This is a genomic window from Mucilaginibacter sp. UYCu711, assembly GCF_050433825.1.
In the GTDB taxonomy this organism is placed as follows: Bacteria; Bacteroidota; Bacteroidia; order Sphingobacteriales; family Sphingobacteriaceae; genus Mucilaginibacter.
In genome coordinates this window covers 57,672-173,014 of record NZ_JBNPWM010000012.1, presented here as the reverse complement: position 1 = coordinate 173,014, position 115,343 = coordinate 57,672, and the positions used below count along the sequence as shown (strand labels likewise).

96 protein-coding genes (2 of these 96 cut by a window edge) are annotated in these 115,343 nt (G+C 42.1%); 71 read left to right on the top strand and 25 right to left on the bottom strand.

The genetic code is table 11. The features are described from left to right. The 9 genes from ABIB50_RS23195 to ABIB50_RS23155 all read left to right on the top strand — a co-directional run. Positions 1 to 661, top strand: partial view of a hypothetical protein gene (locus ABIB50_RS23195; protein ID WP_429383692.1) — the 3' portion only. 119 nt of this gene lie to the left of the window's left edge; only the last 661 of its 780 coding nucleotides appear in the window; its start codon lies off the left edge, out of view; its stop codon occupies positions 659 to 661. A 53-nt stretch (positions 662 to 714) separates the two neighbouring features. Next, entirely contained in the window at positions 715 to 1,401 is a 687-nt protein-coding gene (locus ABIB50_RS23190) for a class I SAM-dependent methyltransferase (protein WP_429383690.1), read from the top strand. Between the two features lie 3 nt (positions 1,402 to 1,404). Then, the gene (locus tag ABIB50_RS23185) at positions 1,405 to 2,535 is read left to right on the top strand and encodes a glycosyltransferase (protein WP_429383688.1); all 1,131 of its coding nucleotides are present in this window, start codon (positions 1,405 to 1,407) and stop codon (positions 2,533 to 2,535) included. Continuing rightward, positions 2,532 to 3,296 carry a TylF/MycF/NovP-related O-methyltransferase gene (locus ABIB50_RS23180; RefSeq protein ID WP_429383686.1) on the top strand — a complete coding sequence of 255 codons (765 nt, stop codon included), beginning with the start codon at positions 2,532 to 2,534 and terminating at the stop codon, positions 3,294 to 3,296. Before ABIB50_RS23185 ends, ABIB50_RS23180 begins: the two co-directional genes overlap by 4 nt. A gap of 6 nt (positions 3,297 to 3,302) precedes the next feature. Continuing rightward, a complete protein-coding gene (locus ABIB50_RS23175; protein WP_429383685.1) occupies positions 3,303 to 4,793 on the top strand; it encodes a lipopolysaccharide biosynthesis protein in 1,491 nt (496 codons plus the stop codon). Between the two features lie 29 nt (positions 4,794 to 4,822). Next, a complete protein-coding gene (locus ABIB50_RS23170; protein WP_429383683.1) occupies positions 4,823 to 7,657 on the top strand; it encodes a gliding motility-associated C-terminal domain-containing protein in 2,835 nt (944 codons plus the stop codon). A 58-nt stretch (positions 7,658 to 7,715) separates the two neighbouring features. Further along, a complete protein-coding gene (locus tag ABIB50_RS23165; RefSeq protein WP_429383681.1) occupies positions 7,716 to 11,033 on the top strand; it encodes a gliding motility-associated C-terminal domain-containing protein in 3,318 nt (1,105 codons plus the stop codon). A 76-nt stretch (positions 11,034 to 11,109) separates the two neighbouring features. Further along, positions 11,110 to 11,883, top strand: coding sequence for a class I SAM-dependent methyltransferase (locus ABIB50_RS23160; RefSeq protein WP_429383679.1), 774 nt, complete (start codon positions 11,110 to 11,112; stop codon positions 11,881 to 11,883). After that, complete coding sequence (locus ABIB50_RS23155; RefSeq protein WP_429383677.1) at positions 11,883 to 12,800, top strand: glycosyltransferase; 918 nt, start codon at positions 11,883 to 11,885, stop codon at positions 12,798 to 12,800. Before ABIB50_RS23160 ends, ABIB50_RS23155 begins: the two co-directional genes overlap by 1 nt. Positions 12,801 to 12,802: 2 nt before the next feature. On the opposite strand, the gene ABIB50_RS23150 is transcribed toward ABIB50_RS23155, so the two are convergent. Genes ABIB50_RS23150 through ABIB50_RS23140 form a run of 3 tightly spaced genes read right to left on the bottom strand, consistent with a single transcriptional unit; the run spans position 12,803 to position 15,944 of the window. Next, positions 12,803 to 14,620, bottom strand: a complete 1,818-nt coding sequence (locus tag ABIB50_RS23150; RefSeq protein ID WP_429383675.1) for a glycoside hydrolase family 2 protein — start codon at positions 14,618 to 14,620, stop codon at positions 12,803 to 12,805. 55 nt (positions 14,621 to 14,675) lie between these two features. Next, positions 14,676 to 15,422: a class I SAM-dependent methyltransferase gene (locus tag ABIB50_RS23145; protein ID WP_429383673.1), complete on the bottom strand. Its 747-nt coding sequence runs from the start codon at positions 15,420 to 15,422 to the stop codon at positions 14,676 to 14,678. A 15-nt stretch (positions 15,423 to 15,437) separates the two neighbouring features. Beyond that, complete coding sequence (locus tag ABIB50_RS23140; RefSeq protein WP_429383671.1) at positions 15,438 to 15,944, bottom strand: serine acetyltransferase; 507 nt, start codon at positions 15,942 to 15,944, stop codon at positions 15,438 to 15,440. A gap of 157 nt (positions 15,945 to 16,101) precedes the next feature. Between ABIB50_RS23140 and ABIB50_RS23135 the strand changes: the two genes are divergently transcribed. From ABIB50_RS23135 to ABIB50_RS23125, 3 genes are read left to right on the top strand one after another with little or no spacing between them, the layout of a single operon-like run. Further along, positions 16,102 to 17,364 carry a glycosyltransferase family 4 protein gene (locus ABIB50_RS23135; RefSeq protein ID WP_429383669.1) on the top strand — a complete coding sequence of 421 codons (1,263 nt, stop codon included), beginning with the start codon at positions 16,102 to 16,104 and terminating at the stop codon, positions 17,362 to 17,364. Continuing rightward, on the top strand, positions 17,361 to 18,119 hold the full coding sequence (locus ABIB50_RS23130; RefSeq protein WP_429383667.1) for a glycosyltransferase family 2 protein: 759 nt from the start codon (positions 17,361 to 17,363) through the stop codon (positions 18,117 to 18,119). The genes ABIB50_RS23135 and ABIB50_RS23130 overlap by 4 nt, the downstream gene beginning before the upstream one ends. Positions 18,120 to 18,136: 17 nt before the next feature. Then, positions 18,137 to 19,477: a MutS-related protein gene (locus ABIB50_RS23125; RefSeq protein ID WP_429383665.1), complete on the top strand. Its 1,341-nt coding sequence runs from the start codon at positions 18,137 to 18,139 to the stop codon at positions 19,475 to 19,477. Positions 19,478 to 19,526: 49 nt separating this feature from the next. Here ABIB50_RS23125 and ABIB50_RS23120 read toward each other — a convergent pair whose 3' ends face one another. From ABIB50_RS23120 to uvrB, 4 genes are all read right to left on the bottom strand, one after another. After that, complete coding sequence (locus tag ABIB50_RS23120; protein WP_429383663.1) at positions 19,527 to 22,016, bottom strand: YfhO family protein; 2,490 nt, start codon at positions 22,014 to 22,016, stop codon at positions 19,527 to 19,529. Between the two features lie 84 nt (positions 22,017 to 22,100). Further along, positions 22,101 to 22,382, bottom strand: coding sequence for a hypothetical protein (locus ABIB50_RS23115; RefSeq protein ID WP_429383661.1), 282 nt, complete (start codon positions 22,380 to 22,382; stop codon positions 22,101 to 22,103). A 9-nt stretch (positions 22,383 to 22,391) separates the two neighbouring features. Continuing rightward, positions 22,392 to 22,649, bottom strand: coding sequence for a DUF4834 family protein (locus tag ABIB50_RS23110; RefSeq protein WP_429383659.1), 258 nt, complete (start codon positions 22,647 to 22,649; stop codon positions 22,392 to 22,394). 438 nt (positions 22,650 to 23,087) lie between these two features. Next, complete coding sequence (gene uvrB / locus ABIB50_RS23105) at positions 23,088 to 25,115, bottom strand: excinuclease ABC subunit UvrB (protein WP_429383657.1); 2,028 nt, start codon at positions 25,113 to 25,115, stop codon at positions 23,088 to 23,090. 223 nt (positions 25,116 to 25,338) lie between these two features. Between uvrB and upp the strand changes: the two genes are divergently transcribed. The 8 genes from upp to ABIB50_RS23065 all read left to right on the top strand — a co-directional run bounded on the left by upp (position 25,339) and on the right by ABIB50_RS23065 (position 30,515). Next, entirely contained in the window at positions 25,339 to 25,983 is a 645-nt protein-coding gene (gene upp / locus ABIB50_RS23100; protein WP_429383655.1) for a uracil phosphoribosyltransferase, read from the top strand. A gap of 111 nt (positions 25,984 to 26,094) precedes the next feature. Further along, positions 26,095 to 26,445, top strand: a complete 351-nt coding sequence (locus ABIB50_RS23095) for a hypothetical protein (RefSeq protein ID WP_429383653.1) — start codon at positions 26,095 to 26,097, stop codon at positions 26,443 to 26,445. Positions 26,446 to 26,535: 90 nt separating this feature from the next. Beyond that, positions 26,536 to 26,775, top strand: coding sequence for a hypothetical protein (locus ABIB50_RS23090; protein WP_429383651.1), 240 nt, complete (start codon positions 26,536 to 26,538; stop codon positions 26,773 to 26,775). Then, on the top strand, positions 26,760 to 27,002 hold the full coding sequence (locus tag ABIB50_RS23085) for a type II toxin-antitoxin system RelE/ParE family toxin (RefSeq protein ID WP_429383649.1): 243 nt from the start codon (positions 26,760 to 26,762) through the stop codon (positions 27,000 to 27,002). Before ABIB50_RS23090 ends, ABIB50_RS23085 begins: the two co-directional genes overlap by 16 nt. A gap of 89 nt (positions 27,003 to 27,091) precedes the next feature. Continuing rightward, positions 27,092 to 27,769 (top strand): YjjG family noncanonical pyrimidine nucleotidase, encoded by a 678-nt coding sequence (locus ABIB50_RS23080; protein ID WP_429383816.1) that lies wholly within the window; start codon positions 27,092 to 27,094, stop codon positions 27,767 to 27,769. Continuing rightward, positions 27,766 to 28,287, top strand: coding sequence for a DinB family protein (locus ABIB50_RS23075; RefSeq protein WP_429383647.1), 522 nt, complete (start codon positions 27,766 to 27,768; stop codon positions 28,285 to 28,287). The genes ABIB50_RS23080 and ABIB50_RS23075 overlap by 4 nt, the downstream gene beginning before the upstream one ends. Positions 28,288 to 28,544: 257 nt before the next feature. Further along, positions 28,545 to 29,399, top strand: a complete 855-nt coding sequence (locus ABIB50_RS23070; RefSeq protein ID WP_429383646.1) for a UDP-2,3-diacylglucosamine diphosphatase — start codon at positions 28,545 to 28,547, stop codon at positions 29,397 to 29,399. Positions 29,400 to 29,525: 126 nt separating this feature from the next. Beyond that, a complete protein-coding gene (locus ABIB50_RS23065) occupies positions 29,526 to 30,515 on the top strand; it encodes a glycosyltransferase family protein (RefSeq protein ID WP_429383644.1) in 990 nt (329 codons plus the stop codon). Positions 30,516 to 30,646: 131 nt separating this feature from the next. Here ABIB50_RS23065 and ABIB50_RS23060 read toward each other — a convergent pair whose 3' ends face one another. Both ABIB50_RS23060 and ABIB50_RS23055 read right to left on the bottom strand, forming a co-directional pair. After that, the gene (locus tag ABIB50_RS23060) at positions 30,647 to 30,889 is read right to left on the bottom strand and encodes a type II toxin-antitoxin system VapC family toxin (RefSeq protein WP_429383643.1); all 243 of its coding nucleotides are present in this window, start codon (positions 30,887 to 30,889) and stop codon (positions 30,647 to 30,649) included. Then, positions 30,883 to 31,098, bottom strand: coding sequence for a hypothetical protein (locus ABIB50_RS23055; RefSeq protein ID WP_429383641.1), 216 nt, complete (start codon positions 31,096 to 31,098; stop codon positions 30,883 to 30,885). The genes ABIB50_RS23060 and ABIB50_RS23055 overlap by 7 nt, the downstream gene beginning before the upstream one ends. A gap of 90 nt (positions 31,099 to 31,188) precedes the next feature. On the opposite strand from ABIB50_RS23055, the gene ABIB50_RS23050 reads away from it, so the two are divergent. The 11 genes from ABIB50_RS23050 to ABIB50_RS23000 all read left to right on the top strand — a co-directional run bounded on the left by ABIB50_RS23050 (position 31,189) and on the right by ABIB50_RS23000 (position 42,766). Continuing rightward, a complete protein-coding gene (locus tag ABIB50_RS23050) occupies positions 31,189 to 32,175 on the top strand; it encodes a DUF6427 family protein (RefSeq protein WP_429383640.1) in 987 nt (328 codons plus the stop codon). Positions 32,176 to 32,277: 102 nt separating this feature from the next. Then, entirely contained in the window at positions 32,278 to 32,970 is a 693-nt protein-coding gene (gene purQ, locus ABIB50_RS23045; RefSeq protein WP_429383639.1) for a phosphoribosylformylglycinamidine synthase subunit PurQ, read from the top strand. Continuing rightward, positions 32,970 to 33,713, top strand: coding sequence for a type III pantothenate kinase (locus tag ABIB50_RS23040; RefSeq protein ID WP_429383637.1), 744 nt, complete (start codon positions 32,970 to 32,972; stop codon positions 33,711 to 33,713). Before purQ ends, ABIB50_RS23040 begins: the two co-directional genes overlap by 1 nt. Further along, positions 33,706 to 35,043: a hypothetical protein gene (locus ABIB50_RS23035; protein WP_429383636.1), complete on the top strand. Its 1,338-nt coding sequence runs from the start codon at positions 33,706 to 33,708 to the stop codon at positions 35,041 to 35,043. Before ABIB50_RS23040 ends, ABIB50_RS23035 begins: the two co-directional genes overlap by 8 nt. A 7-nt stretch (positions 35,044 to 35,050) precedes the next feature. Beyond that, the gene (lptC, locus tag ABIB50_RS23030; protein ID WP_429383635.1) at positions 35,051 to 35,629 is read left to right on the top strand and encodes an LPS export ABC transporter periplasmic protein LptC; all 579 of its coding nucleotides are present in this window, start codon (positions 35,051 to 35,053) and stop codon (positions 35,627 to 35,629) included. 103 nt (positions 35,630 to 35,732) lie between these two features. Continuing rightward, positions 35,733 to 37,850, top strand: a complete 2,118-nt coding sequence (locus tag ABIB50_RS23025; RefSeq protein WP_429383634.1) for a SurA N-terminal domain-containing protein — start codon at positions 35,733 to 35,735, stop codon at positions 37,848 to 37,850. Positions 37,851 to 37,924: 74 nt separating this feature from the next. Further along, entirely contained in the window at positions 37,925 to 38,440 is a 516-nt protein-coding gene (locus tag ABIB50_RS23020; RefSeq protein WP_429383632.1) for a DUF2480 family protein, read from the top strand. Between the two features lie 84 nt (positions 38,441 to 38,524). Beyond that, entirely contained in the window at positions 38,525 to 39,301 is a 777-nt protein-coding gene (locus ABIB50_RS23015; RefSeq protein ID WP_429383631.1) for a DUF3108 domain-containing protein, read from the top strand. A gap of 10 nt (positions 39,302 to 39,311) precedes the next feature. Continuing rightward, a complete protein-coding gene (locus ABIB50_RS23010) occupies positions 39,312 to 39,878 on the top strand; it encodes a DUF3109 family protein (RefSeq protein WP_429383630.1) in 567 nt (188 codons plus the stop codon). Positions 39,879 to 39,987: 109 nt separating this feature from the next. Next, positions 39,988 to 41,124: a GDP-mannose 4,6-dehydratase gene (gmd, locus tag ABIB50_RS23005; RefSeq protein WP_429383628.1), complete on the top strand. Its 1,137-nt coding sequence runs from the start codon at positions 39,988 to 39,990 to the stop codon at positions 41,122 to 41,124. A 28-nt stretch (positions 41,125 to 41,152) separates the two neighbouring features. After that, positions 41,153 to 42,766, top strand: coding sequence for a gliding motility protein RemB (locus ABIB50_RS23000; protein ID WP_429383627.1), 1,614 nt, complete (start codon positions 41,153 to 41,155; stop codon positions 42,764 to 42,766). A 122-nt stretch (positions 42,767 to 42,888) separates the two neighbouring features. On the opposite strand, the gene dxs is transcribed toward ABIB50_RS23000, so the two are convergent. Further along, positions 42,889 to 44,817, bottom strand: a complete 1,929-nt coding sequence (gene dxs, locus ABIB50_RS22995) for a 1-deoxy-D-xylulose-5-phosphate synthase (RefSeq protein WP_429383626.1) — start codon at positions 44,815 to 44,817, stop codon at positions 42,889 to 42,891. Between the two features lie 162 nt (positions 44,818 to 44,979). Between dxs and ABIB50_RS22990 the strand changes: the two genes are divergently transcribed. Next, positions 44,980 to 45,738: a segregation and condensation protein A gene (locus tag ABIB50_RS22990; protein WP_429383624.1), complete on the top strand. Its 759-nt coding sequence runs from the start codon at positions 44,980 to 44,982 to the stop codon at positions 45,736 to 45,738. A 45-nt stretch (positions 45,739 to 45,783) separates the two neighbouring features. Here ABIB50_RS22990 and ABIB50_RS22985 read toward each other — a convergent pair whose 3' ends face one another. Together ABIB50_RS22985 and ABIB50_RS22980 are read right to left on the bottom strand one after the other, a co-directional pair. Continuing rightward, on the bottom strand, positions 45,784 to 46,119 hold the full coding sequence (locus ABIB50_RS22985) for a type II toxin-antitoxin system VapC family toxin (protein WP_429383623.1): 336 nt from the start codon (positions 46,117 to 46,119) through the stop codon (positions 45,784 to 45,786). Then, on the bottom strand, positions 46,101 to 46,310 hold the full coding sequence (locus ABIB50_RS22980) for a hypothetical protein (RefSeq protein WP_429383622.1): 210 nt from the start codon (positions 46,308 to 46,310) through the stop codon (positions 46,101 to 46,103). The genes ABIB50_RS22985 and ABIB50_RS22980 overlap by 19 nt, the downstream gene beginning before the upstream one ends. 103 nt (positions 46,311 to 46,413) lie before the next feature. Here ABIB50_RS22980 and ABIB50_RS22975 point away from each other — a divergent pair, with 103 nt between their 5' ends. The 3 genes from ABIB50_RS22975 (at position 46,414) to ABIB50_RS22965 (ending at position 53,829) form a co-directional block, all read left to right on the top strand. Continuing rightward, positions 46,414 to 49,212, top strand: coding sequence for a prolyl oligopeptidase family serine peptidase (locus tag ABIB50_RS22975; RefSeq protein ID WP_429383620.1), 2,799 nt, complete (start codon positions 46,414 to 46,416; stop codon positions 49,210 to 49,212). Between the two features lie 192 nt (positions 49,213 to 49,404). Beyond that, on the top strand, positions 49,405 to 50,679 hold the full coding sequence (gene glyA / locus ABIB50_RS22970) for a serine hydroxymethyltransferase (protein ID WP_429383619.1): 1,275 nt from the start codon (positions 49,405 to 49,407) through the stop codon (positions 50,677 to 50,679). Between the two features lie 15 nt (positions 50,680 to 50,694). Beyond that, positions 50,695 to 53,829, top strand: coding sequence for a PAS domain-containing protein (locus ABIB50_RS22965; RefSeq protein ID WP_429383618.1), 3,135 nt, complete (start codon positions 50,695 to 50,697; stop codon positions 53,827 to 53,829). A gap of 71 nt (positions 53,830 to 53,900) precedes the next feature. On the opposite strand, the gene ABIB50_RS22960 is transcribed toward ABIB50_RS22965, so the two are convergent. Together ABIB50_RS22960 and ABIB50_RS22955 are read right to left on the bottom strand one after the other, a co-directional pair. Then, on the bottom strand, positions 53,901 to 54,599 hold the full coding sequence (locus tag ABIB50_RS22960) for a ComF family protein (RefSeq protein ID WP_429383616.1): 699 nt from the start codon (positions 54,597 to 54,599) through the stop codon (positions 53,901 to 53,903). 130 nt (positions 54,600 to 54,729) lie between these two features. Further along, positions 54,730 to 57,117 (bottom strand): ABC transporter permease, encoded by a 2,388-nt coding sequence (locus ABIB50_RS22955; RefSeq protein ID WP_429383615.1) that lies wholly within the window; start codon positions 57,115 to 57,117, stop codon positions 54,730 to 54,732. Positions 57,118 to 57,169: 52 nt separating this feature from the next. On the opposite strand from ABIB50_RS22955, the gene ABIB50_RS22950 reads away from it, so the two are divergent. Further along, positions 57,170 to 57,472: a peptide-methionine (R)-S-oxide reductase gene (locus tag ABIB50_RS22950; protein ID WP_429383614.1), complete on the top strand. Its 303-nt coding sequence runs from the start codon at positions 57,170 to 57,172 to the stop codon at positions 57,470 to 57,472. Between the two features lie 41 nt (positions 57,473 to 57,513). Here the strand turns inward: ABIB50_RS22950 and rlmN are convergent, their stop codons facing one another. Further along, positions 57,514 to 58,563 (bottom strand): 23S rRNA (adenine(2503)-C(2))-methyltransferase RlmN, encoded by a 1,050-nt coding sequence (gene rlmN, locus ABIB50_RS22945; protein WP_429383814.1) that lies wholly within the window; start codon positions 58,561 to 58,563, stop codon positions 57,514 to 57,516. A 127-nt stretch (positions 58,564 to 58,690) separates the two neighbouring features. Here rlmN and ABIB50_RS22940 point away from each other — a divergent pair, with 127 nt between their 5' ends. From ABIB50_RS22940 to sprA, 13 genes are all read left to right on the top strand, one after another. Then, positions 58,691 to 59,869: an amidohydrolase family protein gene (locus ABIB50_RS22940; protein ID WP_429383612.1), complete on the top strand. Its 1,179-nt coding sequence runs from the start codon at positions 58,691 to 58,693 to the stop codon at positions 59,867 to 59,869. A 99-nt stretch (positions 59,870 to 59,968) separates the two neighbouring features. Next, positions 59,969 to 60,253: an acylphosphatase gene (locus tag ABIB50_RS22935; protein WP_429383611.1), complete on the top strand. Its 285-nt coding sequence runs from the start codon at positions 59,969 to 59,971 to the stop codon at positions 60,251 to 60,253. A 29-nt stretch (positions 60,254 to 60,282) separates the two neighbouring features. Next, positions 60,283 to 61,806 carry a polysaccharide biosynthesis C-terminal domain-containing protein gene (locus ABIB50_RS22930; RefSeq protein ID WP_429383610.1) on the top strand — a complete coding sequence of 508 codons (1,524 nt, stop codon included), beginning with the start codon at positions 60,283 to 60,285 and terminating at the stop codon, positions 61,804 to 61,806. Positions 61,807 to 61,976: 170 nt separating this feature from the next. Continuing rightward, positions 61,977 to 63,608, top strand: coding sequence for a tetratricopeptide repeat protein (locus tag ABIB50_RS22925; RefSeq protein WP_429383608.1), 1,632 nt, complete (start codon positions 61,977 to 61,979; stop codon positions 63,606 to 63,608). After that, positions 63,586 to 64,431, top strand: coding sequence for a DUF4292 domain-containing protein (locus tag ABIB50_RS22920; protein WP_429383606.1), 846 nt, complete (start codon positions 63,586 to 63,588; stop codon positions 64,429 to 64,431). The genes ABIB50_RS22925 and ABIB50_RS22920 overlap by 23 nt, the downstream gene beginning before the upstream one ends. Positions 64,432 to 64,433: 2 nt before the next feature. Continuing rightward, the gene (locus tag ABIB50_RS22915) at positions 64,434 to 65,732 is read left to right on the top strand and encodes a murein hydrolase activator EnvC family protein (protein WP_429383605.1); all 1,299 of its coding nucleotides are present in this window, start codon (positions 64,434 to 64,436) and stop codon (positions 65,730 to 65,732) included. A gap of 54 nt (positions 65,733 to 65,786) precedes the next feature. Beyond that, complete coding sequence (locus tag ABIB50_RS22910; protein WP_429383604.1) at positions 65,787 to 66,290, top strand: Sec-independent protein translocase subunit TatA/TatB; 504 nt, start codon at positions 65,787 to 65,789, stop codon at positions 66,288 to 66,290. A 27-nt stretch (positions 66,291 to 66,317) separates the two neighbouring features. After that, entirely contained in the window at positions 66,318 to 66,479 is a 162-nt protein-coding gene (locus ABIB50_RS22905; RefSeq protein WP_429383602.1) for a Sec-independent protein translocase subunit TatA/TatB, read from the top strand. An 80-nt stretch (positions 66,480 to 66,559) separates the two neighbouring features. Beyond that, entirely contained in the window at positions 66,560 to 67,987 is a 1,428-nt protein-coding gene (gatA, locus tag ABIB50_RS22900) for an Asp-tRNA(Asn)/Glu-tRNA(Gln) amidotransferase subunit GatA (RefSeq protein WP_429383601.1), read from the top strand. 65 nt (positions 67,988 to 68,052) lie between these two features. Next, complete coding sequence (locus tag ABIB50_RS22895) at positions 68,053 to 69,288, top strand: transglycosylase SLT domain-containing protein (protein ID WP_429383599.1); 1,236 nt, start codon at positions 68,053 to 68,055, stop codon at positions 69,286 to 69,288. A gap of 99 nt (positions 69,289 to 69,387) precedes the next feature. Further along, positions 69,388 to 71,664, top strand: coding sequence for an NADP-dependent malic enzyme (locus tag ABIB50_RS22890; protein WP_429383598.1), 2,277 nt, complete (start codon positions 69,388 to 69,390; stop codon positions 71,662 to 71,664). A gap of 85 nt (positions 71,665 to 71,749) precedes the next feature. Continuing rightward, a complete protein-coding gene (ruvA, locus tag ABIB50_RS22885; RefSeq protein ID WP_429383597.1) occupies positions 71,750 to 72,334 on the top strand; it encodes a Holliday junction branch migration protein RuvA in 585 nt (194 codons plus the stop codon). 190 nt (positions 72,335 to 72,524) lie between these two features. After that, on the top strand, positions 72,525 to 79,427 hold the full coding sequence (gene sprA, locus ABIB50_RS22880; protein WP_429383595.1) for a cell surface protein SprA: 6,903 nt from the start codon (positions 72,525 to 72,527) through the stop codon (positions 79,425 to 79,427). 8 nt (positions 79,428 to 79,435) lie between these two features. Here the strand turns inward: sprA and ABIB50_RS22875 are convergent, their stop codons facing one another. Both ABIB50_RS22875 and ABIB50_RS22870 read right to left on the bottom strand, forming a co-directional pair. Continuing rightward, complete coding sequence (locus ABIB50_RS22875) at positions 79,436 to 81,274, bottom strand: hypothetical protein (protein WP_429383594.1); 1,839 nt, start codon at positions 81,272 to 81,274, stop codon at positions 79,436 to 79,438. 10 nt (positions 81,275 to 81,284) lie between these two features. Then, complete coding sequence (locus ABIB50_RS22870) at positions 81,285 to 83,138, bottom strand: hypothetical protein (protein ID WP_429383593.1); 1,854 nt, start codon at positions 83,136 to 83,138, stop codon at positions 81,285 to 81,287. Between the two features lie 167 nt (positions 83,139 to 83,305). Here ABIB50_RS22870 and miaB point away from each other — a divergent pair, with 167 nt between their 5' ends. The 7 genes from miaB to groL all read left to right on the top strand — a co-directional run bounded on the left by miaB (position 83,306) and on the right by groL (position 90,809). Continuing rightward, entirely contained in the window at positions 83,306 to 84,727 is a 1,422-nt protein-coding gene (gene miaB / locus ABIB50_RS22865) for a tRNA (N6-isopentenyl adenosine(37)-C2)-methylthiotransferase MiaB (RefSeq protein ID WP_429383591.1), read from the top strand. Between the two features lie 68 nt (positions 84,728 to 84,795). Further along, the gene (locus ABIB50_RS22860) at positions 84,796 to 86,025 is read left to right on the top strand and encodes a sigma-54 interaction domain-containing protein (RefSeq protein WP_429383590.1); all 1,230 of its coding nucleotides are present in this window, start codon (positions 84,796 to 84,798) and stop codon (positions 86,023 to 86,025) included. A gap of 5 nt (positions 86,026 to 86,030) precedes the next feature. Next, positions 86,031 to 86,543 carry an LptE family protein gene (locus tag ABIB50_RS22855; protein WP_429383588.1) on the top strand — a complete coding sequence of 171 codons (513 nt, stop codon included), beginning with the start codon at positions 86,031 to 86,033 and terminating at the stop codon, positions 86,541 to 86,543. 21 nt (positions 86,544 to 86,564) lie between these two features. Continuing rightward, positions 86,565 to 88,193, top strand: a complete 1,629-nt coding sequence (locus ABIB50_RS22850) for a hypothetical protein (protein ID WP_429383587.1) — start codon at positions 86,565 to 86,567, stop codon at positions 88,191 to 88,193. A gap of 9 nt (positions 88,194 to 88,202) precedes the next feature. Then, positions 88,203 to 88,553, top strand: coding sequence for a preprotein translocase subunit SecG (gene secG, locus ABIB50_RS22845; RefSeq protein WP_429383585.1), 351 nt, complete (start codon positions 88,203 to 88,205; stop codon positions 88,551 to 88,553). Positions 88,554 to 88,783: 230 nt separating this feature from the next. Next, on the top strand, positions 88,784 to 89,077 hold the full coding sequence (gene groES, locus ABIB50_RS22840; protein WP_429383584.1) for a co-chaperone GroES: 294 nt from the start codon (positions 88,784 to 88,786) through the stop codon (positions 89,075 to 89,077). 94 nt (positions 89,078 to 89,171) lie between these two features. Next, positions 89,172 to 90,809, top strand: a complete 1,638-nt coding sequence (gene groL, locus ABIB50_RS22835; RefSeq protein ID WP_429383583.1) for a chaperonin GroEL — start codon at positions 89,172 to 89,174, stop codon at positions 90,807 to 90,809. Positions 90,810 to 90,912: 103 nt separating this feature from the next. Here groL and ABIB50_RS22830 read toward each other — a convergent pair whose 3' ends face one another. Both ABIB50_RS22830 and dcd read right to left on the bottom strand, forming a co-directional pair. Beyond that, the gene (locus ABIB50_RS22830) at positions 90,913 to 91,197 is read right to left on the bottom strand and encodes an ATP-dependent Clp protease adaptor ClpS (protein WP_429383581.1); all 285 of its coding nucleotides are present in this window, start codon (positions 91,195 to 91,197) and stop codon (positions 90,913 to 90,915) included. Positions 91,198 to 91,249: 52 nt separating this feature from the next. Next, positions 91,250 to 91,786 (bottom strand): dCTP deaminase, encoded by a 537-nt coding sequence (dcd, locus tag ABIB50_RS22825; protein ID WP_429383579.1) that lies wholly within the window; start codon positions 91,784 to 91,786, stop codon positions 91,250 to 91,252. 77 nt (positions 91,787 to 91,863) lie between these two features. On the opposite strand from dcd, the gene ABIB50_RS22820 reads away from it, so the two are divergent. The 4 genes from ABIB50_RS22820 (at position 91,864) to ABIB50_RS22805 (ending at position 94,160) form a co-directional block, all read left to right on the top strand. Then, the gene (locus tag ABIB50_RS22820) at positions 91,864 to 92,502 is read left to right on the top strand and encodes a 4'-phosphopantetheinyl transferase family protein (RefSeq protein ID WP_429383578.1); all 639 of its coding nucleotides are present in this window, start codon (positions 91,864 to 91,866) and stop codon (positions 92,500 to 92,502) included. Positions 92,503 to 92,504: 2 nt separating this feature from the next. Next, positions 92,505 to 93,236 (top strand): lipoyl(octanoyl) transferase LipB, encoded by a 732-nt coding sequence (lipB, locus tag ABIB50_RS22815; protein ID WP_429383577.1) that lies wholly within the window; start codon positions 92,505 to 92,507, stop codon positions 93,234 to 93,236. A 61-nt stretch (positions 93,237 to 93,297) separates the two neighbouring features. After that, on the top strand, positions 93,298 to 93,705 hold the full coding sequence (gene parS / locus ABIB50_RS22810) for a type II RES/Xre toxin-antitoxin system antitoxin (protein WP_429383575.1): 408 nt from the start codon (positions 93,298 to 93,300) through the stop codon (positions 93,703 to 93,705). After that, a complete protein-coding gene (locus ABIB50_RS22805) occupies positions 93,702 to 94,160 on the top strand; it encodes an RES family NAD+ phosphorylase (RefSeq protein ID WP_429383574.1) in 459 nt (152 codons plus the stop codon). The genes parS and ABIB50_RS22805 overlap by 4 nt, the downstream gene beginning before the upstream one ends. A 2-nt stretch (positions 94,161 to 94,162) precedes the next feature. On the opposite strand, the gene ABIB50_RS22800 is transcribed toward ABIB50_RS22805, so the two are convergent. Both ABIB50_RS22800 and ABIB50_RS22795 read right to left on the bottom strand, forming a co-directional pair. Further along, a complete protein-coding gene (locus ABIB50_RS22800) occupies positions 94,163 to 95,590 on the bottom strand; it encodes an L-serine ammonia-lyase (RefSeq protein WP_429383573.1) in 1,428 nt (475 codons plus the stop codon). A 12-nt stretch (positions 95,591 to 95,602) separates the two neighbouring features. Beyond that, positions 95,603 to 96,403, bottom strand: a complete 801-nt coding sequence (locus tag ABIB50_RS22795) for a mechanosensitive ion channel family protein (RefSeq protein WP_429383571.1) — start codon at positions 96,401 to 96,403, stop codon at positions 95,603 to 95,605. 341 nt (positions 96,404 to 96,744) lie between these two features. On the opposite strand from ABIB50_RS22795, the gene ABIB50_RS22790 reads away from it, so the two are divergent. After that, a complete protein-coding gene (locus ABIB50_RS22790; RefSeq protein WP_429383570.1) occupies positions 96,745 to 97,647 on the top strand; it encodes a hypothetical protein in 903 nt (300 codons plus the stop codon). A gap of 76 nt (positions 97,648 to 97,723) precedes the next feature. Here the strand turns inward: ABIB50_RS22790 and ABIB50_RS22785 are convergent, their stop codons facing one another. From ABIB50_RS22785 to ABIB50_RS22775, 3 genes are all read right to left on the bottom strand, one after another. After that, on the bottom strand, positions 97,724 to 98,788 hold the full coding sequence (locus ABIB50_RS22785; RefSeq protein WP_429383569.1) for a branched-chain amino acid aminotransferase: 1,065 nt from the start codon (positions 98,786 to 98,788) through the stop codon (positions 97,724 to 97,726). A 169-nt stretch (positions 98,789 to 98,957) separates the two neighbouring features. Continuing rightward, a complete protein-coding gene (locus tag ABIB50_RS22780) occupies positions 98,958 to 99,881 on the bottom strand; it encodes a hypothetical protein (protein ID WP_429383567.1) in 924 nt (307 codons plus the stop codon). A gap of 17 nt (positions 99,882 to 99,898) precedes the next feature. Further along, positions 99,899 to 100,756: a transglutaminase-like domain-containing protein gene (locus ABIB50_RS22775; RefSeq protein WP_429383566.1), complete on the bottom strand. Its 858-nt coding sequence runs from the start codon at positions 100,754 to 100,756 to the stop codon at positions 99,899 to 99,901. A gap of 42 nt (positions 100,757 to 100,798) precedes the next feature. Between ABIB50_RS22775 and ABIB50_RS22770 the strand changes: the two genes are divergently transcribed. Beyond that, positions 100,799 to 101,584 carry an O-methyltransferase gene (locus ABIB50_RS22770; RefSeq protein ID WP_429383565.1) on the top strand — a complete coding sequence of 262 codons (786 nt, stop codon included), beginning with the start codon at positions 100,799 to 100,801 and terminating at the stop codon, positions 101,582 to 101,584. Between the two features lie 79 nt (positions 101,585 to 101,663). On the opposite strand, the gene ABIB50_RS22765 is transcribed toward ABIB50_RS22770, so the two are convergent. Further along, the gene (locus ABIB50_RS22765; RefSeq protein ID WP_429383563.1) at positions 101,664 to 102,806 is read right to left on the bottom strand and encodes a polymerase; all 1,143 of its coding nucleotides are present in this window, start codon (positions 102,804 to 102,806) and stop codon (positions 101,664 to 101,666) included. Positions 102,807 to 103,112: 306 nt separating this feature from the next. Between ABIB50_RS22765 and ABIB50_RS22760 the strand changes: the two genes are divergently transcribed. The 9 genes from ABIB50_RS22760 to ABIB50_RS22720 form a co-directional block, all read left to right on the top strand. Beyond that, entirely contained in the window at positions 103,113 to 104,093 is a 981-nt protein-coding gene (locus ABIB50_RS22760; protein ID WP_429383562.1) for a deoxyhypusine synthase family protein, read from the top strand. Between the two features lie 198 nt (positions 104,094 to 104,291). After that, positions 104,292 to 105,563 carry a cytochrome c3 family protein gene (locus tag ABIB50_RS22755; protein ID WP_429383561.1) on the top strand — a complete coding sequence of 424 codons (1,272 nt, stop codon included), beginning with the start codon at positions 104,292 to 104,294 and terminating at the stop codon, positions 105,561 to 105,563. Positions 105,564 to 105,605: 42 nt separating this feature from the next. Then, entirely contained in the window at positions 105,606 to 108,653 is a 3,048-nt protein-coding gene (locus ABIB50_RS22750; RefSeq protein ID WP_429383559.1) for a TAT-variant-translocated molybdopterin oxidoreductase, read from the top strand. A gap of 19 nt (positions 108,654 to 108,672) precedes the next feature. Beyond that, positions 108,673 to 110,145 carry an NrfD/PsrC family molybdoenzyme membrane anchor subunit gene (gene nrfD, locus ABIB50_RS22745; RefSeq protein WP_429383558.1) on the top strand — a complete coding sequence of 491 codons (1,473 nt, stop codon included), beginning with the start codon at positions 108,673 to 108,675 and terminating at the stop codon, positions 110,143 to 110,145. Between the two features lie 3 nt (positions 110,146 to 110,148). Then, entirely contained in the window at positions 110,149 to 110,685 is a 537-nt protein-coding gene (locus ABIB50_RS22740) for a DUF3341 domain-containing protein (RefSeq protein WP_429383556.1), read from the top strand. Continuing rightward, complete coding sequence (locus ABIB50_RS22735) at positions 110,669 to 111,253, top strand: c-type cytochrome (protein WP_429383555.1); 585 nt, start codon at positions 110,669 to 110,671, stop codon at positions 111,251 to 111,253. Before ABIB50_RS22740 ends, ABIB50_RS22735 begins: the two co-directional genes overlap by 17 nt. Positions 111,254 to 111,265: 12 nt before the next feature. Beyond that, positions 111,266 to 112,528 (top strand): quinol:cytochrome C oxidoreductase, encoded by a 1,263-nt coding sequence (locus ABIB50_RS22730; RefSeq protein ID WP_429383554.1) that lies wholly within the window; start codon positions 111,266 to 111,268, stop codon positions 112,526 to 112,528. Positions 112,529 to 112,576: 48 nt separating this feature from the next. Beyond that, a complete protein-coding gene (locus ABIB50_RS22725; protein WP_429383552.1) occupies positions 112,577 to 113,764 on the top strand; it encodes a cytochrome c oxidase subunit II in 1,188 nt (395 codons plus the stop codon). Positions 113,765 to 113,773: 9 nt separating this feature from the next. After that, positions 113,774 to 115,343 carry the 5' portion of a cytochrome c oxidase subunit I gene (locus ABIB50_RS22720; protein ID WP_429383551.1) on the top strand. 314 nt of this gene lie beyond the right edge of the window, so only the first 1,570 of its 1,884 coding nucleotides appear in the window; it begins with the start codon at positions 113,774 to 113,776; its stop codon lies off the right edge, out of view.

Sequence of the window (115,343 nt, the reverse complement as noted above, 5' to 3'; positions counted from 1 at the left end):
GAAGCGATGGGGAATAAGGGAGATAAGTACCAACGTATTTGACGCGGGTAATGTACCAATAAGCCATACGGTTACTTATCCAAACGGTTACTTCCAGATCAACAGCGATTTTACCTATAACCTGTTTAGCGATGATGCCCCGGTGAACGGTAAATGGAGTATCAATAAAGCTTGCGAATTTGTGCTTAATCCGGGTACAAGCAAAGAGCGCAGGTTTGCTGTGATACAACTGTCTGATGATTCGTTAACCTTACGCCAAACCGTGGGCCGTACCGTTATTACCCAGCATTATGCCGCGTTTAAGTGCCCACCCCTTGCCAGTTTGCAGTTTAGGTGGGATAACGCTTTCACCCTGCAATCGCCTTATGGTATTGATACCGTGTATAAAACAATGCGTTTAAAACAATCTGGTTATTTTAAATTAAATACTGACGCCAGTTATAACCTTATTTTAGGGGCATTTAATGGTATGCCGGCACCGCCTCCGGCAACCGGAACCTGGGGCATTACACAGCCCGGCTGTTTACTGGTTTTGGATAAAAATAAGACTAACGAAATATCATATGAAGTGCAAAAGGTAAATATGGACTCGTTAGTGATATGGCGTAAAGACACCGTGAGGAAACTTAACCAGTTAAGATATTATTCAAGGCATAAGTAGGGGTTCGGTAATCAGCATTTTAATAACCTATATAAAAGCCTTAAATTAGCCGCATGAAAGGTAATGACCGGCTAAACCCCAATATATTCCATCCAAGATATGTGCATCTAACCCAGTTACGCGATGCGACTATTAAAAAAATAGAAGAGCTAACCGCTAATAACAAAGAATTATTATTGGTAGATTTTGGCTGCGGCGATATGCCGTACAGGAGTGTTATTGAACCGCATGTAGGCACTTACCTGGGTGTTGACCTGGAAATGAACCCTATGGCCGATCATCATATTGGTTTCGACAGTAAAACCACCCTGCCTGATAACTATTGCGATATCATTTTATCAAACCAGGTACTGGAGCATGTGGATACACCATCGGGTTATTTACAGGAAGCACTGCGGATATTAAAACCGGGCGGGTCAATCATATTAACCACGCATGGCTACTGGTATTATCACCCAACCCCCAACGATTACTGGCGCTGGACGAGTGCGGGCTTACGCAAAACTGTTGAAGACGAAACTTTTATAGTAACTTCATTCTTCGGTATAATGGGCCTTGCTGCCAGCGGGTTGCAGTTATTGCAGGATGCTATTATCAATAAGCTTCCGCGCTTTTTGGTTCCGCCGTTTGCCTTTGTGATGCAGCTTAAGATCAGGCTGTTTAATAAAATGAATACCCAGCAACAGCGCGACAGGGATGCTTCTTTATATATAGTACTTGCGCAAAAACCAGTAAAGTAATTAATGGAGCAATTTAACCTCTGCATCATTAAACCTAATAAAGATTCCTTTTCAGAAACCTTTGTACGGGAACATATTGAACGTTTACCCGGCAATAAAAAAGTGTTGTACGGCGGCGTTTTCCCTGTTTATGACCATGAGGGTAAGTACCTCATCCGGTCGCCGTTTGGTTTGCTGAGCTATTTGATCCAAAAGAAAATATTTAACAAGCTGGAGATTAATGTACGCACTAATGCGCTGGCCAAATATCTAACCGAACAAAAAATTGATGTAGTATTTGCCGAGTATGGCATGGTAGGCGCCTCAGTAACCGAGGCTTGCCAAATGGCCGGGTTGCCGTTGGTTATCCACTATCATGGGGCCGATGTGCATCACCGCGAGACCGCGGCTCTATACCATAACCTTTATCAAAAAGCGTTTAAATACGCCAGCGGACTAATAGCAGTATCGGGCGATATGGCCAGGGCGCTTATTGCTATGGGCGCACCAGCCGAAAAAGTAACCACCGCTTCATGTGGGGTTGACACATCGGCCTTTCCGCTGCTGGATATTTCAAAAACCGGCAGAACGTTTTTAGCCATAGGCCGTTTTGTAAAAAAGAAATCGCCAACATCAGTAATAAAAGCGTTTAAGCTGGTGATTGATAAATTTCCGGATGCTACGTTAGCTATGGTGGGTACAGGGCCGTTAGCCGATGAGGTATCAGCATTAGTGACCGAATTAAAATTAGAAAAAAGCGTTACTTTATATGGCGGATTAAAAGCAGATCAGGTTAAAGCCCTGTTTGCAAAAGCCCGTTGTTTTGTGCAGCACTCTGTTACCGCGCCTGACGGCGATATGGAAGGCACGCCGGTAACTATACTGGAAGCCGGATCATCTGGCCTGGCCATTGTAAGTACGCAGCACGCCGGAATAAAAGAAGCGGTAATTAACGGAGAAACCGGATATTTGGTGCCCGAACATGATATTGAAGGCATGGCCGGCTACATGATTAAAATTGCTGCCGATGTAAACCTGTCCGTTGAACTGGGGAAAAAAGAGGCGGCACACATCCGCGAAAATTACGATATTAACAGTAGGATAAATACGATAACAAAGCTGCTTAAACAAGCAATAGCAAATAATAGAACATGATTAGAAAAACAGTAAGGGGCCTGGCAAATAAGTTTGGTTACGACATTGTAAAACCCGACGAGCGTTTGGTAGTTGATGGCTTACCCGCCGATTTTGATAAAGAAACCGTTGATACCTATAAAAAGGTTAAACCCTATACCATGACCACGCCCGAACGTATTGCATCACTATGCAACGCGGTAAATTACCTGGTTACCAATAAAATTGACGGCGACTTTGTTGAGTGCGGCGTATGGCGCGGCGGCAGTACCATGGCGGCTATTGATACCCTAATAAAAGCTGGCGACCAAACCCGCGAGATCTATTTATTCGACACCTACGAAGGCATGTCTGAACCTACCGAGGTTGATAAAGTATTTACCGGTACCGATGCTGTGGAGTTAATGAACAGCACCGAGCGTGAGGACCCAACATCAGTTTGGTGCTATTCAACTATTGACGAGGTGCAGAAAAATGTTGGCAGTTTAAATTATCCGACAGCTAAGGTGCATTACGTAAAAGGTAAGGTAGAAGACAGCATCCCCCAAACCCTGCCCGGCAAAATAGCATTGTTAAGGTTAGATACTGATTTTTATGAATCAACAGCACACGAGCTGAAGCACCTGTATCCGTTATTGGTACCGGGTGGCGTTATTATTATTGATGATTATGGCCATTGGGAAGGCGCTCGCAAAGCAGTTGATGAATATATAGTAGCCGAAAAATTACCGTTATTGCTTAACCGTATTGATTATACGGGCCGAATCGGCATAAAATATTAGGTATAAATGGGAATAGTAAAAAAACAGGCTTACAAAAACACTTTCGTATCATACGCGGGTATGATCATAGGGTTTGTAAACCTTATCTTACTTTACCCACGTTTCCTTACTACCGAGCAGATAGGCCTTTTTCAATTATTGATAGGTTTGTCGGTGCTTTACTCGATCATTGCATCGATGGGCGTGCCAAGTATAATTGTACGTTATTTTCCTTTCTATCGTACTGATGATAATACGCATCATAATTTTTTGCGTTTTACGGGCAAGGTCGCCCTTATAGGGTTTGCCATTTCAACGCTGGTATTTTTCGCCATTAAACCAATAATAGTGATCAGCTTTAAAAAAAAAGCGGAGCTGTTTGTTGAATATTATTATTACCTGGTGCCGCTGGCATTTTTCACTATCTTCTTTAATTTTTTAGAAGCCTTTGGTAAGGTTATTTATCAGTCCATATACTCGGCTGTTTTAAAAGAAGTGGTTTTGCGCTTAGTTACTACCATTACCATGCTCATGCTGGCTTTGGGCTGGATAGATTTTCAGCAATTCATTGTTATTTATGTGCTGATAAATGGCGTAGTATGTTTGAGTTTGTTAGTAAGTCTTGCCACCACGGGCAAATTCTCTTATCGCAGGTCGAGCGTGAAGCATCCGGATATCACCCACAAAGAAGTGCTTAATTTCGGCTTGTTCACTTTCTTATCCAGCGCTATATATGTAATGCTGCAAAATGTAGACAAATATATGTTGAGCGCTATGGCCGGATTAGCGGTGCAAGGGGTTTACAGCTTATACTCGGGTATAGCTATAGTTATCTCCGTACCTCAGGCAGCGCTTAGCCGCACAACCTACCAGATAGTATCTGATGCCTGGAAATCAAAAAACATGGCAGCTATTGAAGAAGTTTATTACAAAACATCTATTATACAGATGGTGGTGGGTTTTTTATTGTTTGTAGGCATATTGGTGAACAAAGAGAATCTGTTAACCTTGCTGCACAAAAAAGAATATGCCGACCAGTTTAATGTATTGATCATGATATGCCTGGGCTTTTTGGTGGATGTTACCGGCGGGTTAAATACTTATATCGTCACCACATCGCATAAATACAAATTGATAACTATCCTGGTGCTTATTTGGAGTATAATTTGCGTTGTTTTAACTTATTTGGCGATACCCAAATATGGTGGTATGGGTGCCGCCGGGGCTTATTTAATAACCATTGCGGGTATTAATTTCTGTACTTGGTTCTACATCAAATACCGTTTTAAAATGCAGCCATTTACTTTTAAGCATATCTTAGTAATTGGCATTGCAATAATAAGTTATTTTGCCGGTAAGTATTTTTGGCGTATGCCAAATGTTTTTTTAGATCTTGTAGTGCGCAGTGGCATTACAACCATAGTTTATGGCGTGCTGGCTTATTACCTGAAAATATCAACAGATATAAATGATAAGGTTGATGCAACCTTACAAAAAGCCTTGCATATTATTAAATAATCTTTCCTAACTTGTAGGTTATTAAACCTATGTACCTCAATAAATTAGTTGGCTTTCTTGCTTTGCTGCTCATTTTACCAATATTGAGCTTTGGGCAAACCGTGCCTGTAGCGCCAAGTATGCTATTAGATATTGGCGGCTTAAGAGCTTCCGCTATCTCAACCAGTTTGAAATTTGATGCACAAGGCAATTTTTACGTCATTGGCAATTATGTGGATGGCCCTTATAATGTTGTTGATTTTGATCCTTCGGCAGGCATAACTGGCGCGACCGAAAAAAATGCTGGTGATTTTTTAGCTAAGTATAGCGCAGCTGGTGCGCTTGTTTGGGTAAAAAGATTTGAGCAAGAGTGGTCGGGAGTTGACGCGAGTGGCCTTGACATTGACCGTAACGGCAACATTACTGTGATCGGCAGGAAAGATGCTACAGGTACGAGAAATGCTGCTGGCTATGTGTTCTATAGCGATGCTTTTATTGTGCACCTTGACAACAATGGAAACGTGTTGTGGGAAAAATTGATTGAAAGCGGGAGCAGAGCTATACCAACAGACATAGGCCCCAATAAGCCATTTTACGATGGACAAATAGGATATAAAGTGGCAAGCGATGCCGCCGGAAATTTGATAGGTCTGTTCGCTTTTTGGGGATCACCTGACGTTAGCGGTAAGATTACAGCCAAAGGAAGTCCGGACGGCTTAGTGGTGAAGTATGACCCTAACGGTAATGTAATATGGAAGTTTAACCTTGGGGCAATTGGTAATGGGTATGATAATAGAGCAGTAGACGTATTGGTTGATAAAGACAATAACATCATTGTTGCAGGCTATGGCAACGGTACAGTTGATTATAACCCGCTGGGTGCACCGGTTAGTATTTCCGGAGAGCATGCTATATTTTTAGCCAAGTATTCGCCCGCCGGTATATTGCAATGGGTTAAGAGCAATGATGGTTTAACGTTTAACTACAACGTTACGCTGGCTTTAGATAGCCAGGATAACATTTATATAAATGGTGTATTTAACGGCCCTACAAATTTTGGCAGCACGCCAACATTAAATCCCATTGGCCTTCAGGATATATTTATAGCAAAATATTCATCGGCAGGTAATTTGTTATATCGTAAAGATATAGGTGGTACAAATACTACTGTGCTTAACCGAGGGATGGCAGTGGGGACCGACAACAGTTTATACCTTACCGGTAATTTTTTGGGAAAGGTTGATTTTGATCCTTCTTCAGCAGTAGCCGAACTCACTGCAGGTGTGGATCTTACCATGTTTTTGGCTAAATATGATGATAATGGCAATTATCAGTGGGCATTCGCCATACCGGATCTTGCTCATACTTTTAATTCAGTTGACATTAACAGTGTAGGGCCTTCTATAGAAGAGGAGGGCGTCCAATTCCTAAATGTAAATAGTAATAATGAAATATTTGTAACCGGGCAGTTTGGTACGTCTAAGCCAACTATTAATTTTGATGCTACAGGATGCGGGATTGGTAACCTGACTGTGCAGGGCAAAGCTGATATGTTTATTGTGCGTTATGTGCCTACTACATTAGTACCGGTTACCAATAATACTGCGACAGCACCGGCTGTAACGACTGTTTGCCCCGGCGATGATCCCGGCCTAATTACCGGCAGCACACCCATTGGTTCTAATTACACTTACCAATGGCAGCAATCATTGGATAATAAAACCTTTACCGACATTCCCGGCGCGAGCGCGCAATCAAAAGATTTTGACCCGCCAGTAATAAGCGCGACAACCTATTACCGCCGCGGTATCCTGAAAGCGGTATGCGCGGCACCCAATGTCAGCAATGTAATTACAATAAACTATATAAAACCTGTAACTGATAATAGGATAGTTGCCCCGTCCGATAGTAATTTTTGCAATGTCGGTAATGCAGCTTTAATTCGTGGCTATGTGCCGGTAGCCGTTGGTAATATTGATTACCAGTGGCAGCAATCAACAGATAATATTACGTTTACTGACATCAACGGTGCCACCGCGAAAGATTATGATCCGTCGTCGGCCAGTATCACTACTTATTACAGGCGATTGATCACAAATTCGCCCTGCAATATCCGCCTACCCGGTAATACGGTTACTATCGCTATCAACCCTTTGCCTGTAGCAACAGTATCGCCCGAACAAAGCATTTGTCCGGGCCAGTCGGTAACGCTCAATGCTACCGGTGGTACCAGTTACTTGTGGTCGCCCGCTACCGGTCTTTCTGCAACAGATGTTGCATCGCCCATAGCCACACTTACAACTGCTACAACTTATACAGTAACGGTTTTTAATGGTGACTGCAGCAGCACATTAACGGTTACAGTAAATGTTGCAGCGCCGCCCCTGGTTAATGCAGGCCCGGATAAGACTATCTTTAAAGGCGATAGGGTGCAACTAACCGGCCAGGTAACCGCAACCGCGGGCACTACTTATCAATGGTCGCCGGCAACCTACCTGGATGATCCAAATAGCCTCACACCGATTGCTACCCCAGCTAAAAACATAACTTATAAGCTAACAGCAACAACTGCCAAAGGATATTTTGTGGTTAATGATGATGTGTCTATAAGGGTGTTAGAGAAGATCAAGATCCCTAACACCTTTACCCCTAACGGCGACAATGTTAATGACAGCTGGCTGATAGACGGATTGGATGGCTATAATGACAGCATAATAACGGTTTTTAACAGGCTTGGTCAAAAAATTTTTAACAGCATTGGCTATGCAAAACCGTGGGATGGTATGCTTAACAATAGGCATTTGCCCCTTGGTACTTATTATTACATTATCGACTTAAAAAATGGGCAGGGGCCCTTATCCGGCTATGTTATGTTATTGAAATAAAAAAGACTTTAAACTTTATTAAATAATTCTTTTTAAATTGTAAGGTTTATCCAAACCAATGCCTGCAAGCTTTAAGAATATGTTGCGTTTAATTGCCTGTTTACTGGTTTTGCCATTAACAGCAATTTGCCAGGTAGCACCTGCCTGGGTGGCAGATATGGGTGGGCCAAATGGCAATGCTATATCAACTATTATAAAAGTTGACGCACAAAATAACATGTATGTTACCGGCATTTTCAGCGGGACTGTTGATTTTGACCCATCTTCGGCCGGTACAAAAAATTTAACTGCTACAAGCACCGGCTATGATGGGTTTATAGCAAAATATAACGCAAGCGGCGGCTTGGTATGGGCGTCATCTTTCGGCGGACCGGGTACCGACCAACCTAACGGATTAGATGTAGACATTAACGGCAATATAACCTTAACAGGCCAGTTTGATTCACAACTGATGGATGCCGACCCCGGGGCCGGTGTTTTTAACCTAACCGCGGCAGGGCGCGATGCTTTTATCATCCGCCTTGACAATAACGGGGATTTTTTATGGGCAAAGTCTATTGGTGGCACAGGTATCGAAAACGGCGGTAAGGTTGTTAGCGATGCTTCAGGTAATTTAGTGGTAGCTGCCCAGTTTCAATCAACTATAAATGTTGGCGGTACAAATATTGCACCTAAAGGTACTAAAGATGGGCTGTTAGTGAAATATGACGCAGCCGGTAACGTAATATGGAAGTTTAGTTTGGGCGATGCAGGCGGCGATAACTCGATAATAGGAGCGGTAATTGATAAAAATAATAATATCACTATTGCGGGCTACATAAACGGCACGGTTGATTTTAACCCTTTAGGCTCCGTAAATAATGTCGCCGGCAATAATTCAATGTTTATTGCGCAGTATTCATCTTCGGGGACCTTTCTTTGGGTAAATGTAATACTGGGTACCGCGCAGGGCGCTGATTATAATATTAATATGGCATTAGATGCCCAAAATAATATTTATATGAATGGTGTATTTGCCGCGCCAATAAATTTCGGCAGCGCAACGCCGTTAAGCCCCAAAGGTATCCAGGATGTATTTCTTGCGAAATATAACCAGAACGGGTTTGTACAGTTTTATAAAGACATTGGCAATGCCGGCTCATTTATAAATAATTATGGCATAGTTGTTAGCCCTGATAATAATATCTACCTATCGGGATATTTTACCGGAACGATAGATTTCGACCTTTCAGCCGCGGTTGCAAATGTTAAAGATCATGGTAGGGAGGATATGTTTTTGGTAAAGTATGATGTTAACAGTAATTATAAATGGGCCTTTGGCTTAGGCAACAATAGTTGCAACAATAACATGGCGCGGAGTGTTGCTGTTGATGGTAATAATGATGTTTTGCTAACCGGGTCATTTTGTTCTACCGTTAATTTTAATGAATCGGGTTGCGCCTCGACCAGTTCAGCACAAAGCATAGTCCGCGACCTGTTCATTGCAAAATATACAGCTGCCACTGCTGTATATGATAATGCCATTTGGCAGCCGCAACCCAATGCACCTGTTTGCACAGCAACCACTTCAGATCCATCTCTTATTAAAGGTTCTGTACCCGTAGGCCCCGGGCCTTTCACTTACCAATGGCAAGCATCATTTGATAATATTACTTTTTCCGATGTTAATGAAAATGGACCCGATTATGATCCGCCATTAGTTACCAAAACAGCCTATTTCAGGCGTATAGTTGCCGGCGGCAGTTGCACTGCCGGCACAGCCAGTAATGTTATAACTATAGCTATTACGCCAGTTCCAATAAACACTATTTCTACACCTGCAGCTGTTACCAGCTTTTGCGGGCCGGGCGACCCTGCTATAATAAGCGGTTCGCCTCTTCCGGGAATTGGATATACCATTCAATGGCAGCAATCAACAGATAATATAACTTTTACTGACATAGCAGGTGTTAATACAATTAATTATGACCCGCCGCCAATAACGGTAACCACTTACTATAGGCGTATTATAACTGCCGCCGGGTGTGCCGCGCTACCCCTAAGCAATGTAGTAACTATAAATATTCATCGGGCTATAACTATCAATAATAACAGCATTGCACAGCCGGTACCCGCTACTTTTTGTTCGGCAAGCGCAGATCCTTCGGTCATCAATGGTTCTACACCAACTGGCGGTACGGGTAATTTCACCTATCAATGGCAAATGTCAACCGATAATATAACCTTTACTGATATATCAGGCGCTGCTGCCCTTTCAATTAATTATGATCCTTCGGTAATTACTACAACAACCTACTATCGCCGCGGAGTATTGAGTTTCTGTTCTGCGCCGCTATATAGTAATGTTGTAACCATAACCGTAACACCCGCTGTTGGCAATAATACACTAACAGCACCGACTGCAACCAGTTTTTGCGGGCCGGCTTTTGGAGGCGATATAACAGGCACTTCGGCTGGCGGTGCCGGCTTTAGCTACCAATGGCAGCAATCTACCGACAATGTCAACTTCACAGATATTGCAGGGGCGAACAGATTAACTTATAATACAGGTTTGGTTAGTACTACAACGTATTACCGCAGGCTGGTAACAGGCGGCTCTTGCGGTACCCCATCACCAAGTAATGTGGTTGCTATTACTATAAGTACCGGGGCGCTTGCCAAGGTATCAGCAGGGTCAACTATTTGTGCAGGCAATAGTGTTACTTTAACCGCTTCCGGCGGTACTAAGTACACGTGGACACCGGCTGCGGGACTATCGGCAACTAATGTAGCGGCACCAACAGCAACGCCATTAGTTACTACTACCTATAAAGTGATAGTGTCTACCGGCAACTGTTCTGACTCGGCCAAGGTTATAATTATTGTAATACCTAAACCAATTGTTGATGCCGGGGAGGATAAAATTATTTTAAAAGGTGATAAGATACAGCTTGCAGGTAAAGTAACGGGTAATAATGTACAGTATAGCTGGTCGCCAACTACTTATTTAGATGACCCTGCTATTCTTACCCCAACTGCTACACCAACAGAGGATATTACCTACACCCTTACCGCAACAACTGATCAGAATTGCGCTATTGAAACAGACAAGGTTACTATTAAAGTTTATGAAAAAATAGTTGTACCTAACACTTTTACCCCAAACGGCGACGGCACTAATGATACCTGGAACATTGCCGCTATGACTGCTTACACCGGCAGCGTAGTAACCGTTTATAACAGGGAGGGGCTTGCGATATTTAAAAGCACCGGGTACACTAAATCATGGGACGGAACCTTCAAAGGAAAACTGCTACCCTTTGGAACTTATTATTATGTCATTGATCTTAAAAACGGCACTAAGCCGCTATCGGGCTGGCTGACAATTGTAAAATAATATTAAATATCAGCCGCCGGGCCTATTTAATATTTATATGTTAATTTTGCCGCACTAACCACAATACACTACAAAAATGCAGGAAGTAAACAGCAGCGAAAACCTTAAAACGGCCTACGACAATTATTATGAAAATAATGATGAAACCTGGCGCATGTTGGGTGCTAAGTACAAGGTTGAGCATATCATAACTGTTTGTAAAGGCTATACTTTTAATAAAGTGCTAGAGGTTGGTGCCGGCGACGGCGTGATATTAAAATTATTGGCTGATAAAGATTTCGCGCCCGAGCTGCATGCGGTCGAGCTTTCGGCAAGCGGGGTGGAGCGGATAAAAGAAAGAAATATACCAAGCCTAAAATCTGTACAGGAGTTTGACGGGTACCATTTGCCTTTCGGGGATAACAGCATGGACCTGATCATCCTTACCCACGTATTAGAGCATGTGGAGCACGAGCGCCTTTTGCTGCGCGAGTTGAAGCGTGTTGCCAAAATGGTACTGATAGAGGTGCCGCGTGATTATAAGCACGGCGTTGATACACGTATAAAGCACTTCCTGGCTTATGGGCACATTAATGTTTATACACCTACATCGCTGCGTTATTTGTTAGCAACCGAGGGGCTGGAAGTAGTTAAAGATTTAACCGACACCATTGCGCCCGAAGTAACTAAGTTTTATACTTTCGAAACTTTAAAAAAGCCAAAGAACTTTTTAAGCAGCCTGAAAATTGACCTGGAACATAACGTTAAAAAAGTTGCTGCATCCATCTTCGGAAAAAAACTGGAAGAACAATTTGCTAACTACTATACCGTTCTATGTAAAAAAGCTGATCATCAGCCCGAAATATTTTAATGCAAAATCTTGCACCTATAGCTTTATTCGTATATAACCGGCCCGACCATACGCGCCGTACGCTTGCCTATTTACAAAAGAACGTATTGGCTGCCGAGTCTCGGTTATTCATTTTTTCTGACGGGCCAAAAACCGAAGCCGATACCGCTAAGGTGGAAGAGGTTAGGGCATTGGCATATGAAGTAACCGGCTTTAAATCTGTTAAAGTAATACCCCGTAAAGAAAACATGGGGTTGGCCAGTTCTATTATTATTGGCGTTAGCCAGCTGGTGAGCGAGTTTGGTAAGGTCGTTGTTTTTGAGGATGATCTGATATCGTCGCCGTATACCCTGCAATATTTTAACGAGGGGCTTGCTAAATACGCACAGGATGATAAAGTAATGCATATTGGCGCGTATATGTACAACCTGGATGATAAAACGTTGCCCGATGCTTTCTTTTATCGGATAGCTACCAGTTGGGGATGGGCCACATGGTCAAGGGCATGGCGAAATTTTGAGCCGGATATTGATAAGCTGATGAGCCAGTTTAACCTGGAGAAAAAACATAACTTTTCTATAGGCTACACAATGAACTTCTGGAAGCAAATGGAGGAATTTAAGGCCGGTAAAAACAACTCGTGGGCCATAAGGTGGTATGCGTCCATTTTCCTAAAAGGAGGGCTTACACTCAATCCCTCGCGCTCGCTGGTGCATAACATAGGGCATGACGGTACCGGTGTGCACTCTAATATCGAAAACATGTACGGCGTTAAGGTTGCCGACAAGCCGGTTAAATATTTCCCTACCGAGATCAAAGAGAACGAACAGGCTCACGTAACCATTAAACGCTTCCTTAAAAACCGTAAAGGCACCATATTACAAAGAGGCATACGGCTAATTAAACAATGGCGGATAAAAGCTGCTGTGAAGAAATAACCTTAATTAGTTTTAGGCATATTCAGTTTATAACTTTCTTTAATAACCGCCTGGTTTGCGGCTTTAACGCGGTTAACTTCCATTTTCTCGAAAGCGCGGTCGTAAGTTAACAAGCCATTAACTTCATGCTCCACATCGGTAGTTTGTGTGTAGATTGCAACGCTCAGGCCCCGGTACTTCATCAGTTGTTCTACTTTGTCCAATAAAAATACGTACCTGTCGGTTAACCGCGATTTGGTTGGCTCATAATCGTAGGCGTTGTTCCTTACCGGCCACATGTGGTCGCGTACAAACAAGCCAACTCCGCCAAACTCGCCCAATGATGCCGCACGATTTGCGTCTGGCCGCGAGGCGCCATCCGGGCCTACGTAAATATGTGTATCTACATAATCACCATTCATAGGGTCGCCATAGGCTTTTTGGTAGGATGGGTTATTGTTAAAGCCCGAGTTGCCGTTCACCAGTCTTGAAGGGTCGTATTGCTTGGTCCAATCGGTTATATTTTTAACATCAAATGCGCCCCAGTTTTCGTTAAAAGGCACCCAGGTAATAATGGATGGCGAGTTATAATGATCGTCGATAATGGCTTTCCATTCCTTCCTGAATTCGGTGCGCACTTTTAATGTATCTTCATTTTGATACCATATCGCCGGCATATCCTGCCAAACCAACAGGCCTAATTTATCGGCCCAATAATAAAACCGTTGCGGCTCGGTTTTCATATGCTTCCTTATCAGGTTAAAGCCCGCCCTTTTTGTGAATTCAATATCAAATTTAAGCGCCGCTTCTGTTGGCGCAGTTAAAACACCATCGGGCCAGTAACCCTGGTCAAGCATACCCAACTGCATAATAAATTTGCCGTTTATTAACGGGCGATTAACCCCGTTAACCTTGCCTAATTTAATATCCCTCATGCCGAAGTAGCTTTTAACTTCATCTGTCACCCTACCACTGGCATCTGCCAGGCTGATCTTCAGATCGTACAGAAACGGGCTATCCGGCGACCAAAGTTTAGGCGATTTTATCGGCACATAAAAAGAACTACCGCCCGTTGATGAGGCTTGCGCTACCACCTTAGCTCCATCCAAAGCAATAGCGGTTACTTTACCTTCACCGGCAGTATTCACCTGTATTTTTAAGCGGCTGTTTTCCAAATCAGGCAGCAGACGGACGTTTTGAATGAAGTTTTTATTTACCGGTTCCAGCCATACGGTTTGCCAGATGCCTGAACAGAAGGTATAATCGCCGCGCGGGCCGCTTTTGCCTGATGGTACCCGGCCATCATTCAGATCCTGAACTGCAACCACCAGTGTATTTTTGCCTTTTACCAAATAGGGCGTAATGTTAAAGCTAAAGGCATCATAACTGCCATCATGGTCGCCGGCTTTATGGCCGTTAACAAATAAGGTTGCGTGGTAAGCTACAGCATCAAAGTGCATGATGACTTGCTTATTACCCCATGTTTGAGGTAGTTCCACCGTACGGCGGTACCACATATTGATCTCTTGCTTGCGCTTGATGCCCGACAGCACAGATTCAGGACAATAAGGCACACGAATTTTTTCTACTTTACCGGCAAAGACTATTGCTTTTTCAGGATTAGACGCGTCCGCCACATCTTTGCCACCAATATAGTCCCATTTGCCATTTAAACACAACCAATCAGTCCGTTGCAATTGCGGCCTTGGATATTCCGGGAACGGAACAGGCGCATCCATAGCCGGTTTGGTCCAGGGTGTTGGCAGTTCGGCAACCTGGGCAAATAGGGTTGAATTAATTATTAAAAACAGGAATAGAAATAACAGTCGGTTTGGTTTCATGGTATATCGGGTTATTAATAATAAATGTAGAGACGCAATGCTTTGCGTCTCCGGATTATTTTGTCGCCTTTAATACAATATAAGGCGATAAAGCCTTGCTTTCAAAAGGGAAGATCTTTGTAAACACTTTCCCGGTAAACCACAGGCTTTTAACAAAAGCCTTAGCCAATGCCGACTGCGTACCCTTATTTTCCAACCACATAGAAAATTTGCCATGATAGTATGATTCCACATCCTTTAAACCCAACTCCTTGCAATAGCTTGCCAACAACGCAGGGTTCATACTTTCAATATAGTGTTTGTTATAATTCTCCAGATCGAATTTACGTTGAACCCAACCGTTTATACTTTTAAAATTAGGGAGGGTTATAAACAGCGTTCCGTTATCTTTTAAAAAAGGCAGGTGGGTTGCTATAATGGCTTTGGTATCTTTAAAGTGCTCTATCAAGCCGAAGGATAGCACCATGTCGTACTGTGTTTCGGGTTGATAGCTGAACAGGTCGGCTTCAATAATGTCAATATCGGTTTCTTTCAGACCGTTTACTTCAAGCAACTCATTTACCAATCCCTGGTGCACAAAATAATCAAACAGGGTGGTATCCATGTTCTCATATTTTTTAAGGTAGATGGTATAATATCCCGGGAACCCACCTAATTCAATAGCAGTTTGATAGCCTTTTTTGGCTTTGATCTTGCCCAGCATATCGCCAAAAATATAATCGCGCTTAATATTAAAGATCAGGCCAATTCTTGATTCCCAAAATGCTTTCCAAAAAGAACGGTCGGTTAAATTATTATCCATTAATGCTGTAGCCTGTTATGCAGTAGTTTCTTTTTTATCTAATATCCGGGCAGGGTTGCCCACGGCCACACTATTGGCCGGTATGCTTTTGGTAACTACCGCCCCTGCGCCGATAATTACATTATCACCAATTTCAATGTCGCCAATAATTACCACGTTGGCGCCAATATCTACATTATTGCCAATGCGTGGCGCTGGGCTAAAAGTGCCGTCCGCTTGTTTTTTGTTGCCAATGGTGGTGCTGTTTCTTAAAGTGCAGTTATCGCCAATAACAACGCCAAGGTTAACTACTAATGCCTGGCCGTGGTATAGTGCCAGGCCCTTGCCAATAGTAGTTTTACGCGGAATCTCGATCCCCCAAACCCATTCAACCAAATAGCGGTAAAACATTAAGTAAGGGAAGAATATCACCTTGGCTATCATAGACCGGTTAATGAGCGATACCAGCCTGAACATAAACAAAACAAGCTGCCCTTTAAAGTTTCGTCGGTTTGCTTGCCAATCCTGGAATAAATAGCTCATGCGGGTTACTGCCTGGTTTTGTTTATGAATAACCAAAAGTAAAATTTTTCGGCGTAATACATAGCGTAAAGCTAAAAGCAGAAAGACCAAAGCTTTTTTACGGTTAGCTTTAAGCTTTCTGCTTTAGTCTTTCAGCTTTATTAGTATACTTGTGACAATGAAAGTAACCCTCATCAATACGTCCGATGCCGGGGGCGGCGCACCCGCTGCCTGCCTGCGCCTGTTAAAGGCGTTGGTATCGGCAAAAGTTGATGCGCGGTTGCTGGTTCAGTATAAAAAGACAGGCGATGAACGGGTTGAGGGTATAGTTAAAAATTTTATAACCAGGCTAAAAGCCAAAGCTGATTTTTTACGGGAGCGCATCCCGTTCATTCTTTTTCATGAAAAGGATAAGTCCGTTCGGTTTGCTTTCTCAACCGCTAATGCGGGTACAAGTATTATTAAGCAGCCATTAGTTACCAGCGCCGATATTATACACCTGCATTGGACAAACTCAGGTTTTCTATCCATTGCCGATTTGAAAGAACTGGTTAATACCGGCAAGCCTATTGTTTGGACCTTGCATGATATGTGGGCATTTACCGGTGGTTGTCATTACTCGGGCACCTGTGATAATTTTATACGCGAATGCGGTAATTGCCCATTTTTGCGCGATGCAAGTGATAACGATATTTCGCATACCGGCTGGCTACGTAAAGCCGGCTTATTTGCCGGGGCCAAAAACATAACGTTTGTAACCTGTAGTAAATGGCTGGCCGGGGTAGCTAAGCAAAGCTCGCTGATAAAGAATTTTAGGATCGAGGCCATTCCTAATCCTATTGATATTAATATTTTTTCGCCGAAGGATAAAATATCCGCACGCCTAAAACGGGGCATCGACCCATCAGCCAAAATAATATTATTTGGCGCAGCTAATATAAATGACAGGCGCAAGGGGATAAGTTATTTAGTTGACGCGCTGAATATTTTGAAAAATGATCATCCGAAAAACGAACAAATTGAAATAGTAATATTTGGCAAGAACAAGCATTTTGACGTTACCCGATTGCCTTTTAAGGTGCATGAGCTTAGCTTAATTACATCGCAGGATGAACTGGCCGAGGTTTACAGCATGGCTGATGTTTTTGTTACACCATCGTTAGAAGATAACCTGCCTAATACCATCATGGAGGCCTTAAGTTGTGGTACACCTGTGGTTGCTTTTAATACCGGCGGCATTCCCGAAATGGTAGATCACCAGCGTAATGGCTATTTAGCTAAGTTAAAAGATGCCGCCGATATGGCTAAAGGTTTGTATGAAACGCTTAATGGCAATGCAGACCAACTGGCTGCAGGTGCCCGGCAAAAAGTATTGGATAATTATACCAATGAAATAGTGGCTCAACAATATATCAACCTCTATCAATCTATCACCAAATGAAAGCAGTGCAGCCCATATTAAGTGTAATTACGGTTGTTTATAATAATGCGGCTGATATTGAACGCACCATGCTTTCGGTATTAAACCAGACTTATAAAGGCATTGAATATATTGTTGTGGATGGTGCATCGACCGACGGCACATTGCAGATCATAGAGAAATATAAGGACCGCGTTGCCAAACTCATCAGCGAAAAAGATAAGGGCATTTACGATGCAATGAACAAAGGGTTAGCTATCGCGACAGGGGACTATGTGCTATTTATGAATTCGGCAGATGAGTTTTATTCGGCAGATACCGTAGCTAATGTTTTTGCGACTGCCCCCGATGCGGATATCTATTACGGCGAAACAGAAATGATAGACGCGCAAGGCAACAGCCTTGGACTGCGCCGCCATGCCGCTCCAACAACTTTCAGCTGGAAAAGCTTCAAATATGGAATGAGCGTAAGCCACCAGGCCATCTATATCAAACGATCTTTAACAGAACCATACGATTCCCAATATCAACTAAGTGCCGATATCGACTGGATAATTAAGGCAGCCAAAAAAGCCAGAATAATAGTTAATGTAAACCGTTACGTAGCCAAATATCAAGTAGGGGGGATGTCTAAGTTAAAACACAGGCAAAGTTTGGCCGAACGTTTTGATATTATGCGGCGATACTATGGTTTGGTTCCAACCGTTATTAATCACGCTCTTATAGCTTTTAATCTGGCTTGGTACTGGCTTAAAAATAAACGGACGAACGACTAATCTTATATCATCTTTTAATGGCCCAGTTTGAAATTGACCGGCAGACAATTAAAGATCTCGATCTTTTCAGCGAGGATGGCAACAGCATCTATTCTTTTTTTAACCATGTAAAAACCGTAGGCGGCGCAAAAAAGCTAAAAGAGATGATGGAAACACCGTCTTTTGATGTGCAAATACTCAATTCGCGTAAAGACACCATTAAATATTTTCATGAACACGGCGTAACCATAAATCTGGTTAAAAAAGATGTTGATTTTATTGAACATTACTTAGCCTTAAATCTTGACCCGCTAAAGTCTAATATTTTTGACTCTGTAGGCTGGAAGACCAGAACACTAATTAACCCAACCAGTGATGCTTATGTAATAACAGAAGGTATCAATAATATTTATAAGCTGCTTAAAATTCTGAAAGATTTTAATGACGCGCTTGCTATTGGCGAAGGTTCGTTTGCCATAGTCGCTATAAATAACATGTTGACTGCGTTCCTTTCAAAAAAAGAAATTGAAAAATTGCTGTTAACAGAGGGGGGCAAAAAAATGAAATACCTGGAGTTTAGTTATTACGACACAGTTTTCAGGAAAAAAGAATTAGCTGCCTTAATGGATGTGCTTAAAGCAGTATATGAATTAGATGCCTACATAGCCATTGGCAAGGCTGTTAGCGAGTATGGATTTTGCTTTGCACAATATGATGAAACAACTACAGCCTGTGTCGATATTAAGGGCTTACATCGTCCCGGAATAAAGAATGCAGTGAGCAACGATGTTGTTATTGATAAAGCTAAAAATGTATTCTTTTTAACCGGGGCTAATATGGCCGGTAAATCTTCGTTTTTAAAAGCTTTGGGTTTGGCGGTTTATTTGGCGCATGTAGGTTTTCCGGTACCGGCTGCGCAAATGCGTACAAGCTTGTTTAAAGGATTAATAACAACTATTAACCTGTCTGATAACATTAACAACGGATACAGCCATTACTTTAGCGAGGTTATGCGGGTAAAGCAAACCGCGGTAAAAATAGCCGAGAGCGATAACCTCTTCATTATTTTTGATGAGCTTTTTAGGGGCACTAATGTTAAGGATGCTTTTGACGCGTCGCTTGCGACCATTGTGGCCTTATCAAAAATCAAGGCCAGCGTATTTTTGATCTCCACCCATATTGTAGAAATAGCTGCCGAATTAAAAGTAATAGAAAACATCGCTTTTAAATATTTTAACTCGAAGATAGCTGACGATAAACCCATATTTGATTATAAGCTAACAGATGGTGTTTCGGCTGAGACACTGGGCTATTTTATTTTTAAGAATGAAGGCATAATTGATATATTGGAACAGGCTGCAGTGAAAAATCAGTCATAAAAAAAGGCGATGAGTATAACCCATCGCCTTTCTATATCAGCCTAAATAATCAGGCTTTTTTGCCTGTTGGCTTTTTCTTATTCTCGGTATATCCTGCAAACCCTAAAGCAAGGATCAATAAAACAGAACCTGCTAACGAAACATTCTCGCCCGTGTAATATGATGTGGGGTGGAATATAAATTCTATTTTATGGTTACCTACCGGTATCTGCGCTGCGCGTAAAAGGTAGTTGGCACGGAAGTAAGGTGTTTCTTTGCCGTCTATCTGCATGGTCCAGCCTTTATTGTAATAGATCTCAGAGAACACTGCAATTTGTGACGACGTCGAACTGCTTTGGTAAACCATATGGTCCGGGTTGTAATTTACCAGCTTAATGGTAGCACTCGTGTCCAGGAAGGTATCTTTTTCACTGATCATGCTTTTATATTTCAGATCGATTATAGCGGTCTCTTTAGGCGCAAAACTGCTTATTGCCTGCATTTCTTCATCAGCGTTTTTAACATAGGTTATATGCTGTACAAACCAGGAGTGGCCGCAAGCGGTTTGGTTAACCTGCATGGTAACGTTTTGTGTTTTTGGATCTTCTACGATAATGTATTTAACATTCATCATATCCAAAACATCATGGTTAATGCTCTTTGTAAACTGGTTATCAATTAGCTCCTCATAACGTTTTAGCCTTGCAGCCGAGTAGCCACCAAACGATTTAAAGAAAAACGGGTTATGCGTATCAGAACGTACCGGTATAGTAGTATCAAAAACTTTAAAATCAGGGTCTTTGTCTCTTATAATAAACTGGTCTATCTCGCGCGGTTGCGGGGCGTTTGATTCCTGCTTATCAGCAAAATTCTCGTCCTTTAAATAACGTTTATCAATCTGCCAAACATCAGCCATTACCAATACCAAAAAGCCTACAGACAAAACAGTAACGTTTATTTTATTTTTAATAAACGCCCATAGTATACCAAAGGCAACCAATACAAATATTAATGAACGGATGGCATCTGCACGTTCAAGGCTCATCCTGTCTTGAACAATGGCGTTTGATATATTGGTAGCCAATGCGTTATCATTACGCAGATATTGGGCTAATGTTGCTATTCCGTTTGCTTGTTCTGATGACCTGAAGCTTAACAAAAGCTCAGGCAATGCAATAAGCACTACTAATAAACCGCCGGTAATATATAGTGCTATTTTAAGCTTTTTGAAAATTTCTTTATTGTCACGTTCTTCTAAAACCTCCTTAACAGCAAGGAACGCCAGGATAGGGAAGCAAAGACTGGCAACCGCCAATATAGATTCAACCGTACGGAACTTATTGTAAAGCGGGAAGTAATGGAAGAATAGATCAGACACATAAGGGAAATTACCGCCAAACGATAATAGCATGGTTAAAATAACAGTAGCCAGTAACCACCATTTAATGCGGTTTTTAACTATGAGCAATCCAAATATAAACAGGAAGCAAATTGCAGCGCCAAAATAAAACGGGCCGCTGGTAGTTGGCTTGGTGCCCCAATAAGTACCTAAGCCGGGAAGGCCACCTCCGGTTATCTGGTTAGTTAACTGTACCGCTTGTTGATCAGGCTGGCCTGCTGCAATAAGCACTTTAGCAGTTGCCGATTTTTCATCTAAAACTTCAGTACCACTACCACCACCGTAGGCATTTGGTACCAGGAATGTAAAACATTCGCCAACGCTTTGGCTCCATTGGTAGGCATAATCTCTTGCAAGGCCATTGCTTGCTTTTTCGGTATGCTGCGTTAAGTTTGACTGGCCACGGGTGGTTTCTTTACCGTAATCATAAGTGCTCCAAAGCAAAGCAGCATTTACCGCAACAGCCAGTATTAGAGCACCAACCATATACGCTAATGATTTAAGGTAGGGCCTTGTGTTTTTTGATTTTATAGCATGATACAATTCAATGCCTGCCAAAATAATTATGGACAGCATTAAATAATAGGTCATTTGTATGTGGTTAGCTTTAATTTCCATAGCCAGGAAAAGCGCTAATAACGAGCTGCCCAAAATATATTTCCCCCGCAGGGTTAAAATTATACTGGCCAAAATAGGCGCAAAAAATGCTATGGCATACGCCTGGCCGGCGTGACCTGCCACCAATAAAATAATGTTATAGGACGAAAATGTAAAAGCAATAGCCCCGGCAGCCGCCAGCCACGGGTTAAGCCTTAATACAATGAACAGGAAGTAAGTGCCAAACAAGAATATTAAAACTGTATCAATCGGGTTTGGGAAAGTTGCTTTTAACGCACTTACAACATGCGTAGTAATATTGGCTTTATAAGGTGCCCATAGCTGGAAAGCCGGCATACCCCCAAAGATCTGGTTGGTCCACAATATGGTGGTATCCTTTGCTTTGTAAGCATCTATCTCTGTGGTGGTTGATTGCGCACCTGTTACGTCTGCTTGCCCTAATACCTTGCCCTGAAAGGCAGGTGTGAAATATAAAAAGCAGATCACTATAAAAATTCCGGCGATGGCGAAGTGAATGCCATTGCGCTTAAACCAGTTACTCATCTAAGTTGTATAAAATGGATATTAATTATTGTTCAAAAATAGAAAATTGCCTGACAATAGGAATTATATGTTTGAAAGGTTTTATCAGAGTTGGTTGTGGGCAATATAAAACAGGAATAAAATACCCACCCAGCTTATTATATAGGCAATAATTACCGGACTGGTAAACTCCTCAATATTTCTGCGGATGTTAAAGTAATTGTAAGTGGCTAACAAGGCAATGGTTAGAAAGAAGAACCAGTTGAACTTGGCATCCAGCGTAAAAAGGGTGCAGCAAACCACGTAGTTGGCAATAATAAGTAAAGCGTATTTTGGCGTATTATTATGATTGCGCCTGCGTTTAAATATCTCGCCGGTTGATTCCATTCAGGTTTTTTATTTTACTTCTTCGTAATCAACAAACTCGCCTTCACTATCAGGGAATTTGCCTTTGCGGTCTTCAGGGACATAATCAACTTTTACACGGCCGGTAGGCTGTTTCTGGCTGCTGTTATAATTGGTTTGTTGCTGCTGTTGTTGCTGTGCTTTGTTTACCACGCTTTGAAAAAGCATCGGCAACGCCCAACGGATAATGGCCCTAACTATATAAAGTATTGCGATTGATATAAATAGAAAACGAATAAATTCTGGCATCGTATTAAATTAAGCGTACAAATATAATATTATAACGGCAAAATTGTTTGGTTATGATTTTGCCGTTTTATTTATGACAGCTGAAGATATCCAATTGTTACAAGCAGTTTGTATCCCTTTTGTCATTTCGCAGAGATCACCTTACCCATATATTACAGCTCAAATCAATTACAAGTTATCACAGTATCTTCACACAGTATTACATCATATTCACCGCATTTTAACAGTTTATTACATGATATCACCCGATATTACCTTAAATATTTTACTTAAATTGCTGGTTATTAATTCATTGCACACAATATGCATGTAAATTATATTGGTGGCCCTAAAATAGGTTTGTTTAAACAGCCGGTGATTAGCTGAGTAATACAAAAATACAAAAAAGCCACCGTAATAAGCGTAGCAACGCAGATATAAAAATGCTTATACAGTTCTTTAGGAGAACTTCTCCTCCATCATTTTTTCCAGGGCAAACATTTCATCCCGCAGTTTGGCAGCTAACAGGAAGTTCATATCCTTAGCAGCGGCAAGCATATCCTTTTTGGTATTTTCTATTGATTTTTTTAGATCTGGCTTTGACATGTACTGCACAATCGGATCTGCAGCCAGGCTGATCATATCCTGTTCTACATAAGCTTTTTGCACCCCACCCTGGAAATCCATAACCGAAGTTTGTTCGATGATCTCGGCGCGGGTTTTACCAACTGTTAATGGTGTTATACCATGCTCCGCGTTGTAAGCGATCTGCAATTCTCGGCGGCGGGTTGTCTCGCTCATGGTAATAGCCATCGAATCGGTTATCTTATCAGCATACATAATAACCCGGCCACGGTCATTACGCGCGGCGCGGCCTATAGTTTGTATCAATGAACGTTCGCTCCTTAAGAACCCTTCCTTATCAGCATCCAAAATAGCTACCAATGATACTTCCGGCAAATCTAATCCCTCGCGCAATAAATTGATCCCTATCAGCACATCAAATACACCCAAGCGCAAATCGCGTAATATCTCTACCCGTTGCAGGGTCTTAACTTCCGAGTGAATATATCGGCACTTAATGCCCAGGCGGTCCATGTATTTTGCCAGTTCTTCGGCCATGCGTTTGGTTAGGGTGGTAACCAGTACGCGGTCGCCCTGTTTTACTATCTTATCTACCTCGTCCAGCAAGTCATCCACCTGGTTAATAACCGGGCGAACTTCGATGATCGGGTCCAATAATCCTGTAGGTCTGATAACCTGCTCAACAACCACACCGCCCGATTTCTCTAACTCAAAATCGGCAGGGGTAGCGCTTACATAAATAGTTTGTGGCGCCAGTCGCTCAAACTCCTGGAAGTTTAGCGGCCGGTTATCCATAGCGGCGGGCAAACGGAAACCATAGTCAACCAACGAGATCTTGCGCGACCTGTCACCACCATACATCGCACGGATCTGTGGCACGGTAACGTGGCTCTCATCAATCACCATTAAATAATCATCAGGGAAATAGTCGAGCAAACAGAAAGGCCTTGCGCCCGGTGCGCGTCCATCAAAAAAGCGCGAGTAATTTTCGATACCCGAGCAATAACCCAGTTCGCGAATCATTTCCAAATCGTAATTAACCCGCTCTTCCAAACGTTTAGCTTCCAGGAAACGGCCATCACCAATAAATTGCTTTTTACGGGTTTCCAGCTCTTCCTGTATGGCCCAGATGGATTGCGTAAAGCGCTCGCGCGGGGCAACGTATAGGTTGGCCGGATAAAGCACCATGTGTGTCATCTTCTCCACCGTTTTTCCGGTGCCGATGTCGAACGTGCTTAGCTCTTCAATGTCATCGCCAAAAAAAGAGATGCGGTAGGCGTGGTCCATATAAGCCGGAAAAATATCTACTGTATCCCCTTTAACCCTAAAAGTGCCGCGTTTAAAATCGGCTGTGGTGCGTGAGTATAAGATCTCAACTAATCTATGCAGAAAGGCATTTCTGCTGATGCGTGTACCCACCGCGAATTTGAATACTGAATTGGCAAAATCCTCCGGGTTACCCATACCATAAATGCAGGATATAGACGATACCACAATAACATCCCTGCGGCCACTCATTAATGCCGAGGTGGTGCGTAAACGCAGCTTCTCGATCTCCTCGTTTATCTGCAGATCCTTTTCTATATAGGTATTTGTTGTTGGGATGAATGCTTCCGGCTGGTAATAATCGTAATAGGACACGAAGTAGTTGACCGCGTTCTCCGGAAAAAATTGCTTGAACTCGCCATACAACTGCGCCGCCAAAGTTTTATTGTGGCTAAGCACCAGTGTAGGCTTTTGTGTTTGTTGGATAACGTTGGCAATGCTAAACGTTTTGCCCGAGCCGGTAACACCCAGCAGGGTTTGATAATTGTCGCCATTGTTTACGCCTTCAACCAGTTGACGGATCGCTTCGGGCTGGTCGCCGGTGGGTTTATATTGAGATGTTAATTTAAAATCCATTGGTGATGTAAAGTTAGTGATTAGAGATTAGTTAACCAGTGATCTGCCATTAGTTTACATTTTGATAACTAAACAAAAGTAATGCCCGGGTTGACAGCCCTATGTCAGTAGTGCCCAATAGTTGTAATATAAATCTTGCTTGCTAAAAACAGTTGTGTTATATTTATGTAGTATTAGTGCCAATGGCCTAATCGCCAAGTAACTAACCTCTAATCTCTAAACTATGTTGTTCGTCCTTAACAAAACCAACAGTATTGCGGGCCATTTCCTGGCCGAAATGCGCGATATAGAGACCCAAAAGGATATGCAGCGTTTCCGCCGCAACCAGGAAAAGCTGGGCGAGATACTGGCTTATGAGATTAGCAAGACCTTAAAGTACATTGAAAAGGATATACAAACACCATTGGGCATCTGCAATAGTAAATTGCCTGCAGAAATGCCGGTGCTTGGTACGATATTAAGAGCCGGGCTGCCGTTTCACCAGGGGTTTATGAATTATTTTGATCAATCGCAGTCGGCATTCGTAACAGCCTATCGTAAGGTTAAACGCACCGGCGATTTTACCATCCGGGTTGATCATATATCAACCCCAAACCTTGATGGTAAAACCTTTATTTTATGCGATACCATGCTGGCTACCGGCCAAAGTATTGTACAGGTTTGCAAGGAGCTAATGGCGACTTATAAAATTGCTAATTTGCATATCGCCGCAGTAATTGCCAGTACCGAAGGGATAGCCCATGTACGCGCTAACCTGCCCAAGGCCAAAATTTGGGTATGCGCGGTTGATGAAGAAATGACCAGCAAATCATACATCGTACCGGGATTGGGTGATGCGGGTGATTTGGCGTTTGGGGAGAAGAATTGATTTAGGTCCCGATAGCTATTGAGATCGGAAGTCAGACTTTAGAGTTAAGCTAAGTTATTCCAAAACAACTTCACTGATAATGAGTTATATCCAATATTAACTCACAACACTATGAAAAAGACGATCAGAACAATTTTAACAGCCGTGCTAATCACAGCTTCGGTAACCGTATTTGCCGATAAGCTTCCCAAAAAAGAATATGTAAATGTGCCTGCAGGCAGAAGCATCACCATGCAGCCATCTATAAATCACCTGGGCCATGCTCGTGGTACCGTAACTATCGACTTTGTAGTAAACAAAAAAGGAAACGTACTCGCAGCTCGTGCCGACCGCAAACACACCACCGTACGCGACAAAGCTTTTGTGCGTAAAGTGGAGGAGGCCGTAATGGCCATGGAATTTAATAAAGACAGGCACGCACCTGATGAGCAAAGGGGTAGTTTGGCGTATTCTTTTAGATAGGATATAACTGGTAGGTCATTTATTGAAAGGGATGGGCTTTTATAGCTATCCCTTTTTTAATTGATTAGTATATGATTATATTTGTGTACCATGAAGATAAAAGATGATTTTCATCACTTGATTGACAGTATCGGGGATGAACAACTTTTGCAGCATTATTATCAGTTGATCCAAAATGTCAATCAAGGCAAGGTGGGTCAGCTCTGGAATAATTTAAGTGACAGTGAAAAGCAGGAAGTGTTGGTCGCTTATGATGAAAGCTTTGATAACAATAATCTGCTGACTCATGAAGAGGTAAAAAGCGAACATGAGAAATGGTTAAAACCATAGTCTGGAATCGCCGCGCAAGTAATAGTTTCAACACCGTTATAAACTATCTTCAGCAGGAGTGGGGCGACAATGTAACCCGTAACTTCGTTATCCGCACATACGAAATAATTGAACTACTGGCTATAAATCCGGAAATGGGTACCGTAGAACTTCCCGAAAAACAAATACGTGCATTTGTTATCACTAAACATAATACGTTGTTTTACAGAGTGGAGGAAAAAGATTAATTCTGCTTAATTTTTTTGACAATAGGCAACATCCTCGAAAAAAATCTTATTAATTATAATTTAATACTACAGCTACGAAATACCGCCACATCTTCTTCGATCTTGATCACACCATTTGGGATTTTGATAAAAATGCCGAGGAAACGCTACACGAATTATATGTTATCCATAAACTGAACGATATCGGCCTGACATCTGCCGACGTGTTTATTGAAACTTATACCCAAAATAATCACCGCCTCTGGCGCGAATACCACTTGGGCAATATCACTAAAGAAACCCTGCGCGAGGCAAGATTTAAACAAACATTCCTGGATCTGGGTGTTCACCCTGATGTTATCCCGCATGGCTTTGAGGACGAGTATGTAAAGTTATGCCCAACCAAAACCAACTTGTTCCCTAATGCGCACGAAACGCTACAATACCTGCAATCAAAATACACGCTGCATTTAATCTCAAACGGTTTCAAAGAATCGCAGGATATCAAAATTAACGGGACGGATATTGGTAAATATTTTACGCATGTTATTATTTCAGAAATTGCCGGGGTTAATAAACCCGATCCCGGGATTTTTCAATTTGCCATTGATGCGGCCGGTACAACTAAACAAGAAAGCCTGATGATTGGCGACAGCCTGGAAGCTGATGTGCTGGGCGCGTTAAATTTTGGTATGGATGCGATCTTTTTTAATCCGCTTAACACACCTAAGCCGGACGAGGTTAAAATACAGATTAGTGATTTAAAAGAGCTAACTTTAATATTATGAAAGTAGCCGAAGAGCGCCGTGCAATTGATGCCGCGTTTGATAACTATCGAAACCAGTTAGATACTATTCCAGATGACCTGTTTGATGCGACACCACCAAACGGCGGATGGTCGTTTGCCGAGGTATATTCGCATATCCTGCAGGCTACAATAGGCTCGACCATCGCTGCCGAGCGTTGCGCAAATGGCACCTGCGAGCCAACTAAAAAAGGTTTGACACTTATCGGCAGGCTTGCCTTGCTGTTTGGCTATATGCCGAGGATAAAATCCACCGAAGAAGGCACCCAAATCGCCGTAAAGAAATTAACTAAAGAAGAAGCCCGGAACCTGCTTATAAAATGCCGCAATAGGGTTGATGGTATCACTTCTAAAGTAAATGACGCAAAACCATTTAGCCGTTTTAAACATTCGCGCTTTGGGATGTTGAACGCGCAACAATGGTTTAGGTTTATACTGGTGCATTTAAATCATCATTTAAAGCAAATTGGGCGGATAAAAAATAAATTTTCAATTCAATGAAACCTTTTACATTTAATGCAGTCTTAATGATAAAGTAATATAGATTAACCACCTTTGTAAAAACCTGTTATCATGCATTTTGAATACGCATATATGGTTGTAATAATATTGCTGCTTTCGGTAGGCGTATTTTACTTAAGCCCATATGAACTTACTGTAAATGAAGAGGAAAGCGACGACTGATCGTTTACTGCAAAACTACCACTACACTTTAACCGGTAAAATTACCGGGCTGATCATTATCCCCCAAAACTTTCATGGCAAAACGCGAGGTTGATATCGTTATTATATCTGATGTGCATTTGGGTACCTATGGGTGTCATGCCAAAGAGCTGCTAAAATATTTAAAAAGCATCAAGCCCAAAATGCTGATCCTGAATGGCGATATTATCGATATCTGGCAGTTCAGCAAAAACTATTGGCCAGAGGCTCATATGAAAGTGGTGCGCCGTATCATGAAGTTTATTACCGAAGGAACGCCTGTTTATTACCTAACCGGTAACCACGACGAAATGCTGCGAAAGTTTGCCGACTTTGACCTGGGTTCGTTTAAGCTAATGAATAAGGTGGTGTTGAATATCGACGGAAAAAAAGCCTGGATTTTTCATGGGGATGTGTTTGATGTTACCATGCAGCACTCTAAATGGCTGGCAAAGCTGGGCGCTGTTGGCTATGATACCTTAATTATATTAAACAGTATTACTAACTGGGTTTTGACAGCGATGGGCCGCGAGAAGATGAGCTTTTCGCAAAAGGTTAAGGCTAAGTTTAAAGATGCTGTAAAATTCATCAATCAGTTTGAGCAAACCGCTGCCGACCTGGCCGTGGCTAAAGAGTATCAATACGTAATATGCGGCCATATCCACCAGGCAGAGATAAGAGAAATAACCGCTACTGATAATCCCGGCAAAGTATTGTACCTAAATAGTGGCGACTGGGTGGAAAGCCTGAGCGCGCTTGAATACAACAACGGCCAATGGAGTATATTTAAGTACAACCCCGAAGACTTTAAGAAGGATACTGACGAGGATGATGTTACCGATGCCGAGGATCTGGATGCCAAGCTGGACATAAATTTACTGTTAGAAAGATTTAAGCAGGAAGCGTCGTAATTGTTGAAATGTTGTAAAGTTGAAATGTTGTAAGGTTGACGCCAAACAATTTTTTTACTTTAGGACTTTTAAAAGCTGCAAACTTTAAAAACTTGTAACTTTTCAACCTTACAACAGGCTAACCGCATGAAAATACTTTACGCCATACAAGGAACAGGAAACGGGCACATTAGCCGTGCGCGGGAGATTGTCCCGCTATTGCAAAAGTATGGTGAGCTTGACCTGCTGGTAAGCGGTACCGAAGCCGAAGTTACCCTGGCGCAACCACTTAAGTATAAATTTCATGGTATAAGCTTTGTTTTTGGCACCAATGGCGGGGTTGATAAATGGGCCACCTACAAGATCATGAACCTGCCACAAATGTGGCGCGACATGCATAGCCTGCCACTAAAGGAATACGATCTGATCATCAATGATTTTGAACCGGTAAGTGCCTGGGCCTGCAAACTGCAACGGATTCCGTCAGTTTCATTAAGTCACCAATGTTCGTTTGTGTCGCCAAACACGCCGCGGCCGCGCACCAGCCCCTTTAGCTACGGGGCCTGGCTGCTTAAAAATTATTCACCTACTACACATCATATCGGTTTCCATTTTCAGCGTTATGCCGATTTTATCCATACACCTGTTATCCGCAGCGAGATTCGTAACCTGCAAACCACCAACCTGGGCCATTATACGGTTTACCTGCCCGCATATGATGATAAAAAGCTGGCCGCACTTTTAAAACAAACAGATGTACACTGGCATATTTTTTCGAAAAGGCAAAAAACTGCTTATACGGATGGTAACGTACAGGTAATACCGGTTAATAACGAAGGTTTTAATATCAGCCTTGCCAGTTGCGACGGGCTGCTTACCGGCGGTGGATTTGAGGGGCCGGCCGAAGCGCTGTTCCTTCAAAAAAAGGTAATGATGATACCCATGCTGGGCCAATACGAACAGCAATGCAACGCCCTGGCTGCGTCAAAGTTAGGTGTCCCGGTTTTACAGGCCATTGATGATCATTTTGTGCGGCACTTAAAAGCCTGGATAAAAAGTGAAGATAGGGTATGGGTTGATTTCCCCGATGAAACTGCCGAGATAGTGCATAATATGGTGAAGAAGTTTGGCAGGTAGTTACTAAATAAGTGTCAAGCCTTTAACTCGATTGAAATGCTTTTTATTCAAAGTAGCAATTGGTAGCTCATTTACAATACAAGTAGCCGCAATAAAAATATCCCTAAACTCAATTAATTGATTATCTGATTTTAGTTGATGATATATCTCAGCAGCTTTAATGCTACAGAATTATCAAAAGGTAAAATAGAGAGGTCTTCAGTAAGTGTTCTGATGTCTTCTTGTTTCTCTACCGTTACTGCACCCATATATAATTCATACAGCGATATTGCAGTAATGAAAAGTTCGGAATTATCAGAGAGTTTGTATAATGTAGTAGCAGACTTGTTTTTAGCGCGCAGATGCTCGATAAAAATGTTTGTGTCAATTACCATTGTTGAGGTTTCAGATTTTCAAAGACTTTTTTACTCTCTTCAAAAAACTTCACATCATCGGCAGACCAGGTAGAAACAGTAGTAAGTTTTTGTTTGTAATCCGAGGTAGTTACATGGCTTTCTTGCTGTATGGTCACACCCATATCCCTAAGCATTTGCTTTACCTCAGTGCTTTTCTTTTCGGGGATATCAATTACTAACCTTTCCATATATCAAATTTAATAATTTTTTAGAATAATACATCTACATAAATCAAGCCGCGCTTTAATAGCAATTATTTTTCCACTAATATTGCAGTGATGATAAATGTGTTCAGATCCTATAATCCGATAAATATTTTATGGCTGGCCATTTTATTATTTTTACTGCGTGCAGGCTATGCTTATAACGCACCTCCAAAGTTAGAATTTACGTATCTTGAACCGTTTGCGCGTATGCTGGCACCGGGAGCCTATCAGTATGCTTTCCCGCCATTGGTTAATATATTTTTGGCCGGAGTGTTGGTATTTATTCAGGGCCTGTTGGTTAACCGCCTGGTAAATCAAAATAACTTATTAAGCAAACCAAGCTTTTTGCCGGCGCTGATGTACATTACTCTGTCGGGTTTATTTACACCCTTTTTAGTGTTGAGCCCGCCGCTTATCTGCAATTTTTTGCTGATATGGATGCTTTATAAATTATTCAGCCTTTATAAGGGCGATGACGCAAAATCTATTACGTATGATCTGGGGATGATTGTGGCTATCGGCTCGCTGATCTATTTTCCATTTATTTACCTGTTCCTGGCCATATGGGCTGCTTTAATGCTTTTCAGGCCTTTTATATGGCGCGAGTGGATAATTGGTATAATGGGTTATGGTACCATATACTTCTTTTTAGCGGTAGGCTATTACCTTAGCGGCAACCTGCCTATATTTTACACCATCTGGACCCCGCTTACGGCAAAGTTTCCTACTCATGTAACTATCAATTATAATAACTACCTGGTACTTATACCTGTAATTGTAATAACCGTATTGGGGATTATACGTTTAAGGCAAGTATTTTTCAGAAGCTATGTCCAGGTACGTAAATCATTCCAGTTGTTGTTTATTATGTTTTTTATAACAGGCTTGTCTTTTTATATCAAGGCCGAGTTTAGCTTAACCCATTTTTTGCTGTGCGTAATACCGCTTAGTGTGCTTTTTGCCTATTATTTTCTATATGCCAGCGCCCGTTGGTTTTACGAAACCCTGTTTGTTATACTGCTGGTAAGTATAGTATATTTTCAGTTTAACACTTTTTAACTTTTTCATTCGTTCAAATTTCGGCTGTTATATTAGATTTGTAGCATGAAATTGTCATGAGCTGTTGTATAGCTTGTGGTATCACTAAAAAACAGATAGCTGATGAAATTTGGAGTTGTTATATTTCCGGGGTCTAATTGCGATGAGGATATTATCCACGTGTTAGATAAAATAATGGGCCAGCAGGTTGTGCGCCTTTGGCATAAAGATCATGACCTTCAGGGTGCCGACTTTATTATTCTGCCCGGCGGTTTCTCTTTCGGCGATTATCTGCGCTCAGGCGCTATCGCACGTTTTTCGCCAATTATGGAACAGGTAATCCAGTTTGCCAATAATGGCGGTTACGTATTGGGTATTTGCAACGGTTTCCAGATCCTAACAGAGGCCGGTTTATTACCGGGCGCTTTACTACATAATAACAACCGTAAGTTTATTTGCCGCAATATTTACATGAAACCACAAACCAGCAATACACTACTTACTGCACAGATAGACCCGCAGCGCGCGTTAAAAATTCCTATTGCACATGGCGAGGGTAACTACTTTGCCGACGCTGATGTATTAAAATCTATTAATGATAATGACCAGGTGTTATTTAGATATTGCGACGAGGCCGGTAATATTACCACCGATGCCAATCCAAACGGATCAATAGAGAACATTGCCGGTGTAACTAACATTACCCGTAATGTGTTTGGCTTTATGCCGCACCCTGAACGCGCTGCCGACCCAATATTGGCTAACGAAGATGGCCTGGCAATTTTTGAATCTATATTATCAATGGTTAAAGCCTGATGGCCAATTTGGTTATCGATATAGGAAACACCTTTACCAAAGCAGCCATTTTTGAGCAGGATGAACTAATTTATACTGATCATTATCCGGCGCTTGATAACCAGATACTTGATAGTTTTTTAACCAGATATGCGGTTGATAAAGCAATTATATCAACCGTAAAAAAGCAAAGTTGGGAATGGGAAACCGCACTGAAACAAAAAACGCAGCTAATTTATTTTAATGCCGCAATGACCACGGGGATCCATAACCACTACAAAACACCACATACCCTGGGGCTTGACAGGCTGGCAGCTGTAATAGGCGCCAATCATTTATACCCCAAACAAAACAACCTGGTTATTGATGGCGGTACCTGCATAACGTATGATTGGATAGACGCCGCAGGAAATTATTTTGGCGGCAGCATATCGCCGGGATTAAATATGCGTTATAAAGCACTTAGCCATTACACTGCAGGCTTGCCGGTAGTAAAACAGGACGTAAGCTTTGCAAATAATAGTGGGGATGACACCGAAACAGCTATAAGATCGGGTGTGCAAAACGGAATAAAATTTGAAATATCGGGCTTTATAGAAAGCTACAAAAAGGATAAAACAGAACTAAATATCATACTAACCGGCGGCGACAGTATTTTTTTTGATACCCTATTAAAAAATAGCATCTTTGCCCCCTATATAAAAAATGAACCTCACCTGGTTCTAAAAGGATTAAACGCAGCTACACAAAAGCATAATGATTAAATATACCAAGCTCTTTATAATATTTTTACTTGCAGCTATCGCATTTCAGGCCCGGGCACAATCTACGGCAACTACAAGCTCGCCTTATTCTCAATACGGCATTGGCGACCTTACGCCAATGTTGCTGCCGCAAAACCGGGCTATGGGTGGTATCTCTACAGCTACCAATATCATAAACAGGTATATGAGCATTAACCCGCAAAACCCCGCTTCGTATGGCGCTATAGCACTTACTACAATTGATGCCGGTTTGTTTGCAAATACGCTTTCACTAAGTCAGTCAGGGCAGCCAACGCAAAAAAATTCAAACTTCAGTTTAAGCCATGTAACGTTTGCTATCCCGGTTTCACGTGCATCGGCACTAAGCTTTGGCCTGATGCCTTACAGCCAGGTTGGGTATAACTATACAAAAACATTTAAGGGTTTTGGTACAGGTTCGCCGGTTGATACCAATTTAGTTAATAATATATACAGCGGCGAGGGTGGCTTGTCAAAAGCTTATTTGGGTTATGGTTTTACTATTGCCCGTAATTTATTATTAGGTGCTAACGTGGCCTATATATTTGGCGATTTGAAACACTACCAGCAGGTAGAGATGCCCGATTTGTTTGGCTCATTAAGTACCAGGGTTGAGCGGGACAACGCCATAGGTGGCATGAGCTATGATTTTGGCGCTCAATATATTTGGGACCTGTCATTAACCAGGCACGTTACTTTTGGCTATTCAGGATCGGCAAAATCTCAATTAAATTCAAAAAGTAGCTACATAGTTAGCCACTATACGTTTGATGCTAACGGAAACAGAAGTACTGATATAGATTCGGCTATCAATCAACAAAACACACCGGGCAAACTGGCATTGCCGCAAATTCACCATTTTGGCATATCCTACCAGCAGGACGGTAAATTTTTAGTAGGCGCGGATTATAGTTTAGGCAATTGGTCGCAACTTACAATTGATGGGGTTAACCAGGGGATGGCCAACAGCCGTACATTAAATATAGGTGGCCAGTATACACCTTATATAAACTCAATAAATAATTACCTGGCTACGGTTGATTATCGCCTGGGGATAATGCTGGAAAACACTTACTATAACGTGCCTAATCCTTCGGGTGGTGGCAATACCAATATTACCTCTAAAGCGCTAACGTTAGGGGTAGGCATGCCGCTTAGGGGCACACTTACCAGTTTCTATAAAATAAATTTAACTGCCGAGATTGGCCAGCGCGGAACTTTAAATAATGGCCTTGTTAAAGAAAATTATGTAAACTTCCGTTTAGGGTTTACACTTAACGACAAGTGGTTCCAACGTTATAAATTTGATTAAATCGACCATGCATAGTCGGGCAAAACAGGTAGCATCCTTTTTTTTGCCGGCATTGCTTTTTGGCATGCTGCTTTTAAGCGCTTGCGAAAATGATTTAAATAAGATCAAAGAGGTATCGGCAAAACTGGTTAGCCAACCTATTGATACCACCCGGGGAGTAGATGTTATTTATAGCGATTCTGCCATACTTAAGGGTATTATGAAAACCCCGCTAATGATCCATTACGCTATAGCAAAACCTTATTACAAAATGCCAAATGGTGTTAAGGTTATTTTTTATGATGCTTTTGCAAAAGAGACAGGGAATATTGTTGCCGACTCGGGTGTATACAGGTATTCGGAAAAATTGATAGAGTTTCATAAAAATGTGGTGTGTACCAATGATAAGGGCGAAACATTTAAATCTGACGAATTGATCTGGGATCAGGTAAAAAAAACTATTTACTCTCACAAACCGGTACAGATGACTACACCAACAGGCGATATAATGAATGGGATAGATTTTAACAGCGATGACGGCCTGCTGCACCCTATAATGAGGCAAGGAACCGGAACAATTTATGTGTCTGATACACCGGCGAAATAAGCGCTGTTTTAGTATAAAAAATTGTATTATATAATTTTACTAAAAGTTGTATCTTGCGCCCTCTTTTTAGGATTTAAATATAAATTAATATAAGAATAAGTATATGGCTGTAATGGGTTATTTGCGCGACCGGATGGGTAAAATTGTCGCAGGTGTGATAGGGCTTTCACTTTTTGCTTTTATTGCTACAGAAGCGGTAAAAAGCGGTGGATCGTTTTTTAAGGGTGATAATAATGAATTAGGTACAGTAGGCGATCAAAAAATCCCGCTGGACGAGTTTAATGCAGCTGTAGAGCAAAATACGGCCCAGTTCAGGCAGCAGTCGGGCCAGAGCCGTGTTACCCCGCAAATTACAAGCTACGTGCAGGAAAATACCTGGAACCAATTTGTAAGCAAGGCAATCCTTAAAAAAGAAATTGACAAATTAGGCTTAACTGTTGAGGGTGAAGAAACATTGGCGATGACATCGGGGAACAATCCAAGCCCTCGTATTATACAGGCTTTTACCGACCCTTCAACCGGTAAATTTGATCCGGCTGCTGTGACAAATGCAAAAAACGCGGTAAAAAACTTAAAGGATGGTGATCCTCAAAAAGAGCAATGGGATAAATTTATAATTGATCTTATAGAAGCTAAAAAGGCCGAAAAATATATAGCTTTAGTAACCAACGGCCTGTATGTTAATGCGCTTGATGCTAAAGATAGCTATGAAGGAAAAAACAAGCTGGCTAACTTTAAATATGCGTTATTGCCTTATTCAGCCGTTCCGGACAGTAAAGTTAACCCAACTGATGCAGATTATACCGCTTATTATGATGAGCATAAAGGCGAGTTTAAGAACCAACAGGAATTAAGAAACATTAACTATGTTAGTTTTAACGCTGCTCCGTCAGCGGCAGACTCTGCAGTTGTAAAAGAACAGTTAACCAAATTACTGCCGTCTTTCATCGCAAGCACTAACGATTCGCTTTTTGTACAAATCAATTCAGAAACAAAATCTCCGCTTGCTTACCAGAAGAAAGGCGAGCTTGATCCAAAGATCGACAGTATAATATTTAAACAAAATCCGGGCTTTATTTATGGTCCTTATTTATCAAATGGCAGCTATAAGCTGGCAAAATTGGTAGAGGCACGTATGAGCCCTGACTCTGTTAAAGCAAGGCATATATTAGTTACCCCAACCGAAAGCGGCGGTACAATAGCGAAAGCATTAGAAAGAGCGGATTCACTAAAAAAACTAATTGAATCAGGCAAAGGTACATTTGCTACACTTGCACCCATATATTCTGTTGATAAAGCATCCGGCACCAAAGGTGGCGACCTGGGTACTTTTGGACGTGGTGCAATGGTGCCTGCTTTTGACAAAGCGGTATTTGAAGGCAAAAAAGGAGATCTTAAAATTATTACCACTCAGTTTGGAGTACATTTAATTGAGATCGAAGATCAAAAAGGCTCATCAAAAGTAGTTAAGGTAGCTACTATTGACAAAGCACTATCTGCAAGCCCCGCTACACAATCGGCTGCTTACAGCAAAGCACAGGCGTTTTTGGCTTCGTTAAACAAGGATAATTTTGAAGCTGAAGCTAAAAAGGCAGGGGTTAAAACACTAAAAGCCGAAGATATATCAGGCATTGCATCAAGCCTGCCGGGCCTTAATGACGCCCGCGACCTGGTAAGATGGATATTTAAATCAGAAAAAAATGATGTGTCTGACCAGGTATTTACCGTAGGCGATCAATACGTTGTTGCACAAGTAACAGCAATTAAACCTCAGGGCATTTTAGCGCTTGACCTGATCAAAGACAAAATTAAACCGGCAGTTATAAACCAGGTAAAAGCCAAACAGTTAACCGAGAAATTAGCCGCGGCATCAAACGGTGCAACTTCTATAGAGCAAATTGGTCAAAAAGCGGGTGCTAATGTTGTACCGGTACAAAACGTTGTTTTTGCAAATCCGGTTATCCCCGGCTCATCTGCAGAGTACCAGGTTATAGGTACAGTTTTTGGCTTGCCACTTAATAAAATATCAAAACCAATTACAGGCCAGCAGGGCGTGTACGTTGTGGTAGTTAATAATTTTATCACCCCGGCAGCGCTTACAAACGCGGTTAGAGAGAAGGAGCAAATAGGCCAGGCTATATTACAACGCGCCCAGGGACAGCTGTTTGAAGCCCTGAAAGATAAGGCTAATGTAAAAGATAACCGCGCTAAGCTGTTATAGACAATATTTAAAGTAATTTTGCATCCGGTATAACGTTTACTTAGCGTTATACCGGATTTTTTATTATTGGCAAAATGGAGATACAGGAAAACTTTGTGAATAAAGTAGCCCAAAGCGGTTTGGTTACTTTAGACCCGGCAGATTTTTATGCACCCGGTGACAGGGTGGTATATGATATTAAAGACAACCTGTTTATGGGGTTGATATTAAAGGAAAAAGATTTTAGAGAATTTGTGAAAGGGCATGACTGGACGCAATACCAGGGCAAGAACGTGGCTGTAACCTGCACTGCCGATGCTATTGTGCCTGCCTGGGCTTACTTATTGCTGGCCAACAGAATGGCACCTTACGCACGTGAAGTGGTATTTGGCGACGCTGAGATATTAGAGACCGTTTTATTTATAAAAGAGATAGCCAGGCTTGATGTAGAACAATACCGCGACCAGCGCCTGGTTATAAAAGGCTGCGGTGACATTGATGTGCCGGTGTCGGCTTATGTAGAGTTGGGTAAGAAACTTACCCCGGTAGTAAAAAGCCTGATGTTTGGCGAACCATGCTCAACCGTTCCCATTTATAAAAAGAAAGACTAAACTATATTAGGATCGCTCAATCCAACACATAGGGCATACAGGGATACCAAAATTTATTGGTTTGCTTTTTGCCGTGAATATTAAATGAAGAACTACTTTTTTTCCATCATACTTTTGTCCCTATGCATTAATACTGCATTTAGCCAGGAACTTAAAAATATTAACGAACCTGTTTTTAAAGCAGGCGAGGAATTGAGCTATAAATTTAAATACACCTTCTTTACCGGTGCCGAAGGGCATTTACGGGTAGAAGATGGCGATAAGATTGACGGGCATCCAACTTATCATATTATTGCCGATGGCAAAACCGCCGGTACATTTGATTTTTTTTATAAGGTGCGTAACCGGTACGAAACTTATATAGACCGTACAACCCTTTTGCCCTACCTATATACAGAGAACCGCCGCGAAGGCAGCTGGAAACATACCGATAAAGTAACCTTTGACCACCAAACCAATAAAATAACAGCTAATAAAGGTGTGTACCCGTACAAGGGTAAGGTTTTTGATTTTGTATCGGCCTATTACTTTGCGCGCGGTATAGATATTTCAAAACTTAAAATAGGCGATAAGTTTGATCTGCCTTATTTCCTGGATGATGGTTTATACAGCCTTAATATAACTTACATGGGCAAAGAAACTGTAAGTACGGGCATAGGCACATTTAATTGTTTTAAATTTAATCCTACAATTATACCGGGGCGTATATTTAAAAAAAATAGTAAGTTATATTTGTGGATAACCGACGATGGTAACCGTATACCTGTTAAAGCTAATGTTGAGCTAATAGTGGGTAGTGTTACAATGGAGCTTACAGGCACCAAGGGGCTTAAATATCCGCTTAATCCTATAAGTAAATAAAAAAATAATAATGATAGAGGTAGGTAGCGTTTTAGTACATGAAGATGTAGTAAAAGAAAATTTTGTGTGTAATTTAAGTAAGTGTAAGGGTGCCTGCTGTTTAGAAGGCGATTCGGGCGCACCATTAAATAACGATGAGTTGAACATATTAGATGAGATCTACCCTAAAGTAAAACCATACATGACCGAAAAGGGTATAAAAACCATTGAAAAAGTTGGTACTTATGTTACCGATTTTGAAGGCGATTATACTACCCCCTGCGTTGATGTAAATAAAGAATGCGCCTATGTAATATGGGAAGGCGGCATAACCAAATGTGCTATTGAAAAAGCTTACGAAGAAGGAGTTATTAACTGGAAAAAACCTATCTCATGCCACCTTTACCCAATTCGTATTACAAAATACCCCGAGTTTGATGTACTTAACTACGACCGCTGGAGCATTTGCAGCCCGGCATGTAGTTTTGGTAATGAGTTAAAAGTACATGTACACGAATTTTTAAAAGACCCGCTTATCCGCAAATACGGCGAAGAATGGTACCAGGAGCTGGAAGATAATGTTGCAGGTATAGGATAGTTTGCCTTACAGTATTCTTTTTAATAAAGCTTAATCCTATCTAATTAGTATTAGTTTTACGATTTAATTGGATATTATTGCATTTTGAAAATTACTTACTAAAACATAGATGAAAGTAGCATTAATTACAGGTATTACAGGGCAGGATGGCGCTTATCTTGCAGAATTTTTATTAAAGAAAGGATACTTTGTACACGGTGTTAAAAGAAGGATTTCTTTATTTAATACAGACCGTATAGATCACCTGTACCATGACCCGCATGAGCCCAATGTTAAGTTTAAACTTCATTACGGTGATTTAACAGATTCAACCAATTTAATAAGGTTGATACAAGAAACCCAGCCAGACGAAATTTATAACCTGGGTGCGATGTCTCACGTACAGGTAAGTTTTGAAACGCCCGAATATACTGCTAATGTCGATGGTACCGGTACTTTGCGTATCCTGGAAGCCGTTAGGTTATTGGGTTTAACTAAAAAAACCCGCGTTTACCAGGCATCAACTTCCGAGCTTTACGGTTTGGTGCAAGCTGTGCCACAAAGCGAAACAACGCCATTTTATCCGCGCTCGCCTTATGCGGTTGCAAAACTATACGCCTACTGGATAGTAGTGAATTATCGCGAAGCTTATGATATGTATGCGTGTAACGGTATATTATTTAATCATGAAAGCCCTATACGCGGCGAAACTTTTGTTACCCGTAAAATTACCCGCGCTGCTTCAAAAATTGTATTGGGCTTGCAAAATTGCCTGTATGTAGGTAACCTGTCGGCGCGCCGCGATTGGGGCCATGCTAAAGACTATATTGAAGCTATGTGGCTAATGTTGCAACAGGATACAGCCGAAGATTATGTGATAGCTACCGGTGTAACTACAACTGTTAGGGATTTTATAAAAATGGCATTTGCCGAAGTTGGTGTAGAACTTGAGTTTAGCGGTAAAGACGAGAACGAGCGCGGCGTGGTAATTGACGTAGATAAAGAAAAGGCTATTGCATTAGGTTTAGATCCGGATCACCTTAAACCTGGCCAAACAGTTGTTAAAGTTGATGCTAAATATTTTAGGCCTACCGAAGTTGAATTATTAATAGGCGACCCAACAAAAGCTAAAACCCAATTGGGTTGGAAACCAAAATATGACCTGGCTGCGTTGGTTAAGGATATGATGGAATCTGACTTACAAATGGTTAAGAAAGATGACTATTTGAAAAAAGGCGGTTTTAAAACCATGAACTATTTCGAATAGTTGTTGTTTCTAACCTAAAATTATCTGCATGAAAAAAACACTGAGCAGTTTAATATTGCTTTTACTGTTTGTTAAGGTTGGTATGGCTCAGGCTCAATATCAACCTTATTATTATCAGTTCTACCAAAAATTTAATGAAGACCTGTATTCAACCAAAACCCGGATCCATACTTCGTTAAAGCCGTTTATAATTGATAGCCTGTTACAACACAGGTATGATTCATTAATGAACTATGGGTTTGACGGTGATAAACATTCATGGGTTCATCGTAAAATATTTAACGAACATTTAATTGATGTAAAGGGAAAAGGCTTTAACGCTTATGTCGATTATTTACCCGACCTGGTAATAGGTAAAGATTTTACCGCAAAAAAAACCACCTGGATCAATTCGCGCGGCTACCAGGTAGGTGGTAATATTGGCGACAAATTTTATTTCTATTCAAGCGGATCTGAAAACCAGGCTGTATTTCCTGATTATTTAACAACATATATAAATCAGGTTGGGATGGTTCCGGGCAAGGCTTATGACCGTAGTTTTGGTAAAGCAACCAAAGATTGGTCGGACGTGAGTGCTATAGTATCCTACACTCCTATAAAATACCTTAATGTCACCTTAGGTCAGGACAAAACATTTATCGGCGATGGTTACCGCTCTGTATTAATGTCTGATTATGCATCAACCTATCCATTTTTAAAATTAACCGGCAACCTGGGGAATGTAAGATATATGGCTATGTGGGCATATATGACAGATCCCGCTTCGCCAAAACTCTCATACGCTAACGGGTATAAAAAGAAATGGGGTGCTTTTCATTATTTAGATTGGAATGTAAGTAACCGTTTATCGGTTGGTTTTTTCGACGCTATAATATGGTCTGATCTGGACTCCTTAAAAAACAAACGTGGATTTGATTTTAGCTATGCCAGCCCGATAATATTTTTGAGGCCGGTAGAAGCAGGTAACGGATCGCCGGATAACGCCATGATAGGTTTTACCGGTAAATATAAGGTTACCGACGGACTAACCGCTTACGGACAGTTTTATTTGGATGAATTTAGGGCGCAGGACTTCTTCTCGGGCAAGGGCAGTGTGAAAAACAAATATGCCTGGCAAATTGGTTTAAAAGGCGCAAACTTGTTTGGCATAAAATCTCTAAACTACCTGGCAGAGTATAACGGGGCATTGCCTTATACTTATTCTGAAACCGAAGTGATTAAAAACTATAGCGAACAGGGCGAACCGCTTGCCCACCCGTTTGGCGCCAATTTTAAAGAATTGGTTGGCATTTTAAATTATAGCTATAAACGTTTTGATTTTAGTGGTGAAATTAATTACGGGCATTATGGCCTGGATATAGGTAATCTTAATTATGGTAAAGATATATTTCAGACCTATATCACGCCGGTTAATTTATATGGCAATTATATAGGCCAGGGTTTAACTACCAACATGACGTACGTGGAAGGGAAGGTAGCTTACCTGCTTAATCCTAAGTATAACCTGCGAATAGAATTAGGCGGGCTTTACCGGAGAGAAACAAACAGCCAGTTTAAGGACCATACTAAAATGATCACCATCGGCTTGCGAAGCTCATTTAAAAACATCTATAACGATATCGCCAGCTACAGGCAACATTAGGCGATTAGAGATTAAAGAATTTTTTGGATATACGAGTTACTAAAAAGGCGGTGAATTTAGATATTCATCGCCTTTATTTTGCCCTGAAGCAACCTAATCTCTAATTAACCAATCACTAAGCTCTAAGATGCAATCGTGTGCGCGCTTGGCTTAATAGCTATTTTTTTCACCTGTGCCACTATCCCGTTTGCATCGTAACCACATTCGGCCCAAAGCTCAGGCTGTTCGCCGTGCTCTATAATACGGTCGGGGATACCTAAACGTACCACTTGTGCTTTGTAATTATTGTCGGCCATAAATTCAAGTATGGCACTGCCCATACCGCCTTCGGTACAGCCATCTTCAACAGTAATTACTTTATCAAATTTCTTGAATACTTCGTGCAGTAAAGCTTCATCCAAAGGTTTTACAAAACGGATATCATAATGCGCAGGATAATACCCTTCTGCGTTTAAAGCAGCAGTGGCTTTTACAGCTTCGTTACCAATATGCCCAATGGTAAGCAGGGCCACTTCTTCGCCATCGCAGATCTTGCGGCCCTTGCCAACCGGTATTGCTTTGAAAGGTTTTTGCCAGTCGACCATAACACCCTGCCCGCGTGGATAACGGATAACAAACGGACCCATATCATCCTGTTGCGCAGTAAACATCAGGTTACGCAGTTCTTCCTCGTTCATCGGGGCAGATACCGTCATGTTGGGTATGCAGCGCATATAAGCAAGGTCATAAGCACCGTGGTGCGTTGGGCCGTCGGCACCGGCAATACCGGCACGGTCAAGGCAAAACACCACGTTTAGCTTTTGTATGGCAACATCATGTATCACTTGGTCATAAGCCCGTTGCATAAAGCTGGAGTAGATATTACAAAACGGAATTAATCCCTGCGTAGCTAATCCGGCCGAAAACGTTACGGCGTGCTGCTCGGCAATACCCACATCAAAAGCGCGGTTAGGCATGGCCTTCATCATCAGGTTAAGCGAGCAGCCCGAAGGCATGGCCGGCGTTATACCCATTATTTTTGAATTAGCCTCAGCCAGTTCAATTATGCTGTGGCCAAACACATCCTGGTATTTAGGCGGTTGTGGCTTTTCGTGTTTCGTTTTTTTGATCTCGCCGGTTATTTTATCAAACAGGCCGGGAGCGTGCCATTTGGTCTGGTCCTTTTCGGCAAGGGCATAGCCTTTACCTTTAACCGTGATGCAATGTAAAAGTTTAGGCCCCGGTATATCACGCAGATCGCGCAATACTTTAACCAGGTTCTTTACATCATGCCCGTCAATCGGCCCAAAATACCTAAACTTAAGCGCTTCAAAAAAGTTGCTTCGCTTAAGCAGGGTGCCTTTTATGCTTTTCTCAATTTTTAGCGCCATGTTATAAGCGTCAGGGCCTATGGCTGATATTTTAGCTAAAACACCGGCAATATCATCCCTGAAACGGTTATAGGGCTTTGAGGTAGTAATTGATGTTAAATAATCTTTTAACGCGCCAACATTAGGGTCAATAGCCATATTGTTGTCGTTAAGGATAACCAGCAGGTTTGAGTTTTCAATACCAGCGTGGTTTAGTGCTTCAAAAGCCATGCCCGCGGTCATTGCCCCATCGCCAATAACGGCTACGTGCTGCCTGTCGGTTTCGCCTTTATATTGCGATGCAACAGCCATACCCAATGCTGCCGAAATTGAAGTAGAGGAGTGCCCAACACCAAAGGTGTCGTACTCGCTTTCTGACCGTTTGGGGAATCCACTAATGCCGCCATATAAACGGTTAGTATCAAACATTTCGCGGCGGCCGGTAAGTATTTTATGGCCGTAGGCCTGGTGGCCAACGTCCCAAACTAACTGGTCGTAAGGGGTGTTTAAAATGTATTGCAGGGCAACGGTAAGCTCAACAACGCCTAAACTGGCCGCAAAATGCCCCCCATTTACCGATACCACATCAATAATATATTGACGCAGTTCCTGGCAAACCTGTTCCAGTTCGTTTTCACTAAGCTTCTTTAAATCAGATGGATAGTTTATTTTTTCTAATAAATCTCCGGCTTTTACCTGCATTTGATATTATGTGCGACTAACAACTTACAAAGTAAGCAAGTTTAATTTATAATTTAAGGACATATTAGTACTAATATTTGTTTTGGTATTACATTTTTTAAATAAACTTATTAGTGCGATTAAAGGACCTTAGGTCAAATTATTGTATTTTTATCCGCAGCTATGGAGCAGGAAAGTTTCGAAATAAAATTACCCCAGTTTGAAGGTCCGTTTGACCTGCTGCTATTTTTTATTGAGCGCGATGAACTGGAGATTCACGATATCCCTATTGCCCGCATTACCGATGATTTTCTGAACTACATCCACCAGATGGTGAGCCTTAATATTGAGCTGGCCAGCGAGTTTATTTTTGTGGCAGCTACGCTGATGCGTATAAAAGCCAAAATGCTGCTGCCCCGTCATGATGCTGAAAACCCGGAAAACGAAGTTGATACCAGGGAAGAGCTGATCCGCAAGCTGATAGAATATAAAAAATTTAAAGAGCTGTGCGAAGAGATCCGCCCGATGGAGGAGGAACGCTTTAAACAGGAACGCCGGGGCAACATTATATACGATCTGGAGCAAGCCGAACGTGTTGCCACTCCCGGCGAGGAGCTATCAGAAGTAAGTTTATATAAACTGATGATGGTATACGGCCGCCTGATGCGAAACTATCAAAACCGCAGCGAAGAGGTTATACATACTGTAACGCAATATCCATATACCATTGAGAAGCAGAAGAAAGCCATTGACGACCTGCTGCGTATTAACAAAATGATGGACTTTAAAGCCATCGCCAAAGAATCAGAAAACAAAGTACATTTTGTATATAATTTCCTGGCTGTGTTGGAGATGCTGCAGCAGGAGTTGATAGATATACAAGTGGGGTTGGGTTATAATAATTTTTGGATCTCGGCGAAGGGGAGGAGTAATTATTTCTAATTAAGTCCAAGCCCAGGGGTTTTCAATTTTTAACCCTTCAATATTTTAAAAATCAGCGGTATTCCTGGTGAGTAGTATCAGGTCATTTGCAATAGCAGTCGCAGCAACAAGTGCATCTGGTATTTTGATTTTATGCTTTTTTCTTATTTGAATAGTTAATTCAATAATGTCGTCATCAATTGTCAAGCTAATTGCTTGATTGATAAAATTACTCCATGCGGCATCAGCAGTATGATGACCAAGCACTTCTATTTTGTTAATAACCGAAATATTAAAATCATTATCTATGATTTCACGGATCGAAGAAAAAGCGGCTTCAGGTAAAAGTTTTCCGGTAAATTCGATAAGGACATTGGAGTCAATTAAATATCTCTTTCCCATTCGTTACGGCTTTCCGAGATATCGTGCAGCATTTTTTTAGCATCGTCTTTACTAATGTTAATTGCTGTTGCATATTCGGATGGTTTTAATTGATCCTTGGTTTCTGATTTAATAGTAACCCCAAGGCCCTTGAGTATTTGCTTAACCAAAGCGCTTTTTTTATCAGGAATGTTGATCACTAATGTTTCCATATTCAAATTTACTAAATATTTAGGAGTATATGCAAATTCTGTAACATCAAGTTCAGTGACCTTATTTACTGAAAAAATCCCCATATTTAAGCGTTAATCGCTAATGATGAAAAAACTATTGATCTCTGTTATAATCCTTTGCACTGTTGTAAGTGCATCGGCACAAAAAACAAATAAAAAATCACTGGACCATTCGGTGTTTGATGGCTGGCAAAGTGTTGCCGGCCAGTTTATCAGCAATGATGGTAAATGGGTGCTTTACACGGTTAAACCACAGGCCGGTGATGCCGACCTGGTAATAACCGATGCTGCCAATACCGCTAAAATCAACATTGCCCGTGCAGATACGGCAAGATTTACACCCGACTCGAAATACGCGGTATTGCTGATCAAGCCTTTTTACAAAGAGATTCGCCAGCTAAAGATCAAAAAGAAAAAACCGGCCGAGTTCCCTAAAGATACTTTAGGCATAATTACACTTGGTAAGCCTGGTATTGAAAAGATCCCCGCTGTTAAGTCGTTTAAAATAGCAGAGAACGCGCCTGTCCTGGCCTATTTTGTCCCGGCAGATAGCAGCGCGGCCCTCGCCAAAAAACCTGCTGATACTGCGAAAGCGACAGCTAACCTGCCTGCAGCCGAACTTACCGTAAGGCAAATGGCTACCGGCAAAACCAAATCGTTTAAGTATGCGGGCGATTACCAGTTTAACAAAGCGGGTACCTTGCTGGCATTTTCTGTAACCGCGCCACGCAAGGTCAAAGATGTTAAAGCTGGCATATTTGTTTATGACCTAACCCAAAATACCGTAAAGCAAATAAGCACCGGCAACGGTACTTATAAAAATTTAACGTTTGATGAAAGCGACACCCGCCTGGCATTTACGGCCGAGAAGCATCCTGAGAAAATTAAGGTGAAACCTTATAGCCTTTATTATTACAGCACCACATCAGGCGATACGGCTAAGTTACTGGCCGGGCCAAACTCGGCAGGTATGCGGGCAAAATGGGCGGTGAGCGATGCAGGTAGGTTAGCTTTTAGCAAGGATGGCAGCAGCTTGTTTTTTGGCACCGCGCCAATCCCTAAACCTGTTGATACCACTATTGTGGATTTTGAGGCAGCCAAACTGGATATCTGGAATTATAAGGAAGATTACCTGCAATCGCAGCAATTAAACACCATGCAGCGCGACCTGCGCCGTAATTACCTGGCCGTTATACATCCTGCCATAGGCGATAAGATGATTCAGTTAGGTGATGCTGCTATACAAACTATTTCTGTTCCCGAAAACAGCAACGGCGATTATGTATTGGGTGTAACCGATACCGGCGCGCGGGTACAGGCGCAATGGGAAGGCGGATCGCGCCAGCAGGCATTTTTGATCAATACCAAAACTGGTGAGCGTAAACTGATCAATCCGCGTTTAAAGGCCCGCTACAGCATTTCGCCGGGTGGCGGGTATGTTGTATGGTTCGACTCGAAAAAACAGAACTGGGAGAGCTATAACATCGCCAGCGGCAAAAAAATAAACCTTACGGCATTAATCAAAACAAAAATGGGTGAAGAGGATAATGATACGCCCGATGACCCGTCGCCTTACGGTATTGCAGGCTGGGAACAGGGTGATAAAAGCGTGTTGGTGTATGACAGGTTTGATATCTGGAAAATAAACCCGGCTACGGGCGCTGCCGCAAACTTAACCAATGGCGCAGGCAGGAAAAATAAACTGATCTTCCGTTACCGGATAATTGACCCGGACGAAAAGGCAATAGCATCTGACAGAACACTTTGGCTGATTACCCAAAACGACGTTAACAAGCAATGGGGGTATTATAAAAAAGCATTAAGCGGTAGTGCCGATCCTGAAAAAGTAGTGATGGCCCCATATGCATATGGCAATCTGCAAAGAGCTAAAAATGCTGATAGCTTCATCTACACAAAGGGTAGTTATGTAAAATCGCCTAACTTATATCTTTCTGCTGATCTGAAAAACGAAACACAATTAAGTGCTATAAACCCACAGCAAGCTGATTACAATTGGGGCACTGCCGAGTTGGTGCACTGGAAAACACCGAAGGGACACCCGGGAACCGGAATACTGTTCAAGCCCGAGAATTTCGATCCAAAGAGAAAATACCCGATGATAGCTTATTTCTATGAAAAAGTATCAGAGACATTATATAGCTACCAGGCACCTGCGCCAACACCATCAAGGCTGCCGATATCGTTTTTTGTAAGCAACGGTTACCTGGTATTTACACCTGATATCAGCTATGAAACCGGGCATCCGGGCAAGTCGGCCGTGGAGTATGTAAACTCGGGCGTTGAATATTTAAAGAAAAACCCCTGGGTTGATGGTAAACATTTGGGTATCCAGGGCCAAAGCTGGGGCGGTTACCAGGTGGCTTACCTAATCACCGTAAATAATATGTATGCTGCGGCCTGGGCCGGTGCGCCGGTGGTTAACATGACCTCGGCTTACGGCGGCATCCGGTGGGAAAGCGGTAATAACCGTCAATCGCAATATGAGCATGGACAAAGCCGGATAGGTGCCAGCCTTTGGACGCGGCCCGACCTGTATATGGAAAACTCGCCGTTGTTTCACTTGCCAAATGTGCATACCCCGGTAGCCATTATGAGTAATGATGCCGACGGCGCGGTGCCGTATTACCAGGGTATTGAAATGTTTACCGCCTTACGTAGGCTTAACAAACCCGTTTGGCTGCTGATGTATAATGGGGAGGCCCACAACCTGGTACAGCGCCAAAACCGCAAAGATATCACTATACGCGAACAGCAGTTTTTTGATCACTTTTTAAAAGGCGCGCCAATGCCTGCCTGGATGGCTACCGGTATACCGGCTGTTGAAAAAGGTAAAAACTGGGGATTTGAATTGGGTAAATAGCATGCGACGACTGATTCAGAGGGTGTGTCAGGTGTGCCAGCTGTACCAGGTGTTACACCTGTGCCTGGCACAGTACACCTGCTGCCCAAATGTTAGTAACTGTAAATTACTCACATAGCCAATTAATTAGGTAATCTATTAATTAAGTATACTATAATCTTTGCTAACTTAGTCGCGATTTTAAACATCATAATGAAAAGAGACAAACTAATATTTAAGCTGTTAGACGAAGAGCAACAGCGCCAGGAAGAAGGGTTAGAATTAATAGCCTCAGAAAACTTTGTAAGCAAGCAAGTTATGGAAGCTGCGGGCTCAGTTGCAACCAACAAATATGCCGAAGGCCTGCCGGGCAAACGCTACTATGGCGGCTGCCAGATAGTTGATGAAATTGAAACCATCGCTATTGAACGTGCCAAGCAATTGTTTAATGCCGAGTGGGTTAACGTGCAGCCACATTCTGGCGCACAGGCAAACGCTGCAGTAATGCTGGCCTGCCTTAATCCGGGCGATAAAATATTAGGGTTCGACCTTTCGCACGGCGGGCACTTAACACATGGATCAGCAGTAAACTTCTCCGGTAAATTATATGAGCCACATTTTTATGGGGTTAAAAAAGATACAGGTTATGTTGATTATGATCAGCTTAAAAAAGTAGCACTTGCCGAAAAACCAAAAATGATTATCTGCGGTGCATCAGCTTACTCGCGCGATTGGGATTATGAGTTTATCCGTAAGGTAGCCGATAAAATTGGCGCGCTGGTATTGGCGGATATTTCGCACCCGGCCGGCCTTATAGCCCGTGGTTTATTAACCGATCCGCTGCCATATTGCCACATAGTAACCACTACAACGCACAAAACCCTGCGCGGTCCGCGTGGCGGAATGATAATGATGGGTAAAGATTTTGAAAACCCATGGGGATTAAAAACCCCGAAAGGCGAAATTAAAATGATGTCGGCTCTTTTGGATATGGCAGTTTTCCCCGGCACACAGGGTGGCCCGTTAGAACATATTATTGCTGCAAAGGCAATTGCGTTTGGCGAAGCACTTTCTGACAGCTATATGAAATATATTTTGCAGGTTAATAAAAATGGCGCGGCAATTGCACAAGCATTTACAGACAGGGGATATGAGATCGTATCGGGAGGTACAGATAACCATTTGGTACTGATTGATTTGCGTAATAAAAACGTAACAGGTAAGGCTGCCGAAAACGCGCTGGTAAAAGCAGACATCACCATAAATAAAAATATGGTACCTTACGATGATAAGTCGCCGTTTATAACCTCGGGCATACGTATAGGCACAGCTGCCGTTACTACCCGCGGCATGAAAGAGAAGCAAATGGACGCTATAGTGGCTTTAATTGATGAAGTAATAAAAGATCCCGAGAATGAACATTCGCTGGATAAGGTTCGTAAAAAGGTACACAAGTTAACGGAGAAATTTCCGTTATACAGGGAGTAAGATTAAAAATTATAAATGATTCAAAAGCAGCATGCCTTTTCTGATATTGAAACTAAGCGCTTAAAGGCGCTTAGTTCATATAATGTATTAGATACATTACCGGAGAAGGAATATGACGCTATTGCTCGTTTGGCTTCCTACATATGCCAGGTGCCTGTAGCGCTGATATCATTAATTGACCGCGATAGGCAGTGGTTCAAATCAACATTTGGCCTGGAGCTTTCACAAACATCGCGTGCCGACGCTTTTTGTAACTACACTATTCATAACGATGAAATCTTGGAAGTTACCAATGCTGCTGATGACGAAACTTTTAAAAACAACCCTTTTGTTACTGGCGAGGCACATATACGTTTTTATGCCGGGGCACCGCTAATTGACCCTGAAGGAAATCGGTTAGGGTCGTTATGTGTTGTTGATACCGTACCGCGTAAGCTTACCTATGAGCAGCGCGACGCCCTGCGCACGCTTGCCGACGAGGTAATGTCGCACCTGGTGCTGCGCAAACAAAAAAAAGAACTGCAGCAATCGTTAGATGCGCATAAAGAGTTTTTTAATTTGTTTGATACCTCGCCCGAGATCCATTTTATTGCTGATAAAGATTCAAATATCGAGCTGATCAATAAATCCGTTAGTACCATTTTGGGGTATGACCCGCAGCAAGCCATAGGTAAATCATTATGGAGCTTTGTGGTTGGCAATACCCCCCGCGAACAATTTGTACCGCTGATTGAAAAAGCAATGGTCACCGGCGAATCGTTTACTCTTGAAACACGTACCATAAGCCTTGACGGTAACGAAAAATGGATAGGCTGGTGCGGTACTTACAAGTCAGAAAAATGGTATGCCAGCGGACGCGATATCACCTATCAAAAAAACCTGCTGGCAGAGCTTGGGCAGTTATCGCTGGTAGCCAGTAAAATAGTTAACGGTGTTATTATCAGCGATGCTGACGATAAGGTTATGTGGACAAATGAAGCGTTTGAAAAAATAACCGGTTTTGACTTTAATGATGTTTCCGGCAAACGCTTGCGCGATGTAATTATAGGCGATCAGCCAAGCATCAACGACATTAATCCTATTAACGAGTATTATGATCTGATCAAGTCAAAAAAATCATACTCACTTCATGTATATGCAACCCGCAAAGACGGAAGGCAGATCTGGCTATCCTTAATAGCATCAATAGTTTATGATGATAAAGGCGAGGTAGAAAAATACATCCGGGTTATATCGGACATAACAGCACGTAAAGCTGCACAAAAAGACCTGGAGATACTGTCGTTCGCGGCGCGTAAATCGCCGACAGGTATGCTTAGCCGCGATGCCGGGGGCGTTGTTATATGGATGAATGAAGCCATGGAAAGCATTACCGGCTACACCCTTGCCGAAATGGAGGGTAAGCGATTTGGTACTATACTGATAGGCGAGGATACTGATATGTCGGTATTTGACGAGGCCGTTAAAGCCGTAGCTGAAAAAAGGCCATATAACTGCGAGATATTAATTTATAAAAAAGACCGTACCTCCGTTTGGGTTGCCATGTCAAACAGCCCGTTGTTTAATGATGCCGGCGAGGTTGAGCGCCAGGTTACAACTATGCTGGATGTTACCGAACGCAAGCGGGCCGAAAGTGAGGTTCAACTACTGTCGTTAGTTGCAAGTAACACTACCAGCGGTGTGGTTATTAATAACAGCGCAGGCGAAATTGAATGGGTTAACCACGCTTTCGAAAATATTACCGGCTTTCAAATGGCCGACGTAAGGAATAAACACCTGGGCGATATTTTACAGGGCGAGCTTACGGATATGTCTATCATACAAAAGGGCAGGGAGTTATCCAGAAATAAAAAATCATTCGAAGTTGATCTGTTAGGCTATCGTAAAGATGGTACGCCAATATGGGTAACGGTTATCAATTCAGTTATCCTTAATAAAGATGGCGAAATTGATAAATATATAGAGGTAGTTATTGACATTAGCTCCAAAAAGAAAGTTGAGTTGGAATTGGTAGCTGCCAAAGAAGAAGCGTTGCAGCTAAGCCGTGCTAAAGATATGTTTATATCTGTAATGAGTCACGAGATCCGCACGCCGCTTAACGCGGTAATTGGTATGTCGCATTTATTGTTGGAAGGTAACCCATTAGAGTCGCAAAAAGAGAACCTGAATGTGCTTAAGTTTTCGGCTGATAATTTATTAACGCTGATAAACGATGTACTTGATTTTACCAAGATAGAAACGGGCAATGTAGACCTGGAGCAAGCTAATGTTAACCTGCGCGAGATGTTGCAAAGCATAACCGGTTCATTGCAATATCGAACTAACGAAAAAAATATCTACCTTCAGGCGCAAATTGACCCTGCTGTACCTGAAATAGTGATAGGCGACAGTACAAGGATATCACAAATATTGCTTAACCTGGTAAGCAATGCTGTAAAATTTACGGATAAGGGCGGTGTAAAAATTGAGCTTGCTGTTATAGACCAAACCCGTAAAAATGTGCGGATAAGGTTTTCTGTAACCGACACCGGCATAGGTATAGCAAGTGATAAATTAAATACGATTTTTGAATCGTTTAAACAGGCCGATACAAGTACCACCCGTAAATATGGCGGTACGGGTTTAGGGTTGGCAATTAGTAAACGGTTAATTGAGTTGCATGACTCGAGAATAAACGTTGATAGCGAGCCGGGTAAAGGTTCTACGTTTTGGTTTACAATTACATTTAACACAACAAAAAACAAGAATAATAATAACAACAACGTGGAAACAGGACTAAACATAAGTGTACTTGTGGTAGACGATAACCAGATTAACAGGTTATTGATCAATAAAATTTTAACCAAATGGGGCGCTACCATTGATTTTGCCGAAAATGGCGTTCAGGCGGTGAATAAGGTTGAAACAAATAAGTATGATGTTGTATTAATGGATATCCACATGCCTGAAATGGGTGGTTTGGAAGCTACTCAAATTATCCGCAGTAAATCCGAGCCTTACTTTAAACAATTACCTATCATTGCCTTAACCGCATCAATGCTAACCAGCCAAATGGGCGATATAGGCAATGCCGGTATGAACGATTACATACTAAAACCATTCGAGCCAAAAATATTATTCGAAAAACTAAGCAGGTTCCAGAAGCAGTAGTTTTTTAATTAATGAATTATTGAGTTAGTGAATTACTGATTTAATAAAAATTGAAGTCAATCGATCAATAATTATTCTGCATACGCTATAGTAGCAATACTTAACTTCAATCCGGGAATTTTGAGGAGTGGTATGGCACAGGCTTCGAGCGTTGAGCCTGTGGTAACAATATCATCAACCAGCAGTACATGCTGGTTTTTTAGTTTATCGGGGTTTACCACCACAAAAACTTCCTGCATGTTTTCAAACCGGGCAAAGCGCGAGCGATGGGTTTGTGTTTCGGTGGCGCGGGTGCGTACCAGGTTATTTTCTTCAACTACGCCATTTAGCTTTTCGGCAAGCCCCCGGGCAAAACAGGCGCTTTGGTTATAACCGCGTTCTTTTAACCTGCTTTTATGCAGTGGTACAGGTATAATGTAATTTACCCCGGCAAACTTTTCATTTTTAATTAATTGGTTACCGGCTACATTACCCAACAGGTTGCCAATTTGCTGCATGCCGTTATATTTAAAATGATGCATCAGGTTTTGCACCTTGCCGCCCTTGGTAAAATAGTATAAAGCATACGCGCCCTCCAAATTTACCTTACCCCAAAACTGCTGCGCAACGATATTATCGGCCTGGAAATGAAAATTGGTTAACGGCAAGTTATAATGGCAATCGGTGCAAATTATCTTTTCGTTAGCCACCAGCTCGGTGCCGCAGGCCGGGCAAAGCTGCGGGAATAATAACGACAAGAAATCGGCCAGGTAACCGCTTTGCAGTTTCATGGTATTAATGTAGGTCGATTTCTTTAAAAAACGAAATTAATTTACGGGAACTCTCCTGGCGATTACCAATCATAAAAAAAGCCCGTCATCGTAAAATGACCAGGCTCTTTTTTATGGCGTGGGGAAACTATTATTCGGTTTTTAAACTTTTAACCGGGTTAGTTAGTGCAGCGCTTATGCTTTGATAGCTAACCGTTAGCAGGGTAACTAATACTGCGCCAAACGCGGTAATAACAAATATCCAGATCGATATATGCGTATGATAAGTAAAATGTTGTAACCAGTTATTCATAAAATACCAGGCAACCGGGGTGGCAATAAATAGCGATAAAATGATTAGTTTAATAAAATCCACAGATAGTAATCCCCATAAGTTAAAAATACTTGCGCCTAATACCTTTCGTACACCAATTTCTTTGATACGCTGCTCGGAAACAAACGACGCCATCCCGAACAAACCAAGGCAACTGATTAAAATAGCAAGAACGGCAAAAGAACCTGCCAGCTTGCCTACACGTTCCTCGTCTGCAAATTTTTTGGCATACTCATCATCGGCAAACTTATAGCTAAATGGCACTGATGGCGAATAAGTTTTGTAAATATTTTCTATATGGTCGATCGCGCTTCGCATATTTGTTTTAGGATTAATGCGGAGAAGCGCATAACTGCCAGCGCCTTTGCCCAGCATAAAAATAGATTGCTTTACAGGTTCGTAAGGCGAGTTCATTAGCATATCACGTATTACACCTACCACATGGTAAACCCTGTCGTCCAGGCGTATTTCTTCTCCAACCGGTTTTTTTAAATTCATGTAGCGTACAGCAGTTTCGTTTAGTAAAACTGCGGATGAATCTGCAATAAAATCTTTTGAAAAGTCCCTGCCTTGTGTAAAATTCATATCGACGGTTTTGCCATAATCGGCCGATACAGTCAGTATCGCAAAACTATTAGACATAGCTGGGTCCTTTCCCTTCCACACAAAGCCACCCATGTTATTGTCTATGCTTGTAACTGCGTCGCTCGATTCGGCAACCTGCGTTACAGCACCGGAGGTTAACAGATCGTTGCGAAATGCGGCGAAATGTTGGTGAAGATCTGCCGTTATTGTAGGAATGCTTACCAAGCCATCGCGATTGTAGCCCACGGGCCTGTCTTTACCAAACTCAATTTGTTTAAAAACTGTAATGGTACCGATGATAAGGATTACCGAAACCGCAAATTGAACCACTACCAGCGCTTTGCGTGTGGTTGCCGAATAGCGCCCGGCTTTAAAAGTGCCTTTTAGTATTTTTACCGGATTAAAACCTGATAAATATATGGCCGGGTAACTACCGGCAATTAAACCTGTGAATAAAGTAAACACCAATCCGGCCAGCCAGAACTGCCCATTGCCCCATGGGAATGTTACAGTTTTGCTGGCAATATCATTAAAGAAAGGTAAAAGAAGTAAAGCAATAACTATAGCCAGGCAAAATGCAAGCAGCGCAACAACAAACGATTCGCAATAAAATTGTACGATAAGTTGGCCTCTTAATGAACCTACAGCTTTACGGATACCTACTTCTTTAGCCCTTTTTTCGCTGCGCGCTGTGCTTAAGTTCATGAAATTGATGCAGGCAAGTAACAGTACAAATATCCCGATAATGCCAAACAGCCAAACATTTTGTATACGGCCACCAGTAGCAATGCCATTTTTAAAATCAGCGTACAGGTGCCATTTAGATATTGGATAAAGGAATATAGCGGGATGATATTTCCTGCTGCCGGGGCTTACATTGTTAAGTTTAATATCTTTAATTTTAGCCGATAGCCGGCCCATATCGGCATTGTCTGCTATTTGTACATATAATTTATATCCATTTTCGCCCCAGTTGGTTAGGCTTTCTTTTGATAAATTGATGTTTACATAAGCTTCCCAGGTGCCTATAAAAGCCATATTGCTGGCACCCAGCGTAGTATTGCGTGGCAGATCCTGGTAAACGCCGGTTACTTTGTAACTTTTTTTTGCGTCCAATTGTACTGTGCGGCCAACGGGATCGGCAGTGCCAAATAGCGTACCTGCCATAGCTGCCGAAAGCATGATAGACGATGGCGCCGAAAGCGCAGAAGTTGTGCCGCTTATCATTTTTAACGAAAAAAGTTTAGGACCGTCGGGTTCCATAAAATTACCCGCTGCCGGAAAATTTCGCGTACCCGCACTTATGACATGGGTTTCGATAAACGACGACATTACGATATACTTAAAATTACTCCCATATTTTTGGCGCAACTCGGTACCAAGTGGTGGTGGGATGGCCCTGCTGGTTGATACCTCGCCATTGTAAGTAATGTTTTGCATGGCTAGCGCAATACGGTTATAATTATTGTGATACTTATCAAATGATAATTCATCATTGATCCACAGTCCGATAAGAACCGTCACCGCCATGCCAGCTGCCAGTCCGCCAATATTTACTGCAGCCGAAAACTTGTGTTTAATTAGATTTCGCCAGGCTATTTTAATGTAATTGCTTATCATAAACCATCTTGTTTATACACTTGATGGTAAGTTAATATAAATAAAATGCCAGTTGTTCAATTGGCTGATAATTAACGCCTTAATATTAAAATATGATCTGTATGCTGTATCAGAAGCGTACACCAGTTGTACGGTTATGCTATATAATGGTGATCGAGTTTTTGAGCCGGTACGTAAAAACAGCGTGATCTATAAAACAGATACCTCTTACAATATGGAGCGGATAGAGGTGATCTGCGCCCGCTGCGATTCGCATTTGGGCCATCTGTTTGACGATGGCCCGCCACCAACCCATAAAAGGTTTTGCGTGAATTCTATCGTGATGGATTTTCAGCCGGACGGCCTGAGTAAATAATAATTATATCTCCCTCTCCTTTGGCGAGGGTCTGGTGAGGCTTATTGCCCTTCTTTAATCGCCAGCTGTCCACAGGCGGCATCAATGTCTTTACCGCGGCTGCGGCGCAGGTGGGTGTTTACGCCGTTTTTGCGCAGATGTTCGGCAAAGGCTTCCACTTTATCCTCGCCGGCGTTTATGAAGGCCGCCATTGATATCGGGTTATATTCAATGATATTTACCTTGCAGGGCAGGTGCTTGCAAAAACGTGCCAATTCTTCGGCATCTTCAATATTATCATTAAAACCGTCAAATATGATGTACTCGTAGGTTACCGGGTTCTTGGTTTTGGCGTAATAATATTTCAGGGCCTCGGCCAGTGCTTTTAACGAGTTTTGCTCATTAATAGGCATTATAGTGTTGCGCTTTTCGTCGTTTGCGGCATGTAGTGATAGGGCAAGGTTAAACTTAACGCCATCGTCGCCCAGCTTTTTTATCATTTTAGCTATGCCGGCTGTTGATACCGTTATCCGTTTGGCAGCCATGTTTAGCCCTTCGGGCGAGGTTATTTTCTCAATCGAGTCCATAACGTTCTTATAATTCAGCAATGGTTCGCCCATACCCATGTAAACAATATTGCTTAAAGGGATGTCGTAATTTTCGCGGGCTTGCCTATCAATTAATACAACCTGGTCGTAAATTTCGTCGGGATTTAGGTTGCGTTTGCGCTCCATATATCCTGTAGCACAAAATTTACATGTGAGGCTGCAACCCACTTGTGAAGACACACAAGCGGTCATTCTGCCCGGTGTTGGAATTAAAACGCCCTCAATTAGATGCTTATCATGTAAAATGAAAGAATTTTTTATAGTTTTATCAGCGCTAAACTGTGAATTACTAATTTGTACATTGTTGATGACGAAATTGTCAGCAAGTTTAGTGCGAAGTTCTTTTGAAATATTGCTCATCTCGTCAAACGAAAACGACGATTTTTTCCATAGCCATTCATACACCTGCTTAGCTCTGAAGCCTTTTTCGTCCATTTGGAAAAAATGCTTCTGCAAGGCTTCCAGGCTCAGGCTACGGATATCAATTTTCTCTTTTTCAGCAATCACGCTGCAAAAGTACGAAAAATAAAAAATCTATCTTTTTAAATCATTAAGTTAAAAACAATAACCAAAAGTTAATGTATAATTAAATGGGTTGTTAATGGGGTGAGTAACTTGCAAGTTATAGTAAATGAAAATTTTTAGAGCCGATTACGTTTTTCCTATTAGTGCCGATCCAATTAAAGATGGTGTAGTTACAGTTGATGATTTTGGTAAGATCATTTCAGTCTCAAACCAAATCCCTGCGGATGCAGACCACACAGCTGTACAACACCTAAAGGGTATTATATGCCCCGGATTTATTAACACACACTGCCATATAGAGCTATCGCACCTGCTGGGCAAACCCCCCGAACGCGGCGGACTGGTAAATTTTATAATGGACGTACAGCGGTTACGCGATGCGGACGTTAACGAGATAGAAGCCGCAGCCATTAAGGCCGACGTGGATATGTACGATAACGGCATTGTTGCCGTAGGCGATATATCAAACAGCAACGCTACAGTTGCCCTTAAGGCAAAAAGTAAAATATATTACCACACCTTTGTTGAAACTTTTAGCTTTATACCCGACAGCGCCGAAACAGTTTTTAATAAAGCACTTGCCCTGGTCAATGAGTTTAAACCCCAGCCATGTTCTGTTACACCGCATGCGCCTTACTCAGTATCAAAAGAATTATTTAAACTGATAAAAAAGTATTGCGACAGCAATGCCAATAAAAATCTTATCAGCATACATAACCAGGAGTGCGAGGACGAGAACAAGTTTTACCGCTACAAACTGGGCAGCTTTAATGACCTGTACGCGCAGTTTGGTATTGATATAAGTTATTTTAAACCGCAGGCGCGCAACTCGCTACAATCAGTAATTCCGCTATTAACTGCTAAGCAGGATATATTAATGGTACATAATACCTGCACCAATTTAAAAGATATTTACTTTATAAAACGGTTTGACCGCCGTATCCACTGGTGCTTTTGCCCAAACGCCAATTTATATATAGAGGGCACTTTGCCTAAAATTGAATTGTTTTTAGACCAGGGCTTTAACATTACCCTGGGTACGGATAGCCTTGCATCAAACAATAAGCTTTGTATATTAAGCGAGATGCGTACGCTGCAAGGTAAATTCCCGAACCTGGCTTTAGGCCGCCTTTTAAAGTGGGCCACCATTAACGGCGCAACCTATTTAGGCATCGACAAGGAAAAGGGCTCGCTTGAAGTTGGTAAAACACCGGGCCTGAACCTGGTAACCGGGCTGGATGATTTGAAGATCACTGCTGATACCAAGGTGAGAAGGTTGATATAAGCGCTAAATCCTGCTATATATTCTATAACCATTTAATAGCAATAGGTTTTAAATCTATCGCTATTATTTTGCCTTTTAATTTTTTACTTTTGACTTACTATGAAGCATCTGGATATTACAGTTAAAGGCAAAATACAAGGCGTTTTTTACCGCGCATCAACCAAAGCGGTGGCCGATCAGCTTGGCGTACGAGGCACCATAAAAAATGAGCCTGGCGGCGATGTTGTTATAGAAGCCGAAGGCGAACCCGCCATGCTTGAAATGTTTTTAGACTGGTGTAACGAAGGCCCCCAGGATGCCGAAGTAACGGCTGTTGAAACTAATGAGGGCGAATTAAAAAACTATCGTAATTTTGAAGTATTAAAACGAGGGTTGTCTAAATAACAATCAAAACAACGTTAATACACTAACTATTGTCAACAGCTAAAAAATTTGCCGGGCAAACTGCCATTTACGGGTTAAGTACCATCATCTCCCGGATGATTTTTTTCATTCTTACACCAATTTATACGCGGACGTTGTCAGTAAGTGGTAATGGAATACTCACGGCCTTGTACAGCAATGCTGCCATTATTAATGCGGTATTGGCATTTGGTATGGAAACAACCTATTTCAGGTACCTGCAAAAGCGCGGAGACGATAAACAACAGGTTTACAATAATGCTTTTGGTGCTATCATAGCGGTTTCTATTGTTTTCCTGCTGTTTAGCCTTTTATTTTTAAACGATATTATAACGTATTTGCAGGCTGGCTCTGTTAAAGATCATGCCGACTACGCCTATTACGTAAATAACTTTCTGATAATTTTAGTTGCCGATGCTTTCTGCGTGATACCTTTCGCCAAACTACGCGCCGAAGGACGGTCTGTTAAATACTCGGTAATTAAATGCACAAACATTTTGTTGGTAATGTTTATTAACCTGTTTTTCCTGTTTGGTATCCAATTTATTATCGCTCATAAACTACCGGGCGCCCAATGGATGGCAGGTTGGTACAGGCCAAATTGGGTAGGCTATGTTTTTTTGGCTAATACAATAGCCAGCTTATTAACCATAGTATTGCTATTGCCAGAGGTATTAAAACTAAAACTAAGGTTTGATGGTGCTATGCTAAAGGAGATGTTTACTTACAGCTGGCCGGTATTAATTGCAAACATTTCATTCATAATTAACGAAACGTTAGATAAGGCGATGCTAAAGCACATGTTGCCTCATGCCATCAGCGACCAGGAAGTGGGTATTTATGGAGCTTGCGCTAAGATAGCAGTCTTTTTAAGCGTTTTTGTACAGGCTTTTCGTTTAGGTGCCGAGCCATTCTTTTTCAGCCATTCAAAAAATAAAAATGCCGGCGATACCTACGCGCGGATAATGAATTATTTTGTGATAACAGTGGCGGTAATAACTGTAGCGGTTGTTGCCAACATAAATATACTGGCTGTTTTTATTGTAGGTAAACAAACTCATTTGGTTAATCACCATATTGTTACTAATCCGTATTGGTCTGGGTTGGGGGTGGTGCCCTTATTATTATTTGGCTATTTAAGCCTGGGTATTTACATGAACTTGTCAGTGTGGTATAAATTGTCTGATCAAACTAAGTATGGGCTATATATATCAGGAATAGGCGCTGTGCTAACCATATTATTAAATTGGATATTCATACCCCAATATAGTTACATGGCATCAGCTTGGATATCACTTATCGCCTATGCCAGCATGATGATACTATCCTACCTATGGGGGCAAAAAAATTACCCTATCCCTTACAATTTAAAAAAGAACCTGGCTTATATAATTTCGGCGGTAATATTCGTTTACTTATCTTTCTATGTATTTAACCGCAACATATTTATAGGCAATGCGTTGTTGTTAGTATTCGGGGTTGCGGCTTTGAGTTTCGAGTGGAAGGGTTTAAAAGCTATATTTATTAAAGCATAGCGTGTAGAGTCAACATACAAGAATCAAGAGACAAGAATTTGAAAGCGATAAAAAATATAGATCAATTAAAACACGGGAGCTTACGGTTTGTAACTCTCCTGTTTCTTGCGTCTTGTGTTCTGATTCTTCCCGCGTACGGCCAGGGCCCTAAGCCTGTTAAATCCTCAGGCGTGGATACTGATGCTGTAGAAAATCTTTTCTTCGCGGCACTTAAAGAAAAAACCGTCGAAAATAACACGCAGGCTGTTGATCTTTTCAACAAGATCCTGACGATCGATCCATCAAACGATGCCTCGCTTTATGAATTAGCCAATATCAAAAAAAAACAAAATAAATATACCGAGGCCCAGCCTCTGTTAGAAAGAGCCGTAACCGTTAAACCCGATAACGAATGGTATTGGGCGGCCCTGGCCGACGTTTATGAAAAGAGCAACGATTTGCCTAAGCTGGAGAACGTATTCAACCAGCTGATAAGGTTGAATCCCGATCGTGTTGATTACTATTACGATAAAGCAAATGCGTTTACTTTATTAAGCAAATATGATGAGGCATTAAAAGTTTACGACCAGATAGAACAAATTACGGGTATTAATGACGACCTGATATTGAGCCGTCAGAAAATTTTTTTAAAGCAGGGCAAGGTTGATAAAGCCGCAGCCGGGTTGGAACAAATGATAACCGCCAATCCAACCCAGATAAAGTATTACCGCCTGCTGGCCGAAATTTATAATTCAAACAACGCCGCTGATAAAGCATTTAAGGTATTAGACAAGGCAAAAAGCGTTGACCCTAACGACCCGTTGATCCATTTGGCACTGGCTGATATCTATCGCGAGAAAAAGAATAATGATGCCAGTTTTAAAGAGCTGCAAGCGGCATTTGCGTTGCCAGATCTGAGCATCGACCAAAAAGTAAGGATAGTAGTTGGCTACTTCCCCAAATTTGCCGAGCCTGCCGCACGTGCCGGCGCCCTTGCCAGCGCGCTCCAGTTATGCGAGATCATCATCAGTATCCATCCAACCGAATCCAAAGCCTATGCGCTATATGGCGATGTGCTGGTGCAAAGCGAAAAGTACAACGAAGCAAAGGCCGCCTATGAAAAATCAATAGCGCTGAACGGCCAGATTTACGAAACCCGCGAGCAACTGGTGCGCATCGAGCTAAGTAATAACGATATGGACGGTGTAATACGTGATGGCGAACTGGCCTTATCGTTCTTCCCCAACCAGGGCTGGATGAATTATTATGTAGGCGCTGCCTGGCTGCAAAAAAAGGATTATAAAAAAGCCCTAAGCTATTTAAAAAATACAACCGCGCTGGAGTTCCAGAATAAGGACCTGCTATCATTAAGCTACTCGCAGCTGGGCGATTGTTACCACGCTATGCAGGATATCAAAAATTCTGATAATGCGTATGACAGGGCGTTAAGCTACAACCCGGATAATAAATATACGCTAAACAACTATGCTTATTATTTATCATTAAGAGGCGAGCAGTTGGATAAATCGGCCCAGATGGCAAAACATGCCAACGAGCTGGAAGCCAACAATGCCGCTTTTGAAGATACCTACGCGTGGATACTGTTCAAACAAAAAAAATATAAAGAGGCTAAAGAGTGGATGGAGAAAGCATTGGCCCACAGCAAAAATAAAAGCGCCACGCAAACAGAACATTATGGCGACATCTTGTTTTACTTAGCTGAGCCGGACGCTGCCCTGCAAAACTGGAAAAAAGCCAAAGAGTACGGTGGTAATTCGCCGGCTTTAGATCGGAAGATAAATGAGAAAAAATATATTGAATAAGCTATTAATAGTTTGCTGCCTGTTGGCAATGGTAAGTTGCAAGGCACGTAAAAAGGCAATTGCTACGGCGCCCGCTACAACACCTAGCGCAACAATACAGTCACCGCCCGAAACAGCAAATACGGTTACAATACCAATTACACCGCCCGATTTGAGTACGTTAAAAAGCCAGCTGGCGCTTATTAAAAGCCGGCAGGTAAACTTTAACACATTTAGCGGCAGGGCCACCACCCGGCTGGATGTTAACGGCGACGATAACAATGTTACCTTAAACATCCGTATAAATAAAGGTAAGATGATATGGGTTTCTATTACGGCTTTATTGGGTTTAGAAGTTGCCCGTGCCGTAATCACGCCTGATAGTATCAAGGTTATCAATAAGCTACAGGGTCTTTATCTTAAAAAGCCGTTCGGCTTTATCTATCAATACGCCAGCAGGCAGGTTAATTATAAAACTATCGAAGCTTTATTGGTAGGCAACGCCATGCCCGAAGTTTTGACAGAACGAAGCAGTATAACATCCGACCTTGGTAATGTCACTTTATCCGGTAATTTGGATGAGTTGGTTTACAGCCTTATGCTGGGTACCAATATGCGGGTAACGCAGTTTAATTTATCTAATACAACTGCGGCGCAGGCTTTGCTGGTAAATAACAGTGTGTTTATACAGGCAAGCAACCGGCTGGTGCCATCGCAGATAGATATTCTGTCAACCATCCAGGATAAAAAAATACAGGCTAATTTGCGTTATACCAAGGTTGATTTCGATCAGCAATTAGAATATCCATTCAATATTCCGGAAAGATATACGCCGGCACAATAAAAATGATATTTTTGGACCGGATGAAATTTTTAAAGATAATTTTCTTTTTTATACTTGTTTTTGCAGCGGTAGGCACACGCGCTCAAAGCAGCAACGAGCTTAAAAAGCAGCGCGACAGGATAAACGACGAGTTAGAGCAGCTTAACCGCCAACTGCAGGAAACCCAAAGCAATAAAAAATCTACCTTAAAACAGGTTAGCATATTAAAAGCGCAAATTGCGCTGCGCGAAAAAAAAATAGACGTTATAACCAGCGAGGTTAAAAATCTGGATAATCAAATCTCTGAAAATACCAGCACGGTACACAGTCTTCAAAGCCAGCTTGACCTGCTAAAGAAAAAGTATGCCGATATGGTATTGTTTGCCTATCGAAACCAAAGCGCCTATAATAAGCTGATGTTTATTTTTGCCTCGAAAGATTTTAACCAGGCTTATAAACGCCTTAAATATTTGCAGCAGTTTGCCACTTACCGAGAGCGACAGGCGGCATCTATTGAAGGCAAGCAAAAAGACCTGCATGTTAAAATAGTTGAGTTGGATAAAACCAAGGAACAAAAACATACGTTACTCTTAGACCAGGAGAAGGAAAAAGCAACACTTGGTAAAGAGAAGAACAATCAATCGCAGGTAGCAAAAAACCTTTCAAAGCAGGAAAGGCAGCTAATGAACGCTTACCAGGCTAAAAACAGGGAAAAATCGAGAATAAGCAGGCAAATTGTTAATGCCTTAGTAGAAGAAGCAAGGCGTAAAGCCGAAGAAGAAGCAAGGATAGCGGCGGCAAAAGCCAAAGCAGCAGCGCTGGCAGCAGGTAAAGACAAAGCCGAAGTGGCGGCACCCAAAGCTCCACGTAAAACTAACAGCGAGATTTTAAACTCAACGCCAGAAGCGGCTAAGCTTTCGAGCGACTTTTTGGGTAACAGGGGCAGGTTGCCATGGCCGGTTACCAACGGCGATCTTGCACAGGGATTTGGTACCTACATGACCGAAGGCATCAGGAGCGAAAGTACTGGATGGGATATCCGTACAAATGATGGTGCCGGTGTAAGGGCTGTTTTTGATGGCACTGTATCAACAGTGCGAAACGTATTGGGTACCTGGCTGATAATTATAAAACACGGGGAGTACCTAACGGTTTATGGTAACCTGAAATCAACGTCGGTATCAGTGGGCCAAAAGGTAAGTACCAAACAAAATATAGGTGTCGTAGCTACAGATGTGTCTGTTGGCGAAACACAGGTACACTTTGAATTATATAAAGCCGGCACCCCCGTTGATCCTAAAAACTGGCTGGCCGACAGGTAATTTGGTTTTGTGATACTTTAATTGTTTATATTTGTAACTTTAATAAAAGAGGATATGTTTAGTTCAGTTTTTTTGTTTTTTGAGTTTAGTGCGCCAGAAATAATGCTCATATTATTTGTGACATTATTGCTGTTTGGTGGAGATAAGTTACCGGGCCTTGCAAAAGGTTTAGGTAAAGGTATTCGCGATTTCAAAGATGCGTCAGAGGGTGTTAAGCGTGAGATAAACAACCAGATAGATAACTACGATAAAAAGAAGGAGGAACCTGTTAAAGCAGAAGAACCTCCTTTAATTGCCGAGCACTCAACAGATAACGCTGATGGCAAAGCGGAAGAAACACCAGTTGCAGGTGGCGTTGCCGGTACCATCCCGGCAGGCGAAAGCCATGTTGCTACAGACCATATAGCGCATTATGACGGAACGCCTGAAAGTGATCCCGATCTTTATAACCATTATAATGGCATAACAGAAAGCCATGAGCCTGAGGTACAGGTAACACATAAATCTGAAACCCCGATACCTCATGCGCCCGAAGCTGACAAAACAACCAAAGAATAATATAAACTGATTATTAAAAATAGAATCATGGGATTAGAAGGGCCTACCGTACTCATCATCTTTGTAATAGTATTACTATTATTTGGTGGTAAAAAAATACCCGAATTAATGAAAGGTTTGGGCAAAGGCGTAAAAGAGTTTAAAGACTCGCAAAATCCAGATAAAGACGAGGAAAAACCTAAAGTTTAGTGTTCGATATTATTACTTATAATAACTTATCTGTTGAAATTAATTTCGGTTTCAACGGATAAGTTTTTTATTTTCGGCCCATGAGTAAATTTTATTCCTCTTTAAGTGAGATAAAGAGTGGGTTACAAAGCAGTGAAATTACTGTTGAGGGGTTGGTAAAGAACTATCTGAGCCAAATAGAACAGAATGCTCATTTAAATGCTTTTAACGAAGTATTTGCCCAGGAAGCATTACAACATGCACAGGATCTTGATAATCGCCTAAAACAAGGCAAAACCGGCAAACTGGCCGGTATGGTTATCGCTATAAAGGATAACATCTGTTATAAAGACCATAAGGTAAGCGCTTCATCCAAGATATTAGCAGGTTTCCAATCTATTTACTCAGCAACCATTGTCGAGCGTTTGCTGGCAGAAGATGCCATTATTATAGGCCGTTGCAATTGCGACGAGTTTGCCATGGGTGCATCCAACGAATCATCATATTACGGCCCGGTAAAAAACTATGCCGATGAAACCAAGGTGTCAGGCGGCTCATCGGGCGGCTCGGCTGTAGCGGTACAGGCCAACATGTGCCATGCGGCTATCGGTACAGATACCGGCGGTTCCGTTCGGCAGCCAGCAGCTTTTTGCGGTGTAATAGGCTTAAAGCCCACCTATGGGCGTGTATCAAGGCATGGTTTAATTGCCTATGCATCGTCATTCGACCAAGCGGGGCCAATAACCCGGTCGGTAGAAGATGCCGCTTTGCTTTTAGAAGTAATGGCTGGCGCGGATGATTATGATAGCACCACGGCCCAAAAACCAGTTCCGGCCTATGCCGCCGATCTGAAAAAATCGACAGAAAAAAAGAAAATAGCTTACCTGCAGGAATCCATATCAAGCCCGGGTGTTGATGCCGAAGTAAAAAGCAACCTGATACAAGCTATTGATAAACTACGTGCCGAAGGGCATACGGTTAAACCTATTGCGTTTGAATATTTAGATTATTTAGTGCCGGCCTATTACATTTTAGTAACTGCCGAAGCTTCGTCAAACCTGGCACGTTTTGATGGTGTACACTATGGCTATCGCAGCCCCGCGGCTACCGATTTGGTTACTACCTACAAAAAATCACGGTCTGAAGGTTTTGGAAAAGAAGTAAAGCGCCGTATTATGCTGGGTACGTTTGTACTAAGCGCGGGTTATTATGATGCTTACTACGCCAAAGCGCAAAAAGTACGCAGGCTGATCCAGGAAAAAACGGATATGATATTTGAAGAGTATGATTTTATACTGATGCCAACAGCGCCCGAGCCTGCCTACAGTATAGGTAAGCAGGAAACCGACCCGGTGGTGAGTTACCTGGCTGATATTTTTACGGTGCAGGCATCGTTAACCGGATCGCCGGCAATTTCAATACCCACAGGCAATAATAATAACGGATTACCGTTAGCATTACAATTATTAGCCAAACGGTTTAACGAACAAGAATTATTGAATTTCTCCAAATATTTCATGGAACTTTAAAAATTTAATATATTAGTAAAACTTTTTTGCTTTAAAAGCGTATACGTGCTTCCTAACACAAACTAATGAAGAGAATTTTAACTTTTGCCGCCTTACTCTTATCACTGCAAATTGTAAAAGCTCATTCCTTACCAATTGAGGATTCTGCCCGCTTAATGCGTGGCAATTTTTCACAAAAAAAATTACGCGATACAGTATTAATTGCACCTGTCGGTGCTTATTCGGGGTCGATATTTAAGCTTCGGTTGGATTCTATCCAAAGAGAAGTACCGTTGGTTTATAACGAATATGTTCAGGAATACATTGACCTTTATATGCGCCACCGGGATGAGATGAGCCATGTAATGGGCCTGTCAAAATACTACTTCCCAATTTATGAGAAGATCTTTCATGATGCTGGCATCCCAACAGAAATTAAATACTTGTCAATAGTTGAATCAAAGCTTGACCCTAACGCGGTATCAAGAGTTGGCGCAACCGGCCTATGGCAGTTTATGGCGCAAACCGCAAAAATGTACGGGTTAAACATGACCGAATACGTAGATGACCGCCGCGATCCTATTCAGGCCAGCTACGCAGCAGCAGCTTATTTAAAAGATGCTTACCAGGAGTTTGGCGATTGGTTGTTAGCCATAGCATCATACAATTGCGGTAAAAGTAATGTGGAGCATGCTATTGAAAAAGCAGGAGTAGTAGATTTTTGGGCAATCCGCCAGTATCTGCCTATGGAAACAAGGAGTTATGTGCCGGCTTATATCGCTATGTCATACGTAATGAATTATGGCGGTAAGCATAATATAACTCCCGACAACTGGAATTTTAACGCCCGGATAGATACAGTTATGGTTGATCGGTTTATCGGCCTTGATAACGTTGCCCGTGCACTAAGCATCAACCTTAGCGATCTTGCATTGTTAAACCCGGGTTATAAAAGACAGATAGTAAACGGAACAAAAGCGTTGCCGCGCCGTTTGATCATCCCGCGTACCGAGCAAAGGAATTATACTGCGTTATATAACGTTTTAAATAATATTACACCAACAGTGCAGCCTATGCAGGCAGCGGTGGTAGACCACCCGGTTAACCTGGAAACTACTGCAGCAATGGTTGCTGCAAAACCGGCCGTACAAAAAGCGCCCGATTTTTATACAACCAAAGAAGGTGATACCTTAGAAACCATAGCCGACAGTTACGGCCTCGATGTACGCGAGATAAAAGCCTGGAACCGTTTGCAAACCAGCAAGGTTATTGCCGGAAAAAAACTAAAGCTTAATCCGTTTGCTAAGGCAAACAGGGGATAAGGCGATTAAACGAATAAAGGCCCGGTTTTGACTCTCAAAAGCCGGGCTTTTTTTATACCCCTTAAAAAAAAGCATTAACTTTGGGGCTTTATACAGATCATGGACAAATCTAACCGTAAACAGGACGCGCTTAATTATCACTCAAAAGGTCGCCCGGGAAAAATACAAGTAGTACCTACCAAGCCAACCAATTCGCAGCGCGATTTAACAATGGCTTACTCGCCGGGTGTTGCCGAGCCATGTTTACGCATTGCCGAAAATGTTGACGATGTTTACAAGTATACCGCTAAGGGTAACCTGGTTGGTGTAATAAGTAATGGCACGGCCGTATTAGGTTTAGGCAATATCGGCCCCGAGGCCAGCAAGCCGGTTATGGAAGGCAAGGGCCTGCTGTTTAAGATCTATGCCGATATTGATGTGTTTGACCTTGAGCTCAATGTTAAAACGGTTGATGAGTTTGTGGCAATAGTAAAGGCGCTTGAGCCAACCTTCGGCGGGATAAACCTGGAAGATATCTCGGCACCAACTTGTTTCGAGATAGAGCGCAGGCTGAAGGCCGAAATGAAGATCCCCGTTATGCACGACGACCAGCATGGTACGGCTATCATATCGGGTGCAGCGCTGCTTAATGCCTGCGAGATCCAGGGCAAAAAGCTCGACAAAATTAAAATGGTAATTAATGGTGCAGGTGCTGCCGCGGTATCCTGCTCAAAAATATATCTGTCGCTGGGTGTTAAAAAAGAGAACCTGGTGATGTTTGACATCAACGGGCTCATAACGCCAACACGTACCGACCTTGACGAAATGCGCCTGCAGTTTGCTACAGAGCGTAAAGGAATAGATACACTTATAGATGCGATGAAGGGCGCCGATGTTTTCATCGGCCTATCGGCCGGGAATGTGGTTACACCGGATATGTTAAAGGGTATGGCTAAAAACCCAATCGTGTTTGCCATGGCTAACCCCGAACCAGAAATAGCCTATGACCTGGCTATAACATCCCGTAAGGATATCATTATCGCCACCGGCCGGTCTGACTTCCCGAACCAGGTAAATAACGTGCTGGGGTTCCCGTATATCTTCAGGGGCGCGCTGGATGTTAGGGCAAGCGCTATTAATGAAGAAATGAAGCTGGCCGCGGTACACGCCATAGCAGGCATTGCCAAAAAGCCAGTGCCTGAAGCTGTTAACCTGGCTTACAATGCCAAGAACCTGAAATTTGGCCGCGATTATATTATCCCCAAGCCAATGGATCAAAGGTTGATAACCGAGGTTTCATCGGCAGTTGCTAAGGCGGCTATCGAGTCGGGAGTTGCCCGTAAGGTAATTACCGATTGGGACGCGTATACGGAAGAACTGAGATCTAGAATTGGTGATGACGACCGCCTGTTGCGTAACATCACCAACACAGCTAAGAGCAACCCTAAACGCGTTGTTTTTGCTGACGCAGATAACTACAAGATATTACGCGCCGCCCAAATTGTTAAAGACGAATGTATTGCAACCCCAATTTTATTGGGCGATGTAGAAAAGATAAAGCAAATTATAAAGGAACACGACCTGGAGCTGGGCGAAGTAGAAATTATCGATCCGCACTTAGGGGCAGAGAACTGCGAGAAATACGCACAGTATTATTTTAAAAAGCGCCAGCGTCGGGGTATTACCCTGTTTGAGGCACGCAAGCTGATGACTGATTCAAACTACTACGGCTCGTGTATGGTGCAGTTTGGCGAAGCTGACGCACTAATCTCCGGTTTGAGTAAAAACTATGCCACTACTGTTAAGCCGGCATTACAGATCATTGGTACCGAGGAAGGCGTTAGCCGGGTAGCCGGTATGTATTTAATGCTTACCGCCAAGGGCCCTGTATTTTTTGGCGATACCACGGTAAACGTAAACCCAACAGTTGATGAACTGGTGGATATTACCGTATTGATAGAGCGGTCTGTAAAGCGATTTAACATACAACCAAGGGTTGCTATATTATCCTATTCTAACTTTGGATCCAATGAAGGTCCGGTACCCGAAGGTACCCGCGAAACGGTGCGTATACTGCATGAAAAATATCCAGAGATGATCGTCGATGGTGATATGCAAGCCAACTTTGCTTTGAATGCTGATCTGTTGGCTGATAACTTTCCGTTCTCCACCCTAAAAGGCAAGGCGGCTAATACACTGATATTCCCTAACCTGGAATCGGGTAACATCGCTTACAAGCTTTTACAGGAAATAGGCAGCGCCGAAGCTGTTGGTCCGATATTGCTGGGACTAAAAAAACCGGTGCACGTGTTGCAGTTAGATAGCTCGGTACGCGAGATCGTAAACATGGTAACCATAGCCGTTGTTGATGCACAAGCGAAGGCAACTAATAAATAATTAGGGAACAGAGATTAGTGAATAGTAAAACAGTAGAATGCTAACACCTTTAACCTTTCGCCTTTTACCTTTAACCTAAAATAAAATGTACGCTTATATTGATGGCAAATTAATTTTTAAAAGCCCTGCTTATGTAGTTATTGATGCCGGCGGTGTGGGCTATCATATCAATATATCATTAAATACTTATTCCTTGTTAGGCGACGCTGAACGATGTAAGCTATTTACCTGGCTACATGTTAAAGAAGACGCGCATACCCTATACGGTTTTGCCGATGAAGGCGAGCGCAGGTTGTTTCTGCATCTGATATCTATATCGGGCATTGGGCCAAACACCGGCAGGATGATGTTATCGTCAATAACCCCGCTTGAGATACAAACAGCAATTATTAATGGTAACGTATCGTTAATACAAAGGATAAAAGGAATAGGCCCAAAATCGGCACAAAGAGTTATCCTAGAGCTCCAGGATAAATTGCGTAAAGAAGGATCAGAAACATTAAATACTACCCCTATTATAAAATCCGTTAGAGACGAGGCGCTTGCAGCGTTGGTTATGTTAGGATTTGCCCGTAACGCTGCCGAAAAAGTACTGGAACAAGAAATAAATAAAAACGGCGGATCATTAACTGTAGAACAGCTAATAAAATTCGCCTTAAAAAGTTTATAATTACGTGGGATTATAGTTGTTGCATGTGATAGGAAATTTTACTTATAAATTTCTTCCGGGGTTACTTTTTATAGCTGCATTTTGCGGGTTGGGGTCTGCCGTTGCTCAACAAAGGCCTGCAAGTCCGCCTAAAAAAGATACCGTAAAAGTTACTGCCCCCTTTAAGCGAACACAATCAAATAACGCCTTAATGCGACAGGGGATTTTTGATCCCGTTCCGTTTGGCGTAACACGCACCGTTGAATATGATGCTCTAAGCAACCGTTATGTGCTTTATGAACGGGTGGGTAATTTACTATACCGTGCGCCGGTTTATCTTTCCTTTAATGAGTATTTATACCTGAAACAGCGCGAAGAAAACCGCGACTATTTTAAAAAACTTGCCGATAACTATTCGTACCAGCAAACGCAGCCCGGGTTTATACCGCAAATAAATGTACATAACCAAACCTTTGAGCGAATATTTGGCAGTTCGATAATTGATATCAAACCACGTGGGTCGGCCGAAGCAATATTATCGGGACAAATAAACAGCAACGAAAATCCGCTGTTTAATACCAGACAACGTAAGCAGTATAACTTCAATTTCGATCAGCATATCCAGCTTAACTTAACAGGTAATATCGGCGATAAATTAAAGATATCAACCGATTATAATACCGATGCGCAGTTCCAGTTTGATAACCAGGTAAAGCTTGACTACCTGGGCCACCCGGACGAGATCATCCAGGAAATACAGGCCGGTACAGTCAGTATGCCGTTAAACACGTCATTAATAACCGGCACGCAGGCGCTGTTCGGTTTAAAAACCAAGCTTAAATTTGGTAAGCTTGATGTCACGTCGATCTTTTCGCAACAGCGCTCGCAATCAAAAAATATCACCATTACCAGTCAGGGGCAACAAAACAGCTTCTCAGCGCTGGCATCAGATTACGAAGCCAACAAACACTATTTCTTATCGCAGTTTTTCCGTAATAACTATAATAAAGCGCTGGCTAATATTCCACTTATCAGCTCAAATATTAATATTACCAAAATTGAGGTATGGACTACCAACCGAACTAACGCCACTACTGATTCGCGCGACGTAGTAGGTTTATTGGATCTGGGTGAAAACGCGCCCTATAATACAGCGCAAATACAAGGTGGCGCGGGTTTTTCGGGCCTGCCTGCCGGCTTCCGGGGGCCGGGTTTTCCAGATCAATCCAATAATTTATTAAGTAATTTGCCGGCAAACGCGCGCTTAACCAATGATGCGTCTAACTCGCTTATTGGCTATTTTGCTAACAATGGCGGCACAGACAATTTTGCCAAATTAACCTATGCCCGCAAGCTGACGCTTAACAAGGAGTACACACTGCATTCGCAATTAGGTTATATCTCCCTTAATTATCCATTAAATAACGACGAGGTGTTGGCCGTAGCGTATCAATACACCTATAACGGCAAACAATACCAGGTGGGTGAATTCTCGAGCGATATACCGGTGAGCCCCGCTGCGCCTAAAGTGCTCTATTTAAAATTGCTAAAAAATACCTTGCTAAAAACCAGCCTGCCAACCTGGAAGCTGATGATGAAAAACATTTATTCGCTAAATGCTTTCCAGGTTAGTTCCACCAATTTTAGGTTGACGGTTGCACGCCTGGATGATAAATCAGGAATTGATAAACCCGTTATGGATGAGGGGCAGAACACTAAAACCAAGCTCTGGCTCAAACTAACTGGGTTGGATAATCTAAATCAGCAGGGCGAAAAGCAATCAGACGGGTACTTTGACTTTTTAGAGGGGGTGACGATCGATTCACAAAATGGCCGGATCGTTTTCCCCGTGCTTGAACCATTTGGGTCTGACCTGGCCAGGCAGTTCACGCCCGGCGAAACGGACCTCAGGGACAGGTATGTATATCAGCAATTATATGATTCGACCAAAACAGTAGCACAACAGTTTTTTCCAAAACTAAACCGATATACCATTAAAGGTACCTATACCGCGCAGGGTGGCGGTGGCTCATACCAGTTAAATGCTATCAATATTCCGCAGGGATCAGTAACCGTATCAGCAGGGGCCACAAAACTGGTTGAGGGTACTGATTATACCATAGACTATAACGCGGGGCGGCTTAACGTAATTAATACCGCTATACTTTCGTCGGGCCAGCCTATTGATGTGCATTTGGAAAACAACGAGCTTTTTGGTGTGCAGCAAAAATCATTGTACGGCTCAAGATTCGATTATAGGTACAGCCCTAAACTTGCCCTGGGCGCTACCGTATTGCACCTTACAGAACAGCCTATATCGCAAAATGAGGCCATAGGGCAGGAGTCGATATCAAATACCATCTGGGGCTTTGATGTCAATTATGCTTCCGATTCCCGATTTTTGACACGGTTGGTTGATAAAATACCTTTTATTCATACAAAAGCCCCGTCATCAGTAACGCTTAGCGGCGAGTTTGCACAATTGTTGCCGGGCAGCCCAAGTGTTTTAAACTATGCCGGATCAAAAAACGGAACATCCTACCTTGATGACTTCGAGAACAGCCAATCAGTAATCGATGTTAAAAGTGCCAATACCTGGCAGATCTCGGCCACGCCGCAATTATTCCCCGAATCGCAATTATATAATAACCTGAGCTATGGTTTTAACCGTGCGCGGCTGGCCTTTTACAATATCGACCCTATATTTTATACCAATACCGGCACAACAAGCGTTACGCGTAGCCAGTTGTCAAATCATTACGCAAGACAGATCCTGCAAACAGAGGTATTCCCGTATAAGCAATCTGTTACCGGGCAACCATTAAGCATATCAACGCTTGACCTTGCATTTTACCCAACTGTGCGGGGGCCTTATAATTATACCACAACCGGTATTAACCTGGATGGTACCCTACAAAACCCAAACTCGCGCTGGGGCGGTATTTACCGCGGGATCTCTACTAACGATTTCCAGGCATTGAATGTAGAGTACATAGAGTTTTGGGTGATGGATCCTTTTATCTACAAAAAGAATTCGGCTGGTGGCGATCTGTATTTTAACCTGGGCAGTACATCGGAAGATGTATTGAAGGACGGGCGTAAAGGTTTGGAAAACGGCCTGCCTGTTAATGGCGACCTGAGTACGGTAGATACAACTGCCTGGGGCAGGGTGCCAAAAGCACAGCCTGTTGTTAATGCTTTTGACAGCAACCCGTCATCGCGTGTATTGCAGGATGTGGGCCTTGACGGTTTAAGCGATGCTGATGAGCAGGCAAAATTTGCACCAGCCGTTGCAAAGATAAAAGGCGTATTAAACGCGCAGGCTGCAAATGCTTTTGCTAATGACCCATCGTCTGATGATTACCAATACTACCTTGGCCCTGACCAGGATGCTGCAAGGGCCGATATATTAAAACGATACAGCAAGTATAACGGTAACGAAAGTAACTCCAAAACTGCCGAGCAATCGCAGGCACAGCTGGGGCTGCAAACATCAGCCAATACTTCATTGCCCGATGGTGAGGATATTGACCGTGATAACAATATGAGCCAGGACGACCAGTATTTTCAATACAAGGTATCCATGCGCCCGCAGGACCTGGTTGTGGGGCAAAACTTTGTTAATGATAAAATAACATCTGATGTTAAGCTGGCCGATGGTACTACGCAACCAGTTACCTGGTACCAGTTTAGGGTGCCTATAACTGCTTATCAATCGGCCGTTGGCGGCATCCAGGATTTTAAGGCTATACGGTACATGCGGATGTTCATGACCAGCTTTGCCGACAGCGCGGTGCTGCGCTTTGCAACCCTGCAATTGGTACGCGGCGATTGGCGAGCCTACAACTCCGAAAAAAATCCGATGAATGTTATTGCCGACCCTGCTATTACCAACCCGCCGCTTGATAATTCCGTATTGAATGTTGAGGCTGTTAATATCGAGGAGAATGGCAAGCGTGTACCTATACCGTATGTGGTGCCACCCGGTATTAACCGCCAGCGCGATTACAATAACCTGCAAAGCAATACGCAGTTAAATGAGCAATCGCTGTCATTAAACGTTACCAATTTAACAGATGGCTACTCAAAAGCAGCATTTAAAACTTTTTATAACGATTTGCGCAAGTACAAACACCTGCAAATGTTTATACACGCCGAAGCAAATCAAAGCCCGCTAAAAGATAATGATGTAAGCGCGTTTGTGCGTTTAGGCGCTGATTACAAGGATAACTATTACGAGTACGAGATCCCATTGACGGTTACGCAGCCCAATACGTCGAACGAAAATTCGATCTGGCCGGACGCGAATGCACTGGATATTGAATTATCGGTATTAACCGATGCAAAAATTGCACGGAACAACGCCAAGTTTAATGGGTTACCATGGCCGATAAATAAGCCATTTACCTTTACCAGTGGCCGCAACAGGATAACGATTATGGGTGTACCAGATCTGAGCCGTTTACGAACGATAATGCTGGGGATACGAAATCCGTACAGAAATAATTCACCTCCAGGCGTTGATGATGGGCTAACTAAAGCAGCGATTGTTTGGTTTGATGAATTGCGATTAACTGATTTTGATAACCGTGGTGGTTGGGCCGCTGTGGCGCGTGCTGATTTTAAATTAGCCGATTTTGCAAATATTACCGTATCCGGAAATAAAAGTACTGCCGGGTTTGGCGCGCTCGACTCGAAGATGGAGGACAGGCAATTAACCAATAACCAAGGCTATGATGTATCGGCAAGTATGGACATGGGGCGCTTTTTACCAGCTAAAAGTGGTATCAAGATCCCAACTTATGTAAACGTATCCAACCAGACTAATACACCGCAGTATGACCCGGCGCAGTCAGATATCCTGTTAAAGCAAACATTGGCCGGGGCGACATCAACTAGACAGCGCGACTCTATAAAAACTGCTGCCGAGGATTATACCATGCGCAAAAGCATCAACTTTACCGATGTGCATAAAGAACGCGTAAATACAACGAAACCTGTGCGCGTGTATGATGTAGAGAATTTGCATGCCAGCTATGCTTATACAGAGTATGTGCACCATGATTTTACCACCGAAAGCGATCTTCAAAAAACTTATCGGTTAGAGTTTGCTTACAACTATGCTACTGAGCCTAAGTACATTAATCCGTTTGAGAAGATCATTAAAAATAATGTGCTGGCGCTGATACGGGATATCAATTTTAGCCTTGCACCAACCCGGTTAAACTTCAATATTAATTTTAACCGTTTTTATTCAGAAAATTCGCCGCGTAATAATGACGCGGCTAACCCTGTATTTATCCCAACCAGCTATAATAAAAACTTTAACATTATCCGCACTTATGGTGCCGGCTGGAAACTTACCAAATCATTAAAATTGGATATTGATGCTACCAACCTAGCGGTAGTTGATGAGCCTTATGGCCGTTTGGATGGATTAAAAATTGATACGCTGTGGCGAAACATACGCAAACTGGGCCGTACCACAAATTACAACCACACGCTTGACCTGACTTATGCCGTACCAATAAATAAAATACCGTATATGGATTGGGCGACGCTGAACAGCCGTTATACCACGCATTTTACCTGGCAGGCCGCCCCCGAGTTTGCTATTAATAACCCGCAGTTTAACGTGGGTAACAGTATACAAAACGCACGCACTATACAGCTTGACCCGGCTGTTGACTTTACCCGGCTGTACAGCAGGTTTGCTTTTTTAAGGGATGGAGCCGATCCAAAAAGCAGCGCGTTTACCAGATTGATTGTAGGATTTATAACCAGTATTAAAGGTGCCAGTGCCAACTATTCGCGTACGGACGGTACGTTTTTACCGGGGTACTTGCCGCAATCCAATTTATTTGGCGAGGACCTGAGTTACGACGCGCCGGGGATCGGATTTTTGTTGGGCAGTCAGGCTGATATCCGTAATAAAGCAATCAACAATAACTGGATCTCAAGAGATACCCTGCAAAATCAGCTTTACTTACAAACCATTAAGGAGGACCTGCAATTGAGGGCAAGCGTTGACCCAACACCTGATCTGCGGATCCAATTAACCGCCTTTAAATCGCAGGACCGTACTTACCAAACTAATTTTAAATTTTTAAGCAGCAGCGGCAATTTCGAAAACCTGGCACCATCAACTACGGGGAATTATAGTATATCTTATTTTTCGCTGGCTACGGCTTTTTCAAAAGAGAGCGGGGTTAACAATACATCAGTACCCTTCCAGAAGTTCCTGGATAACCGGGCCGAAATATCAAAACGGTTAGGCAGGAACAATCCAAACTCGGGCGGAGTGGGGGCAGGCGGGTTTGCCGATGGTTATGGGCCAAACTCGCAAAATGTGCTGGTGCCGGCTTTCCTGGCAGCTTATACCGGTAAGGACGTGTCGGGTGCAAACCTTACGCAATTTCCAAGCATCCCTATCCCTAACTGGCGCGTAAAGTATACCGGCCTTAGCCATCTGCCTTTTTTCCAGGACCTGTTTGAATCCTTTGATATCGATCATGAATACAGGTCTTCCTACTTAGTAAGTGGTTATAATACTTTATTGCAGTACAATGAAATCAACGGCGCATCAAGCGCAAGGGATGTAAATAATGATTTCCTGCCGCGATACCAGTTTTCGCAGATAAGTATATTGGAGCAATTTGTACCGCTGATAGGTATCACTGTAAGGTTTAAAAATAACGTCACCACAAACGTGGAATACCGCCAAACCCGCGATTTGAACCTTAGTTTACTGAACAGCCAGCTTACCCAGTTAAACACCCGCGTTATTGGTTTTGGCTTTGGGTACCGGACAAAAAACTTCAGGTTCCCGTTCGGGCTGTTTAATAACCTGATATTAAAAAATGATCTGAATTTTAAATTGGACTTTGCGCTGCGCGATAATAAGACGTTGATATACCAGGCAGACGTTACAGCCGCGCAAATACTATCGGGAGCGCAAAATATTACTTATCGCCCGGCAATTGATTATACCATTAGCGAACGCTTTATTCTGAATATATTTTACGATACCAACATGACCAAGCCGTATACCTCGCAGTCTTTCAATACCTCGTTTACCAATTTTGGGTTTAATTTGAAACTATTGTTGCAGTAAAGAATAGATCACTTCTTATCCTCCGATGCTTTTTCAGCCTCTTTCCGCCGCTTCTCTAATACTCGTTTTAGCTTACGCTGTGCACGCCGTTGCTTGCGCATTTCTTTTTTTATCTGGCGATTTTTTTTGTTGAGGTCGTCCTGGGCCATACGTTCGGTTGCCGCTTTGCGTGTTTTATCGTCATAACCTACCGCCGGTTTAATGCCTATAAGTAACGTTTGCCATAGGGTAGCAAAGAAAGGGGTAGTAATGGGCCTGGTGTAGTTTACGTTGAATGTGCGCGGTATTTCTCCCACATTATCCGGGTTGTTATGTTTTAATATAAATATGTTGGCAAACAACGATTCTATCAGCTTCTTCTTGAGTATGGCATTAGTTGTGTCGGCCCTTAAGATATTTACTTTAAGGTCGTTGTATAAAAAGGTTACTTTTCCTTTTGATCTTTTACTGTCGGCTTTAAAATCAAAATTTAAAGATTTGAGTGTGCCCGATGATATCTTTATCATAGCCAGCGGAATAGTTGCAGGGTTAACCGCCTGCATTCCCATTGTGCCTAAGCTGCCTTTATAACTGTATGAAGCATTCTTATCTGTTAAATTAAAAACGAAAGCCACATCTAATTTACCATGATCCATAAAACGGCTGCTTACCTGGATCTTGCCAATATTGTTTTTTTGCAGGGCGATTTTGTTATTCGTGAAGTTAAATACTTTCGCATTGGTATTGTTAAATGATATAGTGCCTACCTGTCGCGATTTCTTGTTGAATTCGCCATAGTTTATGTCTACATGTTTAATAATAATGGTGTCAATTTTAACCTCGGTTTTTAAGTTATGGACAGCGATATTGGGGAAACTGGTTATTTTATTCTTAAACGTTTTAATTTTATTGGGATTATTAAAAATATCAAAGTTGCCGCCAATCAATATCATGCTTGAACAACTCACGGAGCGATATTTATGATAGAACAAAAAATCGAAATTATTAAGCTGTGCGGAATCGAGTTTTAAAGCGAACTTATCCTTACGTGTGCTTTTGATAAATAATCCGGTTTTAACCGGTTCCCAACTTAAGCCTACGGCATTTACTTGTGATAAACGTGTTGACAGCTTAAGCCTTTTAACGCTGTAAGTATATAAGCCATTTGCTGATTTGCTTTTATAATTATTCAGGTCGGCCACCACATCTTTAAAATATAGGAAGCGCGATTTATCTGTTTGCGTAGCCGAATCTATTAACAGATCATTGCCATGCATATTCAATTCCTTCAGTTCGGTTAACCTAACTTTACCGTCAGCATGGTTGTAATATTTAAAGTTAGCGTCGTTTATAAATATATCACCGATATGGATCGACTTTAAATCTGCTTTAATTTTTTGCCATAACGTGCGGTTATCTGCAGTTACGGTATCCTTGTCTTTATTTAATAAATAGGTAATGCGTATCTCGGGCGCGGTTAACACCATCTGGTTTATATCGAGCAGGTGATCAAAATAGAGTTTAAAAGGGTGTATATGCGATAATACCAGCCGCTGCGCATGAAACTCAAACAAAGTATTTGGTGCAAGGTGTTGCTTGTTTTGCTTATTGTAAACGTCGGTATCCGGCTTAAAAGTAACGTTATAAAAAATCAGCTTACCTTCCAGTATTCTTAGCTTAACATCGGCAAAATCAACGTTATATAAGCCATTGCTACCTTTTAAAACCCCACTTTTTATTTTACCAGCTAAAATAGGCGACCAATATTGGTTAACTGCAAAAGCCACTAACAAAATAAATACCGTAATAGACACAAAAATGGCAAGTGTTATTTTATGCTTTTTTTGTTTTAAAAATGTTAATGCCATTAATAGTTGTTTACTGTTTTTTTAGATTAGCTATCGAGTCTTTTTTTGCCTGACGCTGCGCCTGGCGCTCTAACTTGCGCTGTTTACGGTCGGCTTTAAATTTATTAAACTTATCAATCAAGGTACCTACTTTGGTTACTACTTTATTAACGTTACCCTCGGTTTTTTTATCAAAGCCGACACTTGGTTTTAACCCATCAAGCAACCCCTTGTACAAAAAGCTGAAGAACGAGGTTGTCGGCTCCCGTTTCAAATCAATAGGCCCGGGCCTGAATACACCTTTCTTAGGATTATCATCTTCAATTATCAACGTGTTGGCAATTTTTGATATAAAGCCCTCCGTCTGTAATTTGGCCTGGCCGTCAACCTTTTTAAGCAACTGCACATTCAGGTTGCGGTAATAAAACTCCAAATGCCCTTTACCGTTATAGTTATTGGCATCAACATTAAAGGTTAGCCTGTCCACATCGGCGCTTTGTACGTGTACCAATGCTAAAGGTTTTACCAGCTTATCCAGTATTCGCCCATCAAATTTCCCTAATGTACCCGAATAGTTAAAGGCGCCATTTTTAGCATTTAAATTGAATTTAAAATTTACCTGCAGCGGCGCTACGTCCATAAAATGGGTGTTAATGCTGGCCTTCATAAAAGGGTTGGTTTTTTTAACATCGGCATCATTGGTAACGTTTAGTATATAGCCGTTGGTATTGGTAAACTTGATGATACCGGTTTGCTGGGTAGTGGCATCCAGTTCAGAATAGATAATGTCAGTATGCCTGATGTTTAATCGCGTTAGTTTCATATCCAGCGCTACCCGCTGTAAAGCCTGGTGGGGGTCCTTACCTATTTTAATTGATTTTTTGCCTTTGTAATTGCTGTTACTGTAGATTTGTACGGTGGCATTGGCTACATCCATTAAACCTGCATATAGTTTCTGGTCGCGCAGGAAACGCTGCAGGTCAATATCAGTTATGGCTATCTTGTTGAATTTTAATGTAAAGATATCGCCTGATGTACCCAATTTTTTATAAAAATCGATCCGATTATAACGCGGTAAAAAATCCACCTTATCCAGTATGATCTCGCGCTTGGCGGTCGAGAAATAGATCTGTTTTAAATCTGCAGTATACATACTGTCTGGCGTGGCAATTTTGTAGTCGTGCAGCACCAGTTCAACACCTTTGGTATAATAAAAGCGCGTGCTGTCTAAAGCCGATAGGGAGTCTATCAATATATGAGAAATATTAATATCTAAATGTTTTAGGGCGGTGCGTTTGGTTACGGGGTTGCTTTTATTGACGTAGTTTACACTGATATCTTTTAATGATATTGAATCGATCTGTAATTGCTTGAAGATGTTTTTAATGATTTGGTAAGGTGTTTTTGGTCTGCCTACCTTTACGGTATCATTAAAGCTATAGCGCTTATTTACAATAGTCAGGTCGGGTTTATCAATGGTGATGTTATTAATTATCAGTATCTTATCCTGGTAAGCTTTTTTTGCACCGACATTTTTTATGCTGAGTTTTTTAACGCTGAGGGTAAACAGGTTATCGGGGGCTTTTTTAGTAGCCACCAGTTTTTCATATACTGCCGAATCGGGTACCAGCTTAAAATCGCTAAGCGTCGCATTGCCCGATGCCAGGTCGAGGTCGAAGTTAGAATATTCAATATGATATAAGCTATCGGTGGATTTTAGCACCATCTCTTTTAGCTTGGCCTGTAAAAGCGGCTTCCATTTATCGCCGGCTATATATCTTTTATATAGGTACCAACCGGTACCGCCCAATAGGAATATAAATATCAATATTACTATAGGCCAGATGCGAATAGTATATTTTTTGGGAGTATGTGTGGTTGTCATTTACTAAAGCTTTCATTTACAACAACAAAAAGCGTGTTTTGTTAAATAAGAATTACTCCCGGGCACACTACCGCATATAACAGCGTAATTTAACTTTCATAATTCTGCCAATCTGTCACCTTGTATTCAAATTTTATGTATTTTTGCTACTCAAATTTTTAATAACGATGATAGATTTGGTTATTCCGGATAAAGCACATGATGAGAGCAGGCAGGGCGAAGCTTTAATATTAGATCCTGTTGTAGGGAAAAATAACGGACGTAAACTTTATATTGAAAGTTATGGCTGTGCCATGAATTTTTCTGACAGCGAGATAGTTGCTTCTATATTATCAGAAAGCGGATTTGAAACCACCGGCGATTTTAATAATGCTGATGTTATCTTCATTAACACCTGTTCTATCCGCGAAAACGCGGAGACACGCGTACGCAACCGCCTTAAAGAATTTAAAGTTGCCAAAGGCAAAAACCCCGGGATGGTGGTTGGTGTGCTGGGTTGTATGGCCGAGCGCTTAAAAGCCAAATTTTTAGAAGAAGAAAAACTGGTTGACGTTGTAGTAGGCCCCGATGCTTACCGCGACCTGCCAAACTTAATAGACCAGGTTGACAGCGGCCAGAAAGCAGTTAACGTGTTGCTATCGCGCGAGGAAACTTATGCAGATATAAGCCCGGTGCGTTTAAACAGCAACGGTATTAATGCATTTGTATCTATTATGCGTGGCTGCGATAATATGTGCACTTTTTGTGTAGTGCCGTTTACCCGTGGCCGCGAGCGTAGCCGTGATCCGTTCTCTATCGTTCAGGAAGCTACGGACCTGTTTAACAAAGGATACCGTGAGGTTACGCTGTTGGGACAGAATGTAGATAGCTATAAATGGGCTAATGAGGATGGAACTAATAACGTAAACTTTGCTAACTTATTAGAGCTGATAGCGTTGATCAATCCTGATCTGCGGGTACGTTTCTCTACCTCGCATCCAAAAGATATTACGGACGAGGTTTTATATACCATTGCCAAATACGATAACATCTGTAATTATATCCACCTGCCGGTACAATCGGGCAACAGCCGTGTGCTGGAACTGATGAACCGTACCTATACGCGCGAATGGTATATTAACAGGATAGATGCTATCCGCCGTATTATCCCGGAATGTGCAATATCAACTGATGTGATCACCGGCTTCTGCACTGAAACCGATGAGGAGCATAAAGAAACCGTAAGCATGATGGAGTACGTGCAATATGATTTTGCATACATGTTTATGTACAGCGAACGCCCCGGCACATTAGCAGCCAAGCGTTATGCAGATGATATCCCTGAAACTGTTAAAGCGGCAAGGTTAACAGAGATAGTGGCGCTGCAGCAAAAATATTCGTTAGTGCGTTTGCAGGCCCAGATTGGTAAAGTACAAAAGGTACTGATAGAAGGTTTTTCAAAAAAATCAAAAAATGATTACGCAGGCCGCACAGATCAAAACGCGATGATGGTTTTCCCGGTAGATGAAAGATATAAGCCGGGCATGTATGTAAATGTGATGGCAGAACGTTGCACGACAGCGACATTGATGGGTAGAATAATTGACTAATTTGATGATTTGAAAATTTGAGAATTTTATCTTCAAATCTTCAAATTACCAAATCTTCAAACTAAATAATGGAGATACAAGAAATTAAACAACGCTACGGCATAATAGGCAACTCGCCATTATTAAACCGGGCAATAAATATAGCTAACCAGGTTGCACCTACTGATATCTCTGTTTTAATAACGGGCGAGAGTGGTAGTGGTAAAGAGGTTTTCTCGCACATCATCCACCAAATGAGTCCGCGTAAGCATGGGCCATTTATTGCGGTTAACTGCGGTGCCATACCCGAAGGTACTATCGATTCAGAGTTATTCGGCCACGAAAAGGGCGCTTACACCGGTGCCGTAGGCGAGCGTAAGGGATATTTTGAAACCGTAAACGGCGGAACTATTTTTCTGGACGAGATAGCCGAAATGCCATTAGGAACGCAGGCACGTTTGCTGCGCGTTTTAGAGTCGGGCCAATACATTAAAGTAGGTTCATCAAAGGTTGAGAAAACCAATGTGCGTGTTATTGCAGCAACAAACGTTGATGTTTATGACGCCGTGAAGAATGGTAAGTTCCGCGAGGATCTTTACTATCGTTTAAATACCGTGCCTTTGCGTATACCGCCGTTGCGCGACAGGAAGGAAGATATTTACCTGCTGTTCAGGAAATTTACATCAGACTTTACCGATAAGTACCGCACGCCGCCAATCCAGTTGGATGAAGAGGCACAACAGGTGCTGATCAATTATTCATGGCCGGGTAATGTGCGCCAGCTAAAAAACATGGCCGAGCAATTGGCCGTTTTAGAGCGCGAGCATGTAATTACCGGTCCAACCCTTTTAACCTACATCCCGCAGGAAGCAAATGGCAAAAACCTGCCAATGCGGATTGGTAACCAGGCTAAGGAGGATTTTAGTGAGCGCGACATACTATACAAAGTATTGTTTGATATGAAACGTGACATGGTAGAGCTTAAAAAACTGGTGGCCGACATCATTGAACATGGTGGTGTTACCCCTGGCTTTGCCAATCAATCGCAGGCTATTAACCAATTATACAGGGATATTGAAATGCCCGGCAATACCGAACAACAATTTACCATACAACAACCCGTTATTAACAACAACGATGGCTACAACATAACGCATGATGCTGAAGAGGTTGAAGAGTCTTTATCTTTAATAGAGAAGGAGTCTGACCTGATCCGTAAAGCCTTAAAAAAACATAAAGGCAAACGCAAGCTGGCTGCAAACGAGTTAGGCATATCAGAAAGAACGTTGTACAGGAAAATAAAGGAATTAAATTTATAGGGTTGATGAAAAGGTTACTGGGTTTGTTGTTGGTATTAGGCGCGTTGATATTTGTTTCGCCGGGCTGCTATACTTTATCAGGGACGGCGGTACCGCCTGCGTTGACTACCGTGCATATCGATTTTTTTGAAAACGATGCACCCATAGTAGTATCAAACTTAAGCCAGGTATTTACAGAGGCCTTGAAAGAACGAATCCGTTCGACAACCGGTATAAGTATTGTTACGGGCGAGGGTAAGGCTAACATGAGCGGCTCTATCACAGGGTACAATTATGCACCGGTTTCTATCCAGGCAACTAACCCAAACCAGGCGCCAATAGCTAATGCCGAGGTTTTAACGATTACTGTTAGAGTTAAATTTGTTTATGATGCCGATAAAAAGCTTAATTTTGATCAGTCTTTTAGCAAGACAGCTAATTTTACCGGTGACATCAACTCGCAGGAGCAGGCCCTAATAAGGACGATAGTAAAACAACTTATTGACGATATTTTTAATAAGGCCTTTAATAATTGGTAAGTATTTTATAGCTTCATCCCCGTGAACGAACAAGTAGATAACGCAGAGTACGAATTTTTATGGAAGCTATTAGCCGATCCGGCTAATCCTAATCACTCTTATATCTTCAATTTACAATCGTTAGTAACCGATTTTCCGCAAAGCGGGGCGTTACGTGCACTTTTGATGCCTAATGGCGATAAGCGTCATTTAAAACATGCCGCTGCTTATTTTAACCCCCGTACACTACATAAATTAGCCACTGCGCCAGATAGTTTGCCGCGCGTAACAGCCGGGCAGATTGTTTTTAGCGACGAACCGCCAGTGGTGGCAGCTGATGCTTATTTTAATATCCCTGGTGCAGAACAATTTGTTCCGCCCGTGGTTGAGCCCGAGGCGGAAGCGCCGTATGTACCTGTGGTTGATGATGAAGTTGCAGAAGATACTGCTGCTGATTATACCCATACACCGTATAATACTTTTTCTGAACCCGAACCAGCAACTGACGCTACCCTGGTTGATAATACAGCACCTTATCATACTTTTGCTGAACCTTTAGTTGATCAGTCCCCTGAAAGTGAAGTAGCATATATTGAAGACGAGCCTCAAACCTATAACCATCCACTAACGCCCACTGATGACGGGCAAGCTCAACCAGACCCGGTGACCTATGCTTATACAACACAGGAAAATTATTTGCATGAGTCTGAAACTGCCGTTACATTGGAAGAAGAAATAGAAGTGACGCAGGCTGCACCACCTGAAGAACAATCGCTTGCTCAACAATACGATACTTATATAACAGAAAGCGAAGCAGCGCCGACAGAAACTGTATCATCATATGATGAACGGTATTTTCACCAGGCTATTGATGACGAGGTTTATGATGAGATAGTAAGTATAGAAGACATAGGCCTGGAGCAACTGGCCATCATAAATAAATCGGCTAAAGAAGAAGAAAATAACGAGGCCGCTGCAAGCACCCGGGCCCGGGAAAACTATTTTTACGAACCGAAATATGAAGAACCTGTTGCGGTACAACAACCCGTTGCTTCACCCGAACCGGTAAAAGCAACAGATATGCACCCAGCTGTTGCAACACAAAAGTGGCCTACTATACAGCCGCAAACAATACAGCGCCAGGCAAAAAGCAACCTGTCAAACTACAACGACGAGAAAATGCCTTACACCTTTATGTGGTGGTTAGATAAAACCCGAAAGGAACATGCCAATATATATCAGCCTTATGTAAGTAACCGAACGGCTCCGCCGCCTGCCCCAAAAGCAACCAGGGAAGTAGTAGACGAGCTGCAAAAGCAATATTACCAAAATATAGTAAGCCATAGTCCACTTGCCGATCTGGATAAAAATCCCGCAAAAGCATCAGCTGCAACGCATGATCGTAAAGAGGATAAAATAATTGAACGCTTTATACAACAGGAGCCACATATTCAGCATCCAAGCGGCACCAAGCTCGATAATGAGAATAAAGCCAAACGCAGTTCAGAAGATAAAGAAGAATTGGTTACAGAAACACTGGCCCGAATTTATACCGAGCAAATGCTTTTTCATAAAGCGATATTGACGTATAAAAAATTGATGTTGAAATATCCGGAAAAAAGCCTTTACTTTGCAGGCCAAATTGAACAGTTAGAAAATAAAATAAATTAAGATAAAGAAATGTATATCGTATTAGTGATCCTTGTTGTTATTGTGTGCGCGCTTTTGGGCCTTATTGTATTGATCCAGAATCCTAAGGGTGGTGGTTTATCATCAAACTTTTCAAGCTCATCTCAATTAATGGGTGTGCAAAAAACCGGCGATTTTTTAGAAAAAGGTACCTGGGGACTGGCTATAACCTTAATGATATTAGCATTAGCAATTAATGTTGTTACAAAAAGTGGTGTATCTAAATCTAATTCAGAATATAATGATCAAATTCAAAAATCATTAAAAGCAACACCATCAACTGCACCGGCAGCACCTGCTACACAACCGTTGACATTACCGGCAAGCCCGGCAAAAAAGTAAGCAGGTAAAGAAAATATTAAAAAGGCTTTGGAGAAAACTTCAAAGCCTTTTTTGCATTAAGCTACTGTCATCATGGCATTGATAGATTGATAAACTAAACCTTTAAATTTGTTGGTTTACGTAAATCTGACAATACAACAGTATATGTGTCAATTTTTACGCTTGGCATAATTGATGTATAAAAGCAAGCGAAGTATAAACTTATAAATAACCAATAAATAAATATTAGTATGTCATTAAACATTAAACCTATCGGAGACAGGGTAGTAGTAGAAGCTGCACCGGCCGAAACCAAAACCGCTTCGGGTATTTATATTCCTGAGACCGCGCAGGAAAAACCACAACACGGAAAAGTTGTTGCTGTTGGCCCGGGCAGATACGCTGATTCTACAGGTAATTTAATACCGGTATCAGTAAAAGCTGGCGATAAAGTTCTTTACGGAAAATTTGCCGGACAAGAAGTTACAATTGAAGGTAAAGACTACCTGATAATGAGAGAATCTGATATTTATATCGTATTATAATAATAATTGAATTATTGAGGGAGTGAATTATTGAATTTATATCCCTCGCTAAAAGTCAATAAATCAATAATTCAATAAATCAAAAATTAAAACTATGGCAAAGCAAGTAAAATATAATGTTGAGGCAAGAGACGCCCTGAAAAGAGGTGTTGACACTTTAGCTAATGCAGTTAAAGTAACGTTAGGTCCAAAAGGCCGTCACGTAATTATTGACAAGAAGTTTGGTTCACCGGTTGTTACTAAAGACGGTGTTACTGTGGCTAAAGAAATTGAGCTGAAAGACCCTATCGAAAACATGGGTGCCCAGATGTTGAAAGAAGTTGCATCAAAAACTGCTGATATTGCAGGTGATGGTACTACTACTGCAACGGTACTGGCACAAGCAATTGTTACTGCAGGTATTAAAAACGTAGCTGCAGGTGCAAACCCAATGGATTTGAAACGTGGTATTGACAAAGCGGTTAAAGTTGTTGTTGAGAACTTAAAAGCTCAAAAACAAGATGTTGGTGATGATTTCAGCAAGATAAAACAAGTAGCTTCAATCTCTGCTAACAATGATGACGTTATTGGCGAAATGATTGCTGATGCAATGCAAAAAGTTGGTACAGGTGGTGTTATCACCGTTGAAGAAGCAAAAGGTACCGAAACTGAAGTTAAAACTGTAGAAGGTATGCAGTTTGATCGTGGTTACCTATCTGCTTACTTTGTAACCAATACTGACAAAATGGAAGCTGAGTTGGAAAACCCTTACATTTTGATCTATGACAAAAAGATCTCTTCAATGAAAGAGTTATTGCCGATATTGGAAAAACAAGTACAAACCGGCAAACCATTATTAATTATTGCTGAAGATTTGGACGGCGAAGCGCTATCAACTTTAGTAGTAAATAAGATCCGTGGCTCACTGAAAGTTGCTGCTGTTAAAGCACCAGGCTTTGGCGATCGCCGTAAAGCTATCCTGGAAGACATTGCTATCTTAACCGGTGGTACTGTAATTTCTGAAGAAAGAGGTTATAAATTAGAAAGTGCAGAATTAGAGCATTTAGGTATTGCAGAAAAAGTTATCATTGATAAAGACAATACAACTGTTATCAATGGTGCAGGCTCGTCTGATGCTATCCAGGCCCGTGTAAACGAGATCAGGACACAAATGGACGCAACTACTTCTGATTACGATAAAGAAAAATTGCAAGAGCGTTTAGCTAAATTATCAGGTGGTGTTGCTGTATTATACATCGGCGCTGCATCTGAAGTTGAAATGAAAGAAAAGAAAGATCGTGTTGACGATGCTTTACATGCAACCCGTGCGGCTGTTGAAGAAGGTATTGTTGCAGGTGGTGGTGTTGCTTTCATCCGCGCAGTAGCTGCTTTAACTGATCTGAAAGGTGATAACGAAGACGAGAATACTGGTATCCAGATCATCCGTCGCGCTATTGAGGAGCCATTACGTCAGATCTGCGAGAACGCAGGTATTGAAGGTTCTATCATCGTACAAAAAGTAAAAGAAGGTAAAGGCGATTTTGGTTACAATGCACGTACTGATAAGTTTGAAAACTTAATTGGTGCAGGTGTTATTGACCCAACTAAAGTAAGCCGTGTAGCTTTAGAGAACGCAGCATCAATTGCAGCTATGTTGTTAACAACAGAGTGTGTATTGGCTGACGAGCCTGAAGAAGCACAAGCAGGCGGTCATCCACCAATGGGTGGCGGTGGCATGGGCGGCATGATGTAATCAGCCCCTCGCTTATAATTATTGGAAAGCCCTGCCTTATGGTGGGGCTTTTTTTAAGCTCATTTTCAACTAATCTTTAATCTTCAATAACCAATCTTTGAAGCTAATCCACACTAACCGTCAATCCTTCTTGTTGTAAAATTTTACGGTAAACTTCTACCTCGGTAAATGAACCTTCTAACACGGCACATTTGCCTTCGTTATGTACTTTCCAGGCAATGCGCTCGGCCTGGCTTTCGGTATAATCCAGGTATTTGATCATGCAATGGATAACATGATCAAAGGTATTATGGTCATCGTTCCATAGTATAAGCCAATGCAGCTCTTTAAATCCTGCCAGTAATTCTTCCAGCGTAAAGGTCTGTTCTTGTGTTTCTGTAGTCGACATCTGTGATCACAAAAATACTTAAAATAATGTTACTAAGTAAATCGATATAAGCCTAAAACTTATTCTTCCACATCATGCTCTCAACCGGGCGGGTGGTTTTATTATTGTATTTGGCGGTGCCTTTGGTATTGTAAAGAGTTTCTATATCGCCCTCAACAACAAAATAAATTAGCTGGCCAATTGGCATGCCCGGATAAATTTTTACAGGCTGTGCGCACGATATTTCCAGCGTCCAGGTATTGCAAAAACCAACATCGCCTTTACCTGCGGTAGCGTGGATATCAATGCCCAAACGGCCGGTGCTTGATTTGCCTTCTAAAAACGGAACATGTTTATGGGTTTCGGTATATTCAACAGTTACGCCTAAGTACAAAGTATTGGGTTGTAAAACAAAGCCTTCTTTAGGGATCTCGAAGCTGTCTATCTCATTATGAACCTTTGCATCAAGCACCCGGCTTTTATAGGTTGCCAGGTATTTTCCTAAATGCACGTCGTATGAATTTGTGCCTAAACATTCGCGTTTAAAAGGCTCAATTATAATGTGGCCTTTTTCAATTTCTTCAAGAATACGCTTATCAGACAATATCATAAAACAAGGAATGGGATTTTGGCTAAAATTAGAATTATTTGCTCTAAGTTTGTGCTGCTTTTTGCAATTTTACTTTTATGGCTATAGCTTACAGGCAACGGGTTGATGATGATACCGAATTTGCGCTCTGGAAAATAGAGGAACAGGCGGAAGACCTGTACAATCAGTTGCAGTTAAATGATGAGGAACAAGCCTTTGTTGAAAAAATAAGAAATGGCAAGCGCCACCTGCACTGGTTGGGCACACGTGTTTTATTACGCAAAATGCTGCGCACCGAAGAATATATTGACTGCCAGGTCGATGATCACGGTAAACCGTACCTGGTATCGCTGCCCTATCATATATCATTAAGCCACTCTTTTGACTATGCGGCGGTAATGATCAGTAAAAAAAGCCCGGTTGGTATTGATATAGAACAGGTAAAAGAAAAGGTTGAGCGTATAGCCGCGCGTTTTTTATCACCTGATGAATTGGACTTTATCGGTAGCGATAACCGCATAGAGAAATTATATGCCTGCTGGTGTGCCAAAGAGGCTGTTTACAAATGCTACGGGCAAAAAGAAGTATCTTTTATGGATGATATTTTATTAGATCCGTTTACTTATACACAGCAGGGTCAGTTAAATGCCATATTAACCAAGGGTGCTATCAAAAACAAATATACCGTAGGATATTTGAAGTACGAAGACTATATGATTGGCTACGTAAAGGGATAAAGATGAAGAACAAGCAGGTTACGGTACAGGATTGGGGATTAATTGATTACAAAGAGGCGTGGACAAAACAGGAAGAGCTGTTTAATACTACCATCGCACTTAAAATGGAGATCCGCAACCGCCAGCTGGCTGTTGCAGGCGATGCACCGGCTGATGACATTATAACACCCAACTATCTTGTTTTTTGCGAACATCCACATGTTTATACTTTAGGTAACAGCGGCAAGCCCGAGCATTTATTACTTGATGAACAAGGGCTGCAGGATAACGGCGCTACCTATTACCACATTAATCGTGGCGGCGATATAACTTACCACGGACCAGGGCAAATTGTAGGTTATCCTATACTTGACCTTGATAATTTCTTTACAGATATACACCTATACTTGCGTACGCTTGAAGAAGCCGTGATACTTACCCTGGCCGATTATGGCATTAAAGCATCGCGCTATCCGGGCTATACGGGTGTATGGCTGGATGCTGATAACGAGCGCGCCCGCAAAATAAGCGCAATGGGTGTACGCTGCAGTCGCTGGGTTACCATGCATGGCCTGGCATTTAATGTAAATAATGACCTTTCTTATTTTAAAAACATCATCCCCTGCGGTATTGATGATAAAGCAGTAACCTCTATGCAGCAGGAATTAGGGCATGAGCTTGATATAAAACGCGTTCAAAGCGTCCTTCAACATTATATTTCTGTGTTATTTGAGATGGAGATTGCAGCAAACTAATTGAAAAAAGATTTGTTTATCTTAGACAAGTGTCGTAAATTTGAGGACAAGTGTCAAAGATATGAGTAAACAAAAACCGTACGTGTTTCCAGAAGAGGATAGCTTTGATCTAACAAACATGGTTAGGGAAGGCGTGCCGTATCCTTATTTTACCAAGTTATCCAACCACATTCATTTTGGTTTGGATGATTGGTCATCATACCTGCATCTTTCTGAGCGCACCATCCAGCGTTATAAAAAAGAGAACAAATCTTTTGATCCGCTTTATTCTGAGCGCATATTACAAATTGAGCTGCTTTATAAAAAAGGCATTGATGTTTTTGGTATAGCTGACAACTTCTATACCTGGATGGATACCGTAAGCATCTCGCTTGGCAGTGTTAAACCCAAAGATCTTTTAGATACTGCATTTGGCATTAACTCAATTTACGATGAGCTGGGCCGCATTGAACACGGTATACTGGCATGATTGTTTACCGGCTTAGCAAGCAGGCCTTTATCAATGATCTATCAGGCTATGGTGCCGAAAAGACCGGCGGCCGGTGGAACAGCAAAGGCATCCCGGTTTTATACACCGCCGCTTCGCGCGCTTTAGCTGTTGTTGAGATTGCGGTACACGTGCCTTTTGGCATTGTGCCTGTAAATTATTTTTTGGCCACCATTGATATTCCTGATAAAGATATTTTAAAACTCGACTTAAAAGACCTTTCGCCCGATTGGAACAAGTATCCATTTGTAAGGCACACCCAGGCCATCGGTAATAATTTTATCAGGAATAGTGAGCATTTAGTATTGCAGGTTCCGTCGGCAACTGTTGATGGCGACTTCAATTACCTGTTAAATCCCCGGCACCCTGATTTTAAGAAAGTAAAGGTAAAAAGTATAGACCCTTTTGTGTTTGATATCAGGTTATTCAAAAAATAAACCTAACACTCCGGCAAGCTTAGCGGGATATTGATAGCTAACCCTCCATCGGCGGTTTCTTTGTATTTCGAGTTCATATCCTGCGCGGTTTGCCACATGGTTCTAACCACGGCATCAAGGCTTACTTTGGCGTTATCCGGATTGGTTTGCAAAGCCAGCTGCGAAGCTGTTATCGCTTTAATAGCGCCCATAGTATTACGTTCAATACAAGGCACCTGCACCAAGCCCCCTATCGGGTCGCAGGTTAGGCCCAGGTGATGTTCCATTGCTATCTCTGCGGCCATCATTACCTGGCGTTGTGAGCCTCCTAAACACTCTGTAAGGGCCGCTGCTGCCATTGCTGATGATACACCTATCTCTGCCTGGCAACCACCCATGGCGGCTGATATTGTGGCTCCTTTTTTAAATATACACCCTATCTCTGAGGCAGTTAATAAAAACTGGATGATTCGCTTCTCATCATATCCATCGCAAAAAACTAAATAGTATTGCAACACAGCCGGAATAACCCCCGCTGCACCGTTAGTTGGCGCCGTAACTACCCGCCCAAATGACGCGTTCTCTTCGTTAACCGCCAGAGCGAAGCAGCTCACCCAGTCTAATATATTTTGAAAGCCATTACCAGTTTTGCGGATAGCTGTAACCCATTCTTCGAAATTACTGTAGGTATTTGTGCCGATAAGCCTTTTATTTAAACTTGCTGCACGGCGTTCTACATTTAATCCACCGGGTAATTTACCTTTGGTGTGGCTGCCGCGATACATGCACTGAGCCATAGCGTTAAAGATATTTAGCACACCGGTTTTGGTTTCCTGCTCGCTTCGCCAGGCCAGTTCGTTCTCCTGTACTACTTCAGAGATTTTCAGACCGGTTTTCCGGCACCAATGCAAAAGGTCACCGGCAGTATCAATCGGGAATGGCAGGTCAACTTCTGCTTTTTGCTGGTTTTGCCCGCCTTCTTTCACTACAAATCCACCGCCAATAGAATAATAGGTTGCTGAAATTGCCTTACCGGTATTTAAAAATGCCTGGAACGTTACCGCATTGGGGTGATAGGGTAAACTTTCGTTGAATAAAAATAGCAGGTCCTGCTTTGCCGTAAAATCTATTTCGTATTTACCGCCCAGCGTAATTTTGTGGGTATTGGTTATCCGGCTTATTTTAGGTGTTACCTCATCAACCGCAAAGGTTACCGGGTCATCGCCGCTTAAACCTAATAAAATAGCTATATCTGTGCCGTGCCCGCGGCCCGTTTTAGCCAGCGAGCCATATAATAAGATCTTTATTTCTGATACCAACGGCAACACCTCGCCCTGTTCAAGTGTTTGCACAAACTGCTGTGCGGCACGCCACGGGCCAAGCGTATGTGAGCTTGACGGGCCTATGCCTATCTTAAACATATCAAATACAGAAAGTTGTTCGCGTTGCATTATTATGATTTATCAGGTACCCAGCAGCCTAATGCCGCCGGCTTTAAGATCTTTGATGATCTTTTCCTGCAGGGCAATTTTAACATTTAAAAAATCGTTTGGCTGTACCCATACGTTTACGGTATAACGGATGTGCTCAATCTCAAACGATATAATGCCCACCCTTATTGCAGGAGTTTTTAAAACTCCCGGAACAGAATTCACGGCGTCAGTAATTATCTTTTTTGCCTGGTCAACATCTACATAATAACCCAGCTTAACTTCAAAGTCCAGGCGGCGCTTGCCCTCGCGGGTAACGTTAACTATCACCTCGTTAAACAATTTTCCGTTAGGGATGATAATGGTTTTATTATCGGGCGATAACAGCACCGTATAAAAAATTTGTATGGATATTACCTTACCCTCTTGCCCCTGCGCAAAAATGCTGTCGTTAAGCTCAAAGGGTTTTAATAACAAGATCAAAACCCCGCCTGCAAAGTTTTGGAATGTGCCGGATAAGGCTAAACCTACCGCTACTGTAAAACCACCTAAGATGGTAGCAAAAGCACTAAATGGTATGCCAACGATGGTCATTACCCAAATAATCAGTAATGAATATAAAGCGGTTATGGCAAGGCTAAGAAAGAAGGGTTGTAATGATGAGTGGACCTCTCTTTTGCTCATCCGGTTGCGGATGGTGGCACTCAAGAATGTTATGACTTTAAGACCTATTAAAAGTATGGCAACGCCAATTACTAATTTAAGTCCGTTTATGATCAGCCATTCGTAGGCTCTTAAATATAAATCGTGCAGGTAATTATCGTGTAACTTCATAATGAAGCACGAAGTTACAAATTTTTAGCGTCCGTAAATAGTTACAAACAACGCGGGTACTTTAAACAGTACCCAATCAACTAAAGTTGAGTGTATTTGTTTGGTGGTGGGTGTTAACTGTTTCATGTGTAGGTGTATTCAATTGTTGTGCCTTTATTTATTATTTCAAAATTATATTCAAAATTAGTCTTAATTGTTATCCTATTGTTACTAAATTAATCATTTGATTAACAAATGACCATCCGTTTACCGGGTTATGACAATGCAGGCTGTTTAGTAAAATAGTACGGCTGTACATAATAAAATACAAATGGTTTTAAAAAGATTTATAACTTCAAGTAATGTTTAAACTTTATCAGAAACTATTGCTTGCCTTACTAATGGCGATACCCTGTTATACTTCGGCACAGGTTATAAATACACCATCCGGCGATGGCTTATCTAAAGCCGAATATGCAGCAGTACTGGCATCAGAAGTTACTGCATTTTATTACAACAAAAGGTGGCAGAATGGTTTTGACGCTGCTCAAAAAGCTATTACTGTTGATTCCCTGAGCTATTCAAGAAATGTAAATTGGGATATGGCGGGTACCTGCCGCTTTATGGTGAAAGATTACCCGGGTGCTGTTAATGATCTGTCGCACTTTACTGTTTTGAAAAGCCAGGACCTGACCCGTATGCTTAACGCGGTTGAATATAAAGCCAAATCCCATATAGCATTAGGTCAGCTTGTTGAGGCAGCTCAAACTTACGAGCTTTGGGATGCTACTTATGGGCACAATACTACCGGCCCGCAAAATGCAGCGGTATTGTATAAGGGAGCAGGAAATAAAAGACGATTTGATCAATTAATTGCCATTGCACTAAGACGTTGTAAACATGAGCTTGACAGTATTAATGCGAAGTCTAAAAACCCCCAAGATGCTTTAAACTATGCAGAACTATTAATTATTGCCGGCAAGCCCGTACAATCTATCGAAGTACTTGAAAAAGATCCTGCGCATTATTCACGCACCCAATTAAGCATAAAAAAATATTTAATAGCAGTTGCCAACGATATAACCGGCCGAAAACCCTTCGCATTATTAAACAAAGAATTGAAAGACTGGATCTATAATAACACGCTGGTTAATATCTGGGACTTTACCATGTTTGACCGATGGATAACTTATTCAGGTTTAGCCAAATCAAAACAGCAGGAGTTAAGAGAATTTCAAGATATCATTGAGGATAAATATCAATAAAAAGCCTTGCAGATACTGCAAGACTTTTTATTGATATAGACGAGCGACAGGCCCAATCTTCAATAACTAATATTTGCTACACAAAATAATTCCACCCATGCACATCCGGGCCGTTGCCGTAACGAATAGCATCAAGCGTTTTTAATACTTTTTGTGAGAACTCTCTTTCCTTCGGATCGATAAGCGTATACTCTTCGCTATTAAGGCTGATAGAACCAACAGGTGCTATGGTAGCGGCAGTGCCGGCACCGAATGCGTCAGTTAGCTTGCCATTTTTGGCGCCTTCAATTATTTCAGCAACGGCTACATTGCGCTCCTCAACCAGGAACCCCGCGTCGTGAGCCAGGGTAATAACCGTATCGCGGGTTACGCCATCTAAAATGGTATCTTGAGTTAACGGGGTTATCAGCTTGCCATCTAACACAAACATAGCGTTAGCCGCACCCATTTCTTCAACGTATTTATGCTCTTTGGCGTCGGTCCATATTAGTTGGTCAAAACCTTCCTCGGTAGCTTTTTTAGCCGGATACATAGAACCGCCATAGTTACCTGATGATTTTGCAAAACCCATGCCACCCGCAGCCGAGCGTGTATAATAAGTTTCAATTTTAACTCTTAACGGTTTGGTAAAATAAGGGCCAACCGGGCAAAGTAAAACCATGTATTTATAAGTTTGCGATGGAGCCACGCCCAAATATTGGTCTGTAGCAAACATAAACGGCCTTATATATAATGAATGGCCGGGAGCAGCTGGCACCCAGTCGCGGTCAATATCTACTATAGCGGCAAGGCTTTGTAAAAATATATCCTCAGGGATTGTCGGCATACACAAACGCTCGGCCGATTTATTGAAACGCTGCGCGTTCTTATCCGGGCGAAAGATAGATACTTTACCATCAGCATGTTTGTAAGCCTTTATACCTTCAAAAAAAGACTGTCCGTAGTGTAAGGCAGAAATACCTGGGCTGACCGTAATTTCTCCGTAAGGAAGAATTTCGAAATTTTTCCATTCACCGTCGCTGTAATCAGCTACCAGCATGTGGTCAGAAAAAGTGCGTCCAAAAGCAAGTTTGCTAAAATCGGTTTCTGCTAAACGCGATTTTGTGGTTTTGGTGATCTTGATGTCCAGCGTATCTGTCATGGTATTATATATTAGTAATTCACGAAGTGCAATTTACCTAATTAACAGCGTGTTTAGCAAAGGAAATGTGAATTTTATTATGCATGCAGAATATTATTTGGTTGATAATTGATAGTCGATATGAAACCATAAATCTTGTTAATTTATCAGATTTATATTTTGAATTATCTTATTTCAGCTTATTTGTTTTTTTATCGATATCAGCTTTGCGTGCACTATCAGGGAACTTTTTAAGGTAAGATTTAGTAAGCGCATCTGCCTGTAGTTTATCATTTGCATAAACCGAACGCAGTATATACTGATATACAAGCTGCTCGGTAACAGCATCCGGAAGGTACTTGTTAGCACTTACCCATTTATCTGGTTTGGCACCGGTAGTTTTTTCTTTCCAGATCAAATAGCTGTTTATAAAAGTATAATATTGGGGCCCGGCAGGGAACGTATCCGTTTTAATATCGGCTTTATTAAATACCCCGGCTATCAGTTTATCAACGTTTGCCTGGTTTTCGCCACCTAATTCGGCAAGCTCATAAATGTTGTTATAGGCAGCATATTTCAGTTCGGCAGCTATCAGTTTTTTGTCTTTAGGGTTGATGCTGGCCTGGTTTACCAGCGCTATCTTTTTATCGCGCATAGCAAAATAGGGTTTGACGATCCGGGTATTCATTGTTGCCAGATCTGATTTGATATAGAACTGCTCGGTTTGCAGGAAGAACGGATATTCTTCCACATTAACAGTTTGAAGCAAGCTGTTTGCTGGCGATGCGGTACCAGATAAAACCTTTATGCTTTTATCTCCCTCATTCAACTCAACCTTTAGGCTCTTGCCCGGATCAAGTAACAACAGGTGAAAGTTTGTTTGAAAGATTAGATCGCCAAATTTAGCAGTGTTAACAGGCAGCGTAATGATAAACGTGCCGTTCTTAGCAATGGGGATATTTATAGCGTTCTGCTCATAGTAACCATAAACTTTAGGGATATTGATTTTTAGCGTTTCTTTACCTGAGTAATGGTTGATTTTGCCGCTCAGTTTAAACTGTGCGAAAGCACTTGCACTACACAGCAAATACAATAAAACAAAATACTTTTTCATGTTTGGTAAGGAGGATACTATCCTAAAATAGCCAACAGTTCGTTTAACTCATCAACCTTCTCGGCCGAGCCAAGATGCTCATACGAGCTGATCAGATTACGCAGCACTCGTTTGATGATATCTGTGTTTGAGCAGGGTTCATAAAACTGTTTATCGAAATTCAGGTTAAGCTGCTTCAGGAACATATCAACATCCCTGCGGCCAAAAATAAAACCCTTATTAAATGCATTGATGTAAAATAGGATGCCGCTTTCAAATTCGCTTTCCTTGCTTTCGTCAAGGTATGCCAGTATAAAATGCTGCGGCAGGTTTACGCCATGCACCGGGATATCCAGCTTTTGCGCTATGATAGAATAAATAATGGCCAATAATATCTGGTTGCCTTTTTTGGTTTCTATAACCTGGCTCAGGTAGCTGTTTTGCGGGTCCTGGTGATTGCTGGTGTTGCCACTGAAGCCGTACATGTGGTAAAATACATGGTTAATGAGTTTTACCTGTTCAACCGGGCTGGCTTCATTCATCATCTGGATCCATACATCGCGCTTAATGGCTTCAATATGGTTGATGATCTTTTGCTCATCAAGGTCAGGATATTGGTAACGGTTTATTATTAATATTCCCTGTAGCAGATCAAACGCGCCACCCTGAAACCAAAGTTTCAGATCGTTTTTTACAATGCCGAATTGGATCTCGTGAACCAAATTAGCTATGCGTTCTTGTTGGATAGCATCAAAAGCCTGTTCAAAAGCCGATTCAAGGTGCTCAACAGCCTGGGTACCGTACGACAACAATTTGTCGTGAACGTGGTTGTATATCTCCGGATCGGGATCGTCCAGCAGGCGTATTAATGAGTTTACTTCTGTTAGATTTATCATTATGTAACGCTAAAGTACAAACGTTTATATAATTTTACAACCATGTTCAATATAAGGTTCGCGCTCGACTACCTGCTTTATCGCCTAAAAGCCAAAACCAGGCACGGCTTACACTCGCCTTTTGTATATCGTTTGGTTGATAATGTAATTTACGATTTTCATGTCAAAAAAGTATATCCCGAGATTGAAAACATCCGCGAAGGCTTAATAAATGACGATAGGCTGATCACCATAACCGACCTTGGCGCCGGCTCGCACGTAAATAATGATCGCCGTAAACGGATAGAGGATATCGCCAAAAACGCCTTGAAACCACCCAAACTGGCCCAGCTGCTTTACCGCCTGGCGGCCGATCAACAACCTGAAAACATTATTGAGTTAGGGACGTGCCTGGGCACAACCAGCATCTACCTGCAAAAGGCCGCCCCCGCTGCCAAATTGTATACGCTGGAGGGTTGCCCCGAAACGGCCAATATCGCCAAAGAAAGCTTTGAAAAAGCCGGACTGAATAATATTGCACTGATAACAGGAAACTTCGATAACACCCTACCCGTTGTTATTGACGGGTTGGATAAGCTGGACTTTGTATTTGTAGACGGTAACCATCAAAAGGACGCCACGCTTAAATACTTTGAATGGTGCCTGCACAAAGTACATGACGATACCCTATTAATCTTCGACGATATATACTGGAGTGAAGGCATGAAAGAAGCCTGGTCCGAAATAAAAGCACATCCACAGGTAACTGTAACTGTCGACCTGTTTTGGATTGGGCTGGTGTATTTTAGAAAAGGACAGGTTAAGGAGGATTTTGTTATAAAGATTTGATATTAGGTTGTACGTATTACGTGGTACGTTTTACGTAAGCGATCAAAACGTATAACGTACCGCGTAATACGTACAACGTTTAAAAAGCTTGCCCCAACCCAATATACAATCCACTTGCGCGTTGCTCACCGGCTGGTTTTTGGCCTATGCCATAGTCGACCCTAACGCTCAATCCTTTTTCTATATCAAAGAAATAACGCAGGCCGCCGCCCAGATTAGGTTTTAAGTCGGGTAGGGTAAAGGATGAATGAAATACTTCGCCTGCACCAACAAAACCTACTACGCCAAAGCGTTCGCTAAGGCGGTAACGTAATTCGGCCTGTGCGGCAATCAGGTTGCGGTCGCGGTACCGGCCCTCGTAGTAGCCGCGCATAATTTCGTCGTTGCCCATTTGCGGTAACAGGTAAAACGGCGACCGTGCGCCGGTAAGCGATTGTTCCTGCGCGTTAAGCCCCAATACCAGCTTTTTGCTTACCGGTATAAATTGAGAATATTCTATATTAAAAGAGCCACCGTTATAGCCGTTATTTCCAAAAACGCCGTGCATGATATTATAATAGGCGTTTATCATTATGCCTTTGGTGGTGTAGGTGTTGTTGTTCCGGCTATCGTAGATTAGGCTTGGGCCAATGTAAACAAATGTGCCGCCGGCGCGGTCCTCAACCTGGGGGCTGGTATTAAAAATGCCGGCAGGGTTGGCGCTGGTGAAATCATATTTATAACCACCGGCCACAACGCCTACATACAGGTTTTTAGCAACCAGTTTCTCTCCTTCAAGTAAAAGCCGGTATCTTTTTTGCCCGAGTGGGTCGGCGCTGGCTTTGCGGGTATCATTACCTATGCCATAAAAATCAATTGGGAAATCTATCCGCCCAATACCTGCAAATAAGTGATACTTGTTTTGCGGCGACCAATAGGTTGTACTAATATTTATCCGGTTTTGGCCTTTGGTGGTTATAGTAGCATATGCAAATATGTTTGACACACGCGTGCCCTGTTGTAGTGTGTCTGAATAATAGGAATATAAACTTGCGCCGCCAACTTCCACACCGGTTTCGGGTGCCGATGACAGCACCGGCAGAATTATAAAGCTGCTGCGTTTGGTGGTATCTTTTTCAAAATACATCTTCCGGATAAACTTGGGGATGATACTTTGACCAAAAGTCGGTTTGAAACTTTCAGATAAGCCTATTGCAACAAGTAGTGCTAAAAGTTTCTTCATTGTGATAATGTCCCCAAGGTAAAGATTTATGACCGAAGTTGCAGATTAAATTTAGGTTAATTGACTTCCATGCTTAATGAAACCGGCACCCGGATATTTGTAGATAGAAATCAGCTTTAGGTGTATCAGGTGTGTCAGGTGTATCAGATGTAGCAGCTGTGTCTGACACACTATATGGTACGCGATCGGCTTAAATCCATCCCGACAGGGAAGTTCCAGAAAAACATTTGTGTTCCATTTTAAAATTTAAAACCCCTTTTTCAGCAAAATCCCTACTTTTGCGCCATATTTATTAAAGCATAAATTATGAGCACTACTAAAGGACCCGTATCGCAGTTTATTGAAAAAAATTACCTGCATTTTAATGCTGCCGCGCTAATGGATGCAGCTAAAGGCTATGAAACCCATTTGCTTGAAGGCGGTAAAATGATGGTAACACTGGCAGGCGCCATGAGCACCGCCGAACTGGGTATCTCGCTGGCCGAAATGATCCGCCAGGGTAAAATTGATATCATATCGTGCACAGGAGCTAACCTGGAAGAAGATATTATGAACCTTGTAGCGCACTCGCACTACAAACGTGTACCCAACTACCGCGATCTGAGTCCGCAGGATGAGTGGGACCTTTTAGAAAATCATTATAACCGTGTAACCGATACCTGTATCCCCGAGGAAGAAGCCTTCCGCCGTTTACAAAAACACATTCATAAAATCTGGAAAGATGCGGATGATAGCGGTGAACGTTATTTCCCGCATGAATACATGTACAAAATGCTGTTAAGCGGCGATTTGGAGCAATACTACGAGATTGATCCAAAAAACTCATGGATGCTTGCGGCTGCTGAAAGGAACCTGCCAATTGTAGTACCAGGTTGGGAAGACTCGACCATGGGTAACATCTTTGCATCGTATGTAATAAAGGGCCAGATAAAAGCTACCACCATGAAAAGTGGTATTGAATACATGGCCTGGCTGGCAGATTGGTACCCAAAAAACTCGGGTGGTAAAGGCGTGGGCTTTTTCCAGATAGGCGGTGGTATTGCCGGCGATTTCCCGATATGTGTTGTGCCGATGCTTTACCAGGATATGGAAATGCAGGATATCCCGTTCTGGAGCTATTTCTGCCAGATCTCTGATTCGACAACATCATACGGTTCGTACTCGGGGGCAGTGCCAAACGAAAAGATAACCTGGGGGAAACTGGATGTAAATACGCCAAAGTTTATTGTTGAAAGCGATGCGACCATTGTTGTACCGCTGATATTTGCCTGGCTTTTAGGGCAATAACTTTAGTGTTTAAAATCACTAAAAAAAGTGCTCTTAAGCATTATTTAGAATAATTATAAATTAGTTATAACTGTCATTTATTTGTCAGCGATTATTTAATAAATTATACTTTTGTGGCTGAAAATTCCGAGAAAAGCCCAGGCCAAACTCAGTTTCACAATTACTATACAAATAACTATTTAGCATCAATACAACTTTATGAGAAGCATCTCATTAATTTTTAAACAATTCTCAAGGTCAGTTTTACTGCTTGCCTGTTTTACTGTTTGGGGAATTTCTGCTAAGGCGCAAGGCGACGCTGCAAAAGGCGAGGCCCTATTTAAATCCAATTGTGCCGCGTGTCACAAAATCGAAGGTAGGTTAACCGGTCCGGGTTTAGGCCCGATCGTATCATCGGAACCTAACGATAAGTGGTTAATCACTTGGGTGCACAATAGCCAGGCTCTTGTAGCAGCTAAGGACCCGAAAGCGGTTGCCATCTTTAACGAGTATGGTGGTACCATAATGCCGGCATTTGCAAGTCTTTCAGACGGTGACGTATCTGACATCTTAGCCTATGTGCGTGCAGATTACAAAAAACTTGAAGAAGCAAAGAAAACAGCAGGCCCTGCAGCAGGTGCAGCCGCTGCCGAAAGCGGCCCAAGCAGCTTTGTAGTTTACTCTTTAATAGCTGTAATTATAGTTGCTCTGATAGCTATTTTGGTATTAAGCCGCGTTATAGGCACGCTTGAAAAATTGTTAACCAGTAAAAGATTATTACCTGTTGAGCCGGTAACCGCTGAAGAAGCTGTTGCTATTGACAAGTATGCTTTATTAAAGAAAATATTAAAAAATAAAAAACTAGTATTCTTTATAATTTTCTGCGGATTTATAGCAACATTCTGCTGGACATGGGTATTGTTGTGGAACACCAACGTACATACAGGTTATCAACCGGTACAGCCAATCAAATATTCGCATGAGCTGCATGCCGGTATCATGAAAATTGAGTGCCAGTACTGTCACTCGGGCGCGTTCAAATCAAAAAACGCATCCATACCGTCGTTAAACGTTTGTATGAACTGCCACAAAACGGTTAAAACCGAGTCGCCTGAGATCCACAAAATTTATGATGCTTTGGGTTACGATCCGGAGACCCAGAAATACGACAGCTTAAAGGCAACACCTATCCAATGGATCCGTATCCACAACCTGCCAGACTTTGCTTACTTTAATCACTCGCAACACGTTAAGGTTGGTGGTATTAAATGCCAAACCTGTCACGGCCCGGTTCAAACCATGAAAGAGGTTTATCAATACTCGCCATTAACAATGAAATGGTGTATACAGTGTCACAAACGCACAGATATTAACACTAAAGGCAACGCTTACTACGAAAATATGATAGCAGTTCACGACCTGATTAAAAAAGGCGTGAAAGTTACACCATCGCAATTGGGTGGTATTGAGTGCGGCAAATGCCATTACTAATTAACAACAGAACTTAGCATAACAGTTTATACTATAGCTTAAATGGATAGCAATAAAAAATACTGGAAAGGTTTAGAAGAGCTAAACAAGACGCCAGAATTTGTTGAGAAAAATAAACACGAATTCGCGGAACCGATTCCTATCGAAGATGTTTTGAGCGGAAACGGTTTATTAGGCAAAACACCTCGTCGCGACTTTTTAAAGGCGGTAGGTTTTGGTGTGGGCGCGGTTACTTTGGCAGCTTGCCAAAAAGTACCGGTACATAAATCTATACCTTACTTAATTAAACCTGAGGAAATTACCCCGGGTGTAGCCAACTACTATTCGTCAACCTACGAGGGCCATGCTATTTTAGTTAAAACCCGTGAGGGCCGCCCTATTAAAGTTGAAGGTAACCCTAATGATGTTTTAGCAAAAGGCGGTTTAAGTGCAACAGCACAATCATCGGTATTAGACCTTTATGATGTTAGCCGTGTTAAAGCACCATTGGTAAACGGTAGTGAAAAAGAGTGGAGCGACCTTGATGATTACGTTAAATTAGAGCTTGCAAAATTATCAGACGCCGGTACTAAAATTACTATCCTGTCATCAACTATCAGCAGCCCATCAACCTTAGCTGTAATTGCTGATTTTATAACTGCATACCCTGCCGCCAAGCACGTAATGTACGACGCGGTATCTTATACAGGTATTATACAAGCTAACCAAAACAGTTTTGGTAAAGCAGTATTACCTCACTACAATTTTGATAAAGCTGATGTTATTGTAAGTTTCGGTGCCGATTTCTTAAGCACCTGGATCTCTGGCGAAGAGTTTACCCGCCAGTACGTATCAAACCGTAACAACAAATCGCTGCAAAGCAAAAAAATGTCACGTCATATCCAGTTTGAAACCGGTATGAGCCTGACGGGTACCAACGCTGATGTGCGCGTACCGCTAAAACCATCAGAAGAAGGCGCTGCTTTAATTAACTTATACAATGCCATTACCGGTACAACTTTACCGGGCAGCAAAGCATTAGAAGATAAAGCTGCTAACAACGCTATTACCATTGCTGCTAAAGAATTAGCTGCCGCGAAAGGTAAAGCATTAGTTGTAGCCGGATCAAACGACGTTGCTATACAAACATTGGTTAACGCCATTAACGCTGCATTAGGAAGCTACGGTACTACTATTGATCTGAATAACAATTCAAACCAATACAAAGGTAACGACGCTGAGCTGGCTGACTTTATAACACAAGCTAAGGCAGGTGCCATTGGTGCAGTATTGTTTCTTGACGCTAACCCTGTTTATGATTACTATAACAATAAAGATATAACAGCCGCGCTTGCTAAAGTACCGCTGAAAATATCTTTTGCTGCAAGCCTTGACGAAACTGCTGCGCTTTGCACAGTTGTTGCGCCTAACCATCACTACTTAGAATCATGGGGTGATGATAGTGCAATTGCAGGTTACTATACCATATTACAGCCAACCATTAACCCGGTTTACAATACCCGCCAGGCCGAAGAGAGCTTATTAAGATGGAGCAACAACGCGGTTACCAGCTACTATACCTATGTTAAAAATAACTGGGATAAAGGTATGTTGGCAGCAGGTGGTTTATCAGGCCAAAAAGGTTGGGAAACTTTATTGCAAACAGGTTTTGTTAAAGCTGCTGATAAACCGGCCGGTGCTTATGCATTTGCCCACGACTTAAACGGCGTTGCACAAACCATCTTATCGCAAGGTGCTAAATTGGTAGTAAGCGGTGATAAAGCTTACGAGTTACATTTATACCAAAGCGCTGCCATCCGTGATGGTAAGCATGCAAATAACCCGTGGTTACAAGAGTTGCCAGATCCGGTATCAAAGGTTACCTGGGATAACTTCGCAGCCATGTCTATCAACGACCTTAAAGCATTAGGCTTACAGGAAGGCGATGTGATAACTATTGATGTTAACGGTACTTCAATTGCTTTACCTGTGTTATTACAACCGGGCCAGGCAATAGGTACCATATCAGTAGCTGTGGGTTATGGCCGTGCAAAAGGCGGTGCTGTAATTGAGTCGGGCATTGGCAAAAACGCTTTCCCGCTGTTAAGCTTACGTAACGGTACTTTACAAAACACCACTACTACAAAAATATCCGCCACCGGCGATCAAATTATATTAGCGCAAACGCAAACGCACCACTCTTACGAAGGCCGTAGTGTTATCCGCGAAGCTAAATTCTCTGAATATAAGAAAAATCCATTTAAAGGAAGTGGTAAGGAGGGCGAACACAAAGTTTACGAAAGCTTGTGGGAAAACTATGATACCCCTACCTACAATTGGGTAATGGCTATCGACTTAAATGCTTGTACCGGTTGCGGTGCTTGTGTGGTTGCTTGTAACGCTGAAAATAACATCCCGGTTGTTGGCCGTGACGAGGTTAGAAAACGTCGCGAAATGCACTGGATCCGTATTGACCGTTACTACAGCTTTAACGAAAAAGGTGAAAGCGTTACCGAAGAGCACGAGATTGATAAATTAAGTGACCTGAACAATGTATCGGTTGTACACCAGCCAATGCTTTGCCAGCACTGCGATCACGCTCCGTGCGAAACCGTATGCCCGGTATTAGCTACCGTTCACTCGTCAGAAGGGTTGAACCATATGGCTTATAACCGTTGCGTAGGTACACGTTATTGCGCTAACAACTGTCCGTTTAAAGTGCGTCGTTTCAACTGGTTCAATTACTGGAACGACTCTCGTTTTGAAAACTATCTGGCAGAACAACATACACAATTGGTATTGAACCCTGATGTAACTACACGTTTCCGTGGTGTTATGGAAAAATGCTCAATGTGTGTGCAACGTATCCAGGCCGGTAAGCTTAAAGCTAAAATGGAAAAACGCCCTGTTAAAGATGGCGACATCCAGGTAGCCTGCGCGCAAACCTGCTCTGCAAACGCAATTGTTTTTGGTAACGGAAATGATCCTAACTCTGAAGTATCAAAAGCTTTAAGAAGCGAACGTACTTACTACGTGTTAGAAGAGTTAAACGTACAGCCGGGTATTGGTTACCAGGTTAAAGTTAGAAACACAACTGAATTAGAAGCTTAATTTTTACAATAGCTATAATATGGCATCTCATAAAGAATCAATAATAAGGGAACCACTGGTTACGGGTGAAAATATCACCTATGCTAAAGTAACAGATGATGTTTTGTTCGCTGTTGAAAATAAACCAAACAGAGCATGGTGGATAGGCTTTACTGTTGCATCATTAGGCGCTTTGCTTTGGGTGTTTGCAGTAAGCTGGACATTTTGGTACGGTATAGGCTCGTGGGGTTTAAATAAAACAGTAGGCTGGGCTTGGGATATTACCGGTTTCGTATGGTGGGTAGGTATTGGTCACGCCGGTACGCTGATCTCGGCAGTATTATTACTGTTCCGCCAAAAATGGCGTAACTCCATTAACCGCTCTGCCGAGGCGATGACCATCTTCGCGGTAATTTGCGCGGCCACTTACGTCGTATCACACATGGGCCGCCCATGGATGGCTTTATATTGTTTACCGTTACCTAACCAATACGGATCGCTTTGGGTTAACTTTAACTCACCGCTGATATGGGACGTATTTGCGATCTCGACTTATTTCTCGGTATCATTAGTATTCTGGTACACAGGATTATTGCCTGATATCGCAACAATCCGCGACCGTGGTACAGGCTGGTACCGCCGCATCTATTCTATACTTTCTTTCGGATGGACAGGATCAGTTAAAACCTGGCAGCGTTTTGAAACCGTGTCATTAATTTTGGCAGGGATCTCTACTCCCCTGGTACTATCAGTACACACCATTGTATCAATGGACTTTGCAACATCGTTAGAGCCGGGATGGCACACTACCATCTTCCCTCCATATTTCGTTGCGGGTGCTATCTTCTCTGGTTTCGCTATGGTGCAGACGCTGTTATTGGTAACACGTAAAGTATTAGGCCTGGAGAATTATATCACCATGTTCCACATCGAATCAATGAACAAGATCATCCTTGTAACAGGTTCGGTAGTAGGTGTGGCTTACATCACCGAGTTTTTTATCGCTTACTACTCTGGTGGTGAATATGAGCAATACACTTTCTTAAACAGGTTCATCGGCCCGTACTGGTGGGCAGCATGTATGATGTACGGCTGTAACGTGTTAATGACCCAGGTAATGTGGTTTAAACGCGTACGTACCAATATCGCCATGTCATGGGTGTTATCTATCATTGTAAACATCGGTATGTGGTTTGAGCGTTTTGTAATTATCGTAACCTCATTACACCGCGACTTTATACCATCAAGCTGGGCTATGTTTTACCCAACCTGGATTGACGTATCGGTATTCATCGGATCAATAGGCGTATTCTTTACTTTGTTCCTGTTGTTTATCCGCGTATTGCCTTCAATAGCAATGGCCGAGGTTAAATTATTACTGAAAGAGCAAAGCGAGCAAGCTAAACTGAAACAAATTAAGGAAGGACATCTTGATCCGGCCCAGGTTGAATTCTACAAAAACTCATTGAAGAAATTTGATAGTGTTGATGTATCAGTATATGAAAACGTATAGACTATGAGCAGCACCAAATATATATTAGGCCTTTTTGACGATCCGGATGAAATGATGCACGGGATCGACAAACTACAGAAAAATAGCGTTCCTATTTATGATGTATATACGCCAATGCCAATACACGGTATTGAGGCAAAATTAGGTATTAAAGATTCACGCTTAGGTTACGCGGCATTTATGTTTGGCTGTTTAGGCGGCACAACCATATTAAGTATGGTGTACTATTTCCTGGCGCATGACTGGCCAATGAACATAGGTGGCAAACCACACTTTGCACTTCCGGATTTTATCCCGGTTACGTTTGAGTGGTCTGTACTGTTTGCATCCTTTGGTATGACCTTTACGTTTTTTTACGCTACGCACCTTTTCCCGGGCCGTGCCCCAAGGGTAATGGACCTGCGTGCCACTAACGACCGTTTTGTTATAGCTATTGACGCTAAAGGAAACATCCCGCACGAAGACATTACAAACTTGCTGAAAGAAGCAGGAGCAGTTGAAGTTAAGCATAACGACAGAAAATATGTTAGCTATGAATAAGTATAAAGTATTGGGTATTGCGGTTATTACCGTTGCTGCATCGATAGTTACAACATCGTGCAATGATAAGAGAAGTACCGGATGGGAATATGCCCCCAATATGTATGAAAAGATCGCCTTTGATCCGGATCAAAAGAATCCGAATTTCAAGGACGGCAAAACAGCACAATTACCGCCGGCTGGTACAACCCCGGTTGGTTTTACAAGGTTTGATTATCCAAAAACTACCGAAGGGTATGAACTGGCAAGTGTTGAGGTTAAAAACGCTTTAGCCTTGACATCAAAGAATATTGAAGACGGTAAAGCGTTATACAGCGCGTTTTGCTCACCATGCCATGGTGCAACCGGGCAGGGTGATGGTACGGTAACCACACACGGTTTCCCGCCGCCGCCTTCGTACTCAAAAGGACAATCATCACGCGGTGGTGCAATGAAAGATTTAACCGATGGTAAAATATACCACACTATTACTTACGGCTTAAACGCTATGGGATCTTACGCATCGCAGCTAAGCCCCGAAGAGCGTTGGAAAGTAGTAATGTATGTTCACCATTTACAAACTTTATAAGAATTGAATTTAATGGAAACTCATAATAGTTTTAACGAACAATTTGAATTTAGCGGTAAGGCAAAAACCTGGAGCCTGGTAGCTATTGTTGTAGGTATCGTGGCCATCGCATTCGGATTTTTAACAAACCATGCCGAACGCACATTTGCAAACTTATTGCTGATGGGTTATTACTTTACCTGCGTATGTATTGCGGGCGTATTCTTTTGCGCGTTGCAGTATGCTGCACAAGCTGGGTGGTCGGCCTCTATATTGCGTATACCACAGGCACTTGCAAAGATCTTGCCTTATGCATCAGTTATATTATTACTGGTAATATTTTGCGGCCTGCACTTCACTCAAAAAGTGGTAACAGAAGAAGGCGGCCATACCATAACAGGTACTATGCTATATAAGGAGTGGGCTCCAAAAGAGATCACTACAAAAGGTAATGAGGCATACAACGCCATTATCGATGGTAAATCAGGTTATTTAAATCAACCTTTCTTTCTTATAAGATTAGTTGGCTACCTGTTTTTTTACAGCTTGCTTGGCTTGATGTTAGTAAAATACTCACAAAATGAGGACGAGTTAGGCGGTATGTTTAATTACAAAAAAAGCTTTAATGTATCCGCAGCGTTTCTGGTGATATTTGGTTTTACAGTTCCTTTGTTCGCGTTTGATGCCATCATGTCATTAGATGCACACTGGTTCTCCACCATGTTTGGCTGGTACAACTTTGCTGCCCTTTGGGTAAGCGGTTTATCGGTAATCACCTTAGTAATTATCACATTGCGTAAACAAGGTTACTTAAGCTGGATAACTGTCGATCATTTACACAACCTTGGACAGTTAATGTTTGGCTTCTCTATCTTCTGGACTTACTTATGGTTCGCACAGTTCCTATTGATCTATTATGCCAACATTCCTGAGGAAGCAGCTTACTTCTACAAAAGATGGGAGCCTGAGTTCCAGCCGTGGTTCTGGTTAAATATCGTAATCAACTTCTTAGCGCCGTTCCTGGTATTAATGGCACGCGATTCAAAACGTCACGTATCTGTACTAAAAGCTGCCTGTATCATTTTGATACTGGGTCACTGGTTAGATTACTACATCATGATAATGCCTGCTACGGTAGGCCCTCACGGGCGTGGTTTTGGTGTGGAAGAGATAGGAATATTTATCGGCTTCGCCGGATTATTTGTATTCCTGTTATTCAACGCGTTAAGCAAGTTCAAATCGCTGGTGCCTAAAAATCACCCGTTCCTGCAGGAGAGTTTACATCATCACATATAATAATTGTTAAATTTGCAACACAATACAGAATACCAAACCACCAATACAATGGCATTCAAACAAATAATAAATTCTAAAAAGTTACTTGCGCTTTTAGCGGTGTTTATGCTTAGCGGCACAAACATACTGATGGCACAAGCTACAACAGCTACTGCCGATGCAGCTAAACCGGGCGTTGACTGGTTGGGCGTAAGTTATTATATACTGCTTTTTGTTTTACTGGCTATATCAGTGGCTGTTATAGGTAAAATATTAAAGGTATATGATCTTAGCCAGCAGATACAGGGTAAAAAAGGTATCCAATGGAATAACATTATGGCTATAATATGCCTGGTATTCCTGGTATTTGGTATGGCCGGTGCTTATTGGGACATCACCGTACAAGGCAGCATGAGCTTGCCAGAAGCTGCTTCAAAGCACGGTGTTAAAATTGATGCTATGTTTTTAACAACTACAATAATTACCTTATTTGTATTTGTTATTACGCAGATATTACTGTTTACCTTCTTGTTTCAATACAGGCACTCAGACAAACGCAGAGCTTACTTTTTACCTCACAACAATACCATTGAAAAGGTTTGGACCATCATCCCGGCCATTGTTTTAACTGTACTGGTAATCTTCGGTTTCTTTACCTGGCAGGAAGTTGAAAACAGCACTGATGCTAAAGGCGGCCCTGCTTCAATCAATATTGATATTACCGGCCACCAGTTTGCCTGGGAGATCCGTTACGCCGGACCAGATGGTGTATTGGGCAAAAAAGATTTCAGGTTAACAGTTGGCGCCAATAAACTGGGTGTAGACTTTAAAGACAAAAATAGTATGGATGATTTAACCGCTGATACCCTGGTAATGCCGGTTAACAAAACCATCCGCTTAAATATATTTGCACAGGACGTAATACATAGCGTTTATATGCCACACTTCAGGGTGCAGCAAAACGCGGTACCAGGATTGCCAACCTTTTTTAAATTTACCCCCACTATTACTACTGCCGAAATGCGTAGAAAAGTGGAGAACCCAAAATTTGAGTACCTGCTGTATTGCAACAAAATTTGCGGAAGCAGCCACTACAACATGCAAAAAGTTGTACGTGTTGTTACCGAAGGCGAGTACAACCAATGGTTAGCCAGACAAAAACCTTACTTAACCCCGGCGTTACGTACAGAGTTAAAACTGGCAGCGGCAGATCAGAATAAAAGTATTACAAACAATAGGTTAGCGTTAAACAATTAATTAGCGATTATGTCAACATTATCAGTTCACGATCACGGAGTAGCACATCACGAAGACGGTCACGAGCATCATCACGATACATTCCTTACTAAATACGTATTTAGCCAGGATCACAAAATGATTGCCAAGCAATTCCTTATAACAGGTATTACTATGGCGGTTATTGCTATGCTTTTATCTATCTTATTCAGGATCCAGTTAGCTTATCCTGATAAAGCATTCCCTTTATTAGAAACATTATTAGGCCGTTTTGCTCCCGAAGGTCGTTTGGACCCTGAGTTCTACCTGTCGTTGGTTACTATACACGGTACCATCATGGTATTCTTTGTATTAACTGCAGGCCTAAGCGGTACTTTCAGTAACTTATTAATACCATTGCAGGTAGGTGCGCGCGATATGGCGTCGCCGTTCATCAACATGTTATCTTACTGGTTCTTCTTAACCGCGTGCGTTATCATGTTGTCATCATTCTTCATACAAAAAGGCCCTGCAGGACCGGGATGGACAATCTATCCGCCGCTATCTGCCTTGCCTACCGCTATGAAAGGATCAGGCACGGGTATGACCTTATGGTTAATTAGTATGGTTTGCTTCGTAGCATCATCATTAATGGGGGGTATTAACTACGTAAGTACGGTATTAAACATGCGTACCAGTGGTATGGATCTTTGGAAAATGCCTTTAACTATCTGGGCTTTTTTCTTAACAGCTATCCTGGGTGTGTTATCATTCCCTGTACTGGTTGCAGGTGTTGTATTGTTGATATTCGACCGTAGTTTTGGTACAAGCTTTTACCTATCAGACATTGTTGTAAACGGACAGGTTATGCCTTTTGAAGGTGGTAGCCCAATCCTGTTCCAACACTTGTTCTGGTTTCTGGGTCACCCGGAAGTATATATCGTAATCATGCCGGCGATGGGTATCTCGTCTGAGGTTATGTCTGTAAACTCACGTAAACCAATCTTTGGTTACCACGCGATGGTTTACTCGCTAATCGGCATTACTGTATTATCGTTTATTGTATGGGGTCACCACATGTTTATTACGGGTATGAACCCGTTCCTGGGCGGTGTGTTCATGATCACTACGTTAATTATCGCGGTACCATCTGCCGTAAAAACATTTAACTGGCTGGCTACATTATGGCGCGGTAACATCAGGTTCACGCCTGCTATGTTGTTCGCTATAGGTATGGTGTCATTCTTTATCTCTGGTGGTATCACAGGTATCTTCTTAGGTAACGCCGCGTTAGACATCAACCTGCACGATACTTATTTTGTTGTTGCCCACTTCCACCTGGTAATGGGTTCGGCAGCTATATTTGGTATGCTTGCGGGTGTTTATCACTGGTTCCCTAAAATGTTTGGCCGTATGATGGACGAAAAATTAGGTTACCTGCACTTCTGGCTAACATTTATCGGCGCGTACCTGGTATTCTTCCCGATGCACTTTATGGGCCTTGATGGTGTACCACGCCGTTACTATGCCTTTACAGAGTTTGCTTCGATGGAGCGCTGGTTATCAGTAAATATGTTTATTACCTGGGCGGCTATTATGTCGGCTTGTGCGCAGGTTGCAT

Excerpts from the sequence above, each read along its gene's own strand:
- ABIB50_RS23185 (WP_429383688.1), top strand. The coding sequence starts at position 1,405 with ATGGAGCAATTTAACCTCTGCATCATTAAACCTAATAAAGATTCCTTT.
- ABIB50_RS22990 (WP_429383624.1), top strand. The coding sequence starts at position 44,980 with ATGGAGCAGGAAAGTTTCGAAATAAAATTACCCCAGTTTGAAGGTCCG.
- ABIB50_RS22820 (WP_429383578.1), top strand. The coding sequence starts at position 91,864 with ATGGCTATAGCTTACAGGCAACGGGTTGATGATGATACCGAATTTGCG.
- ABIB50_RS23095 (WP_429383653.1), top strand. The coding sequence starts at position 26,095 with ATGAAAAAGACGATCAGAACAATTTTAACAGCCGTGCTAATCACAGCT.
- ABIB50_RS22790 (WP_429383570.1), top strand. The coding sequence starts at position 96,745 with ATGTTTAAACTTTATCAGAAACTATTGCTTGCCTTACTAATGGCGATA.
- ABIB50_RS23035 (WP_429383636.1), top strand. The coding sequence starts at position 33,706 with ATGATTAAATATACCAAGCTCTTTATAATATTTTTACTTGCAGCTATC.
- groL (WP_429383583.1), top strand. The coding sequence starts at position 89,172 with ATGGCAAAGCAAGTAAAATATAATGTTGAGGCAAGAGACGCCCTGAAA.
- ruvA (WP_429383597.1), top strand. The coding sequence starts at position 71,750 with ATGTACGCTTATATTGATGGCAAATTAATTTTTAAAAGCCCTGCTTAT.
- ABIB50_RS23050 (WP_429383640.1), top strand. The coding sequence starts at position 31,189 with ATGATAAATGTGTTCAGATCCTATAATCCGATAAATATTTTATGGCTG.
- groES (WP_429383584.1), top strand. The coding sequence starts at position 88,784 with ATGTCATTAAACATTAAACCTATCGGAGACAGGGTAGTAGTAGAAGCT.
- ABIB50_RS23135 (WP_429383669.1), top strand. The coding sequence starts at position 16,102 with ATGAAAGTAACCCTCATCAATACGTCCGATGCCGGGGGCGGCGCACCC.
- ABIB50_RS22730 (WP_429383554.1), top strand. The coding sequence starts at position 111,266 with ATGGAAACTCATAATAGTTTTAACGAACAATTTGAATTTAGCGGTAAG.
- ABIB50_RS22890 (WP_429383598.1), top strand. The coding sequence starts at position 69,388 with ATGGACAAATCTAACCGTAAACAGGACGCGCTTAATTATCACTCAAAA.
- ABIB50_RS22760 (WP_429383562.1), top strand. The coding sequence starts at position 103,113 with ATGAGCACTACTAAAGGACCCGTATCGCAGTTTATTGAAAAAAATTAC.
- ABIB50_RS23130 (WP_429383667.1), top strand. The coding sequence starts at position 17,361 with ATGAAAGCAGTGCAGCCCATATTAAGTGTAATTACGGTTGTTTATAAT.
- gmd (WP_429383628.1), top strand. The coding sequence starts at position 39,988 with ATGAAAGTAGCATTAATTACAGGTATTACAGGGCAGGATGGCGCTTAT.
- ABIB50_RS23140 (WP_429383671.1), bottom strand. The coding sequence starts at position 15,944 with ATGAGCTATTTATTCCAGGATTGGCAAGCAAACCGACGAAACTTTAAA.
- ABIB50_RS22940 (WP_429383612.1), top strand. The coding sequence starts at position 58,691 with ATGAAAATTTTTAGAGCCGATTACGTTTTTCCTATTAGTGCCGATCCA.
- nrfD (WP_429383558.1), top strand. The coding sequence starts at position 108,673 with ATGGCATCTCATAAAGAATCAATAATAAGGGAACCACTGGTTACGGGT.
- ABIB50_RS23060 (WP_429383643.1), bottom strand. The coding sequence starts at position 30,889 with ATGGTAATTGACACAAACATTTTTATCGAGCATCTGCGCGCTAAAAAC.
- ABIB50_RS22910 (WP_429383604.1), top strand. The coding sequence starts at position 65,787 with ATGTTTAGTTCAGTTTTTTTGTTTTTTGAGTTTAGTGCGCCAGAAATA.
- ABIB50_RS23055 (WP_429383641.1), bottom strand. The coding sequence starts at position 31,098 with ATGGAAAGGTTAGTAATTGATATCCCCGAAAAGAAAAGCACTGAGGTA.
- upp (WP_429383655.1), top strand. The coding sequence starts at position 25,339 with ATGTTGTTCGTCCTTAACAAAACCAACAGTATTGCGGGCCATTTCCTG.
- ABIB50_RS22965 (WP_429383618.1), top strand. The coding sequence starts at position 50,695 with ATGATTCAAAAGCAGCATGCCTTTTCTGATATTGAAACTAAGCGCTTA.
- ABIB50_RS23015 (WP_429383631.1), top strand. The coding sequence starts at position 38,525 with ATGAAGAACTACTTTTTTTCCATCATACTTTTGTCCCTATGCATTAAT.
- lptC (WP_429383635.1), top strand. The coding sequence starts at position 35,051 with ATGCATAGTCGGGCAAAACAGGTAGCATCCTTTTTTTTGCCGGCATTG.
- ABIB50_RS23155 (WP_429383677.1), top strand. The coding sequence starts at position 11,883 with ATGCAAAATCTTGCACCTATAGCTTTATTCGTATATAACCGGCCCGAC.
- ABIB50_RS22795 (WP_429383571.1), bottom strand. The coding sequence starts at position 96,403 with ATGAAGTTACACGATAATTACCTGCACGATTTATATTTAAGAGCCTAC.
- ABIB50_RS22765 (WP_429383563.1), bottom strand. The coding sequence starts at position 102,806 with ATGAAGAAACTTTTAGCACTACTTGTTGCAATAGGCTTATCTGAAAGT.
- ABIB50_RS23120 (WP_429383663.1), bottom strand. The coding sequence starts at position 22,016 with ATGAGTAACTGGTTTAAGCGCAATGGCATTCACTTCGCCATCGCCGGA.
- ABIB50_RS22725 (WP_429383552.1), top strand. The coding sequence starts at position 112,577 with ATGGCATTCAAACAAATAATAAATTCTAAAAAGTTACTTGCGCTTTTA.
- ABIB50_RS22830 (WP_429383581.1), bottom strand. The coding sequence starts at position 91,197 with ATGTCGACTACAGAAACACAAGAACAGACCTTTACGCTGGAAGAATTA.
- ABIB50_RS23190 (WP_429383690.1), top strand. The coding sequence starts at position 715 with ATGAAAGGTAATGACCGGCTAAACCCCAATATATTCCATCCAAGATAT.
- ABIB50_RS22755 (WP_429383561.1), top strand. The coding sequence starts at position 104,292 with ATGAGAAGCATCTCATTAATTTTTAAACAATTCTCAAGGTCAGTTTTA.
- ABIB50_RS23065 (WP_429383644.1), top strand. The coding sequence starts at position 29,526 with ATGAAAATACTTTACGCCATACAAGGAACAGGAAACGGGCACATTAGC.
- ABIB50_RS23025 (WP_429383634.1), top strand. The coding sequence starts at position 35,733 with ATGGCTGTAATGGGTTATTTGCGCGACCGGATGGGTAAAATTGTCGCA.
- ABIB50_RS23020 (WP_429383632.1), top strand. The coding sequence starts at position 37,925 with ATGGAGATACAGGAAAACTTTGTGAATAAAGTAGCCCAAAGCGGTTTG.
- ABIB50_RS22955 (WP_429383615.1), bottom strand. The coding sequence starts at position 57,117 with ATGATAAGCAATTACATTAAAATAGCCTGGCGAAATCTAATTAAACAC.
- ABIB50_RS22975 (WP_429383620.1), top strand. The coding sequence starts at position 46,414 with ATGATGAAAAAACTATTGATCTCTGTTATAATCCTTTGCACTGTTGTA.
- ABIB50_RS23165 (WP_429383681.1), top strand. The coding sequence starts at position 7,716 with ATGCCTGCAAGCTTTAAGAATATGTTGCGTTTAATTGCCTGTTTACTG.
- ABIB50_RS23170 (WP_429383683.1), top strand. The coding sequence starts at position 4,823 with ATGTACCTCAATAAATTAGTTGGCTTTCTTGCTTTGCTGCTCATTTTA.
- glyA (WP_429383619.1), top strand. The coding sequence starts at position 49,405 with ATGAAAAGAGACAAACTAATATTTAAGCTGTTAGACGAAGAGCAACAG.
- ABIB50_RS22860 (WP_429383590.1), top strand. The coding sequence starts at position 84,796 with ATGGAGATACAAGAAATTAAACAACGCTACGGCATAATAGGCAACTCG.
- ABIB50_RS23160 (WP_429383679.1), top strand. The coding sequence starts at position 11,110 with ATGCAGGAAGTAAACAGCAGCGAAAACCTTAAAACGGCCTACGACAAT.
- ABIB50_RS23180 (WP_429383686.1), top strand. The coding sequence starts at position 2,532 with ATGATTAGAAAAACAGTAAGGGGCCTGGCAAATAAGTTTGGTTACGAC.
- ABIB50_RS23175 (WP_429383685.1), top strand. The coding sequence starts at position 3,303 with ATGGGAATAGTAAAAAAACAGGCTTACAAAAACACTTTCGTATCATAC.
- ABIB50_RS22740 (WP_429383556.1), top strand. The coding sequence starts at position 110,149 with ATGAGCAGCACCAAATATATATTAGGCCTTTTTGACGATCCGGATGAA.
- parS (WP_429383575.1), top strand. The coding sequence starts at position 93,298 with ATGAGTAAACAAAAACCGTACGTGTTTCCAGAAGAGGATAGCTTTGAT.
- ABIB50_RS22980 (WP_429383622.1), bottom strand. The coding sequence starts at position 46,310 with ATGGAAACATTAGTGATCAACATTCCTGATAAAAAAAGCGCTTTGGTT.
- sprA (WP_429383595.1), top strand. The coding sequence starts at position 72,525 with ATGCGACAGGGGATTTTTGATCCCGTTCCGTTTGGCGTAACACGCACC.
- ABIB50_RS22770 (WP_429383565.1), top strand. The coding sequence starts at position 100,799 with ATGTTCAATATAAGGTTCGCGCTCGACTACCTGCTTTATCGCCTAAAA.
- ABIB50_RS22875 (WP_429383594.1), bottom strand. The coding sequence starts at position 81,274 with ATGGCATTAACATTTTTAAAACAAAAAAAGCATAAAATAACACTTGCC.
- ABIB50_RS22870 (WP_429383593.1), bottom strand. The coding sequence starts at position 83,138 with ATGACAACCACACATACTCCCAAAAAATATACTATTCGCATCTGGCCT.
- ABIB50_RS22915 (WP_429383605.1), top strand. The coding sequence starts at position 64,434 with ATGATATTTTTGGACCGGATGAAATTTTTAAAGATAATTTTCTTTTTT.
- ABIB50_RS23110 (WP_429383659.1), bottom strand. The coding sequence starts at position 22,649 with ATGCCAGAATTTATTCGTTTTCTATTTATATCAATCGCAATACTTTAT.
- ABIB50_RS23085 (WP_429383649.1), top strand. The coding sequence starts at position 26,760 with ATGGTTAAAACCATAGTCTGGAATCGCCGCGCAAGTAATAGTTTCAAC.
- ABIB50_RS23145 (WP_429383673.1), bottom strand. The coding sequence starts at position 15,422 with ATGGATAATAATTTAACCGACCGTTCTTTTTGGAAAGCATTTTGGGAA.
- uvrB (WP_429383657.1), bottom strand. The coding sequence starts at position 25,115 with ATGGATTTTAAATTAACATCTCAATATAAACCCACCGGCGACCAGCCC.
- ABIB50_RS22895 (WP_429383599.1), top strand. The coding sequence starts at position 68,053 with ATGAAGAGAATTTTAACTTTTGCCGCCTTACTCTTATCACTGCAAATT.
- ABIB50_RS22775 (WP_429383566.1), bottom strand. The coding sequence starts at position 100,756 with ATGATAAATCTAACAGAAGTAAACTCATTAATACGCCTGCTGGACGAT.
- ABIB50_RS22960 (WP_429383616.1), bottom strand. The coding sequence starts at position 54,599 with ATGAAACTGCAAAGCGGTTACCTGGCCGATTTCTTGTCGTTATTATTC.
- ABIB50_RS23090 (WP_429383651.1), top strand. The coding sequence starts at position 26,536 with ATGAAGATAAAAGATGATTTTCATCACTTGATTGACAGTATCGGGGAT.
- ABIB50_RS22920 (WP_429383606.1), top strand. The coding sequence starts at position 63,586 with ATGAGAAAAAATATATTGAATAAGCTATTAATAGTTTGCTGCCTGTTG.
- ABIB50_RS23010 (WP_429383630.1), top strand. The coding sequence starts at position 39,312 with ATGATAGAGGTAGGTAGCGTTTTAGTACATGAAGATGTAGTAAAAGAA.
- ABIB50_RS22905 (WP_429383602.1), top strand. The coding sequence starts at position 66,318 with ATGGGATTAGAAGGGCCTACCGTACTCATCATCTTTGTAATAGTATTA.
- ABIB50_RS23000 (WP_429383627.1), top strand. The coding sequence starts at position 41,153 with ATGAAAAAAACACTGAGCAGTTTAATATTGCTTTTACTGTTTGTTAAG.
- gatA (WP_429383601.1), top strand. The coding sequence starts at position 66,560 with ATGAGTAAATTTTATTCCTCTTTAAGTGAGATAAAGAGTGGGTTACAA.
- ABIB50_RS22800 (WP_429383573.1), bottom strand. The coding sequence starts at position 95,590 with ATGCAACGCGAACAACTTTCTGTATTTGATATGTTTAAGATAGGCATA.
- ABIB50_RS22855 (WP_429383588.1), top strand. The coding sequence starts at position 86,031 with ATGAAAAGGTTACTGGGTTTGTTGTTGGTATTAGGCGCGTTGATATTT.
- miaB (WP_429383591.1), top strand. The coding sequence starts at position 83,306 with ATGATAGATTTGGTTATTCCGGATAAAGCACATGATGAGAGCAGGCAG.
- ABIB50_RS22985 (WP_429383623.1), bottom strand. The coding sequence starts at position 46,119 with ATGGGAAAGAGATATTTAATTGACTCCAATGTCCTTATCGAATTTACC.
- ABIB50_RS23075 (WP_429383647.1), top strand. The coding sequence starts at position 27,766 with ATGAAAGTAGCCGAAGAGCGCCGTGCAATTGATGCCGCGTTTGATAAC.
- ABIB50_RS22735 (WP_429383555.1), top strand. The coding sequence starts at position 110,669 with ATGTTAGCTATGAATAAGTATAAAGTATTGGGTATTGCGGTTATTACC.
- dxs (WP_429383626.1), bottom strand. The coding sequence starts at position 44,817 with ATGCAGGTAAAAGCCGGAGATTTATTAGAAAAAATAAACTATCCATCT.
- ABIB50_RS23150 (WP_429383675.1), bottom strand. The coding sequence starts at position 14,620 with ATGAAACCAAACCGACTGTTATTTCTATTCCTGTTTTTAATAATTAAT.
- ABIB50_RS22785 (WP_429383569.1), bottom strand. The coding sequence starts at position 98,788 with ATGACAGATACGCTGGACATCAAGATCACCAAAACCACAAAATCGCGT.
- lipB (WP_429383577.1), top strand. The coding sequence starts at position 92,505 with ATGAAGAACAAGCAGGTTACGGTACAGGATTGGGGATTAATTGATTAC.
- ABIB50_RS23070 (WP_429383646.1), top strand. The coding sequence starts at position 28,545 with ATGGCAAAACGCGAGGTTGATATCGTTATTATATCTGATGTGCATTTG.
- ABIB50_RS23125 (WP_429383665.1), top strand. The coding sequence starts at position 18,137 with ATGGCCCAGTTTGAAATTGACCGGCAGACAATTAAAGATCTCGATCTT.
- purQ (WP_429383639.1), top strand. The coding sequence starts at position 32,278 with ATGAAATTTGGAGTTGTTATATTTCCGGGGTCTAATTGCGATGAGGAT.
- ABIB50_RS23040 (WP_429383637.1), top strand. The coding sequence starts at position 32,970 with ATGGCCAATTTGGTTATCGATATAGGAAACACCTTTACCAAAGCAGCC.
- ABIB50_RS22780 (WP_429383567.1), bottom strand. The coding sequence starts at position 99,881 with ATGAAAAAGTATTTTGTTTTATTGTATTTGCTGTGTAGTGCAAGTGCT.
- ABIB50_RS22805 (WP_429383574.1), top strand. The coding sequence starts at position 93,702 with ATGATTGTTTACCGGCTTAGCAAGCAGGCCTTTATCAATGATCTATCA.
- ABIB50_RS22935 (WP_429383611.1), top strand. The coding sequence starts at position 59,969 with ATGAAGCATCTGGATATTACAGTTAAAGGCAAAATACAAGGCGTTTTT.
- secG (WP_429383585.1), top strand. The coding sequence starts at position 88,203 with ATGTATATCGTATTAGTGATCCTTGTTGTTATTGTGTGCGCGCTTTTG.
- dcd (WP_429383579.1), bottom strand. The coding sequence starts at position 91,786 with ATGATATTGTCTGATAAGCGTATTCTTGAAGAAATTGAAAAAGGCCAC.
- ABIB50_RS22750 (WP_429383559.1), top strand. The coding sequence starts at position 105,606 with ATGGATAGCAATAAAAAATACTGGAAAGGTTTAGAAGAGCTAAACAAG.
- ABIB50_RS23115 (WP_429383661.1), bottom strand. The coding sequence starts at position 22,382 with ATGGAATCAACCGGCGAGATATTTAAACGCAGGCGCAATCATAATAAT.